This is a genomic window from Paenimyroides tangerinum (genome assembly GCF_003865405.1).
Lineage (GTDB): Bacteria > Bacteroidota > Bacteroidia > Flavobacteriales > Flavobacteriaceae > Flavobacterium > Flavobacterium tangerinum.
In genome coordinates, this window is the sequence record NZ_RQVQ01000004.1 from 1 (window position 1) to 115,343 (window position 115,343).

At 29.8% G+C, this 115,343-nt stretch carries 108 protein-coding genes and 2 tRNA genes (1 of these 110 running past the window's edge); 51 read left to right on the forward strand and 59 right to left on the reverse strand.

What is annotated here, in order from left to right:
• Nucleotides 1-711 precede the first annotated feature (711 nt).
• From EG240_RS02170 to clpB, 3 genes are all read right to left on the reverse strand, one after another.
• Complete coding sequence (locus EG240_RS02170) at nucleotides 712-1,206, reverse strand: hypothetical protein (RefSeq protein ID WP_125016958.1); 495 nt, start codon at nucleotides 1,204-1,206, stop codon at nucleotides 712-714.
• Nucleotides 1,207-1,360: 154 nt separating this feature from the next.
• Nucleotides 1,361-1,585, reverse strand: a complete 225-nt coding sequence (locus EG240_RS02175) for a putative signal transducing protein (RefSeq protein ID WP_125016959.1) — start codon at nucleotides 1,583-1,585, stop codon at nucleotides 1,361-1,363.
• Between the two features lie 111 nt (nucleotides 1,586-1,696).
• Entirely contained in the window at nucleotides 1,697-4,282 is a 2,586-nt protein-coding gene (gene clpB, locus EG240_RS02180) for an ATP-dependent chaperone ClpB (RefSeq protein ID WP_125016961.1), read from the reverse strand.
• A 215-nt stretch (nucleotides 4,283-4,497) separates the two neighbouring features.
• Between clpB and ytxJ the strand changes: the two genes are divergently transcribed.
• Entirely contained in the window at nucleotides 4,498-4,827 is a 330-nt protein-coding gene (gene ytxJ / locus EG240_RS02185) for a bacillithiol system redox-active protein YtxJ (RefSeq protein ID WP_125016963.1), read from the forward strand.
• Nucleotides 4,828-4,865: 38 nt separating this feature from the next.
• Here the strand turns inward: ytxJ and EG240_RS02190 are convergent, their stop codons facing one another.
• The 6 genes from EG240_RS02190 to EG240_RS02215 form a co-directional block, all read right to left on the reverse strand.
• Nucleotides 4,866-5,555, reverse strand: a complete 690-nt coding sequence (locus EG240_RS02190; protein WP_125016965.1) for a hypothetical protein — start codon at nucleotides 5,553-5,555, stop codon at nucleotides 4,866-4,868.
• An 83-nt stretch (nucleotides 5,556-5,638) separates the two neighbouring features.
• Nucleotides 5,639-6,715 (reverse strand): peptidylprolyl isomerase, encoded by a 1,077-nt coding sequence (locus EG240_RS02195; protein ID WP_125016967.1) that lies wholly within the window; start codon nucleotides 6,713-6,715, stop codon nucleotides 5,639-5,641.
• Between the two features lie 2 nt (nucleotides 6,716-6,717).
• The gene (locus EG240_RS02200) at nucleotides 6,718-7,785 is read right to left on the reverse strand and encodes a peptidylprolyl isomerase (protein ID WP_125016969.1); all 1,068 of its coding nucleotides are present in this window, start codon (nucleotides 7,783-7,785) and stop codon (nucleotides 6,718-6,720) included.
• 5 nt (nucleotides 7,786-7,790) lie between these two features.
• Nucleotides 7,791-8,339: a gliding motility-associated peptidyl-prolyl isomerase GldI gene (gldI, locus tag EG240_RS02205; protein WP_125016971.1), complete on the reverse strand. Its 549-nt coding sequence runs from the start codon at nucleotides 8,337-8,339 to the stop codon at nucleotides 7,791-7,793.
• 2 nt (nucleotides 8,340-8,341) lie between these two features.
• Complete coding sequence (locus EG240_RS02210; RefSeq protein ID WP_397337317.1) at nucleotides 8,342-9,355, reverse strand: bifunctional oligoribonuclease/PAP phosphatase NrnA; 1,014 nt, start codon at nucleotides 9,353-9,355, stop codon at nucleotides 8,342-8,344.
• 72 nt (nucleotides 9,356-9,427) lie between these two features.
• Nucleotides 9,428-10,117 carry a Crp/Fnr family transcriptional regulator gene (locus EG240_RS02215; protein ID WP_125016973.1) on the reverse strand — a complete coding sequence of 230 codons (690 nt, stop codon included), beginning with the start codon at nucleotides 10,115-10,117 and terminating at the stop codon, nucleotides 9,428-9,430.
• Nucleotides 10,118-10,230: 113 nt separating this feature from the next.
• Between EG240_RS02215 and EG240_RS02220 the strand changes: the two genes are divergently transcribed.
• The 10 genes from EG240_RS02220 (at nucleotide 10,231) to EG240_RS02265 (ending at nucleotide 20,589) form a co-directional block, all read left to right on the forward strand.
• Nucleotides 10,231-12,606, forward strand: coding sequence for a heavy metal translocating P-type ATPase (locus EG240_RS02220; protein ID WP_125016975.1), 2,376 nt, complete (start codon nucleotides 10,231-10,233; stop codon nucleotides 12,604-12,606).
• Between the two features lie 87 nt (nucleotides 12,607-12,693).
• Nucleotides 12,694-12,897, forward strand: a complete 204-nt coding sequence (gene ccoS, locus EG240_RS02225) for a cbb3-type cytochrome oxidase assembly protein CcoS (RefSeq protein ID WP_125016977.1) — start codon at nucleotides 12,694-12,696, stop codon at nucleotides 12,895-12,897.
• 6 nt (nucleotides 12,898-12,903) lie between these two features.
• Entirely contained in the window at nucleotides 12,904-15,084 is a 2,181-nt protein-coding gene (ccoN, locus tag EG240_RS02230; RefSeq protein ID WP_125016979.1) for a cytochrome-c oxidase, cbb3-type subunit I, read from the forward strand.
• Between the two features lie 8 nt (nucleotides 15,085-15,092).
• On the forward strand, nucleotides 15,093-15,284 hold the full coding sequence (locus EG240_RS02235; protein ID WP_125016981.1) for a CcoQ/FixQ family Cbb3-type cytochrome c oxidase assembly chaperone: 192 nt from the start codon (nucleotides 15,093-15,095) through the stop codon (nucleotides 15,282-15,284).
• Between the two features lie 2 nt (nucleotides 15,285-15,286).
• Entirely contained in the window at nucleotides 15,287-16,231 is a 945-nt protein-coding gene (locus EG240_RS02240; protein ID WP_125016983.1) for a cbb3-type cytochrome c oxidase N-terminal domain-containing protein, read from the forward strand.
• Nucleotides 16,232-16,348: 117 nt separating this feature from the next.
• The gene (gene ccoG / locus EG240_RS02245) at nucleotides 16,349-17,767 is read left to right on the forward strand and encodes a cytochrome c oxidase accessory protein CcoG (RefSeq protein WP_125016985.1); all 1,419 of its coding nucleotides are present in this window, start codon (nucleotides 16,349-16,351) and stop codon (nucleotides 17,765-17,767) included.
• A 12-nt stretch (nucleotides 17,768-17,779) separates the two neighbouring features.
• Nucleotides 17,780-18,229, forward strand: a complete 450-nt coding sequence (locus tag EG240_RS02250; RefSeq protein ID WP_125016987.1) for a FixH family protein — start codon at nucleotides 17,780-17,782, stop codon at nucleotides 18,227-18,229.
• Between the two features lie 4 nt (nucleotides 18,230-18,233).
• Nucleotides 18,234-18,932, forward strand: a complete 699-nt coding sequence (locus EG240_RS02255; protein ID WP_125016989.1) for a sulfite exporter TauE/SafE family protein — start codon at nucleotides 18,234-18,236, stop codon at nucleotides 18,930-18,932.
• A 242-nt stretch (nucleotides 18,933-19,174) separates the two neighbouring features.
• The gene (locus EG240_RS16780; RefSeq protein WP_317126996.1) at nucleotides 19,175-20,065 is read left to right on the forward strand and encodes an RHS repeat-associated core domain-containing protein; all 891 of its coding nucleotides are present in this window, start codon (nucleotides 19,175-19,177) and stop codon (nucleotides 20,063-20,065) included.
• Nucleotides 20,066-20,067: 2 nt separating this feature from the next.
• Nucleotides 20,068-20,589: a hypothetical protein gene (locus tag EG240_RS02265; protein ID WP_125016991.1), complete on the forward strand. Its 522-nt coding sequence runs from the start codon at nucleotides 20,068-20,070 to the stop codon at nucleotides 20,587-20,589.
• Nucleotides 20,590-20,826: 237 nt separating this feature from the next.
• Here EG240_RS02265 and EG240_RS02270 read toward each other — a convergent pair whose 3' ends face one another.
• A complete protein-coding gene (locus EG240_RS02270; RefSeq protein WP_125016993.1) occupies nucleotides 20,827-21,885 on the reverse strand; it encodes a hypothetical protein in 1,059 nt (352 codons plus the stop codon).
• Between the two features lie 9 nt (nucleotides 21,886-21,894).
• The gene (locus tag EG240_RS02275; RefSeq protein WP_125016995.1) at nucleotides 21,895-22,827 is read right to left on the reverse strand and encodes a hypothetical protein; all 933 of its coding nucleotides are present in this window, start codon (nucleotides 22,825-22,827) and stop codon (nucleotides 21,895-21,897) included.
• Between the two features lie 100 nt (nucleotides 22,828-22,927).
• Here EG240_RS02275 and EG240_RS02280 point away from each other — a divergent pair, with 100 nt between their 5' ends.
• The 3 genes from EG240_RS02280 to def (EG240_RS02290) are packed head-to-tail and all read left to right on the forward strand — an operon-like array spanning nucleotide 22,928 to nucleotide 25,764.
• Nucleotides 22,928-24,691 (forward strand): MFS transporter, encoded by a 1,764-nt coding sequence (locus EG240_RS02280; protein WP_125016997.1) that lies wholly within the window; start codon nucleotides 22,928-22,930, stop codon nucleotides 24,689-24,691.
• A gap of 3 nt (nucleotides 24,692-24,694) precedes the next feature.
• A complete protein-coding gene (locus tag EG240_RS02285; RefSeq protein ID WP_125016999.1) occupies nucleotides 24,695-25,168 on the forward strand; it encodes a glutathione peroxidase in 474 nt (157 codons plus the stop codon).
• Between the two features lie 2 nt (nucleotides 25,169-25,170).
• Entirely contained in the window at nucleotides 25,171-25,764 is a 594-nt protein-coding gene (def, locus tag EG240_RS02290; RefSeq protein WP_125017001.1) for a peptide deformylase, read from the forward strand.
• Here def (EG240_RS02290) and EG240_RS02295 read toward each other — a convergent pair whose 3' ends face one another.
• The gene (locus EG240_RS02295) at nucleotides 25,765-26,397 is read right to left on the reverse strand and encodes a SanA/YdcF family protein (protein WP_125017003.1); all 633 of its coding nucleotides are present in this window, start codon (nucleotides 26,395-26,397) and stop codon (nucleotides 25,765-25,767) included.
• Between the two features lie 91 nt (nucleotides 26,398-26,488).
• Between EG240_RS02295 and purB the strand changes: the two genes are divergently transcribed.
• On the forward strand, nucleotides 26,489-27,835 hold the full coding sequence (purB, locus tag EG240_RS02300) for an adenylosuccinate lyase (RefSeq protein WP_125017005.1): 1,347 nt from the start codon (nucleotides 26,489-26,491) through the stop codon (nucleotides 27,833-27,835).
• A gap of 46 nt (nucleotides 27,836-27,881) precedes the next feature.
• Here purB and EG240_RS02305 read toward each other — a convergent pair whose 3' ends face one another.
• The 7 genes from EG240_RS02305 to EG240_RS02335 form a co-directional block, all read right to left on the reverse strand.
• Nucleotides 27,882-28,727, reverse strand: coding sequence for a hypothetical protein (locus EG240_RS02305; protein ID WP_235830321.1), 846 nt, complete (start codon nucleotides 28,725-28,727; stop codon nucleotides 27,882-27,884).
• Nucleotides 28,728-28,781: 54 nt separating this feature from the next.
• Nucleotides 28,782-29,252 (reverse strand): hypothetical protein, encoded by a 471-nt coding sequence (locus tag EG240_RS02310; RefSeq protein ID WP_125017007.1) that lies wholly within the window; start codon nucleotides 29,250-29,252, stop codon nucleotides 28,782-28,784.
• A 378-nt stretch (nucleotides 29,253-29,630) separates the two neighbouring features.
• Entirely contained in the window at nucleotides 29,631-30,149 is a 519-nt protein-coding gene (locus tag EG240_RS02315; RefSeq protein WP_125017009.1) for a hypothetical protein, read from the reverse strand.
• A gap of 275 nt (nucleotides 30,150-30,424) precedes the next feature.
• Nucleotides 30,425-30,673: a hypothetical protein gene (locus tag EG240_RS02320; RefSeq protein ID WP_125017011.1), complete on the reverse strand. Its 249-nt coding sequence runs from the start codon at nucleotides 30,671-30,673 to the stop codon at nucleotides 30,425-30,427.
• An 86-nt stretch (nucleotides 30,674-30,759) separates the two neighbouring features.
• Nucleotides 30,760-31,545 (reverse strand): DUF2071 domain-containing protein, encoded by a 786-nt coding sequence (locus tag EG240_RS02325; RefSeq protein WP_125017012.1) that lies wholly within the window; start codon nucleotides 31,543-31,545, stop codon nucleotides 30,760-30,762.
• A 205-nt stretch (nucleotides 31,546-31,750) separates the two neighbouring features.
• Nucleotides 31,751-33,526: an AMP-dependent synthetase/ligase gene (locus tag EG240_RS02330; RefSeq protein ID WP_125017014.1), complete on the reverse strand. Its 1,776-nt coding sequence runs from the start codon at nucleotides 33,524-33,526 to the stop codon at nucleotides 31,751-31,753.
• Between the two features lie 131 nt (nucleotides 33,527-33,657).
• Complete coding sequence (locus tag EG240_RS02335) at nucleotides 33,658-34,938, reverse strand: DEAD/DEAH box helicase (RefSeq protein ID WP_125017016.1); 1,281 nt, start codon at nucleotides 34,936-34,938, stop codon at nucleotides 33,658-33,660.
• 114 nt (nucleotides 34,939-35,052) lie between these two features.
• Between EG240_RS02335 and EG240_RS02340 the strand changes: the two genes are divergently transcribed.
• Nucleotides 35,053-37,143: a M1 family metallopeptidase gene (locus EG240_RS02340; protein WP_125017018.1), complete on the forward strand. Its 2,091-nt coding sequence runs from the start codon at nucleotides 35,053-35,055 to the stop codon at nucleotides 37,141-37,143.
• Nucleotides 37,144-37,186: 43 nt separating this feature from the next.
• Here EG240_RS02340 and EG240_RS02345 read toward each other — a convergent pair whose 3' ends face one another.
• Together EG240_RS02345 and EG240_RS02350 are read right to left on the reverse strand one after the other, a co-directional pair.
• Nucleotides 37,187-37,384 carry a hypothetical protein gene (locus tag EG240_RS02345; RefSeq protein WP_125017020.1) on the reverse strand — a complete coding sequence of 66 codons (198 nt, stop codon included), beginning with the start codon at nucleotides 37,382-37,384 and terminating at the stop codon, nucleotides 37,187-37,189.
• A 48-nt stretch (nucleotides 37,385-37,432) separates the two neighbouring features.
• Nucleotides 37,433-37,963 carry a DUF7935 family protein gene (locus EG240_RS02350; RefSeq protein WP_125017022.1) on the reverse strand — a complete coding sequence of 177 codons (531 nt, stop codon included), beginning with the start codon at nucleotides 37,961-37,963 and terminating at the stop codon, nucleotides 37,433-37,435.
• A 119-nt stretch (nucleotides 37,964-38,082) separates the two neighbouring features.
• On the opposite strand from EG240_RS02350, the gene EG240_RS02355 reads away from it, so the two are divergent.
• A complete protein-coding gene (locus EG240_RS02355) occupies nucleotides 38,083-40,419 on the forward strand; it encodes an ATP-dependent helicase (RefSeq protein WP_125017024.1) in 2,337 nt (778 codons plus the stop codon).
• A 20-nt stretch (nucleotides 40,420-40,439) separates the two neighbouring features.
• Nucleotides 40,440-41,060 carry an L-threonylcarbamoyladenylate synthase gene (locus EG240_RS02360; protein ID WP_125017026.1) on the forward strand — a complete coding sequence of 207 codons (621 nt, stop codon included), beginning with the start codon at nucleotides 40,440-40,442 and terminating at the stop codon, nucleotides 41,058-41,060.
• Between the two features lie 28 nt (nucleotides 41,061-41,088).
• On the opposite strand, the gene EG240_RS02365 is transcribed toward EG240_RS02360, so the two are convergent.
• The 7 genes from EG240_RS02365 to EG240_RS02395 form a co-directional block, all read right to left on the reverse strand.
• Nucleotides 41,089-41,778 carry a hypothetical protein gene (locus EG240_RS02365; RefSeq protein ID WP_125017028.1) on the reverse strand — a complete coding sequence of 230 codons (690 nt, stop codon included), beginning with the start codon at nucleotides 41,776-41,778 and terminating at the stop codon, nucleotides 41,089-41,091.
• Between the two features lie 71 nt (nucleotides 41,779-41,849).
• Nucleotides 41,850-42,296, reverse strand: a complete 447-nt coding sequence (locus EG240_RS02370; protein WP_125017030.1) for a hypothetical protein — start codon at nucleotides 42,294-42,296, stop codon at nucleotides 41,850-41,852.
• A gap of 80 nt (nucleotides 42,297-42,376) precedes the next feature.
• Complete coding sequence (locus EG240_RS02375; RefSeq protein ID WP_125017032.1) at nucleotides 42,377-42,991, reverse strand: hypothetical protein; 615 nt, start codon at nucleotides 42,989-42,991, stop codon at nucleotides 42,377-42,379.
• A 97-nt stretch (nucleotides 42,992-43,088) separates the two neighbouring features.
• On the reverse strand, nucleotides 43,089-43,754 hold the full coding sequence (locus EG240_RS02380) for a DUF2490 domain-containing protein (RefSeq protein WP_125017034.1): 666 nt from the start codon (nucleotides 43,752-43,754) through the stop codon (nucleotides 43,089-43,091).
• Between the two features lie 2 nt (nucleotides 43,755-43,756).
• Nucleotides 43,757-44,785, reverse strand: coding sequence for a COX15/CtaA family protein (locus EG240_RS02385; RefSeq protein ID WP_125017036.1), 1,029 nt, complete (start codon nucleotides 44,783-44,785; stop codon nucleotides 43,757-43,759).
• 3 nt (nucleotides 44,786-44,788) lie between these two features.
• Nucleotides 44,789-46,228 (reverse strand): CCA tRNA nucleotidyltransferase, encoded by a 1,440-nt coding sequence (locus EG240_RS02390; RefSeq protein ID WP_125017038.1) that lies wholly within the window; start codon nucleotides 46,226-46,228, stop codon nucleotides 44,789-44,791.
• A gap of 20 nt (nucleotides 46,229-46,248) precedes the next feature.
• Entirely contained in the window at nucleotides 46,249-46,818 is a 570-nt protein-coding gene (locus tag EG240_RS02395) for an L-threonylcarbamoyladenylate synthase (protein ID WP_125017180.1), read from the reverse strand.
• Nucleotides 46,819-47,008: 190 nt separating this feature from the next.
• Between EG240_RS02395 and EG240_RS02400 the strand changes: the two genes are divergently transcribed.
• The 8 genes from EG240_RS02400 to EG240_RS02435 all read left to right on the forward strand — a co-directional run bounded on the left by EG240_RS02400 (nucleotide 47,009) and on the right by EG240_RS02435 (nucleotide 53,920).
• On the forward strand, nucleotides 47,009-47,437 hold the full coding sequence (locus EG240_RS02400; protein ID WP_125017040.1) for a PaaI family thioesterase: 429 nt from the start codon (nucleotides 47,009-47,011) through the stop codon (nucleotides 47,435-47,437).
• Nucleotides 47,438-48,502, forward strand: a complete 1,065-nt coding sequence (locus EG240_RS02405) for a chorismate-binding protein (RefSeq protein WP_125017042.1) — start codon at nucleotides 47,438-47,440, stop codon at nucleotides 48,500-48,502.
• Nucleotides 48,502-49,218: a bacillithiol biosynthesis deacetylase BshB1 gene (bshB1, locus tag EG240_RS02410; RefSeq protein ID WP_125017044.1), complete on the forward strand. Its 717-nt coding sequence runs from the start codon at nucleotides 48,502-48,504 to the stop codon at nucleotides 49,216-49,218. Before EG240_RS02405 ends, bshB1 begins: the two co-directional genes overlap by 1 nt.
• 65 nt (nucleotides 49,219-49,283) lie before the next feature.
• A tRNA-His gene (locus tag EG240_RS02415) sits at nucleotides 49,284-49,359 on the forward strand.
• 40 nt (nucleotides 49,360-49,399) lie between these two features.
• A tRNA-His gene (locus EG240_RS02420) sits at nucleotides 49,400-49,475 on the forward strand.
• 56 nt (nucleotides 49,476-49,531) lie between these two features.
• Nucleotides 49,532-49,951, forward strand: a complete 420-nt coding sequence (locus EG240_RS02425; RefSeq protein WP_235830322.1) for a hypothetical protein — start codon at nucleotides 49,532-49,534, stop codon at nucleotides 49,949-49,951.
• A 154-nt stretch (nucleotides 49,952-50,105) separates the two neighbouring features.
• Entirely contained in the window at nucleotides 50,106-52,682 is a 2,577-nt protein-coding gene (gene gyrA / locus EG240_RS02430; RefSeq protein ID WP_125017184.1) for a DNA gyrase subunit A, read from the forward strand.
• Complete coding sequence (locus tag EG240_RS02435; RefSeq protein WP_125017046.1) at nucleotides 52,682-53,920, forward strand: tetratricopeptide repeat protein; 1,239 nt, start codon at nucleotides 52,682-52,684, stop codon at nucleotides 53,918-53,920. Before gyrA ends, EG240_RS02435 begins: the two co-directional genes overlap by 1 nt.
• Nucleotides 53,921-54,155: 235 nt before the next feature.
• Here EG240_RS02435 and ccsA read toward each other — a convergent pair whose 3' ends face one another.
• A complete protein-coding gene (gene ccsA, locus EG240_RS02440; RefSeq protein ID WP_125017186.1) occupies nucleotides 54,156-57,338 on the reverse strand; it encodes a cytochrome c biogenesis protein CcsA in 3,183 nt (1,060 codons plus the stop codon).
• Between the two features lie 174 nt (nucleotides 57,339-57,512).
• Between ccsA and EG240_RS02445 the strand changes: the two genes are divergently transcribed.
• Nucleotides 57,513-58,706: a pyridoxal phosphate-dependent aminotransferase gene (locus tag EG240_RS02445; protein ID WP_125017048.1), complete on the forward strand. Its 1,194-nt coding sequence runs from the start codon at nucleotides 57,513-57,515 to the stop codon at nucleotides 58,704-58,706.
• A 93-nt stretch (nucleotides 58,707-58,799) separates the two neighbouring features.
• On the opposite strand, the gene EG240_RS02450 is transcribed toward EG240_RS02445, so the two are convergent.
• Both EG240_RS02450 and EG240_RS02455 read right to left on the reverse strand, forming a co-directional pair.
• Nucleotides 58,800-59,618: a hypothetical protein gene (locus EG240_RS02450; RefSeq protein ID WP_125017050.1), complete on the reverse strand. Its 819-nt coding sequence runs from the start codon at nucleotides 59,616-59,618 to the stop codon at nucleotides 58,800-58,802.
• A gap of 133 nt (nucleotides 59,619-59,751) precedes the next feature.
• Nucleotides 59,752-61,443 (reverse strand): acyl-CoA synthetase, encoded by a 1,692-nt coding sequence (locus EG240_RS02455; protein WP_125017052.1) that lies wholly within the window; start codon nucleotides 61,441-61,443, stop codon nucleotides 59,752-59,754.
• 179 nt (nucleotides 61,444-61,622) lie between these two features.
• Between EG240_RS02455 and EG240_RS02460 the strand changes: the two genes are divergently transcribed.
• On the forward strand, nucleotides 61,623-62,393 hold the full coding sequence (locus EG240_RS02460) for an META domain-containing protein (protein WP_125017054.1): 771 nt from the start codon (nucleotides 61,623-61,625) through the stop codon (nucleotides 62,391-62,393).
• 54 nt (nucleotides 62,394-62,447) lie between these two features.
• Here EG240_RS02460 and EG240_RS02465 read toward each other — a convergent pair whose 3' ends face one another.
• A complete protein-coding gene (locus tag EG240_RS02465; protein ID WP_125017056.1) occupies nucleotides 62,448-63,668 on the reverse strand; it encodes an MFS transporter in 1,221 nt (406 codons plus the stop codon).
• Nucleotides 63,669-63,779: 111 nt separating this feature from the next.
• Between EG240_RS02465 and meaB the strand changes: the two genes are divergently transcribed.
• From meaB to EG240_RS02490, 5 genes are all read left to right on the forward strand, one after another.
• On the forward strand, nucleotides 63,780-64,865 hold the full coding sequence (meaB, locus tag EG240_RS02470) for a methylmalonyl Co-A mutase-associated GTPase MeaB (protein ID WP_125017058.1): 1,086 nt from the start codon (nucleotides 63,780-63,782) through the stop codon (nucleotides 64,863-64,865).
• Nucleotides 64,866-65,074: 209 nt separating this feature from the next.
• Entirely contained in the window at nucleotides 65,075-65,767 is a 693-nt protein-coding gene (locus tag EG240_RS02475) for a DsbA family oxidoreductase (protein WP_125017060.1), read from the forward strand.
• 96 nt (nucleotides 65,768-65,863) lie between these two features.
• On the forward strand, nucleotides 65,864-66,883 hold the full coding sequence (locus EG240_RS02480; protein ID WP_125017062.1) for a quinone-dependent dihydroorotate dehydrogenase: 1,020 nt from the start codon (nucleotides 65,864-65,866) through the stop codon (nucleotides 66,881-66,883).
• 4 nt (nucleotides 66,884-66,887) lie between these two features.
• Nucleotides 66,888-67,505, forward strand: coding sequence for a LysE family translocator (locus EG240_RS02485; protein WP_125017064.1), 618 nt, complete (start codon nucleotides 66,888-66,890; stop codon nucleotides 67,503-67,505).
• A 65-nt stretch (nucleotides 67,506-67,570) separates the two neighbouring features.
• Nucleotides 67,571-68,434 (forward strand): hydroxymethylglutaryl-CoA lyase, encoded by an 864-nt coding sequence (locus tag EG240_RS02490; protein WP_125017066.1) that lies wholly within the window; start codon nucleotides 67,571-67,573, stop codon nucleotides 68,432-68,434.
• Between the two features lie 21 nt (nucleotides 68,435-68,455).
• Here the strand turns inward: EG240_RS02490 and EG240_RS02495 are convergent, their stop codons facing one another.
• Entirely contained in the window at nucleotides 68,456-70,207 is a 1,752-nt protein-coding gene (locus tag EG240_RS02495; RefSeq protein ID WP_125017068.1) for an ABC transporter ATP-binding protein, read from the reverse strand.
• Nucleotides 70,207-70,941 (reverse strand): tRNA pseudouridine(38-40) synthase TruA, encoded by a 735-nt coding sequence (truA, locus tag EG240_RS02500; RefSeq protein WP_125017070.1) that lies wholly within the window; start codon nucleotides 70,939-70,941, stop codon nucleotides 70,207-70,209. The genes EG240_RS02495 and truA overlap by 1 nt, the downstream gene beginning before the upstream one ends.
• Nucleotides 70,942-71,020: 79 nt before the next feature.
• On the opposite strand from truA, the gene EG240_RS02505 reads away from it, so the two are divergent.
• From EG240_RS02505 to EG240_RS02520, 4 genes are read left to right on the forward strand one after another with little or no spacing between them, the layout of a single operon-like run.
• Nucleotides 71,021-72,292, forward strand: a complete 1,272-nt coding sequence (locus tag EG240_RS02505; RefSeq protein ID WP_125017072.1) for a M64 family metallopeptidase — start codon at nucleotides 71,021-71,023, stop codon at nucleotides 72,290-72,292.
• The gene (locus EG240_RS02510; protein WP_125017074.1) at nucleotides 72,292-72,795 is read left to right on the forward strand and encodes a metallophosphoesterase family protein; all 504 of its coding nucleotides are present in this window, start codon (nucleotides 72,292-72,294) and stop codon (nucleotides 72,793-72,795) included. Before EG240_RS02505 ends, EG240_RS02510 begins: the two co-directional genes overlap by 1 nt.
• Before the next feature lie 3 nt (nucleotides 72,796-72,798).
• Nucleotides 72,799-73,692, forward strand: a complete 894-nt coding sequence (locus EG240_RS02515; RefSeq protein WP_125017076.1) for a bestrophin family protein — start codon at nucleotides 72,799-72,801, stop codon at nucleotides 73,690-73,692.
• A gap of 5 nt (nucleotides 73,693-73,697) precedes the next feature.
• On the forward strand, nucleotides 73,698-74,357 hold the full coding sequence (locus EG240_RS02520) for a DUF2461 domain-containing protein (protein WP_317126995.1): 660 nt from the start codon (nucleotides 73,698-73,700) through the stop codon (nucleotides 74,355-74,357).
• Between the two features lie 162 nt (nucleotides 74,358-74,519).
• Here EG240_RS02520 and EG240_RS02525 read toward each other — a convergent pair whose 3' ends face one another.
• The 3 genes from EG240_RS02525 to EG240_RS02535 all read right to left on the reverse strand — a co-directional run bounded on the left by EG240_RS02525 (nucleotide 74,520) and on the right by EG240_RS02535 (nucleotide 78,790).
• Nucleotides 74,520-75,209 carry a LytR/AlgR family response regulator transcription factor gene (locus EG240_RS02525; protein ID WP_125017081.1) on the reverse strand — a complete coding sequence of 230 codons (690 nt, stop codon included), beginning with the start codon at nucleotides 75,207-75,209 and terminating at the stop codon, nucleotides 74,520-74,522.
• On the reverse strand, nucleotides 75,206-76,249 hold the full coding sequence (locus EG240_RS02530) for a sensor histidine kinase (protein WP_125017083.1): 1,044 nt from the start codon (nucleotides 76,247-76,249) through the stop codon (nucleotides 75,206-75,208). The genes EG240_RS02525 and EG240_RS02530 overlap by 4 nt, the downstream gene beginning before the upstream one ends.
• 330 nt (nucleotides 76,250-76,579) lie before the next feature.
• A complete protein-coding gene (locus EG240_RS02535; protein WP_125017085.1) occupies nucleotides 76,580-78,790 on the reverse strand; it encodes an FUSC family membrane protein in 2,211 nt (736 codons plus the stop codon).
• A 163-nt stretch (nucleotides 78,791-78,953) separates the two neighbouring features.
• Here EG240_RS02535 and def (EG240_RS02540) point away from each other — a divergent pair, with 163 nt between their 5' ends.
• The 3 genes from def (EG240_RS02540) to mazG all read left to right on the forward strand — a co-directional run bounded on the left by def (EG240_RS02540) (nucleotide 78,954) and on the right by mazG (nucleotide 80,954).
• Nucleotides 78,954-79,541 (forward strand): peptide deformylase, encoded by a 588-nt coding sequence (def, locus tag EG240_RS02540; RefSeq protein ID WP_125017087.1) that lies wholly within the window; start codon nucleotides 78,954-78,956, stop codon nucleotides 79,539-79,541.
• Nucleotides 79,542-79,599: 58 nt separating this feature from the next.
• The gene (locus EG240_RS02545) at nucleotides 79,600-80,106 is read left to right on the forward strand and encodes a DUF5606 family protein (RefSeq protein WP_125017089.1); all 507 of its coding nucleotides are present in this window, start codon (nucleotides 79,600-79,602) and stop codon (nucleotides 80,104-80,106) included.
• A 74-nt stretch (nucleotides 80,107-80,180) separates the two neighbouring features.
• Nucleotides 80,181-80,954, forward strand: coding sequence for a nucleoside triphosphate pyrophosphohydrolase (gene mazG / locus EG240_RS02550; RefSeq protein ID WP_125017091.1), 774 nt, complete (start codon nucleotides 80,181-80,183; stop codon nucleotides 80,952-80,954).
• 188 nt (nucleotides 80,955-81,142) lie between these two features.
• Here the strand turns inward: mazG and hemN are convergent, their stop codons facing one another.
• The 3 genes from hemN to EG240_RS02565 form a co-directional block, all read right to left on the reverse strand.
• Entirely contained in the window at nucleotides 81,143-82,504 is a 1,362-nt protein-coding gene (gene hemN / locus EG240_RS02555; RefSeq protein WP_125017093.1) for an oxygen-independent coproporphyrinogen III oxidase, read from the reverse strand.
• A 326-nt stretch (nucleotides 82,505-82,830) separates the two neighbouring features.
• Nucleotides 82,831-83,463, reverse strand: coding sequence for a hypothetical protein (locus EG240_RS02560; protein WP_125017095.1), 633 nt, complete (start codon nucleotides 83,461-83,463; stop codon nucleotides 82,831-82,833).
• A gap of 50 nt (nucleotides 83,464-83,513) precedes the next feature.
• On the reverse strand, nucleotides 83,514-84,158 hold the full coding sequence (locus EG240_RS02565; RefSeq protein WP_125017097.1) for a hypothetical protein: 645 nt from the start codon (nucleotides 84,156-84,158) through the stop codon (nucleotides 83,514-83,516).
• 179 nt (nucleotides 84,159-84,337) lie between these two features.
• Here EG240_RS02565 and EG240_RS02570 point away from each other — a divergent pair, with 179 nt between their 5' ends.
• Together EG240_RS02570 and EG240_RS02575 are read left to right on the forward strand one after the other, a co-directional pair.
• Nucleotides 84,338-85,546, forward strand: coding sequence for a hypothetical protein (locus EG240_RS02570; RefSeq protein ID WP_125017099.1), 1,209 nt, complete (start codon nucleotides 84,338-84,340; stop codon nucleotides 85,544-85,546).
• A gap of 1 nt (nucleotide 85,547) precedes the next feature.
• A complete protein-coding gene (locus EG240_RS02575) occupies nucleotides 85,548-86,069 on the forward strand; it encodes a hypothetical protein (RefSeq protein ID WP_125017101.1) in 522 nt (173 codons plus the stop codon).
• A gap of 4 nt (nucleotides 86,070-86,073) precedes the next feature.
• Here the strand turns inward: EG240_RS02575 and EG240_RS02580 are convergent, their stop codons facing one another.
• The 3 genes from EG240_RS02580 to fahA all read right to left on the reverse strand — a co-directional run bounded on the left by EG240_RS02580 (nucleotide 86,074) and on the right by fahA (nucleotide 89,929).
• On the reverse strand, nucleotides 86,074-87,399 hold the full coding sequence (locus EG240_RS02580) for a hypothetical protein (RefSeq protein ID WP_125017103.1): 1,326 nt from the start codon (nucleotides 87,397-87,399) through the stop codon (nucleotides 86,074-86,076).
• Between the two features lie 455 nt (nucleotides 87,400-87,854).
• On the reverse strand, nucleotides 87,855-88,559 hold the full coding sequence (locus EG240_RS02585) for a hypothetical protein (protein ID WP_125017105.1): 705 nt from the start codon (nucleotides 88,557-88,559) through the stop codon (nucleotides 87,855-87,857).
• 80 nt (nucleotides 88,560-88,639) lie between these two features.
• Nucleotides 88,640-89,929, reverse strand: coding sequence for a fumarylacetoacetase (gene fahA / locus EG240_RS02590; RefSeq protein ID WP_125017106.1), 1,290 nt, complete (start codon nucleotides 89,927-89,929; stop codon nucleotides 88,640-88,642).
• Between the two features lie 112 nt (nucleotides 89,930-90,041).
• On the opposite strand from fahA, the gene glyA reads away from it, so the two are divergent.
• Nucleotides 90,042-91,316, forward strand: coding sequence for a serine hydroxymethyltransferase (glyA, locus tag EG240_RS02595; RefSeq protein WP_125017108.1), 1,275 nt, complete (start codon nucleotides 90,042-90,044; stop codon nucleotides 91,314-91,316).
• Between the two features lie 251 nt (nucleotides 91,317-91,567).
• On the opposite strand, the gene EG240_RS02600 is transcribed toward glyA, so the two are convergent.
• From EG240_RS02600 to EG240_RS02655, 12 genes are all read right to left on the reverse strand, one after another.
• Complete coding sequence (locus EG240_RS02600; protein WP_125017110.1) at nucleotides 91,568-94,714, reverse strand: S41 family peptidase; 3,147 nt, start codon at nucleotides 94,712-94,714, stop codon at nucleotides 91,568-91,570.
• Between the two features lie 92 nt (nucleotides 94,715-94,806).
• Nucleotides 94,807-95,418 (reverse strand): bifunctional phosphoribosyl-AMP cyclohydrolase/phosphoribosyl-ATP diphosphatase HisIE, encoded by a 612-nt coding sequence (gene hisIE / locus EG240_RS02605; RefSeq protein WP_125017112.1) that lies wholly within the window; start codon nucleotides 95,416-95,418, stop codon nucleotides 94,807-94,809.
• Nucleotides 95,409-96,167, reverse strand: a complete 759-nt coding sequence (hisF, locus tag EG240_RS02610) for an imidazole glycerol phosphate synthase subunit HisF (protein WP_125017114.1) — start codon at nucleotides 96,165-96,167, stop codon at nucleotides 95,409-95,411. Before hisF ends, hisIE begins: the two co-directional genes overlap by 10 nt.
• A gap of 1 nt (nucleotide 96,168) precedes the next feature.
• Nucleotides 96,169-96,882: a 1-(5-phosphoribosyl)-5-[(5-phosphoribosylamino)methylideneamino]imidazole-4-carboxamide isomerase gene (gene hisA, locus EG240_RS02615; RefSeq protein ID WP_125017116.1), complete on the reverse strand. Its 714-nt coding sequence runs from the start codon at nucleotides 96,880-96,882 to the stop codon at nucleotides 96,169-96,171.
• A gap of 79 nt (nucleotides 96,883-96,961) precedes the next feature.
• Nucleotides 96,962-97,546, reverse strand: coding sequence for an imidazole glycerol phosphate synthase subunit HisH (gene hisH, locus EG240_RS02620; RefSeq protein WP_125017118.1), 585 nt, complete (start codon nucleotides 97,544-97,546; stop codon nucleotides 96,962-96,964).
• 76 nt (nucleotides 97,547-97,622) lie between these two features.
• Nucleotides 97,623-98,756, reverse strand: coding sequence for a bifunctional histidinol-phosphatase/imidazoleglycerol-phosphate dehydratase HisB (gene hisB, locus EG240_RS02625; protein ID WP_125017121.1), 1,134 nt, complete (start codon nucleotides 98,754-98,756; stop codon nucleotides 97,623-97,625).
• 74 nt (nucleotides 98,757-98,830) lie between these two features.
• A complete protein-coding gene (locus EG240_RS02630; protein ID WP_125017123.1) occupies nucleotides 98,831-99,193 on the reverse strand; it encodes a four helix bundle protein in 363 nt (120 codons plus the stop codon).
• A gap of 88 nt (nucleotides 99,194-99,281) precedes the next feature.
• Nucleotides 99,282-100,334 carry a histidinol-phosphate transaminase gene (gene hisC / locus EG240_RS02635; protein ID WP_125017125.1) on the reverse strand — a complete coding sequence of 351 codons (1,053 nt, stop codon included), beginning with the start codon at nucleotides 100,332-100,334 and terminating at the stop codon, nucleotides 99,282-99,284.
• Nucleotides 100,335-100,395: 61 nt separating this feature from the next.
• Nucleotides 100,396-101,688 carry a histidinol dehydrogenase gene (gene hisD / locus EG240_RS02640; protein WP_125017127.1) on the reverse strand — a complete coding sequence of 431 codons (1,293 nt, stop codon included), beginning with the start codon at nucleotides 101,686-101,688 and terminating at the stop codon, nucleotides 100,396-100,398.
• 72 nt (nucleotides 101,689-101,760) lie between these two features.
• Nucleotides 101,761-102,618: an ATP phosphoribosyltransferase gene (hisG, locus tag EG240_RS02645; RefSeq protein WP_125017129.1), complete on the reverse strand. Its 858-nt coding sequence runs from the start codon at nucleotides 102,616-102,618 to the stop codon at nucleotides 101,761-101,763.
• 224 nt (nucleotides 102,619-102,842) lie between these two features.
• On the reverse strand, nucleotides 102,843-104,006 hold the full coding sequence (locus tag EG240_RS02650; protein WP_125017131.1) for a carboxypeptidase-like regulatory domain-containing protein: 1,164 nt from the start codon (nucleotides 104,004-104,006) through the stop codon (nucleotides 102,843-102,845).
• A gap of 2 nt (nucleotides 104,007-104,008) precedes the next feature.
• On the reverse strand, nucleotides 104,009-105,139 hold the full coding sequence (locus tag EG240_RS02655; protein ID WP_125017133.1) for a carboxypeptidase-like regulatory domain-containing protein: 1,131 nt from the start codon (nucleotides 105,137-105,139) through the stop codon (nucleotides 104,009-104,011).
• Between the two features lie 276 nt (nucleotides 105,140-105,415).
• On the opposite strand from EG240_RS02655, the gene EG240_RS02660 reads away from it, so the two are divergent.
• Nucleotides 105,416-105,778, forward strand: coding sequence for a CoA-binding protein (locus EG240_RS02660; protein ID WP_125017135.1), 363 nt, complete (start codon nucleotides 105,416-105,418; stop codon nucleotides 105,776-105,778).
• A gap of 15 nt (nucleotides 105,779-105,793) precedes the next feature.
• Here the strand turns inward: EG240_RS02660 and EG240_RS02665 are convergent, their stop codons facing one another.
• Nucleotides 105,794-107,305, reverse strand: coding sequence for a sodium:solute symporter (locus EG240_RS02665; protein WP_125017137.1), 1,512 nt, complete (start codon nucleotides 107,303-107,305; stop codon nucleotides 105,794-105,796).
• A gap of 93 nt (nucleotides 107,306-107,398) precedes the next feature.
• Here EG240_RS02665 and recR point away from each other — a divergent pair, with 93 nt between their 5' ends.
• Nucleotides 107,399-108,019, forward strand: a complete 621-nt coding sequence (gene recR, locus EG240_RS02670) for a recombination mediator RecR (protein ID WP_125017139.1) — start codon at nucleotides 107,399-107,401, stop codon at nucleotides 108,017-108,019.
• Here the strand turns inward: recR and EG240_RS02675 are convergent.
• Entirely contained in the window at nucleotides 108,014-108,634 is a 621-nt protein-coding gene (locus tag EG240_RS02675) for a hypothetical protein (protein ID WP_148096337.1), read from the reverse strand. The two genes, recR and EG240_RS02675, sit on opposite strands and share 6 nt — an antisense overlap.
• Nucleotides 108,635-108,690: 56 nt before the next feature.
• On the opposite strand from EG240_RS02675, the gene EG240_RS02680 reads away from it, so the two are divergent.
• The 3 genes from EG240_RS02680 to EG240_RS02690 all read left to right on the forward strand — a co-directional run bounded on the left by EG240_RS02680 (nucleotide 108,691) and on the right by EG240_RS02690 (nucleotide 111,168).
• On the forward strand, nucleotides 108,691-109,407 hold the full coding sequence (locus tag EG240_RS02680) for a hypothetical protein (protein ID WP_125017143.1): 717 nt from the start codon (nucleotides 108,691-108,693) through the stop codon (nucleotides 109,405-109,407).
• A gap of 85 nt (nucleotides 109,408-109,492) precedes the next feature.
• Entirely contained in the window at nucleotides 109,493-110,323 is an 831-nt protein-coding gene (locus EG240_RS02685; protein WP_125017144.1) for a DUF4349 domain-containing protein, read from the forward strand.
• A gap of 89 nt (nucleotides 110,324-110,412) precedes the next feature.
• Complete coding sequence (locus EG240_RS02690) at nucleotides 110,413-111,168, forward strand: hypothetical protein (protein ID WP_125017146.1); 756 nt, start codon at nucleotides 110,413-110,415, stop codon at nucleotides 111,166-111,168.
• A 58-nt stretch (nucleotides 111,169-111,226) separates the two neighbouring features.
• On the opposite strand, the gene EG240_RS02695 is transcribed toward EG240_RS02690, so the two are convergent.
• Both EG240_RS02695 and metK read right to left on the reverse strand, forming a co-directional pair.
• Nucleotides 111,227-111,985, reverse strand: coding sequence for a 5'-methylthioadenosine/adenosylhomocysteine nucleosidase (locus tag EG240_RS02695; RefSeq protein WP_125017148.1), 759 nt, complete (start codon nucleotides 111,983-111,985; stop codon nucleotides 111,227-111,229).
• A 48-nt stretch (nucleotides 111,986-112,033) separates the two neighbouring features.
• Nucleotides 112,034-113,320: a methionine adenosyltransferase gene (gene metK, locus EG240_RS02700; RefSeq protein WP_125017150.1), complete on the reverse strand. Its 1,287-nt coding sequence runs from the start codon at nucleotides 113,318-113,320 to the stop codon at nucleotides 112,034-112,036.
• A 275-nt stretch (nucleotides 113,321-113,595) separates the two neighbouring features.
• Between metK and EG240_RS02705 the strand changes: the two genes are divergently transcribed.
• From EG240_RS02705 to EG240_RS02715, 3 genes are all read left to right on the forward strand, one after another.
• Complete coding sequence (locus EG240_RS02705) at nucleotides 113,596-114,228, forward strand: carbonic anhydrase family protein (protein WP_125017152.1); 633 nt, start codon at nucleotides 113,596-113,598, stop codon at nucleotides 114,226-114,228.
• A 3-nt stretch (nucleotides 114,229-114,231) separates the two neighbouring features.
• Nucleotides 114,232-114,876, forward strand: coding sequence for a carbonate dehydratase (gene can / locus EG240_RS02710; RefSeq protein ID WP_125017154.1), 645 nt, complete (start codon nucleotides 114,232-114,234; stop codon nucleotides 114,874-114,876).
• Between the two features lie 81 nt (nucleotides 114,877-114,957).
• On the forward strand, nucleotides 114,958-115,343 hold the 5' portion of the coding sequence (locus tag EG240_RS02715) for a DUF4142 domain-containing protein (protein ID WP_125017156.1). It continues 178 nt past the right edge of the window; only the first 386 of its 564 coding nucleotides appear in the window; its start codon is at nucleotides 114,958-114,960; the stop codon falls past the right edge of the window.

The following is a 115,343-nucleotide window of genomic DNA, read 5'->3' on the forward strand; positions in this document are numbered from 1 at the left end:
AACTCAAGCTCAAAAGGCTTGAGTTTTTTTGTTATAGGAGCAGCGTGTCCCTTTGGTCGAACCGCTGCCTTTTTTTATTAACTCAAGCTCAAAAGGCTTGAGTTTTTTTGTTATAGGAGCAGCGTGTCCCTTTGGTCGAACCACTGCCTTTTTTTTATTAACTCAAGCTCAAAAGGCTTGAGTTTTTTTGTTTTATTATAATTGTGTAAACAAATAACAAAACGCACTACTTCTTGGTAGTGTGTTCTTGTTTCTATAAAACAAAGAGCTGACTTTACAGCCAGCTTTAATGTTTTTATTTAAAGCACGAATTTAATGTGTAAATCCGCGCTATCGTGTATCGGGGTTGAGTTTTTTTGTTTTATTATAATTATGTAAACAAAACCATTTTAGTTCAACAGCAGTAGTTTTTATAATAAAACAAGCCGACTTTTTACGGTTAGCTTACTTTGGTTAATTGGTTTTAAAGCACGGATTGCAAATCCGTGCTATCGGTGTTTATTTTAAAGTTTAAAAATCTTACTATTTAAGTATCCAACTAATTATTAATGAAATTCCAAGTATTAATAAGCCCTAAAAGATAAATAATATCTCATTGCTGCTGTATAGCCAAGTCCGTTTTGATATTTAGGAAATTTATTTTTTATTATTCCTACTAAACCAATTAAAAGTAATATTAAACCTATTATTAGATTAATCATAATATTGAAGTTATTTAATAAACGGAAATGAGGTATACTTATAACAATAATTTAGATTTGGATAATTTGCATAAAATTGTTCTCTCAAATTTTGTTTCAATAAACTAGTCAAAATTACTTGAGAACCATCCAATAATTGAATTTTAATATAGTAATAATTATCAAAAGTAGAAAATCTAATATTGTATTTTTCAAAATTATTTTTTAAACCGACGAAGCTTATAAAATCTATTTCTTCAATTGAAATAGTTTGATGATTTAAATTATTATAAGATATTTCAATTTTATCTTTATCTAATTGTAAAATTAAAGTTTGATTTTTTAGATAATAATTCCAAGTTAAAATTAATGTTGGTAGAATAGAGTAAAATGATAGAAACAAATATGTAATAATTAATATATAAGTATAATCTTTAAACATATAATTAAGTAAAATAATTCCAAAGAAATTTATAATAATCGTAGGAGCTATGTTTAGTATAATTTTTTGAAATGTAATTTTCATAATTTTATTTTTTAAATCTGAATTATATATACAAAAAAAGCTTCGCAATAGGGATGGAAGCTTTGTTTGAGCTCTTTTGCAAATTTTAAATTTGCGAAAAGCGAGTGCGGACAGCCCGACCTGTAATGAAATGGAAGGGATTGCTATAATTTAATTAATCGTTGTATAAATCGTTTTTAGCTAACAATTCTTTTGCTGCTTCTAAAACATCTTGCTCAACGAAAATATGTGTAGCTTTATCTGCCATTCCGAAACCTGCTGCGATTGCTGAATTAATGTCGTTTCTTTCAACAAATTCGATATTGTTTTGTTCTAAAATATTTTTTACCGCTAACGCTGTTGTAGGTGTTCCAACGAATAATTCTACGTGATTTTCCATATTGTTTATATTTTTTATAAAAGTACATATATTTTAAACTAAAAAAAAACGCCTAACTTAAAAAAATTAGGCGTTTTTCTACATTAAAAAAAAATAACTATGAAAATTCTCTTATTCTTGGTTTCTGAAAACCAATTTGCCGTCGAAACTATCAAGTAAAATGATACTGTCTGTTGCGATTTTTCCGGCTAATATTTGTTTTGAAAGTTCATTTAGAACTTCTCTTTGAATAACTCTTTTTACTGGACGTGCACCAAAATGTGGATCGTAACCTTTTTCTGCTAAGTAATTTATAGCTTCTGGTGTTGCATCCATTGTGATGTGTTGTTGTGCTAACATTTTAATCACGCTCTTTAATTGTATCGAAACAATTTGATTTATATTGCTCTGTGACAATGGCGTAAATAATACGATTTCGTCGATACGGTTGATAAACTCTGGTCGTACAGTTTGTTTCAATAAATTTAAAACTTCGTTTTTTGCATCTTCAACTCCTTCTTCTGTAGGATTATTTTCGAATTGTTCTTGAATAATCTGACTTCCCATGTTTGAAGTCATGATGATGATGGTGTTTTTGAAATCAGCCAAACGACCTTTGTTGTCTGTCAAACGACCTTCGTCCAAAACTTGTAACAAGATGTTAAACGTATCTGGATGAGCTTTTTCAATTTCATCCAAAAGAATAACCGAATATGGACGACGACGTACTGCTTCTGTTAATTGACCACCTTCATCGTAACCAACGTATCCTGGAGGCGCTCCAACTAAACGGCTTACACTATGTCGTTCTGAATATTCACTCATGTCGATACGTGTCATTGCATTTTCGTCATCGAATAAATAATCGGCCAATGCTTTTGCAAGTTCGGTTTTACCAACTCCGGTTGTTCCTAAGAATAAGAACGATCCGATTGGTTTTTTAGGATCTTGTAATCCGGCACGACTTCTGCGAACTGCATCTGAAATGGCAACGATTGCTTCTTCTTGTCCAACCACACGTTTGTGTAATTCTCCTTCCAAATTCAATAGTTTTTCTCTTTCAGATTGTAACATTTTAGTTACTGGAACTCCTGTCCATTTTGCTACAATTTCGGCAATATCATCGTAAGTAACTTCTTCTTTAATTAAAGAATTTCCTTTTTGATTTTCTGTTAATTCTTGTTGTAAATCAGCTAATCGTTGTTCTGCTTCTTGAATTTTTCCGTAACGAATTTCAGCTACTTTACCGTAATCACCGTTTCTTTCTGCACGTTCTGCTTCAAGTTTGAAATTTTCAATGTCTGTTTTTACATTCTGAATATTGTCAACAACATCTTTTTCTGATTTCCAACGGGTGTAAACATCGTTTCTTTCTTCTTTAAGATTTGCTAAATCAATACCTAAAATTTTTAATTTATTCTCATCGTTTTCACGTTTAATTGCTTCAATTTCAATTTCAAGCTGCATTATTTTACGGTCCAAAACATCCAATTCTTCTGGTTTAGAATTGATTTCCATACGTAATTTAGAAGCAGCTTCGTCCATTAAATCGATGGCTTTGTCTGGTAAAAAACGATTGGTAATATAACGTTGTGATAATTCAACCGCTCCGATAATTGCTTCGTCTTTAATACGAACTTTATGGTGCGTTTCGTATTTTTCTTTGATTCCACGTAAGATCGAAATAGCACTTTCTGTATCTGGTTCATCGACCAAAACTTTTTGGAAACGACGTTCTAACGCTTTATCTTTTTCGAAATATTTTTGATATTCATCTAAAGTTGTTGCTCCGATGGCTCTAAGTTCTCCACGCGCTAATGCTGGTTTTAAGATGTTTGCTGCATCCATAGCACCTTCGCCACCTCCGGCTCCAACTAACGTGTGAATTTCGTCAATGAAAAGAATGATGTTTCCTTCTGATGAAGTTACTTCTTTTACAACTGATTTTAAACGTTCTTCAAATTCTCCTTTATATTTCGCTCCAGCAATCAACGCTCCCATATCTAAAGAGAAAACCATTTTGTCTTTTAAGTTTTCTGGAACGTCGCCTTGAACAATTCTGTGTGCTAAACCTTCAGCGATTGCTGTTTTACCAACTCCAGGTTCACCAACCAACATTGGGTTGTTTTTTGAACGTCGAGATAAGATTTGTAACACACGACGAATTTCTTCATCACGACCAATAACTGGGTCTAATTTTCCGTCATTAGCCATTTGATTTAAATTCTTCGCGTATTTGTTCAACGAGTTATATGTTTCTTCTGCCGAAGCTGAAGTTACACGTTCGCCTTTTCTGATTTCTTTTATCGCAGCTTCTAAATCTTTTTCGGTTACACCTTGGTCTTTTAAGATTTGCGCAACTTTTGATTTTGATTTGAATATGGCTAAAATTAAATGTTCTACAGAAACGTATTCGTCGTTCATTTTTTGAGCGATTGCTTGAGCATCTGTTAATGCGTTTGATGCTTCTCTAGAAAGTGAAATTTGTCCGCCTGAAACTTTTGGATAATTCTCAATCGTTGCAGTTAGTAATTGTTTGAATAATTCAACATTTACGTTTACTTTCTTTAATATAAATGGAGTTACATTTTCATCAACTTCTAGAATTGCTTTAAAAATGTGTTCGTTTTCAATTTGTTGTTGACCATAACTTTGCACTAAAATCTGTGCTTGTTGAATAGCCTCTTGTGATTTAATTGTGAAATTATTAAAATTCATAGTCGTTATATATTTTTTAAATTAAATATCAATTTTATGCTTATCTAATTTACAAAATATATTCCATTTGATTGTATCGGAAAAAATGTCAGCTTTTTAACTTTTTAAAATAGTTCTCTGTGTCAATTTGACAGGTTACGTTGTGCGGTATTTGAATTTGTATGTTGTTTTGACAGTTGTTACTTTATAAGTATCTTTGAAGAAATATAAAAAAAATGAATTGGATAGCCTTAACAGATATAAATCAATTAGATTTAATTATTGAAGAATCAAATTCAAAACCTGTAGTTATTTTTAAACACAGCACACGTTGTATTATTAGCAAAATGGCTTTACGTGGATTTGAAAGTGATTATAATTTTGGAGATGATTTTCTATGTTATTATTTGGATTTAATTGCAAATAGAGATATTTCGAATGAAATTGCAAATCGTTTTGGAATTGAACACCAATCGCCTCAGATTTTAATTATCAAGAATGGAGTAGTGGTTTATAACGAATCGCACGAAGGAATCGATGCGAATGTTTTGAAATCTTATTTATAGAAACAAAGAATCCACTCGTAAAAGTGGATTTTTTTTGTTTAGTAATATATGTATTGCGCTTGGTCTTCCAAATCTGCAATACCAGGTGTCATTTGATATGAAATAGGATAACTGTTTTCGTTGTAAAAATATGTGAATGACAAGAAAATTTCAGAAGAGTTTCCACTAGTTAAAGTGTTGTTTTTATTGATTTGATTCATCCGAATATATGCTAATGGATATAAATCATAAAAAGGATTTTTATTATTATCATAAGTATAAATAATACCATTATCTTGTACTAAGTTTCCATTTGAATATGTTTGATTACCATAAGTTAAATATCCATCTGAATTGTAACTATAATTTGCTGTTCGAATAAGACTATTATTTTCATCGAAAGTTTTCTTTATTGAAATTAAATTTTCAGTATTGTATTCATAAATGTCGTTTTCATACAATGATTCTTCGTGAATTACTATTTGAATCCAACGTTCCGTTGAAACTAATTTGTTTTCAGAATTAAAATGAAACTTGGTTTGAATGTTTGTTGGCAACATTCCACCTCCAATTACTGAAATAGAATCTACAAAACCATTTTGATTATAATAATAAGTTTTATAATCCATACCTCGATATTCTTTTAGTTTCAAAATTTGATTATTATCAGATGGGTTTTGGCTATTGTCATCATTATTACAAGAAATTGCGATAATTGATAATATTGTAAGAAGTATAGCTTTTTTCATAATTAGATGATTTTTTATAAAAATAAAAAAAAATCACTAAATTAATTAGTGATTTTAATGAAATGTTGAATTATGTTACAATTTTATTTTGTAAGGTATAGTTCGAAAACTAAATCAGTGTTAGGTGGAATTGCACTTCCTGCACCAGCTTCTCCGTAACCTAAATGAGAAGGAATAAAAATTAAAGCTTTGTCACCGTAATTCATATTTTCAAAACCTTCGATAAATCCTGGGATTAAACCAACTTTATTACCGAATTGAAACGGAATAGGAGTATACTGATTTGCATCTTTTCTGCGTTGATCCAATTTATTGTATTTTGTTGCAATCTCTTCAATTCCAGTGTCAAATAAGATTCCGTTTTCAAAATAGCCAGCGTAATCAATTAAAATGTTATCTCCCATTTGAGGTTTTTCACCAGTTCCTTTTTCAAAAATATAAACGCTTAAGCCAGATTTTGTTTTAGTTGCTTTTGCTTTAGCATCTGCGAATCTAGTTGCGTTTTCTTGGATTATGCCTTCAATAGCTTTGTTTGCTTCAGCTTGTGCTTTTTGAGTATTTTCGATACCATCTTTAAATACTTTAGGTGCATCAAATTTCTTTGCATCTTCCCCTGAGCGAATGATTTTTACTTTTTTAATCACATCGTCTTGAGAAATTGTGTTCACGATTTCTAACCCTTTAATTACGTGTCCAAAAACCGTATGCATTCCATCTAAATGTGGTGTTTCATTATGTGTGATGAAGAACTGAGAACCGTTTGTTCCTGGTCCAGCATTTGCCATAGAAAGAATTCCAGCTTTGTCATGTTTTAAATCAGCAACAATTTCGTCTGGGAAATTATAACCTGGTCCTCCAGAACCATTTCCTAGTGGATCTCCTCCTTGTATCATAAAATTAGGAATCACACGATGAAATTTTAATCCATCATAAAAAGGTTTTCCTTTGTATTGTTCTTCAACAAAACCGTGGTTTCCTTCTGCTAATGCAACGAAGTTAGCAACAGTCATTGGTGTTTTCTGATATTCAAGTTCTAAAAGAATATTACCTTTTGAAGTTTCTATTTCGGCATACATTCCGTTTGGAAGTGAATCTTCTTGTTTTTTGTTACAAGATATTATACTAACTGTCGTTAATATTAATAAAAGAACTTTTTTCATTTTTATTTGTTTTTAATGTGCATTTCAAAAATTAAATCAGAATTTGGTGGAATTATATTTCCAGCTCCTCTTTCGCCATATCCTAAACTAGATGGAATAAAAACTAATGCTTTGTCACCGTAGTTTAAGTTTTCAATTCCTTCGATAAATCCAGGAATCATTCCTGTTTTATTTCCATACGTAAATGGGATAGGAGTATAAGCGTTTGCAGCTTTTCTTCTTGCATCGAATTTATTAAATTTAGTTGCGATTTCTTCAATTCCAGAATCAAACAAAGAACCATTTGGTAAGTAACCTGCATAGTCGATTAAAACTTCTTCACCTTCAACTGGTTTTCCTCCTTTTCCTTTTTCAAAAATATAAACGGCTAAACCACTTGGTAAAACGATTGCTTGTTCACGAGCTTTATTGATTCGGTCTAAGTTCTCTTTTGTAGCTTTTTCTACTGATTTGTTAGCTTCTAATTCTTTATTTTTTATGTCTTCTAAGCTTTTCTTGAAAACTTTATCAGCATCAAATTTTTTTGCTTCTTTTCCTTGACGGATGATTTTTACAGATTTAATATCATCGCCTTGTGCAATTGCATTTACGATATCTTGTCCTTCAACGACATGTCCAAAAACAGTGTGTTTTCCATCTAAATGTGGAGTTGGAACGTGCGTGATAAAAAATTGTGAACCATTTGTTCCAGCTCCTGCATTTGCCATTGATAAGATTCCTGGTTTATCGTGTTTTAAATCAGCTACGATTTCGTCCGGAAATTTATATCCTGGATTTCCAGAACCGTTACCGTTTGGGTCACCACCTTGAATCATAAAGTCAGCGATTACTCGATGAAATTTTAAACCATCATAAAATTTTTTTCCTGTAAATTTTTTGTCAACAGAAGTGCTTGTTCCTTCTGCTAAAGAAACAAAATTTGCAACAGTCATTGGTGTTTTTTGATATTCTAATTCTACAATAATGTTTCCTTTAGAAGTTTCAAAATTTGCATACATTCCGTCTTCCAACTTTTGTGCTTGTGTTGAAAGTGAAACTACGCAAAAAAGAGTTAATAGCAGTTTTTTCATAAATTTTAAGGATTAGTTTTAATATCTTTTAATGTAACTACACAAATTAAAGGTTCGTTTAAACCAATTTTTTCTTTATCTCCTAAATAGCCATATCCCATGTGTGAAGGGAAAATAAAAGAAATGGTTTCTCCTTTTCGCATCAATTTGATTCCATGACGTAAACCAACCATAATTTCTTGTTTATCTACTTGATAAAGGCTAGGAGTTGTTTCTTCTTTGTTATAAATAACGTTTCCGTCAATATCTTGAATTTCAAAAATCAAATCTACCATTTGTCCTGTTTTAGGTGTAATGGTATCGTGAACGTTTGCTTTTAAATATTTATACCAAAATCCATGTGAAGATTGATAATATTTATGAGTAGAATCATTCTTTATCACATTTTGAATTTGTTCTTCTTCCGAACCTACCAAAGCTTTGTTTCTTTGAACTGATTCTTTTAGAAATTCGCCACGTGAATTTGAAATTGGATATCTTGGACCTTCTTTTTCACAAGAAGTAAATTGGATTGCAACGATAAATAAACCGAAAAGTACGATTGATTTTTTCATAATTATTGTTTGTTTTCTTCAGCTAATATACTAACAAATTGATTAACAGTTTCAGATAACGAAACTAAAGATTTTCCTCCAGCTGCATTGATATGTCCTCCACCATTGAAGTGTTTTCTCGCGAATTCGTTTACATCAAAATTACCTTCAGAACGGAATGATATTTTGATTATTCCTTCATCTTTGTTTTCGATAAAAATAGCAGCAAAATCAATACCTTTAATTGATAAACCGTAATTTACGATTCCTTCTGAATCTCCTTTTTGGAAATTGAATTCGTAAAGTTCTTTTTGAGTAAGTGTTGTATAAGCTGTTTTATGTTCAGGTAAAACTTTTAAATTTTCAAGCGCTCGACCTAATAGTTGAAGACGACTATATGAATTTGTACTAAACAATTCTGCATGAACCATCGGGTTATCAACTCCAAGGTCAATTAAATCAGCAACAACACGATGTGTATTTCCTGTGGTTTTTTTGAATTTAAAAGACCCAGAATCGGTTACAATTCCCGTATAAATACAAGTTGCAGCATCTTTATTAATCAAATGATTTAACTCTAAATTGGATAAGAAATTGTACAACAATTCACATGTTGAACCGAAATTCACATCAGAAATAGTAACAAGTGCATAATCATCAGGCATTTGATGATGGTCAATCATGATAAATGGTGCCGAAAGTTTGCTAAGCGTTTCAGCCATTAAATCACCAGTTCTATGAAGTGCATTGAAATCAAGAGTGAAAATAAGTTCGCAAGATTCTAAAAACTGAGTAGTTTTTTCTTTGTTTTTTTCAAATATTTCAACGGTTTCAGAACCTGGTAGCCAAGCGATAAAATCTGGAAAATCATTTGGTGAAATTACCTTTACTTCGTGGTTAAGTTGTTTTAAAACATGATATAATCCTAAAGTTGACCCTAAAGCATCTCCATCAGGATTTCTGTGCGGAATAATCGCTATTTTTTTTGGAGTTGATAATAAGTTTTGTACCAACTCTTTCTCATTTGTTTGCATCATAATGCGAAAATAAACTATTTTTTAATTTTTTCAATATTTATAATTTATAATCTTGTGCATTTAATTCGGAAATTAATTTTCTGAATTACTAAGGCGTTGCAAACCTTTAATGTCTTTTAAAACGATTTTTTTTCCGACTAAATCTATTAAGTTAGATTTTTTTAAATCAGCCAATAAACGAATGCAGCTTTCTGTAGCAGTTCCTACCATTCCGGCAATTTCTTCTCTCGAAAGTTGAATACATAATTCGCCATTATTAGTAGTTCCTGCAATATCATTTAAATGAAGTAGGGCAGAAGCCAAGCGTTCTTTTACGTTTTTATTAGAATGATTTGAAGTCGCTTCATTTGCTTCTTTTAGTTCATGGCAAATTTCTTTGGTGATTTCCAATGAAAATTTATTATTATGGTTAAAGAATCCCATAATTTCAGTTTTAGGTATGAAACAAACTTCCATATCTTCAACTGCAATTGCGCTTAAACTTGATTTTTCTTCACTAATGACCGCATGTTGTCCTAGGATTTTTCCTTTATTTACAAGTTTTAAAACGCTATCTTTTCCGTTAGAACCTAGTTTAACAATTTTACATGTTCCTTGTTTAACGCAAAAAACACCATTTACAACATCTCCTTCGTTAAAAATGGCTTGTCCTTTTTTGATTGTGAATGCGGTTTTTGTTTCCGACATTTTGATTAGTTCTTCCTTATTAAGCGCTTTTACAGAGCTTAATTCTCTAACGATACATTGTTCACATTTACCCATGACGAAAAATTTTAAGCGACTATCAAATATACAATTTTTTTATGACAATTATCATTTTTTTTAATCTATGTATTAGAGAATTTTACAGAAAATATTAAAGAAAATTCTAAAATATGGCAAATTGTTTTCACTGCGGGAATGATATCGTTGAAACTGAACGAGTTTTGTTCGATAATAAAAAATTCTGTTGTAACGGTTGCAAAACAGTTTATGAGATTTTCTCTACCAATGGATTGGAATGTTACTACGATTTTGAAAAAATGCCTGGTACAACTCCAAGTAAGGTTTCTGACAAATATAATTTTTTAGATAATCAAGATATTGTAAACAAGCTTTTAGATTTTCAAGAAGATTCCATTCATATTGTTCGTTTGTATATTCCGCAAGTTCATTGTAGTTCGTGTATTTGGATTTTGGAAAACTTAAATAAATTAAACGAAGGAATCTCTACTTCACAAGTTAATTTTTCTCAGAAAAAAGTAACCGTAAATTTCAATCCTTTAAAAACGAATCTAAAAGAGATTGTTCTTCTACTTTCTAGCATTGGTTACGAACCTTATATCAGTTTAGAAAATTACGATGCAAAACCTAAACTGATTGACCGTAGTTTGATATTTAAAATCGGTGTTGCCTTTTTTGGTTTTGGAAATATAATGTTGCTTTCTTTTCCTGAATATTTCAATGTTGATGATTATTGGATGCAAGAATATAAAGATTTTTTTAGATATGTGATTCTTTTAATCGCACTTCCAGTTTTCTTATATTCTGCTACACCTTATTATAAATCGGCTTGGAATAGTATCAAACTAAAAACATTTAATATTGATATTCCTATGGCATTAGGAATTATTGTGATGTTTGTTCGAAGTGTGGTCGATATTTTCTTTCAAGATGGTCAAGGATTTTTAGATAGTATGTGTGGTTTGGTTTTTTTCATGCTTTCAGGGAAATTAATTCAACAAACAACATTTAACTTCCTTTCTTTTGAGCGCGATTATAAATCATACTTTCCGATTGCTGTTACCAAATTAGTAGATGAAAAAGAAGTTCCGATTCAGGTTTATGAAATCGAAAAACAAAATAAGCTTTTGATTAGAAATCAAGAATTAATACCTGTTGATTCAATTTTAATTTCGGAGCACGCTTATATCGATTATAGCTTTGTTTCAGGAGAAGCAATTCCTGTTGAAAAGAAATCTGGAGATAAAATTTTTGCAGGTGGAAAACAAATGGGAGAAGCCATTGTCATTGAATCTATCAATACCGTTTCTCAGAGTTATTTGACCCAATTGTGGAGTAACGATGTTTTCCAAAAGAAAAGCGAATTCAAGTTCCGTTCAATTACAGATAGAGCAAGTCAACTTTTTACTCCAGCATTGTTATTTATTGCTTTTGCAGGATTGATTTATTGGGGATTCATCAATTGGAATAGTGCGTTTAATGTTTTTACTGCCGTTTTGATTGTAGCTTGTCCGTGTGCATTGGCTTTAACTGCTCCTTATACTTGGGGAAATGTTATTCGTATTATGGGAAATAAGAAGTTTTATCTAAAAAACACCATTGTTATAGAACAATTGTCAAATGTTAATGCGATTGTTTTTGATAAAACAGGAACGATTACTTCAAATGATTCAAATAGTATAAAATATATAGGAAACGATTTATCTAAAGAAGAAATAATTGCTATTCGAAATATCGTCCGAGGTTCCAATCATCCATTGAGTAGAAGATTGTATAATTTTTTACCTGAAGGAAAAATAGATAAACCAACGATGTTTGAAGAAATTGCTGGGGCTGGAATAGTTGGTTTTATTAATGATAAAACATTTAAAATCGGTTCTACAAAATTAGTTGGTCTTACAGAAGAACAAATTTCTATTAAGGAAACTCGAGTTTATATTCAGATTAACGAAATGAATAAAGGCTATTTTGTTTTTGAAAATCAATATCGTGAAGGATTAGGTGATTTGTTTAAAAGTTTAATAGCAAATAAATATAAATTATTTGTGCTTTCTGGTGATAATGATGGCGAGCGAAAAAATCTAGAAAGAATGTTACCAGAAGGTGTTTCTTTAGTTTTTAATCAAAAACCCGAACAAAAATTAGAATTCATAAAAAATCTTCAGGACCAAGGTTTAAATGTAATGATGGTCGGCGATGGATTAAATGATGCTGGTGCTTTGGCTCAAAGTAATGTTGGAGTTTCAATCTCTGAAAATGTCAATGTTTTTACACCTGCAAGTGATGCGATTTTAGATGCTAGTAACTTCTCTAAAATTCTTTATTTTTTGAATTATGCAAAAAATGCAATGAAAACAATTAAGATGAGTTACGGTTTGGCTTTAACTTATAATGTTGTCGGAATTTCATTTGCTTTAACAAATAATTTATCTCCTTTGGTTGCGGCAATCATTATGCCTTTGAGTACTGCGACTATCATTGGTTTTGTTACTTTAATGACGCATTTTTATGCAAATAACAAAAGTTAAAAAAAACCTAAAAAAAAGAACACAACCTGATAATTATCAGGTTTTAAAATGGAATCAAGCGGTATTTTTGATACAAATAAATTAGTTATGGGAGTCATATATATTTTAATATGCATCAGCATATTTGTAGCCGCAGTTTTCCTCTTTTTGTTTATAAAATCAGTAAAAAGCGGTCAGTTCGATGACGATTATACTCCGTCTGTACGGATGCTTTTCGAAGACGAACTCAAATCAAAAACAGATTCAAAAATAATTTCAAATACAGATAAAAACAAGAACAACTCAAATTAATTAACTATGGAAATGCAACAGTTTTACTACGATAACAAAATTGTTAAGAAATTCCTATATGCATCTTTACTTTATGGAGTAATTGGTATGTTAGTAGGATTGGTTTTGGCATTGATGTTTATTATTCCTGGGCTAAATCAAGATATACCTTGGTTGAGTTTTGGTAGAATTAGACCTTTACATACAAACGCAGTAATTTTTGCCTTTGTTGGTAATGCCATTTTTGGAGGGATTTATTATTCACTTCAACGACTATTAAAAACAAGAATGTACAGCGATGTACTAAGTAATATAAATTTCTGGGGATGGCAGTTGATTATTCTGTCTGCAGTTGTTACCCTTCCGTTAGGAATCACATCTTCAAAAGAATACGCTGAATTAGAATGGCCAATAGATATTGCTATTGCTTTAGTTTGGGTAATTTTTGGTTTGAATATGATTATGACGATTTTAAGAAGAAGAGAACGTCATTTATATGTTGCAATTTGGTTCTATTTAGCAACTTTCGTTACTGTAGCTGTGTTGCACATTTTCAACAGTTTAGCTTTACCAGTTAGTTTCTTAAAATCTTATTCTGTTTATGCGGGTGTTCAAGATGCTTTAGTACAATGGTGGTACGGACATAATGCGGTTGCATTCTTCCTGACAACACCTTTCTTAGGATTGATGTACTATTTCTTACCTAAAATCGCAAACAGACCGATTTATTCATACAGATTATCAATCATTCACTTCTGGTCTTTAATTTTCTTATACATTTGGGCAGGACCTCACCATTTATTATATACTGCTTTACCAGAATGGGCTCAGAATTTAGGTGTTGTTTTCTCAGTAATGTTGATTGCTCCATCTTGGGGAGGTATGATTAATGGTTTATTAACTCTTAGAGGAGCTTGGGATAAAGTAAGAACAGAACCAGTTTTAAAATTCTTTGTTGTAGCGGTAACAGGTTATGGTATGGCAACGTTCGAAGGACCGATGTTATCTCTTAAAAACGTAAATGCTATTGCCCATTATACAGATTGGATTATTGCTCACGTTCACGTTGGTGCTTTAGCTTGGAATGGATTTATGGTATTTGCAATTGCTTATTGGTTATTACCAAGAATGGCTAAAACCGAATTATACTCTAAATCATTAGCAAATTTCCATTTCTGGATTGGTACTTTAGGTATTATTTTATATGCAATTCCAATGTATGTTGCAGGTTTTCAACAACATTTAATGTGGAAAGATTTTAATCCAGATGGAACTTTAAAATACGGAAATTTCCTTGAAACAGTTACTGCAATTATGCCGATGTATTATATGCGTGCAATTGGAGGTACATTATTTATCATCGGAATTTTAGTAATGGTTTATAATTTAATCCGTACTATGGCTCCTGTTCCAGCTATTCAAGATGAATTAGCAGAGGCTCCAGCTTTAGTTAAGATTTCTCCAAATCGTGTAAAAGGTGAAGCGTTCCACTCTTGGTTAGAGCGTAAACCAATTCAATTAACATTATTAGCAACGGTTGCTATTTTAATTGGTGGTATCATACAGATTGTTCCTACGATAGTTGTGGATTCAAATATCCAAACAATTGAAAGCGTTAAACCATATACTCCATTAGAGTTACAAGGACGTGATTTATATATTAGAGAAGGTTGTGTTGGATGTCACTCACAAATGATTCGTCCGTTCCGTTCTGAAGTTGAACGTTATGGAGAATATTCTAAATCAGGAGAATATGTTTATGATCATCCATTCTTATGGGGTTCTAAACGTACAGGTCCAGATTTACATAGATTAGGTGGTAAATATTCAGATAACTGGCATTTTAACCACATGTATGATCCAGAAAGTACTTCAGCAGGTTCAATTATGCCAGCATACAAATGGTTATTTGAAAATAAACCAATGGATCACACAGAAATCGAAACTAAAATGCGTGTGATGGCTAAGTTAGGTGTTCCTTATACTGAAGAAGATATTACGAATGCTAAGGCTAATTTAAAAGCTCAAGCAATGCAAATTGAACAAAACTTAATGAATGATCCTGATTTTGTTAAGTCTTATGAAGCAAGTAAAAAAGACGCAGCAGCTAATGGTAAAGAATTTACTCCAATGAGTGATAGAGAAATTACTGCAATGATTGCTTATTTACAACGTTTAGGTACAGATATTAAAGTAAAAAATAAATAGTTTGAATTATGTTAAAGTTCATAAAACATAATTTGGATCATATTTCTGGGATAGAAATTTATCCAATGATCGCTTTACTAATCTTTTTCTTCTTCTTTTTGGGATTATATATTTGGGTGTTTACCTACAAAAAAGAAAAAATTAATGAATTGAGTAATCTTCCTTTCGAGGAAGGTACTCAAAACTCTAAAAACGAATAGTTATGAAAAGATTTTTTCCAGTTTACGTAAGAGTACCGCTTCTTTTCGCAATATTTTTTGGATTTGTTGAATATTTTGTTGACTCTGGTGATAAGCCTGCTTTTATAGAATATCCTTCTGTTTTGTTGTTATTAGGTTTATTCTTGTTTGTGCAAATTGCAGTTGAAATTGTCTCTGCTTCTGTAAATAAAGTTGTTAAAGCTTTAATGACTCCAGAAGAACGAGCTGAAAAAGAGCGTTTAGATGATTTGCCATTGACTGAAACGCCTGGTTATAAAAAATTAATGAAGGCATTAACACGTTCAAAATCTGAAGAAGAAGAACCAAATCTTGTTTTAGATCATGAATATGATGGTATTAAAGAATTAGATAATGAATTACCACCTTGGTGGGTGTATTTATTCTATGCAACTATTATTTTTGGAGTAATTTATCTAGCAAAATATCAAATTTTTGGAGGTGATAATCAAGTTCAAGAATTTGATAAGCAAATGGCTGCTGCTAAAATACAAATTGAAGAATACAAGAAAACTGCTCCAGATTTATTAACTGCTGATCAAGTTACTTTACTTACTGATCCTGCTGATTTAGCTTCAGGTAAAAATATATATGATACAAAATGTGCAGTATGTCACAGAGCAGATGGAGGTGGAGGTATTGGTCCGAACTTAACAGATGAGCATTGGATTTTAGGAGGTGATATCAAAGATGTGTTTAATACCATTATGGAAGGTGGTAGAGATGGAAAAGGAATGGTGCCTTGGAAAGCAGAAATAAAACCTTCTGATATACAAAAAGTTGCGAGCTATGTTTTGTCATTACAAGGAACTAATCCACCAGAAGCTAAAGCGCCAGAAGGAGATTTGTTTACACCAACTCAAACAAACACTACCGAAGTTGCAACCGATACTTTACAAAGTCCAGCTGCCGAGGTAACCCAAAATTAAGGTTCGAAAAGAGCTATATTTAGTTTTATTTTTTTTATCGACCACAGCTATTTCTATGGTTGTGGTCGATTTTATTTATTTAAATCGCTAATCAAATTAACATAAATACGGTATATAATGTCAAAAGAAATAGATGATAGTTTTAGAGACAGTATCGGAACTATAAACGAAGATGGTAAGAGAAAATGGATTTATCCAAAAAAGCCATCTGGTAAGTTTTATAATAAACGAAAATACGTTAGTTATTTTCTGATACTTTTTTTACTGAGCGCCCCTTTCATTAAAATAAATGGAAATCAGTTTTTACTTTTTAATGTTTTTGATAGAAAGTTTAATATTTTTAGTGTTCAATTCTGGCCGCAAGATTTTTATTTGGTGGTAATTTCATTAATTATAGGAATAGTTTTTGTATCTTTATTTACAGTCGCTTTTGGAAGAATTTTCTGTGGATGGATTTGTCCGCAAACTATTTTTCTAGAAATGGTTTTCCGAAGAATCGAATATTGGATTGATGGAGATCGTGGAGCCCAAATTCGATTAGATAAACAAGAATGGAATTCAGAAAAAATAAGAAAACGAATCACGAAATGGTTTATCTTTTTCTTGATTTCTTTTGTTATTGCAAATGTATTTCTTTCATATTTATTAGGTAGTGATGAGGTTCTAAAAATGGTTCATGAAGGACCAGCTAATAATTTATCGACATTAATTGCACTATTGATTTTTACTGGAGTTTTCTACTTTATTTTTGTTTGGTTTAGAGAACAAGTTTGTATTATTGCTTGTCCGTACGGAAGATTACAAGGGGTACTTTTAGATGATAAATCAATTATTGTAGCTTATGATTATGTTCGTGGAGAAGGAGATAATGGAAGAGCAAAATTCAAGAAAAATGAAGATCGTAAGCTTACTGGATTCGGAGATTGTATCGATTGTAAACAATGTGTAAACGTTTGTCCAACTGGTATTGATATTCGTAACGGAACACAATTAGAATGTACCAATTGTACGGCTTGTATCGATGAATGTGATACAATGATGGAATCGGTAAATCTTCCAAAAGGTTTGATTCGTTATGCATCTGAATCAGAAATTTCTAAAAAAGAAAAGTTCAAATTCACACCAAGATTGAAAGGATATTCTGCTGTCTTGTTTATTTTAATCGGAGTTTTAACTGGAATGTTATTTTTAAGAAGTGATGTTGAAGCTCGAATTCTTAGACTTCCAGGTCAACTTTTTGAACATAAAGGAGATAATATAAGTAATGTTTATACTTTTAAAATTATTAATAAAACAGCTAAAGATTACGATAATGTCACAATAAAATTAGTTAAACCAGAAGGAAAAGTTATTTTAGTTTCGAAAGACAAGATCAAATTAGAAAAAGAAGGAATGGCTCAAGGTACATTTTTTATTGAAATTCCTTCATCTTCAATCGAAAGTGACAAAACAAAATTGGAAATTGATATTTTAAACGGAGAAGAAGTAATTGACAAAACAACAACTACTTTCTTAGGACCAAGAAGTTTTAATTAAAAAAAGACAACTATGAAATTTAATTGGGGAACTGGTATAACCATCGGAATCATATTATTTATGGCATTTATTTTACAATATGTCATTCGTGTTCAAGTTGATTCAAGTTATGATAATGAACTTGTAACTGAAGATTATTATCAAGCAGAATCTTTAATCGATTCAAAATATGAGAAAAAACAAAATGCTAATAATTTATCAGTAAAATTATTAATAAAAAATGTTGCGGATGGTGTGGTGATTGAATTTCCTTCAGATTTTGATTTTACAAAAATAACTGGAGAAATTTTTTTATATCGTCCGTCAAATGAAAAATTAGATCAAACATTACCACTTAAATTGACATCCAATTCCTTATTGATTCCCAAAGCTGAATTGGTAAACGGTCGATGGGATGTCTCTGTAGATTGGACTTATGATGGGATTTCATATTTAAGTAGCGAGTCGTTTAATTTAAATTAAATACATGATATCAGCTTTATTGTTTGGTTTGTTAAGTAGTTTGCATTGCGTGGGAATGTGCGGTCCAATTGCTTTAATGTTGCCCGTAAACCGATCTAATACAGCTTTAAGAATTATTCAAACATTATTGTATCATTTAGGAAGAATTTGTTCGTATGCTACATTAGGATTTGTTTTTGGAATTTTTGGAAAAGGTCTTTTTATTGCTGGATTACAACAACGTTTTTCGATTATTATTGGAGTTCTAATGATTGTTTATGTTGTATTACCTAAAAATGATTTAGAGAAAGTTCGATTTTTGAATCCGGCTTTTAAAATAATTTCAAAAATTAAAAGTAAGCTAGGTAAGTTGCTTTCTAATAAGTCAAAAGTAAGTTTCTTATTGATTGGAATTTTGAACGGTTTTTTGCCTTGCGCTATGATTTATGTTGCATTATTTGGAGCATTGGCAACGCAAGATCCAATTCAAGGAAGTTTTTATATGATGCTTTTTGGATTAGGAACTGTTCCTTTAATGAGTTTTGTGGTTTTGATTTCAAATAAAATAACAGTTGCAACACGAAATAAAATTTTGAAATTAGTTCCAGTATTGGTTGTTATTCTTGGGGTTTTATTTATTCTAAGAGGATTGGGATTAAGTATTCCGTTTGTTTCACCTGGTACATTGAATTTATTTGTAAGTTCAAATCCAGAATGTTTTTAAAAATAGATTTAGTTTTTATAAATAATAATAAATTAAACAGTAGTAGCTTCAATGTTACTGCTGTTTTTTTGTGTAAATGAAATACTCCAGAAACTCGAATTCTCTACAATGTATATTTCTAAAATCGAACTGACTCATTATGGTCAGCTTGTTTCATTATAAAAATGTTTCGCCTTTACAAAAAGGAAAAAGTTGTATATTTATAAACATGTTTTGGGTTAAAGCACAAAGGATATAACGATATTTCTAATAGTTGTAGAAATGAAGAAGCTGAAAAATATAAATACAACGGAAAAGAATTTCAAGATGAACTCGGTTTAGATTGGTACGATTATCACGCACGTAATTATGACCCCGCAATAGGTAGATTTATGAATGTGGATCCGCTGGCGGAGAATTCAAGAAGATGGACACCGTATAACTATGCATACAACAACCCTGTTTATTTTATAGATCCTGATGGGATGCAGGCTGTAGCAGGCTTAAAAACCGATGAGTTGGAGGATATAATAAATATTAATGTAGAAACAAAAGAAATTGAAGTAATTAAAGCAGAAGGTGATGATGTTGTTAATTTCATAGATGGTGAAGGAAAGCTTAAAGGTCAATATAAATATGGAGAAAATGGTAGTTTTAGAAAAGATTTTAGAACGAATAATGGCAATTTAAAAGCAAATAATGCTAAATATTCATCTTTGATTACAACAAACAATAAAAAAGCAGGAGAATTATTTGATTTTATTGCACAGCATTCTGAAGTAGAGTTTGAATATATGAGATTAAATTCTACAAACGCAGATAGAACTACTGATGTTTCTGTAATTGGAACTACTTTTGACGAATCTACTTCTAGTTATGGAAGTTCTATGTTGAAATATTTTGAAGGTGAAGGTCTTTTTTTAAAAAATCACAATCATAATCATCCAGGAGGTACTTCACGTCCCTCAGGATATAATAGAGATAATACCGTAAATTATAATCAAGATGGAGATGCAGCATTCGCTAGAAAAAGAATTGAACGATATAAAAAAGCTGGCTTAGAAGAACCTCGATTTTATATAACCCCGAGAGGAAAAAATACGACTACAGAATACAACGGAATAGACCCATATATAATTCATAATAGATTTTAAAAATGCGATATTTATTAATTTATATTTCAGCTTTATTTTTTGTAAACTGTATTAAACAAAATGATAAAAACTATAATCATACTTTAGAATCCATAATTGATATTTACAAGAACGATATAGGCTATAAAGATGAGGATCTATTTTATTTACAAATTGAAAAAATTGATCATAAAAAAATAACATTAAATCTGAAGAATATTAGTAAAAACAATAATATGTTGAATTACTTAGAGTCTTATTATGTAGCTAAATATAATGATATTTATATAGTTATTAATGATAATGATATTAAAAATATAGAAAAATCAATTCCTAATAAATTAGATTTTATTCATAAAGATAATAATAATTATAATCCAAAGTATGAAGGTTCAATCGTCGATTACAAAGAATTATTTTTCAATTATAATATTAAAAATAAAAAAATCGAAAATATTGAGTATGATGGATTAGATTTAAAAATAATTGACACAAAAGAATTTCCTTTTTTTAAAGTTGAAAAAAATATTGAATTCTATAATTAAAATGATAAAACATTAGTTTTATAATATAAGTAAAACAACTCAAGCTGACCGTAAAAAGTCGGCTTGTTTTAGTATAAAAACTACTGCTGTTGCACTAAAATGGTTTCGACTTTACAATGGACGCAGTAGTTTATTATGTTTTACAAAGGTAAAATACCTCAAAGCAACCCAAACAAATAACCGTTTAAAAATAAAAAATGGTCAAAATTTCTTCTGACCATTATCTAGCTAAATGCTTTATTCGTTACAATATTTTATCGTTCTAGAAACTTTGTAAGTTGGAACTTTATTAAAACTTACTTCTTTAGAAATCCAATTTCCTTTTTCATCAAAAGTGTAAACAAACGTCTTTGAAAAGTTTTCCTTGTTATTGAAATTATTCACAGTATAACTAACGATATTGTTTTTATCGTCATATTTATAGGTAGTGCTAATCAAAACAGTTCCATTTAATTTGGTTTCTGATTTTTCGATTTTGTTATTTTTGTTGTACACATTTTGTTCTTCGTAAGTTGAATTATCCGAGACTGTAAAACTGTATTTATACGTTAAATCGTTATTTTGGTTGTACTTAAATTCTTCAACAGCTTCTTCTTTTCCTGATGCACCTAAATAAACTACTGAAGCGATGTTTTTACCGTCATATGTAAAAAGTTGCGTAGAAGTTATTTGTTTATTGGCATTGTAATGTGTTTCTTTAATGATATCGTGTTTATCATAAACATAAACAATCGAATCTAATATTTTACGAGTTTGAGAAAGTATCACTTTACTTTTCATAACATCGCCATTTCTAACAATTTTAACTACTTTAGAAGGAGTTGCGCTTCCGCTTGTGTAATAATCTTCACGAACAATATAATCATCTGATAATGTGTTACGTTGTTCTTCAATAATTTGTTTATTCGGAGTTGATTTTTTAAAATGCGCAATGTTTTTTACCGAATCATAAAGTGTTTCGCTCAAAATAAAATTATCTGTCGAAATAAATAGCTTTTTAGTTAACGGAAATTTCAATTTTTCGAATGTATTTGTTTCAATCAAAACATTTTCATTGTTGTAAATCGAATCCGTTACTAAATATCCAAATGAATTAAATATATAAGTAGCATTTTGCTCTTCAATTGTAAAGTTAGATTTTTCCAAAATCGTAATTTTTTGATTTATTTCGCAAACGCGATCTTTTAAATCAAAAAAGGCATAATCGTTATCTTTTGCCAATTCTGGTAATTCAACTTTTTTCTTACATTGAATCAAGAAAAGAGAAATAGATGCTAATAATAGTATTTTTTTCATTTGTTGTTTTTATAAGTTAATATTATTAGTACATAAAATTTGATTTGTTATCTCAAAACTATCCGAGCCATTTGTAAAAGTAGCATTTTTTAGAACATAAGTTTGGGTATAACCTGAAATGGCTTCAGGATTTTCAACCGTAGAATTTGCAGTAGTTACAACTTCAATAGTTCCTTGTTTTGCAGTCCATTCTTCTGTAATTTTATTTTCTGGATCTGTGAAAATCATATCGCAATATTCATTAGCGTTAACTGATTGTTCTAAAAGATAAAACTTGATCTTTGTCGTTTCATTCAGATTTATCAATTGTGTACCTGTTTCTGGATTGAATTGAATATCAGAACCTAAAATCTTAAAAGCTTGAGTACTTTTATAAATTATAATATCTGAGTTTGGACAAATCGATAATGTTCCTAAACTAAAATCTATAATTGCATTTGAATTTGAAAATTCTCCAAAATTATAATTTTCATATTTTAATTCAGATTTACCATTAGATAAAATCATATTTTGAAGATTAAACGAAATTACATAATTAATCGTTACTCTTGGATCATCTACTTTTTGTTCGATTTTTCGAATACGTTGATAAGTTATTTTTCCACCTGTATTTCCAAATTCATCAACTACTTGTGGATAAGCAGGAGCAATTAAACTACAGATTGAACCTGCAATTGCTTTATCGCTATATTGACGGTAAAGAATCATGTTTTGAGAGGCTTCAGTTTCATATTCCTGATTTAATATCAAAGTATTCGGATCATCAAATTTACCAGTCATGTTTAGTACTAGCATTTCATTACCGTTTAATTTATAAAAGATATTTTTTTCGGTACATTTTTGAACGTCTTGATTAAAATTCAATTCATCAAAAACCAAATCTCCATCATTACAACTTGCGAAAATTCCACCGATAAACAATAGTAAAGCTAACTTTTTCATGTCAATTATTTTCAACAAAAATAACTTATTTCTATAAACTTTAGCAAACTTATTTAAACATTCATTCGATTTCTTATATTTGAACATAAATAAAAATAGAATGACAAATAACGTTCAAAAAACTAATTATCCTGCGCTTTATACGCTTATTGTAGTTTTCTTCTTTTGGGGATTCATCGCTGCTGGGAACAATATATTTATTCCTTTTTGCAAAGAATATTTTCACCTTGACCAATTTCAATCGCAATTGATTGACTTTTCGTTTTATACCGCTTATTATCTTGGCGGACTTTTACTTTTTACATTCGGAATGCTTCGTGGTAAAGATTTGGTAACTTTTTGGGGTTATCGCAAAAGTATTATTTTCGGATTGTTGTTTTCTGCGTTAGGAGCCGGAGCAATGATTTTAGCCGTTGAAGCAAATGTTTACATCGGAATGTTATGCGGATTGTTCATCATGGCGCTTGGTTTTTCATTACAACAAACAGCTGCAAATCCGTTTGCAATTTTATTGGGCGATCCAAAAACAGGTGCAAGTCGTGTAAATCTTGGAGGAGGAATTAATTCGTTAGGAACTACAATTGGTCCGTTAATTGTTGCTTTTGCTTTGTTTGGAACAACCGCTGCTGTTAACGACGAACAAATAAAAACCTTGAGTTTGGATAAAGTGGTTTTGCTTTATTCTTGTGTTGGGTTTCTATTTATTGCTGCGGCTTGTTTATTTTATTTTTCTAAGAAATTACCAGACGGAAAATCTACAGAACCAATTGAAAAATCTACAAAAGCATTAACAACATTAATCATAATGACCGTTTTGCTATTTTTGAGTTTGGTTCCAGTTTTTCAAACCTATAAAAGTGTTGAAAATGACAAAGTGATTCAAATTGAAAAACAAATCAATTCAAAAAATGAAGAAGTTAAATCATTATCTTATGTAGATAGTATTAAATTAGAAAATTTACAATCTGAAATAGCAACTTTAAAAACGGATTTACAAACCATCAAAGTTCCGTTAGAAAACAAACGAATGATGTGGTTGGCAATCGCTTTATTTGTTGTTTTAGGAAGTTTAGCAAGTGCCTATTTCCGTTCAAGAAATAAAACAGAAGGTTGGGGAGCAATGCAATATCCACAACTTTTATTGGGAATGATTGCTTTGTTTATGTATGTTGGAGTAGAAGTTGCCATTGGAAGTAATCTTGGAGAACTTCTTAAAACACCTGATTTTGGAAGTTTACAAGCTTCAGAAATTACACCCTATGTTTCGATGTATTGGGGAAGTATGATGATTGGACGTTGGGCTGGAGCTATTAGTGCTTTTCAGTTTTCAGCAAACAAAAAACGTTTATTAACCATTTTAATGCCGTTTATCGCATTTTCGGTAATCATTGCTGCAAACACTTTGGCAAATTACGATATGTCGCAATTGTATTTTTATGTGATTTGCGTTGTAATACAAATTGTTGCATTTTTTGTAAGTAAAGATAAGCCCGTTCGTACATTGGTTGTTTTTAGTGCTTTTGGAATTTTAGCGTTATTAGTTGGATTAAACACAACTGGAACTGTTGCCATTTATGCTTTCCTTTCTGGTGGATTGGCTTGTAGTATTATGTGGCCATCGATTTTTAATTTAGCGTTGATGGGATTAGGAAAATATACAGCTCAAGGTTCTGCTTTCTTGGTAATGATGATTTTGGGTGGTGGAATTATTCCTCCAATTCAAGGGAAATTAGCCGATATGATTGGAATTCATTGGTCGTATTTAATTTCTTTAGTTTGTTTTATTTATATTTTATTTTACGCAATTATCGTTAAGAAAGTTTTGCAAAAGCAAGGAATTTCTGTTGAAGAATCTAATAACTAATTTATGTCTGAATTTTATAATCTAAAAGCAGAAACCTTACAAGGAAAAGATTTTCCGTTTGAAACCTTAAAAGGAAAAACAGTTATCATTGTAAATACAGCAAGTAAATGTGGATTTACGCCGCAATATGATGGTTTAGAAAAATTATACGAAAAGTATAAAAATCTAGGCTTAGTCATTTTGGGATTTCCTTGTAATCAATTTTTAAAACAAGAACCAGGTGATTCAAAATCGATTGATGGATGTTTGATGAATTATGGTGTTTCTTTTCAGATGTTTGATAAAATTGATGTAAATGGTTCAAATGCACATCCTGTATTTAAATATTTGAAGAAAAAACTTCCTGGAATTTTTGGTAATTTTATCAAATGGAATTTTACTAAATTCGTAATAGATAAAAATGGAAAACCTTTAAAACGTTTTGCTCCAATCACAAAACCTGAAGAAATGGAATCTTTTATTAAATCGATTTTATAAGTATGATTAAAGACGATAACCAATTTACAACGGAAGAATTGGAATTAATCAATGCATTTGATGCTGATGTTCCTTTTCGAGTTTTACAAACCACTAATTCAGAAGATTTAAAAATATTAAAAACGCAATCAACAGAAATAAATTCTATAAATCTCGATTTGGCTCACTTGATTCAGCGAATGCACGAAACGGTTACTAATGAAAATTCAAAAGGAGTTGGAATTGCGGCTCCTCAAGTTGGAATAAATCGTCAAGTAATTTTGGTTCAACGTGTAGATAAAGAAGACAGACCTTTTGAATTTTATATCAATCCAAAAATCATTTGGCAATCTGAAATTTTACGAGAAGGTGACGAAGGTTGTTTATCAATTCCTGATGTTTACAAATCCGTAAAACGAAGTTTGGTTATTACGATTGAGTTTCAAAATTTAGAAAATGAAATCTTTTCAGAAACACTTGAAGGATTCGTTGCTGTAATTTTTCAACATGAAATTGACCATTTAAACGGAATTTTATTTACTGACCTAATTGAATCTCAATTCCAATCCCAATTTATAGAAGCTTCAACGAAGGTGAATTTATATTATGAAAATTGATTAATCAATAATTATTTTATCACCTAAAAATTTCGGTTCTGTTCGTCTTAGAATATCTAAAAAAACTTTTAAACGAGCAAAATATTCTCGTATTTGAGTTTTAGAAATATTATTGGAATTAACATCTTTTGCATTATAACCAAATGCTTCAATTCCATATTTTTCTGCAATATAAATTGCACGCTGATTATGAAATTTCTGCGAAATGATAATAATATCATCTTGGTTAAAAATTTCATTTGAACGGACAACCGAATCTAAAGTTCTAAAACCAGCAAAATCTAAAAAAATATTTTCTTCAGGAATTCCTTTTGCAATCAATTCCTCTTTAATTTGTTCAGGTTCGTTATAACCTGGTAAACTATTATCACCTGAAGCAATGATATACTTAATTTTTCCTGCATTGTAAAGTTCTACTGCAGCATCAATTCTATTGTAAAAATATTTATTAGGATTACCGTTTGAATAATTTTTATTGGTTCCTAAAAGTAAACCTACTTTTTTATTCGGTACATTTTCGATTTTATCAGAATGTTTATCATTCGTACAGTTAATAATACTTCTATTAGCTAAGAAAATTGTGATGAACATCACAATTAAAAATATACCAATAACTTTTATGAATCTTTTCATTTTATCTAAATTTTCAAAATTCAATATACGTATTATTTTTAAACTATTAAAAAGCTAACTATATTTGCATCTTAACAACACAATTGAAATTATGCTTACAGAATTAAATGCTATTTCACCAATCGATGGTCGTTATAGAAGTAAAACACAAGCTTTAGCACCTTATTTTTCTGAGGAAGCTTTAATTAAATATCGCGTTTTAGTAGAGGTTGAATATTTTATTGCACTTTGCGAATTACCTTTACCTCAATTACAAAATGTTGATAAAGCTATTTATCCATCTTTACGAAATATCTATGAAAATTTTTCTACAGAAGATGCTTTATGGATTAAAGAAACAGAGAAAACTACAAATCATGATGTAAAAGCAGTTGAATATTTCATTAAGCAAGCTTTTGATAAATTAGGATTAGAAGAACATAAAGAGTTTATCCATTTCGGATTAACGTCTCAAGATATAAATAATACGGCGATTCCATTATCTACTAAAGATGCGTTTTCGAGTGTTTATATGCCAACTTTAATTAACGTAATCAATAAATTAAAAGAGTTGAGTATCGAATGGAAAGACGTGCCAATGTTAGCAAGAACACACGGACAACCAGCTTCGCCAACACGTTTAGGAAAAGAAATTCATGTTTTTGTAGTTCGTTTAGAAGAGCAATTACGTTTGTTAAATAACATTCCGTTTGCTGCAAAATTTGGTGGAGCAACTGGAAACTTTAATGCGCACTTTGTTGCTTATCCAAAAAACGATTGGAGACAATTTGGAGAGGATTTTGTTGAAGGAATTTTAGGTTTAAAGCATTCTTTTCCAACAACTCAGATTGAGCATTATGATCATTTTGCTGCTTTCTTTGACTCATTAAAACGTATTAATACCATTTTGATTGATTTAGATCGTGACATTTGGACCTATGTTTCAATGGAATATTTCAAACAAAAAATCAAAGCAGGAGAGATTGGTTCATCTGCAATGCCACATAAAGTGAATCCAATTGATTTTGAAAATTCTGAAGGTAATTTAGGAATTGCAAATGCTATTTTCGAACACTTATCTGCAAAACTTCCAATTTCTCGTCAACAAAGAGATTTAACGGATAGCACAGTTTTAAGAAATATTGGTGTTCCAATTGGACATACAATTATAGCATTTGAAGCTACATTAAAAGGATTGAATAAATTGTTGTTAAACGAATCTAAATTTGCTCAAGATTTAGAAAATAATTGGGCGGTTGTTGCAGAAGCAATTCAAACGATTTTGAGAAGAGAAGCTTATCCAAATCCGTATGAGGCTTTAAAAGATTTAACTCGTACAAATGCTGCAATTACTAGAGAATCAATTCAAGAATTTATTTCTAATTTGAATGTTTCTGGTGAAATCAAAGCTGAATTGAGACAAATCACTCCAAGTACATATTTAGGAATACAATTCTAAAAATAGATATATAAAAACGAGAACCCGAAAGTTCTCGTTTTTTAATTTACCAGTCAGTAACTAATAGATTTCTAGCTGCTTTTAAACTACATTTTTGATATTTTGAATAGGCTTGGGCTGCTCGATTTCGTATTTCTTCGTTTGTTTCATTATTGAGATAACCAGTAATAGCATCATGAATAATATATGCTTCAGGAGCCATTAAATTACTAGTCCACACAATTGGGTTTACATTGTTTTCTTGCATTAACGGACCAAAAAAACGTTTGCTAAAACATGCTAAAATAATGACATCGCGTTGTTTTTTATCTTTATTTCTAAAATTACTTTCAATTTCAAAATCCATCAATCCATCATGTCCGATGTAAGCAATTAATTCGGAATTTCCATTGATACCAATTATTTTGTTATCGATATGTAATGTGTCTTTAAATTGACCAGAACTACTTTTTAAAAATTCAATAGTTGTTTGTTTTATTTCTTTACCGTCATATGCATCAGCAATCAAATAAACATTTTTCGTTTTGTGTTTGTAAACCACACGTTCTAAGATTACATCGTTTTGTTTTTTCTGCCGTATGAGTTTCCAATCTTTACTATTTTTAAAATGATTTCGAACACCGTACATCGCACCCCAATAAAGATTTTGATTTGGGTCTTGTCCATTTCCAATTTTGGTTGGAACAGGTACAATTCCTTGATATTTATTATCACAAAGAGCTACTAAAATGTGAATTGTTTTTACAGAATCATCAAAAAGTAATGAATCTTGTTTTATATTTTTTTCATTATTATTATCTTTAGTTTCGCTTAATATTGTCGTGTTTTCAACTTTAGATTGACAATTAAAGATAAAAAACAAAATAGGAAAGAAGTAAGTCATTTTTTTCATTTGTGAATTTTAATTAAAGAAATAATGAAATTTTATAAAATAACTTTTATTGTTTTATAGCGTTATGTATTTTTCCGCAATTAAGTAAAATTTAATGTTTTTTGGAGAACTAATAATTCCTTCAAATAGTTCAATTTTAATAGAAATTATATTTTTAGGTAGTTTAATTTTTTCTTCTTTTGAATAATTATAATAGCAAATATTATCGTATTCTTTTCTGTTAATTTCCTTTATTTCAACGAAGTGTTTGATGTATAAAATTTCTTTTGAAATCTCTTTTTTTGTTTTTACTTGTTTTATTGATTTTTGAAAAGTTTTATCAGATTCTATTATCCCTTTTAAAATGTAATTGATTCGTTCTTCATTTAATGAAATGATATCTATTTTACAATTTTCTTTTTCTTGATGAGGTATAAATTCGTTTTCATCTGTCATTAGATCATTTTTAATAAAATCATTTATTAAAATCGTAGATATTTTAATCTGTTTATCAGAATTAAATAATGAAAAAATCCCTTGTAACATCTTTGTTGGTTTTAACAGTTGATTTATTTACTTCAAAAAGTTAATTTCGTAGGTAATTTTTCTAAATTGAACCTATAAAAACAATAATTCTTAAAAATAAACAATTGTTCTTGTTTAAAATATCCCTGATTTCATTGATTTTTAGAATGAAATATTTTTTAACAGAATTTAATTTTTATTAAGAAAAATACTAAAAAAACAATTATTAATTATGATTAATGAAATTAATATTGATGTATTTATTATATTTTTTTATAAGCTTTTCTTGAATTTAAGGATTCTTTTTTTAACTCTCAAAAATTGATTCTCATCATTGCTGTATGGTTATCAAACAACTAATTAGAATTCATTTTTTCTACTATTTCAATAGCTTCTTCTTTAGTTTGCGGTTTCTGTATTATTTGTGTTAATTAATTCTAATCCAATAAGCTTCCAATATTTTTCAGGAAAAAGAACTTTGTTTTGTTTTACATCAACATGAAAAGAAAAATTTAATTTTTTAGAGTTGTTATTTTTTGTAAAGCTATTTATTATATTTTGTTTGCGATCGATTTCTATTAGTTTGTTATTTTGCTTTTTAATTTTAAAGAGTGGTTTGTATTCATTTTCTGAATAATAAAAACAGAAAACTAAATATTCATTTTGATTACTTTCCTTTTTAATATCGATATATGGATAATCAAAATCAGGTTCAAAATCTCCACCTACTTTATTGGCTTGATTTTGAATTTTTAAATTCATGTTTTCAAGTAAAAAATCAGCTACTTCAAGATGACTGTTTATTTTTTTTGGCGCAGTAGTAATAATATTAATATTTTCATCGAAAAATAAAGTAGAATCTTTTTTTTCTAGTGCATAAATTAAATTTTTTGTTTCTTCATTTATATAAAAATTCAAATCAACAATTTTCTGATTTGACAGTTTGATTTCATATTCTTTCAAGTCAATAATATCAACAGATTCTTCAATTTCAGCCTTATTATGCCAATCAACTCTATCCTCATAATAACCAATTAGATATAATCCTATTTGCTCTACGCTTTTATATTTTTTTGAAAGAGATTTACGTAATTCGGGTTGCTCAATATTTAATAAAAAAATGTCGTTCCCTTTATAACCATAATAATAACTATTGTCGTTAATAAATATACGCCTTTCATAAAATAAAAAATCTAATTTTTCAAATTCACCAGTTTTATTATCAAATAGTAAAAACTTATTTTTCTTACTCCTAAAATAATTTGAGATGATTTTATATTTGGATAGTTTATTTTAGTTTCATAAGATGGTGCAATTATTTCATGTAAGTCATATTTTACAATTCCATAAGAATTATTCCAAAAAAATGCATAGTAATTTTGATTTTGTGCATAGACAGTTAAGCTTATGACTAAAAAAAGTATTGATAGTTTTATTTTCATAAATATTTATTTAAAGGGTTGGATACATTTTATACAATTAAACTAACTTGATTAACTCTCGAAAAAATTTAGATTTTTTTTTAATATCAATCAGAAATACTTTTGGGTGGTAAATCGATAATAAATTCAATTTTTTCTGTTATTAAAATTGAATACGGATTCATCATTTCTTCAGAATTTAACAAACCAAGTTTTTCAAATTTCTCAAAATAAACGTGATTGCTTTTTGCTGTTTTAATTTTCATTTTAGGATGCCAGATTTTATATCGACCAATTTTTTTATCACTACGAAAAAAATATCCTGTTATTGGATGAGTTAAAATAAGTTCAGCTTCATTTATATCTTTAAAATCTTGATAATTAAATTTTGGAATTGATTCTTCCGTAATATCAATAAAAGCATTAGAATTTTTTGCTTCTATTTTTATTTTATAAACATCATATTTATTAACGAAGTTAAATTCTGTCTGATATTTTGAATAAAACCAAGGCATTTTCCATAAGTATCTTGGAATATTAACCAATTTAGAACCAATTCCTGTTCCAAAAAACCAAGCGCAATTTTCACCTGTTTGTTTATCAATAATATAAGCTCGATAATTAGTTTGTGGAAAACTTACTTTTAGAAATGGAAATAGATTCATAAAATGAAAATCCTTATCAATAAATGTTACAGCACTAACGAGACCGATTTTTTTAGAATTTTTTGTAATTGTAAAAATTTCAAACTTATCAGGAATATGAATTCTAAGTTTTTCTATTTCTACTAAATATGTGATTATTGAAAAATGCTCTAAAAATGTTGATACATTAAGTATTTTATTTTTAGGTTTATTTTCTATGCGGTAATCGATTTCTTTAAAAACTTCCATTTTTTAAAATAACGAATTAGCGATTTGTGATTTTGTTTTATTGAAATTTGTCATAAAATAACTCTTTAATTTAAGTACAAATTCATTTAATCTGTTCTTAAAAAGCTGTTTTACAATACTAAAGATAATGTTTTTTTAACAAAAAAATACCTTCAAAAAATAATTATTTTTTGAAGGTATTTATCATTTATTTGAAAGAGATTAATTAATGTTGATACATTTTATTGTATTCATTAATGTACTTTTCTTTAATATGTTTACGTTTAAATTTCATTGTTGGGGTTAAATGTCCAGCTTCTGTACTCCAAATTTCTGGTGTCAAATGAAATACTTTTATCTGTTCCCAATTTCCGAAACCTTTATTGATTTCATTAATTACAGCTTGAATTCTAGAAATTACTTCTTTGTTCTCTACTAAATCTTTGTTTGTAGTTCCAATATTAAGTTTTTTACGTTTTGCCCATTCTCGAACAAAATTGAAATCGGGCTGAATCAAAGCTCCTGGCATTTTTTCACCATCACCTACCACCATAATTTGTTCAATAAAACGTGACGCTTTCATAGCATTTTCTAAAGCTTGAGGTGCAATGTATTTACCTCCTGACGTTTTAAACATTTCTTTTTTACGGTCTGTAATTTTCAAAAAGCCTTCAGTATCAATTTCTCCAATATCTTCAGTATGAAAATATCCATTTTTGATTACTTCAGCTGTTTTTTCAGGGTCTTTATAATAACCAAGCATTACAGAATCGCTTTTTGTAAGTATTTCACCGTCTTCAGCAATTTTGACTTGAACATCATCAATTGGTTTTCCAACGGTTCCGTATTTTAAATTGCCATTACGTAAGTCATTAACAGCAATAACTGGGGAAGTTTCTGTTAGACCATAACCTTCCATACAAACCATTTCTGCAGCCGTAAAAGCTCTGCCTAAACGCGGTTGCAAAGCTGCACTTCCACACACAACTGTATTTAAATTACCGCCTAAAGCTTGTTTCCATTTAGAAAGAACTAATTTTCGGGCAATTTTTAATTTGAACTCATACCAAAAACCATTTTTTCCATAAGCTTCAAATTCTTCAGCTAACTCAACAGACCAAAAGAAAATATTTCTTTTAAAACCTGTTAATGCCGCCCCTTTTTCAATAATTTTATCGTATACTTTTTCAAGTAAACGTGGAACAACGCACATTACATGAGGTTTAACTTCAACAATGTTTTCACCAATTTTTTCAATTGATTCAGCAAAATAAATTGATAATCCACCATATTGATATAAATATAAAAGCATTCTTTCATAAACATGGCAACATGGTAAAAAACTCAAAGCGGTATCTTTGCCATAAATAAAAGGAACCCGATTTTGGCAAGCCATAAAATTTGAAATGATATTTTTATGTGATAACATAACACCTTTTGGTTTTCCGGTTGTTCCTGAAGTGTAAATTATTGTTGCTAAATCATCTGTTTTTACATTGTTTTTTCTATCTTCAACTTCTGCTTCATTATTTAATGAATTTCCTAAATCAATTAAATCTTGTAAGTTTTTACAATTTTCAAGCTTATCAAATGAATATAAATCTTTTACTAAAGGAATTTTTTCTTCAATTGCTTTGATTTTATTATATAAAACTTCATCAGAAACAAAACATAAATTTACTTCGGAATGATTAAAAATATATTCAAATTCTTCAGCTGAAACTGTCGGATAAATTGGTACATTCTGTGCTCCAACTTGTAGAATAGCAATGTCTAAAATATTCCATTCTGTACGATTTGCAGTTGTAATTACAGCAATTTTATCATTGGGCTGAACTCCTAAATGAATCAAAGCTTTAGAAATTGCATTTGCTTTATCTAAATATTCTTGATTAGATGTTTTTACCCATTTCCCGTTATATTTTGTTGCAAAAATTACAGGTAAATTATATTTTTGATGGGCGTAATACGCTACATCAAATAGTCTTTCTACTTTAATCATCTTAACTTTTTCTCTATTAACAAATATCTAAAAAAAACAATATAAAATACACAAAATATTTTTATTGCAAATAATTATATTAAAACGATAATTTTGTAATAAAAGAAAAAAGAATCCTAATGAAAGGATTCTTAATACCATCTTTTTTTGTTTTTCTTAGAAGAATCTGATTTTCTTGAATTCGAGTTGTTGTTAGAATTTGATTTTCCTTGGCTCGAGTTTGTATTTGTTTTCTTTTTATTACGGAAATCAGGTTTTGCATTCGGATTTTTTTCTTTCCAAGGATAGGGATGGTCTTGAATTTCTTTAGCTACAATTCGAGTTAATTTCTTAATTGCATCCCAATATACTTTTTCATCTTTTCCACAAAACGCAATCGAAGTTCCTTCCATTCCAGCTCTTCCAGTTCTTCCAATTCTGTGGACATACGTTTCTGGAACATTTGGTAAATCGTAATTGATAACGTAAGGTAACGCATCAATATCAATTCCGCGTGAAGCAACATCTGTAGCAACTAAAATATCTAATTCTTTATCCTTAAAACTTTTTAAAATTTCTTCTCGTTTATTTTGTGATTTATCACCGTGAATTCCATCTGCATTTAAACCATTTTTTTGAAGATATTCTACAACCGAATCAACACCTTGTTTGGTTCTTACAAAAAGTAAAATATTTTTTAATTGTTGTGTAGAAATGATATGAAACAATAATTTCTTTTTATCTTCTTTCTCTACAAAATAAATGCGTTGCTTTATTTGAATAGATGCACTAGAAATCGGGTCAACTGAAACAAAAGCTGCATTAGTTAAAAAATCATCTGCTAACTCACGAACGGCCATTGGCATAGTTGCAGAAAACAACAATGTTTGACGATTATCTGGAGTTAATTTAATTACTTTTCGAACATCGGCAATGAAACCCATATCTAACATCAAATCCGCTTCATCAATAACCAATTGATGTACATGGTCAACATTGATATGTTGTTGTTTATACAAATCTAAAAAACGACCTGGTGTGGTAACCAAAACATCAACACCTTGTTTTAAAGCATCAACCTGTGGAACTTGGTTTACACCCCCATAAAGAACTAACGTTTTAATGCTCGTAAACTGTGAATATTTTGCGAAATTTTCTTCAATTTGAATTGCTAATTCGCGTGTTGGAGTTAAGACAACTGTTCGAATTAGCTTTCTTTTTTTTGCAGAACCAACAATTTTATGAATATCATTAATGATTGGAATGGCAAATGCTGCCGTTTTCCCAGTTCCAGTTTGAGCGCATCCAACCAAGTCTCTTCCTTCTAAAATTAAAGGAATTGCCTTTTCTTGAATTGGAGTAGGAGCTTCATAACCAACATCTTTAATTGCTTCTAAAACGTTATTGTTTAATTTAAAATCTGTAAACTGCATAAATTTGTATTTGTTGCAAAATTACGTTTTTTTAACCGAAGCTTTTAATTTGATGGAAATAAATAATCATATTCTAAAAGTTTTACTATTTTTATGATTCTCTAAAGTTCATTTATGAAAAAAATATTACTTCCTGTATTCTTTATTATAACTCAAATAGCTGTTGCTCAAAAACAAAATCAAGTTGATTTTATAAAAGCTAATGCATCTATAGATTTCGATATTTCTCAACGAAAAATATTAGGAAATGTTTCTTATAATTTTGATGTAAAATCTGAAATAGATACCATTAGAATTGATGCTAAAAATATGCAAATTCAATCGGTTTTAATTGATGGTAAACCTGCTGGATTCAAATACGATAACAAGCAAATAAAGCTTTATTCGGGGTATAAAATCGGTGATAATAATTTATCGATTAAATACAATACCATTCCTAAACAGACTGTCTATTTCATTGGAACAGGAAATCAAATGCAAATTTGGACGCAAGGTCAAGGAAAATATACTTCTCATTGGTTGCCAAGTTTTGATGATTACAATGAGAAAGTAATTTATAATATGTCGATTACGTTTGATAAAAATTATCAAGTTGTTTCAAACGGAGTTTTAGCAAATAAAAAAGTAAACGGAAATAATATCACTTGGAATTATCAAATGGAACAACCGATGTCTTCTTATTTGTTGATGTTTGCTATCGGTAAATATGATGTAACTATCCATAAAAGTGCTTCAGGAATTCCAATTGAATCGTATTTAAAACCTTCAGACAAAGCGAAAAACGAAACTACATATCAACATACGAAACAAATGTTTGATTTTTTGGAAAAAGAAATCGGTTACAATTATCCTTGGAAAATTTATAGAAACATTCCTGTTGAAGATTTTTTATATTCGGGAATGGAAAATACAACATCAACAATTTTTAATCAAGATTTTGTAGTTGATAAAATAGGTGCGGTTGACAGAAGTTATGTAAACGTAAATGCACACGAATTGGCGCATCAATGGTTTGGTGATTTGATAACTGCGAAAACACCAAAAGACCATTGGCTACAAGAAGGTTTTGCAACTTTTTATGCTTTGCTTGCAGAACGAGATATTTATGGTGACGATTATTTTTATTGGGAACTTTACGAAATGGCTGAGAAAATCCAGAAAGAAAGTAAAACTGCTAAAAATACGGTTGTTTATAGTGAAGGTGCTACGTCTTTGACATATTATGAAAAAGGAGCTTGGGCCTTATTTGTTTTACGAAATCAGATTGGAGATGCCAATTTTCAGACTGCTGTAAAAAATTATTTAGATAAATATGGTTTTAAAAACGTTTCTACAGATGAGTTTCTGAAGGAAGTTGAAAGTGTTTATTCGTTTAATTCTGATAAGTTCAAAAAGGAATGGCTAACAAATCAATCTTTTGATATAAAACAAGCTGTTTTTCTGTTGAAAAACAATCCGATGATTCAACAATATTTAGAATTGGTTGATAAGCAAGCATTGCCATTTTCTACGAAAAAAGAATATTTATTTAATGTATTAACTACAAGTCCTTACGAAAAAGTAAAACAAGAAGTCATTTATCAAATTCATAATGTTCCGTATGAAGAAGCAAAAGAATTTTATGATTATGTTGCAAATTCGGATAACGTAAAGGTACGTCAAGCAATGGTTCAAGTGCTAAAGGAAATCCCGAATGAATATGTAGAAACGTATAAAACGTTCTTGGATGACGGTTCGTATTTGACACAAGAAATGGCTTTGAAAAACATTTGGTATCAACGTCCAGATTTGAAACATCAGGTTTTAGATAAATCAAAAAACTGGGAAGGTTTTAACGATAAAAATTTACGAATCACTTGGTTAATGTTAGCTTTAGCTACGGATAATTATTATCCTGAAAAAAAGGCAAATTGGTATAAAGAATTGGAAGGTTATGCGTATTCTAAATACAATAGTAATGTTCGAATGAATGCGATTTCAGCAATGTGGTTTTTAAATCAATACGATAGTAATACACTGCCACATCTTGTAAATGCATTGGTCAGTCACAAACCGCAGTTTAGAAAATTTGGTCGTGATGCAATTATCGAATTGTGTACAAAGAAAGAATTCAAAAAGCATTTCAATGATTTAATTCCTTACTTACCAGAAGATGAACATATAGCTTTGAAAAAATTAATGGATGAAATTAGTAATCCGGAATAAAAAATAAACCCATTAGAATTTAACTAATGGGTTTATTTTTTATCTAATCACAATTCACGTCAACAAAATAATAACCTTCTAAATCGTATTGAGAGCAATATCCTTCTCGAGTTCCAATCAATTCGTAAGTTATAATTCCTTCATCATCGGTTAAAATGTTATAAACTTCACAACCACAATCACCTTTGGTATCACAAGCGAAAAATAGGAGTGGACTTAATAGTATAAATATCTTTTTCATAATCTTAACATTTAATTTTTCTTTAAGATACAAATATCATTCCTAAAATTACATCATTTCAGTTACTTCTTTTCTCAGACGTGTTTTTGCTAAATCAACAACATTATTATTATCAGATTTGGTTAAAAGTTTCATTCTTAGGTCATCAGCGTTAATTACTTTTTCATCTAAAGACGTTTTTAATACATCTTGAATAACTGTATTTTTAGCAGTTAAAACTAATGCCCAACTTTCTTCTGAAACATATAATTGTTGCGATAAATTAAAATCAAATTCTTGTTCAATATTTTGTATTAAGTAATTTGCATAATCTTGTTTTAAGCTTGAAATAGGCTGTACACGAGATAATAATTTAGGTAAATCGATACGTTCCATTAAAATAGTTAAACGTTCATAAGCTTGTAAAACTTGTGGTGTAGCTTGACGTTTTGGTTTGCTTTCTTCCTGATAAAAAACAGGAGGTTGAGCATATTTAGGTTTTCTATTTTTATTGATAGCTTTATCTAAGAAATAATAAATCACTACAATTAAAACAAGTCCGAAAAAAAGTAATGCCAATTCTTTAATATCTAGTTCCATTTATTTTTTTTTCGAAATTAGTAAATCTGAAAGACTAAACAAATATTAATTTACGATTATTAAAAAACTTGTAATAACCATTATGTAGTAGTAAATTTGAGCTTTTGAAATTAGAAACTATGGAAGCATTAATAAATCAATTAAATGAAGCTCAACGAGCACCTGTTTTACAGAAAGATGGCGCAATGATTGTAATCGCTGGAGCTGGTTCTGGGAAAACCCGTGTTCTAACACTTCGAATTGCTTATTTGATGCATCAAGGAGTTGATGCGTTTAACATTTTATCGTTGACTTTTACTAACAAGGCAGCACGTGAAATGAAAGAACGTATTTCTAAAATCGTTGGTCATACCGAAGCTAAAAATCTTTGGATGGGAACGTTTCACTCGGTTTTTGCTAAAATACTACGTTCAGAAGCTGATAAATTAGGCTATCCATCTAATTTCACGATTTATGATTCTCAAGATAGTCAACGATTAATCGGACAGATTATCAAAGAAATGCAACTTGACCGTGATATTTATAAACCGAATCAGGTTTTAAGTAGAATTTCATCTTATAAAAATAGTTTAATTACTGTAAAAGCGTATTTCAATAATCCAGAATTAATGGAAGCTGATGCGATGGCTAAAAAACCTCGTATTGGTGATATTTACCAACATTATGTTGAGCGTTGTTTTAAATCTGGAGCTATGGATTTCGACGATTTATTATTGAAAACGAATGAACTTTTAACGCTTCATCCTGACGTTTTATTAAAATATCAAAACCGTTTTAGATATATTTTGGTTGATGAGTACCAAGATACCAACCATTCACAATATTTAATTGTTAAGGCGCTTTCAGACCGTTTTCAGAATATTTGTGTTGTAGGTGATGATGCACAGTCTATTTACGCGTTTCGTGGTGCAAACATCAATAATATTCTAAATTTTCAAAAAGATTATAAAGGAGTTCAAACCTATCGTTTGGAACAAAATTATCGTTCTTCTAGAAATATTGTTGAAGCCGCAAATACAATTATCGACCACAACAAAACAAAATTAGATAAAGTGGTTTGGACAGCTAATCCGGATGGACCAAAAATAAAAGTTCATCGTTCGATTACAGATGCAGAAGAAGGACGTTTCGTCGCAAGTACCATTTTCGAACAAAAAATGTTGCATCAGAAAATGAATGGCGAATTTGCAATTCTATATCGTACCAATGCGCAATCTCGTGCCATGGAAGATGCCTTGCGTAAACGCGATATTCCGTATCGAATTTATGGTGGATTATCGTTTTATCAACGTAAAGAAATCAAAGATGTTTTGGGATATTTACGAATGGTAATCAATCCAAAAGATGAAGAAGCATTGGTTCGAATTATAAATTTCCCAACTCGTGGAATTGGAAATACAACCGTTGAAAAATTAAATATTGCAGCAAATCATTACAAACGAAGTATTTTCGAAGTAATGGAACATATCGATAAAATCGATTTGAAATTAACGGCTGGAACTAAAAATAAAATCAATGATTTTGTAACTATGATTAAAAATTTTCAGGTTATAAATGAAACTCAAGATGCTTATTATTTAGCCGATTATGTGGTTAAAAAAACAGGATTGGTTCAAGAATTAAAAAAAGATGGAACTCCAGAAGGAATTGCAAAATTAGAGAATATTGAAGAATTATTAAACGGTATTAAAGATTTTACAGAAGGTCAAAAAGAAGTTGATGGCGCTCGTGGTGCATTGGCTGAATTTATGGAAGATGTCGCTTTAGCAACCGATTTAGATAATGATAAAGGTGACGATGACCGTGTCGCTTTAATGACCATTCATTTGGCAAAAGGACTGGAATTCCCGACGGTTTTCTGTGTTGGAATGGAAGAAGATTTGTTTCCAAGTGCAATGAGTATGAGTACAAGAAGTGAGTTAGAGGAGGAGCGAAGATTGTTTTACGTTGCGTTGACGCGTGCAGAGCATCAAGCGTATTTAACTTATGCGCAATCGCGTTATCGTTGGGGAAAACTTACAGATTGTGACCCATCTCGTTTTATAGAAGAAATTGCCCCACAATATTTAGAATTTCTGACTCCGCCAGAAACGAATTATCGTTATAAATCAGGAATCAATTCTGATATTTTTGGTGATGTTGATAAATCAAAATTTAGACAAACAAAACCTGTTTCAGGAACGCCTCCAAAGACACTTTCTGAAATCAATAATAAAGAAGAAGGTCCGCAAATTCGTAAGTTGAAAGAACTTTCAAAAGCGATTTCATCTACTAAAGGTCAAGCTGATACTTCTGGTTTAGAACAAGGTCAAGTGGTGATGCATGAACGTTTTGGTAAAGGAAAAATATTGAATTTAGAAGGAGTGGGAGCTGATAGAAAAGCTGAAATTCACTTTGAAGTTGGCGGAATTAAAAAATTATTACTTCGATTTGCGAAGTTGAATGTAATTTCGTAATTTTTAATAAAAAAAGTGCTATGAGTCAATTTATTAAAATTTATCCAGAAAATCCAAATCAAAAAGAAATTGATAAGGTGGTCAAAGTCTTAAAAGACGGCGGTTTAATTATATATCCGACCGATACTGTTTATGGTTTAGGTTGCGATATTACGAATACAAAAGCGTTAGAAAAAATTGCTAAAATAAAAGGAATCAAACTAGAAAAAGCTAATTTCTCTTTTGTTTGTAGTGATTTAAGTAACATTTCTGATTATATCAAGCAGATTGACACAAGTACGTTTAAGATTTTAAAACGTGCTTTGCCAGGACCATATACTTTTATTTTACCAGGAAATAACAATCTTCCGAAGGAATTTAAAAAGAAAACTACCGTTGGTATTCGTGTTCCGGATAACAATATTGTAATTGATATTGTGAAAAAACTTGGAAACCCAATTGTTTCGACTTCGATTTATGACGAAGATGAATTATTAGAATACACAACTGACCCAGAATTGATTTTTGAGAAATGGCAAAATATTGTTGATTTGGTAATCGATGGTGGTTATGGCGATAATTTTGCTTCAACGGTTATTGATTTATCAGGTCACGAACCCGTTGTTATCCGTGAAGGAAAAGGTAGTTTAGATGTTTTATAAAATTTAGCTTCTATTTTAGAAGCTTTTTTTATTTCATCCAATTAGAAATCAATTCGTTATTTTCAGAAAGATTTCCAATCATAAAAGATTTACTACTTCTCAATGCTTTTGAATAATCAATTTCTTCTTTAATTACACCTTCGTTATCAATGTAATTTGAATGTAAAAAATAGATTTTTTCATTAGCTTTTAGAACATAACCTGTATGAAAATCTAAACCAATTATAAAAACACTATGATTTGGTTGTTTTTCGATATATTCTTTTAATTTATTAAAATCTCCAAAACGTTTTACATTCACACAAAGTTCATTTATCATTTTTGAAGAAACATCTTGAGCCAATTTTACCCGTTGGATTTTAAATCCTAAATCTGCTAAAACATTGGTTACAAAATAACCACAAGCAATGGTTCCCTCGTTTGGATTTCTTGTTGTTCCATTAAAATCCCATTTTGTTCCTATCCAATATTTAGAAATTTTTTCGTTATAAATATCAAATAAATATTTTTTAGCATCATCACTTTTTAAAAATTCCGTTTTTTTATTTTTAACATCAATCAAAAAATTAGTATAAGAAATTGAATCTTCAACTACGTCAGAAGATAACAATGTTTTACCAACATCTAAATTTAATTCGGTTTTTGTTTTTTTGATTATGAAAATAGAACCAATTCCAATAAAGAGAATTGAGAAAATAAATAAGGTTTTGTTTTTCATAGAAAGTTGGAAAAAAAAATATTATTATGAAGTTAAGAAATACATCAAAGTAACTAATGCAATCACAACAATTAAGATGATAACAAGCTTTCCAGTATTATCATTTTAACAGTTATAGGATTTACATTCTGATTCGTTATCGAATTTTCTTTATAATATGCATCTTCATATTCTTTGATTTTCAAACTATCATGCATAATTCTTTTTACGTTTTTCCATAATATATGGTCTGGATTTACGAGTGTTTCGATTCCTTGGTCGTCACAATATCGAACTTCGATCGTATTTTTCAGTGTTTTAATTTGTACACCTTCTTTCTTAGGGAAATTCAAATTTGAGTCTTGCTCAATATTTTCAGGGTCGTAATTATCAACAAAATTTTTAGCATCTCTTAGACCTACATTACAGTGATCAACAATGTATTTAATTGCCTCTATTTTTTGATTCTTGTTCAGAAAATTATCTAATATTACTAAATCAACAGGAACATTGTTTATAGTTATTGCTTTTTGATACATATCTAAAAGTTTGATATTATGTTAAATACAGTGAGATTTAATGAAAGAAAAAGATGAATTATAAATTCACCTTTAAAATTTTATGATTCAATTTGTAATGAAATCGTAATTTGACCTTCTTTGTTCTGGTAAAGTTCAATTCCACTTAATCCTAAATCAGACAAATCGTGTCCCCAAATTCCATATTTCCCATCTGTTTGATTTCTATTGATTAAACCAGTTCGTTGTTGTAATGGAATGGTTTTAGTTTTAGCGGATGCTTCTTCTTCTTTATATATGTCTTTATATTTTTCACTTATTAATAATATCAAATCCTTTCTTGAAAACCCATTTGGATTATTAATTTCAATAATAGCTGGGTTATTTAGAGGATAATCAATAATTAATTTTGCTGAGGTTTGTTCAATCAGAATTTCATTCGGATTGATTAGTTGGTTTATTTGAGATTTTGCGTTTTCTATGTTAATCCACGGTATCAATTCATTGCCAAAATTTTTTGCTTGTTCCTGATTTGGTTTTAATTCAATGGAATAATCAGCGATAATTTCGCCTGCATTAGCATACGTTTTGTCGTAGTTTTCAATTTCTCTTTTTTGAATTGATTCAATTGTATCTATTTCATTTTCAGCAGCCTTTTTATTGCAACTGATTAAGAAAAAAATAAATAGTAAACCAAAGGATATCGTAGTTTTCATAATTCATTCTATTTTGTTTTTCAAATGTATATTTTTTTTACGATTAAAATCTACTTTTAAAAAAAAACTCGCATTTACAAAATACGAGTTTTTAATTTTATTTCCATTTCAATTGATGATGTAACGAAATCATAAATTGCTGATTCGAAGAATTTTCTAACATTTGATTCATCCATCCAGCCTGAAAAGCTAATTTTTTATTCAGTTTAACTCCAGCTCCAATAAACAATCGATTTCTATCGAATAGTCCAGATGTTTCTGTTTTTTCACCGTTTATAAAAATTTCGTTATAAGCTGTTGCATAAAAATTCTTTCCACAATCTGTATTATAAACAGGAATATCTAATCCCAACTGATAACGAAAACGTGTTTTAAAATCGGTGTTTTCAATAAATCGTTGTTCATATCGAAAACGATGTTTGAAGTTTAATTTAGAAACGTTTTGTTGCATTAAAGCTTCTTGATAAATTCTATTTTCACGAACTGGTAAATCAGGTGTAAATTCTTTTTCTGTTTGAATGAATCCGTATCCAGCTCCAAATGTAATTTCATTTTTAAAATTGTATTGAAGTGCGCCACGAACTAATATTTGGTTTAAATCTGTACCTATATTATGATTTCTATCTTGTATTTCGTAATGAACTTTGAGTGGAGTTTCTTTTACAGAAACATTTCCAAAATACATTAACCATAAGCCATTTCCATTTGATGCAAAACTTGAAGCTTGATAAAGTAAAGTAATTGCAACTAAAATCTTTTTCATAATTATTCTAAAATACTATGTTTTTTACTACTATCTAAAATTAATGAGAATTGAATTCCGTATAAAATAGCTGCTAAAACCAAGTGTGCAGCTTGAGAACCAAACGGAAATCCGAAATAATTCATAGCAATTCCTGTTCCGATTTCTAATAATAATAAAAGCATTACCCAATTTAAATTCGTAAATCCAAGATTTAATCTTTTGTTTCTTAAATATAAATATAAATTGACTAGTAAAACAATGATTGAAAAGGTTCTATGAACGTAAAATGTTACATCTGGATTCTGTAACCATAAAAATTCATTACCAATTCCAGCTTTTACTTGATGGTCAACAAATTCACGAACTTGAGTTCCGATTCCAACTTGAATCAAAGTTAAAATCATAGAAATCCATAAAAAGAATTTAAATGTAGGATTGTATTTTTTGTAATTATGATTTTCTTTAGCTAAATGAATTACATAAATCAATGCCGCAACATTTAATAAAGCAGCAATCATATGAGTTGTGATTTTAACCGGACTTAAAACTGAATACACAACTGTTGCGCCAAGCCAAGCATTAAAGCCAAGTAAGAAAACAACAATCCAAGACCAAGCAACTACAGATTTTTTAGTTTTCCAAAAACGGAAAGACATAATTCCTAAAATAAAACAAGCAACTCCTGCTAATGCTCCGAATAAACGATTGATATATTCCACCCAAGTATGCATTGGATTAAACTCAGCATAATCGTGTTTGGTATATTCCTTCCAATATTCTGGATGGTACATCTCATCAGAAGTAAAAGTTTCTTTCGCTACAAATAATTTTTCATCTTTCATAATTACTTGACCTTTTTCATATTCGTGATAAGCTTCCCAAGTTAATTCTTGAACGTCGGTTGGTGGAATGTAATAACCAAAACATTTTGGCCAATCTGGACAACCCATTCCAGAACCTGTCATTCTAACTGTTGCTCCAGCAATAATTACTAAATAAACTAAAACCAATGAAGTTTTAGCCATCTTAAGAAATGCAGTGTTTTTCATATTTTACATTTTCGGATTCACAACTTGTAATCCCATTATTGTAGCTTTTTTCATCATAAAATCGTAAGCAGCTTCATATTCATTCGGAATCTCTCCTTCAAGAATAGCTTCTTTAATCGATTCTTTTAATTGGCCAATTTCACGTGAAGGCGGAAGATTGAAAATTTCCATAATCTCTTCTCCAGTAATTGGTGGTTGAAAATTTCGAACGTGGTCGCGTTCTTCAACTTCAACTATTTTTTTTCTAACAATCGTAAAATTGTTATGGTATTTTTTAAATTTCTTTGGATTTTTTGTAGTGATATCAGCTTCACATAAAGTCATTAAATTTTCTACATCTTCACCTGCATCAAAAACTAATCTACGAACTGCCGAATCGGTAACCGCTTCTTCTGATAAAACAATCGGTCTTGAACTCATAATAACCATTTTTTGAACAAAACGCATTTTATGGTTTAATGGCATATGTAATCTTTGGAAGATTTTCTTTACCATTTTCCCACCTAAAAATTCGTGTCCGTGAAACGTCCATCCTTGTTTTTTGTTATATCTTTTGGTTGGAGCTTTTCCAATATCGTGTAATAATGCCGACCATCGCAACCAAACATCATCTGTGTTTTTACAGATGTTATCTACAACTTCTAACGTATGATAAAAGTTATTTTTATGAGTTTGTCCTTCAATTTCTTCGACGCTATTTAGAGCCGTTAATTCAGGTAAAATACGTTCTAAAAGATTGGTTTTATATAAAAGTAAAAAACCTTTTGAAGGTGTATCACACATCAAAATCTTATTCAATTCTTCAACGATTCGTTCGCCAGAAATGATATCAATTCTTTCTGAATTTTCAGTGATAGATTTTAATGAAGTTTCGTCAATTGTAAAATTCAATTGATTTGCAAAACGAATGGCACGCATCATTCGCAACGGGTCGTCAGAATACGTAATATTTGGTTCTAGTGGAGTTACAATACGTTTGTCTTTTAAATCTTGAATTCCGTTAAATGGGTCAACTAAATCTCCATAAGTTTCTTTGTTTAAAGAAAAAGCTAATGCATTTATTGTAAAATCTCTTCGGTTTTGGTCGTCCTCTAAAGTTCCATCTTCCACCATTGGATTTCTGCTATCTGCTTGATACGATTCTTTTCTTGCGCCAACAAATTCAATATCAATATCTTCAAAACGTAACATTGCCGTTCCATAATTCTTGAAAACTTGAACTTTTGGTTTGTTTGGTAATAATTCTGAAACCTGTAAAGCCAATTCAATTCCGCTTCCAACAGCAACAATATCAATGTCTTTTTTCGAGTTTCGTTCTAATATATAATCTCTTACAAAACCTCCAATCACATAACTTTGAACGTTTAATTGTTCGGCAGCTTTTGAAATGATTTCAAAAATAGGATTTTGAAGAGCTTCTTTATAATTATTTGATTCAATCATTTATTATTTCTTTTCGGAAATTATTTTCTTAAAATAGTAACTTTACTATCGCTTGTTAATTTAATTACAGTTGATGATTTAGAACGTTTTACATCTTTATCTAATCCAACAATATAATCAACTCCATTTTTAATTTCATCGCTAATTTCTGCAAAAGAAGTTGGAGTAGGAGCGCCGCTGATATTTGCAGAAGTCGAAACTAAAGGTTTTTTCATTCGTTCAATTAATCGGAAACAAAAAGGCGTTTCAACAATTCTTATTCCTAACGAATTGTCAGGTGCAATTATGTTTTTAGCAACATTTCTCGGATTGTCTAAAACCAAAGTAGTTGGCTTTTCTGAACAATCTAAAATATCAAAAGCAACTTCAGGAATCTGACTAAATACATTGTAAAGTAAACGGTCGCCGTTAACCAAAACAATCATACTTTTAGATTCGGTACGTTTTTTTAAATCGTATATTTTTTTTACAGCTTCTTCATTTGTTGCGTCACAACCAATTCCCCAAACGGTATCCGTTGGATATAAGATAATACCGCCGTTTTTGATAACTTCAAAAGCTTCAAAAACTTCTTTATTTAAATCTTCCATTATAGAAATATTCACTTTTTTATTAATCAACAAAAATACTACTTTTTAATCAAACAGAAATGCTTTTGCATAACGAATGCCTATACTTTAGTAGATTTAATTTATTGACATAGATTAAGTATTATCCATAATATTTTTAGTAATTTTATTTTCTATTCTGATAAAAATTAGATTTTTATAACTATTTGAAATGGATGATATTACAAAAAATAAAATTTTAGAAAGTTGCGCTAAATATTCTAAAAACACATTGATGGAAACACTTTCTATTGAATATATTGATGTTGGTGATGGTTTTTTAAAGGCGAAAATGCCTGTGAATTCTAAAGTACATCAACCAATGGGATTGCTTCATGGTGGAGCGAGTGTTGCTTTGGCTGAAAGTGTCGGAAGTGCAGCTTCAATGTTATTTTCAAATCCAGAAACGGATGAAATTCGTGGTATAGAAATTTCTGCAAATCATTTAAAAAGTAAACGTGAAGGTGAAGTTTTTGCAACTGCGAAAATTATTCATAAAGGTAAAACTTTGCATTTATGGGAAATCAAAATAGAAGATGAAGAAGGTAATTTGATTTCACTTTGTAAATTGACGAATATTGTAATGCCAAAACAAAAATAAATGGATGTTTTTTTTGAAAGTATTCAACAGCAATTTGATAAAAATTTTCCTTTTGTAATATATAATAAACCCAACTCCGATAAAATAATTGCTTTTTTATCTCTTGACGATTCGTTAAGTTTCAATGAAAAATTAGATAAAAAAGGATTTGTTTTTGCTCCGTTTGATGGTGATGATTTTATTTTTTTTGATGAACAAAATTCTGAAATAATAAAAAAAGCAAGTTTTAATTTTGATGAAAGCTTAACTGAATTTATAGATATTTTACCTTCGAATAATGTAAAAACGTTTCATATTAATTTAGTTGAAAAAGGAGTAGAAGCAATTAAACTAAATCAATTTTCAAAAGTTGTACTTTCTCGTAAAGAATCAGTTCCTGCAAATCAATCCGATTTTATTTCTTATTTTAAGAAGTTGATACAAACTTACAAATCTGCTTTTTGTTATTGTTTTTATCATCCAAAAGTAGGAATGTGGTTAGGTGCAACTCCAGAACAGTTGGTTAAAATTAACGAAAATATTATTTCAACAGTCGCTTTAGCTGGAACTCAGCTTTTTATTGAAAATCAAAAAGTTACTTGGGGTGATAAAGAAAAAGAAGAGCAATTGTTTGTTACTCAGTTTATTGAAGAGAGCTTAAAACCTTTTGTGAAAAATATTACAAAAACGAAACCTTTTACAGCGCAAGCTGGAAATTTATTACATATAAAAACTGATGTTTCTGCCGAAATAAAATCTGAAGTTATGCTATCGGATATTGTTTTAGCTTTGCATCCAACTCCAGCTTTATGCGGTTTGCCAAAGAAGGAAGCCAAGGAATTTATAATAAAAAACGAAGGTTATAATCGTAAATTTTATTCAGGTTTTTTAGGTGAAATAAATAAAGATTTTGAAAATAATGAAGATAATAAATCCGATATATTTGTAAATCTTCGTTGTATGGAATTAGAAAAAGAAATTGCAAACTTATTTATTGGAGGCGGAATTACAAAAGATAGTGTTCCAGAAAATGAATTTATTGAAACGATAAATAAATCAAAAACAATAAAAAAAATATTAGGATAATGAAATTAGATATATTGGCTTTTGGTGCGCATCCAGATGATGTTGAATTAGGTTGCGGTGCAACTGTTGCAAAAGAAATTAGTTTAGGTAAAAAAGTTGGAATAGTTGATTTAACACGTGGTGAATTAGGAACTCGTGGTTCCGCAGAAATTCGTGATAAAGAAGCTGCCGAAGCTGCACAAATATTAGGAGTTTCTGTTCGTGAAAATTTACGTTTCAGAGATGGTTTCTTTGTAAATGATGAAAAGCATCAATTTGAAATTATCAAAATGATTCGTAAATACAAACCTGAAATTGTTTTATGTAATGCGATTGATGACCGTCATATTGACCACGGAAAGGGAAGTAAATTGGTTTCTGATGCTTGTTTTCTTTCAGGATTGAGAAGAATTGAGACGGTATTAGATGGTGAGCGTCAAGAAGCTTGGCGTCCAAAAATTGTTTACCATTACATTCAGTGGAAAAACATTGAACCAGATTTTGTTGTTGATGTATCTGGTTTTATGGAAATCAAAGAAAAAGCTGTTATGGCTTACAGTTCGCAATTTTATGACCCAAATTCAAAAGAACCTGTATCGCCGATTGCAACAAAAAACTTCACAGATAGCATAAATTATCGTGCTCGTGACCTTGGAAGACTAGTTTTTGTTGATTATGCTGAAGGATTCACAACAGAAAGATATTTGGCAGTCAATAGCTTAGATAATTTACTGTAAAATTCAATAAAAAAACTTTGTGAGGTATTGATTTCTTGCTATATTTGCACTCGTTAAACAAACACGGTGATTGTAGCTCAGTTGGTTAGAGCGTCGGATTGTGGTTCCGAAGGTCGCGGGTTCGAGACCCGTCTTTCACCCAAAAAGTTCAGAGTTGACTTTTCAAATAAAACTCCCAAACGGTGATTGTAGCTCAGTTGGTTAGAGCGTCGGATTGTGGTTCCGAAGGTCGCGGGTTCGAGACCCGTCTTTCACCCTAAAAAGCGGTTCCTGCGAACCGCTTTTTTTTGCTTGTATTTTAAGTGTTTTGATTATGAAAGTGAAAAATGGAAATCGTGTAATTGAAAAAGAAGAAGTAAATTACGACTTTGATATTTGTGAGGAATTACAATTTGAGCTTTTTGAATTGACTCAAGAGGAAAGTCAAGTTATTGTGCATTTTAAAATTCATTCCTCAGAAGAAGAGGATGCTGCGCGAATTTGGAAGACAACTTTTTTAATTGATGCTAGTACTGGAGTTAGGTATCCAATGGTGCATTCAGAAGGGATTTCAATTGCTCCAGATTGGACAAGAATACCTGCGAATAAACCATTGAATTTTACGTTGTTTTTTAAAGGATTGCCAAAAAAATGTACTGTTTTTCATTTGGTTGAAATGATTCCGGAGCCCGGAGGTTTTGAGTTTACAAATATAAAACGTAATTCATCTGATATTTATTTAGTTGAAATGTAATAGAAAAGAGAATCTTAATTTATTTTAAGGTTCTTTTTTTGTGTTTTTTAAACATTTTGATGTTAATAAGAATTCAAAATCAGGTTGCTAATAAGCTTAAAATTGCGTATATTAGCCGTTAATTATTGATAAAAATAAACTTATATAAATTATGATGTCTGAAGGAGAAAAGTTAATTCCTATTAACATCGAAGACGAAATGAAATCTTCATACATAGATTATTCTATGTCGGTTATTGTTTCTAGAGCGCTTCCAGATGTTAGAGATGGTTTAAAACCTGTTCACCGAAGAGTTTTATTCGGAATGCATGAACTAGGAGTAACTGCAACTAAACCATATAAAAAGTCTGCTAGAATTGTTGGAGAAGTATTAGGTAAGTTTCACCCACATGGGGATTCTTCTGTTTACGACGCAATGGTTCGTATGGCTCAAGATTGGAGTTTAAGATATCTTTTAGTTGATGGACAAGGTAACTTTGGTTCTGTTGATGGTGATAGCCCCGCAGCAATGCGTTATACTGAGGCTAGAATGAAGAAAATAGCTGAAGAAATTATCGCAGATTTAGAAAAAGAAACTGTTGATTTTCAGCCAAATTTTGATGATACTTTAGAAGAACCAAAAGTTATGCCTACAAAAGTTCCTGTTTTATTAATAAATGGAGCTTCTGGAATTGCAGTTGGTATGGCTACAAATATGGCACCTCATAACTTAAATGAAGTTATTGATGGAACTTTAGCTTATATTGATAATAATGATATTGAGATTGATGAGTTAATGCAACACATCAAAGCTCCAGATTTCCCTACTGGTGGAGTTATTTACGGATATGAAGGTGTTCGCGAAGCTTTTAAAACTGGTCGTGGACGTATTGTAATGCGTGCTAAGGCTGCTTTTGAAACGGTAGATGGAAGAGATTGTATTATCGTAACAGAAATTCCTTACCAAGTTAATAAGGCAGATATGATTAAAAAAACTGCTGAATTAGTTAATGACCATAAAATTGAAGGGATTTCTAATATTCGTGATGAATCGGATAGAAAAGGTATGCGTATCGTTTATATTTTAAAGCGTGATGCAATTCCAAATATTGTTTTAAACACACTTTATAAATATACACAGTTACAATCTTCTTTCAGTGTAAATAATATTGCATTGGTTAACGGACGTCCTGAGATGTTGAATCTAAAAGATTTGATTCTTCATTTTGTTAACCACCGTTTTGAAGTTGTAACTAGAAGAACACAATACGAATTAAGAAAAGCTCAAGAAAGAGCTCATATTCTTGAAGGTTTAATCATTGCTTCTGATAATATTGATGAAGTTATTGCAATCATTCGTGGTTCTAAAAACGCAGATGAAGCTCGTGAACGTTTAATTGAACGTTTTTCGTTATCTGAAATTCAAGCTCGTGCTATTGTTGAAATGCGTTTACGTCAATTAACTGGACTAGAGCAAGATAAACTACGTGCTGAATACGATGATATTATGAAATTAATCGAATATTTAGAATCGTTATTAGCAAGTAAAGAATTACTTATGGGAGTGATTAAGGATGAGCTTGCTGAAATCCGTGATAAATATGGTGATGCTCGTCGTTCTCAAATTGAGTATGCTGGTGGAGAAATGAATATCGAAGATTTAATTCCAGATGAGCAAGTTGTAATCACAATTTCTCACGCAGGTTATATCAAACGTACACCACTTTCTGAATACAAAACACAGAATAGAGGTGGAGTTGGACAAAAATCTGCTGGGACAAGAGACCAAGATTTCTTAGAACATATGTATGTGGCAACAAATCACCAATACATGTTGTTCTTTACACAAAAAGGAAAATGTTTCTGGATGCGTGTTTACGAAATTCCAGAAGGAAGTAAACAAGCAAAAGGTCGTGCAATTCAAAATATCATCAACATTGAAAATGATGATAAAGTAAAAGCATTCATTTGTACACAAGATTTAAAAGACGAAGAATACATCAATAATCATTATGTGATAATGGTTACAAAACAAGGTCAGGTTAAGAAAACGCCTCTTGAACAATATTCTCGTCCACGTTTAAATGGTATTAATGCGATTACAATTAAAGAAGATGACGAATTATTCGAAGCTAAATTAACTGACGGAAATTCTAAAGTTTTAGTTGCTGCTCGTTCAGGAAAATTAGTTCGTTTTGATGAAGCTAAAACACGTCCGATGGGAAGAACAGCTTCTGGAGTTCGTGGAATTACTTTAGCTCACGATAAAGATGAAGTTATTGGAATGGTTGCTGTTAGCGATATGAATAGCGAAATTTTAGTTGTTTCTGAAAATGGTTATGGTAAACGTTCTTCTTTAGATGAATATCGTGAAACAAATCGTGGAGGAAAAGGTGTTAAAACAATGAATATCACTGAGAAAACAGGTTTATTAGTTTCGTTAAATTCAGTTACAGATAATGATGATTTAATGATTATTAACAAATCAGGTTTAACGATTCGTATTCGTGTTTCTGATTTACGTGTGATGGGACGTGCAACTCAAGGTGTTCGTTTGATTAATATCAAAGGAAACGATTCGATTGCTGCTGTTGCTAAAGTAATGAAAGATGAAGAAGAAGAGGTTGATACTACTAATTTAGTAGCTCCTGAAGATGCTGAAATTTTACCTCCAGTTGAAGACGAAATCGAAGAGGATGAAATCATCGAAGAAGATGATACAGATGTAGAACAAGAAAATTCTGAAGAATAATGAAAAATAAATTTTTTGCAATTTCTATTGCTTTAGTTTCTTTATCAGCAACAGCTCAAAAAGCAGAGTTAAAAGAAGCTTCAAAATTAGTGGATAAAAAAAACTTCTCTGAGGCTCGTGTAGCTTTGGAGAAAGTTGAACCTTTATTAGGTTCTGCAAATGATGAGCAAAAAGCAGAATATTATTTTTTAATTGGTCAAACAGCATTGAATTTAGCTGCAACTCAAGACCAAGAAAAAAATGTAGTTAAAGCTGTTGAAGCATTTAAAAAAGTAACTGAAATTGAAAAAGCTTCTAAGAATAATAAATATTCAGCTAAAGCAGAGCCAATAACGACATTGCTTTTAGCTCAAATTGTAAATGAAGCCGTTGCAGATAATACAAAAGGTAAATTTAAAGATGCATCTCGTAAATTTGATTTAGGATATCAATTAAGTCCAAAAGATACGGTTTATCTTTATTATGCAGCCTCAACAGCAATTAGTGCTAATGATTACGATTTTGCTGAGAGTAAATACAAAGAGTTAGTAAATCTGAATTATGATGGAAAAACTGTTTATTACACTGCAGTAGAAAAAGCAAATGGAGCAGTTCAATCGTTTGGAAATGATAAAAAAATGCGTGATTTATTAGTTCGTCAAGGAACTCACGTTCAGCCAAAAACGGTTACAGAGCCAAGTCAACGTGGTGAAATCCTGAAAAACCTTTCTTTAATTTTAATGAATAAAGAAAATTATTCTGAAGCTGAACAATATATTACAAAAGCATATCAAAACAATCCGGATGATAATGACGTTTTAATGAGTTTGTTGAATTTATATAGCCAAACGAATAGAAATGATAAATTTGTAGAAATTGCAAATGCAGCTTTAGCTAAAAATCCAATTAACGCATTGTTGAATTATAACTTGGGGATTATTGCATCAAATGAAAACAAAGATGATGTAGCTAAAAATTATTTTCAAAAAGCTATTCAAATTGATCCAAAACTCGAAAATGCTTATTTAGGTTTAGCGAATTTAACTTTGAAAAAAGACACTGAGATTACCAATGAAATGAATAATACAGGTACTTCTAATGCAGGTCAACAAAAATTCAAAGCATTGAAACAACAAAAAATTGGGATTTATAAAGAAGCTTTAGAATTTTTAAAGCAAGCTAAAAGTATAAATAGTCAGAATGAATCAATTAATAGTTTAATGGACGAAATTCAGCTTTATTTAGATTCAGAAAAATAGATTTTTTAAAGAATTTCAATCATAAAAAAAACGTATATAACATTCAAGTTATATACGTTTTTTTTGTTTTGAGGTTATAAGCGAATCCAATTTTCCTAATTATATTGAGGGATTTTTGAATATGAATATTCTATTAAAAAAATGTAATTGCTATAAATATACTTCTTTCAAACAATAAAAAAACGGAGTAGAAAATATATTCTACTCCGTTTTTTTAATGTTTGATGAATTCAATTTATTTCTTGTAATGAATTCTGTATTTATAATAAGCAAGTGCGCCTAAAGTAGAAACAAAAGCAACTGACCACCAAATAAATGTTGGAGTTACAACTTGATCTCCTTTTGCGTATGAATGTAATCCAGATAAGTAGAAGTTTACACCGAAATAAGTCATTGTAATTGCATAGAACGCAATTACTGACATAAAGTTATAAATCCATGTTCCACGTAAAGAAGGAACAAAACGCATGTGAATTACAAAAGCATAAACCATAATACTGACTAATGCCCAAGTTTCTTTTGGATCCCATCCCCAATAGCGTCCCCAACTTTCGTTAGCCCATTGACCACCTAAGAAGTTTCCGATCGTTAACATAACCAAACCACAAGTTAAAGCCATTTCGTTGATGTAAGTAATCTCTTTTATGTTTAAATCCATCTTAGCTTTGTTTTTCTTAGTAGTAAATACCATTAAAAATAAAGCTACAATTCCTAGAATCATTCCTAAAGCAAGTGGTCCATAACTACCTACAATTATAGAAACGTGAATCATTAACCAATATGAATTTAGTACAGGTTGTAAGTTTGCAATTGCTGGATCCATCCAACTCCAATGTGCAATCATTAAAATCATACCAACAACAAAAGCTGTAGAAGCAATTGTAAGTTCGGATTTTCTTCCGAATATTAATCCAAATAACATGGTTGCCCAACCAACGTAAATCATCGATTCATAAGCGTCAGACCATGGTGCGTGACCAGAAATGTACCAACGTGCTGCTAAGCCCGCAGTATGTAATAAAAACATTGTAATAATTAAACCAATAAAGATATTTGTAATTAATTTTAATACCTTATTATCTTTAAAAATACGAATGATTACTACTGTGAATAATAGCACAAAAGCATAGATATACCATGAATATAATCTCTTGAAGATATCATATTTGTTGTATAAAATTTCAGCTTCAACATGTTGATCAGATGGAATTACTTCAGCACCAAATTTGTGTTGGTATTGACTAATATTTTCTAAGAACTCATCTGCTTTTGTATAATCTTTTGTTTCTAATCCTTTTAATAAAGAATTTAAATAAGCAGGTAAAATAATTTTTGTAAACTGTAAATCTTCTCCTTTAATTTCAGATTCGTTTAATTCTAAGTAGTTTACCCATTTATTTCCTTTATCATACGGAACAGGAAAAATAGTTAAAATTTGACCAGTAATTGCTGAATATAATAAGTTTACTCTTTTATCAGCTTCAATAAAATCTGTTTGAAATGCATTTTTTACAGAAGCATGATTTGCATCTTCTAATTGTTCAACTAATTTATAGTTTCCTTGTTCATCGAAGAAATTAATTAAGGCTGCAAATTTTTGATCTGCTGGAATTCCAATTACTTTACGAATACTATCGTTTTCTTTTTTAAGATTAATAATCGGAACAGTGTACCATAATTGTGGAAATTGCGTTATTGAGAGTAAAACCTGATCAGAATCCATACCTTTATATGTGTCAGATTTACTTACTTTTCTTAATAATTCAGATGAGAAAGTGTTGATTGGTTTCATACGACCACCAGCATCCTGAATGATTAATTTTCCGAATTTATCCGCATGTTCTAATGGAACCTTAGATACTTCTAAAAGCGAATCAATTTGTTGTGGTGTTGGCATTTTGTGTCCGTGTTGTGCAAATGCACCTAACGAAATGAATAATAATAATGCCGTAATTAAATTCTTTTTCTTAGCACGTACTTTGTTTAACTTATTTCTTAAATCATCAAAACGTGTGTTTTTTGTTACTAAAAGTAAAATCATACTAATATATAATAATGTATATCCAATATATGTAATCCAAGTTCCGTAAAAATCGTGACTTACAGATAAGATAGTTCCTTTTTCATCTTCATCGAATTGTGCTTGAAAGAAACGATATCCTTTATAATCCAATACATTATTCATATAAATATGCGCATCAAAATTTTTAGCGCTAGGATCAATAATAGTTACTTTACTTTCAAAAGAAGAATAGCTATTTTGTGTTCCAGGATATTTATTTGCTATGAAATCGTTTAACTGAACTTCAAATGGAGTTGTGTAAATTTTTGATCCAAACATTAAAGTAAACTCAAGTTCACCTAATTTAAAAGATTGTGGAATTCCCATCATTCCTTTAGAACCAAGTAAAGTTACATCTTCAGAAACTTCTTTACCGTCTTTGTCTTCTGTTGTAACAGTTAACATTAATGCATCGTTTGTTTTTGAATTTTTGAAATTATTATCAGAAACAAAACCAATTTTACCTTTGATTGGTAATTCTGGGAAAACAAATTGAGAGCCACCAATATTATATAATGAGCGGAACATTAATTCTTGAGTTTGATCTTTTTCAACAGAACCTTTAAATTGATCTGCCATTCTCATAAAATTACCTTCAAATGGTGTTTCTATTGTATAATTGTCACCATCTTTTGTAATGTTAATTGCTCCAGGAGTTGGTTTATTAAAGGCATATAAAACATTATGAAAGTTTTGAACTTCGCCTTCTTTTAAGAAATGTTCATGACGAGATCCATCACCAGATTCTACCATTTTAAGGAAATAAACTCCATTTTCATCTGGTTGAATTTGTTCTGTTGCACCCATAATGAAATCTTTAAATTCTACTTTAAAAGGAATTCCATTAAAATCTTTTTTCATAGAAAAATGATTCGAAGCAAAGTTACTGATGAAATTATCTTTATCTAAAGCTCCAGAAAAAAGATGTTGATTTTCAAAAGTTCTACGTTTCATTTCTCCATCGACCATTCCGTCTGTCATAATCGTTAAGAACGTGCGGTCAGAGAAAATTTGGTTTGATTTGGCTTGTTCTCTAATTGGCATCATTCCTTCATAACTGATATAACGAGTTACGAAAGCACCAACTAAGATAAAAATGAAAGAAAGATGTAAAACCAATGTTACCCATTTTTCTTTTTTATATAATTGATAACGTTTGATGTTTCCAATAAAATTGACAACGAACAGAAACATAATAAGTTCGAACCATTTGGCGTTGTAAATAAGAATTCGAGCTGTATCGGTGTTGTACTCATTTTCGATAAAAGTACCCAAACCTAATGCAATCGGGAAAATAATGAACAAAACTGCCATTAATCGCGTCGAGGATAAGAAAGTAAATAACTTCTTCATAATTATATATATGTAGTCTATAATAAAATTCCACAAAAATACCTTTTTTAGACTGTATTACTTTATTTTTAACGAATAATTAATGATTGAAAATAAATTATAAGGTTATAAATATTGTTTTAAATTTGCGAAAGAAAATTACTACTAAATTTAAACTAAACTTACAACAAATAAATTATGCCTAAGATTTCAAATAAAGGGCAGCAGATGCCAGAATCTCCAATTCGTAAATTGGTTCCATTTGCAGAAACTGCTAAGAAAAAAGGAAATAAAGTTTACCATTTAAACATTGGTCAGCCAGATATTAAAACTCCAGAAGTTGCTTTAAACGCAGTGAAAAATGCAAATATTGAAGTTCTTGAATACAGTCATTCTGCTGGTTTTGAATCATACAGAAATAAATTAGCAGCTTATTATCAAAAGCAAGGTTTACCTATAAATACAGAAGATATTATCATCACAACTGGTGGTTCTGAAGCTTTAATGTTTGCAATGGGAAGCACGATGGATCAAGGTGATGAAATCATTATTCCTGAACCTTTTTATGCAAATTACAATGGTTTTTCAACAGCTTCTGGTGTAAAAGTAGTTCCAGTAATTTCAGGAATCGAAACGGGATTTGCCTTACCTCCAATTGCTGATTTTGAGAAATTAATCACACCAAAAACAAAAGCAATTTTAATTTGTAATCCAGGAAATCCTACAGGTTATTTATATTCAAAAGAAGAAATTGAGCAATTAGCTGCGTTGGTTAAAAAACACGATTTATTCTTGATTGCTGACGAAGTTTACAGAGAGTTTGCTTATGATGGTTTCAAACATTTTTCTGTAATGAATGAAGAAAGTATTGCTGAAAATGCAATTATGATTGATTCTGTCTCTAAACGTTTCAGTATGTGTGGTGCTCGAATTGGATGTGTAGTTTCTAAAAATAAAGAATTTATGAGTGCTGCAATGAAGTTTGCTCAAGCTCGTTTATCTCCGCCAACGTATGCACAAATTGCTTCTGAAGCTGCTTTAGATACACCTCAATCTTATTTTGATGATGTAATTACCGAATATAAAGATCGTCGTGATACTTTAGTAAATGCGTTGAATGCGATCGATGGAGTAGAAGTAGCTAACCCAAAAGGAGCTTTTTATTGTATTGCAAAATTACCTGTTGAAAATGCAGAAGATTTTGCAAAATGGATTTTAGAAGATTTCGATTTAAACGGTGAAACGGTTATGGTTGCTCCAGCTGCGGGATTTTATTCAACTCCAGGTGTTGGTTTAAACGAAGTTCGTTTGGCTTATGTTTTAAAGAAAGAAGATTTAATCAAATCTGCGGAAATTTTAAAAGCTGCATTAGTAGCTTATAAAGCTAGATAATTATTTTCAAAAGATTTATATAAAAAAAGAGTGAGTTCAATAAACTTTGAACTCACTCTTTTTTTGTGTGATAAGACCGATTTAAAAATCGATCTATTGTCTTTTTATGATAAGTGAAGAGTTGAAATTTAAGTTATTATCTTTAATGATAACTGCACCTTTCGAATCATATTTTTCAAAATTATAATCTCTCATTTCCTCGTAAGCAGTTAAACGATCGATGTAAATTTTACCATTTCTATCTTGTTTAAATTTGATACGAACAACTTCAGCATTCAAAATCCAGTTTTTTACAAACAGCTGTTTTCCATTATTTACCTGTGAGTGATCAATCGGATAAGGTTTTGTAAGATAAAATTCAATTTCGACTAAATTATATTTTTGATCGTACTTAAAAAAACCTTCGTAATAATCTTCTGTAAAAAAAGTTATGGTTGTGATTCCTTTTTCTGTAGTTCGAATGTATTGATAATCGTTTATATTATTCAAAAAATCTAATTCGGGGATATTTATGTTTTTTCGTAAAATTACTTCTGTTAGCCAATAAAGTGGAGAATCGTTATTTGAATATCTAGAAAAAAACGATTCTTTCTGATATTCTTTATTTTTTGGATTTGAAGTTTTTACTTTGTTTATTTTTTTACTTTTTAAATCCATTGAAATATCATAAAAAGAATTGATGTGAATCAACGTATCCGTTTTGCCAAGATAAGCTTCCTGTGTGATGGTGTATTTGGCATTATCTCCAGAGTAATTTTTATAAGTTTGTTTTTTAATATCTTCAATAATTTCAACTATATTTTTTTTAGAAATACGTTCAATAACCATTTCTTCCATATCTGTATCTTCTATTTGGGCATAAGAATTTAGACCTAAAAAGAAGACTGCAATAAGTAAAATATATTTTTTCATTTTTTGTTGATAGATTAACGATGCTAATATACCGAGATATTTATTAATTGTTATTAAATTATTTCATAAAAATTACGAATAGAACTTAATTTATAGAAAAAAAGAAGTAACAAAGGTTACTTCTTTAATAAAACTATTTTACATAGAAAAATTCATTGTCAGATTTGATTTTTTTAGCTTTATTTTCAGCTTCTTTAGCTCTAATTTCAACTCTTCGAATCTTTCCGCTAATTGTCTTTGGAAGTTCTGTTACGAATTCTAAAATTCTTGGAATTTTGTACGGTGCTAGATGTATTCTTGAATAATCAAATAATTCTTTAGCTAAAGCTTCTGAAGGAACTTGATTTTCTCCTAAAATAATAAAGGCTTTAACTTCATATCCTTTAATCGGATGTGGTGAACCAACAACCGCAGATTCTAACACAGCTTCATGTTCTAGCAAAACGCTTTCCACTTCAAATGGACCAATTCTATAATCAGAAGCTTTGATAACATCATCATCACGTCCAATAAACCAAATATAACCATCTGCATCTCTGTAAGCTTTATCTCCAGTATAATATAATCCGTTTTTAAATACTTCTGCTTGTTTTACTTTATCGAATAAATAACCTTTAAAAATTCCATTTACTGTGTTTTCATCCATACGAATGCAAATATTTCCTTCTTCGTCATCGGCTAAAATATTACCATCTTCATCAGCAATAACAACATCATACATAAACATTGGTTTTCCCATTGAACCAAATTTCACATTTTCATTTGGTAAATTTCCAACCAAACACGTACTTTCAGTTTGTCCAAATCCATCACGAATCAAAATTCCTGTTCCTGATTTCCATTCTTCAATAATTTCTGGATTTAATGGTTCACCAGCAGCTACACATTGTCTTAAACTAAAGTCAAATGATTTTAAATCTTCTTGGATAAATAAACGTAAAACAGTTGGAGGCGCACATAAAGTAGTGATTTTATGTTTCTCTATTAATGACAAAGTTCGATTTGCACTGAAACGTTCGTATGTATGATGCGTAAAAATGGTTGCACCAACATTCCAAGGTGCAAAGAAACTACTCCAAGCAAATTTTCCCCAACCTGGTTGAGAAATATTATAATGAATATCATTTTCAGTAACACCAATCCAAGAAGAAGTTGTTAAATGTCCAACTGGATGTGTGAATTGTGTATGACAAACGATTTTTGGCATTCCGGTTGTTCCAGAAGTGAAAAACATAAACAAGGTATCATCTGATTTTGTTTTAGCTGCTGAAGCAATTGTACTTTCTTTTTCAATATCTTCCAAAGAATACCATCCATTTCGCTTTCCGTCACAGATAATTTTAATATCAATATTTTTTCCAGAAACCTTTTCTGCTTCGTCAGTTTTTGCAGCATTTTCGACATCTGCAATAACAACTTTAGGCAAGGTTTTTTCAAAACGAAAAGCTAAATCTCCAGAACCCATAATGGTTGCTGTAGGTATCAATTCAAATCCTCCTTTTATTGTTGTTAAGATAGTATGCCAACTCGAAGGTTGTAACATCATTTGAGCTAAAACGATATCATGTTGTTTAACTCCTTTGTTTCTTAAAAAGTTTAAAAGCTGATTCGCTTTTTCAGACATAGTTTTGAAAGAATACGCAATGGTTTCTTCTCCATTTGTCCAAAGTAAAGCCGTTTTGTTTGGTCTTTCGGCTACATGAATTCCTTCAAAAATCTCTTCTACCCAGTTGAAATACTCTGGTTTTTCTAATTTAATTGTTTTTAATTCGTCATAAGTGTTTTCAGAAATGATTTGACTCACTTTCTTAAAAATTTCCTTCATAATTAATAATGGTTTGTTATTATGTTTTAATCGTTTTTTGTGTTTTTATAAAATTAGAAGAAAAAAACAAATATGAATTATTTTTGTACTTTTTTTAATTGATTATTTTTAATATTTAAGAAAATCATCGATTTCATTGCGATTTATTTTATTAAATTTGCCTAAATTAAAATATTATTATGAAAAAGCTATTCTCTTTTGCGACTTTTCTATTTATTAGCATCTTTTTAAATGGTTGTAGTTCTACACAAAAGCAAGAAGTTAAAAAAGATAAAATTGAAAAAGTTACCAAAGATTTAGATCCGAAAACTTATTTTAAGATTATAGGAACTGAACCTTTTTGGCATATAGACATTTCTGAGGATAAAATTTCTTATACTCAAGTTGATGGTCCAAAAATTGAATTTCCTTATATTAATCCTATTAAAGATAAGTTTTCTGAAACTAGAATTTATAAAACAGTGAATGGAAATGGTTCAATCTCGATTAAATTAACTAAAGATTTTTGCACTGACGGAATGTCTGATCGTGATTATAATTACAAAGCTGAAGTAGAAATTGTTCAATTTAAAAAAACGACAAAACTTAAAGGTTGTGGTTATTTTGTTGCAGATGACGTTTTTTCTGGAAAATGGTTTTTGAAGCAAATTAAAACTAAAAAACTTGAAGCAAATCAAAATTTGATTATTCCATTTATTGAATTTGATATCGAAAATAAACGTGCTTCTGGAAATGCTGGTTGTAATGGGTTTAGTAGTTCATTTGATTTAAATAATGATAAGATTTTATATAAAGAAATTCTCTTAACTCGAATGTTTTGTGAAGATTTATCTTTAGAACAAAATTTTGTAAAATCTTTAAATGAAGTAAATACTTTTAAAGCTGAAGGAAATGAGTTGAAGTTTTACAAAGACGGAATTTTAGAATTGATTTTTGAAAAGAAAATATAAAGAATTTAAAAAAATTAATTGAAAACGGAATTATAAAACAATTCCGTTTTCAATTTATGCTCTTTTAGTCCCCACTTTCTTCATATTTGGAAGAAAAGCAGCAATGATTCCTATTAAAGGTAAAAAAGAACAAATATCATAAATGTAATTGATTGAAGTTTCGTCGGCAAGCCAACCAAGTACAGCAGAACCTAATCCGCCCATTCCGAAAGCAAATCCGTAAAACAAACCGCTTACCATTCCGATTTTCTTAGGTAGTAATTCCTGAGCGTAAACCAAAATTGCAGGAAATGCAGAAGAAATAATCAATCCGATGATTACTACTAAAATGGCTGTAAAAGTCAAATCAGCATAAGGTAATAATAAAGTAAATGGTGCGGCTCCTAAAACCGAAAACCAAATGACATATTTACGTCCAAAACGATCTCCGAATATTCCACCTAATAAAGTTCCGATTGCAACAGCTAATAAGAAATAAAACAAATATACTTGTGCTTGCACTTCAGTTAAAGCAAATTTGTCAATGATATAAAATTGGAAATAACTGGTAATACTTGCTACATAAAAATATTTTGAAAACAAGATAACCAATAAAATAATCACTGAAAATGTGATTCTTGATTGAGATAAATTAGGTAAAAGAATTTCTTTTTTGACTTTTCCTGCAATCGATTTTAAATGATTCGCATACCATCTCCCAATAAAAAATAAAATGAATTGAGCTAAAACCGCAAACAAAGCAAAGTAAGCGATATAAACTTGAGCATTCGGCAAAACAATCCAAGCTACTAATAACGGAGCCAAAGCCGTTCCCATATTTCCACCAATTTGGAAAACCGATTGTGCAAAACTTCTTTTTCCGCCTGAAGCCATAAATGCCACACGTGAAGATTCGGGATGAAAAACAGATGAACCAATTCCAACCAAAACAACCGAAATTAGAATCCATTCGTAACTAGCGGCATTTGCTAAACTCAATATTCCAATTAATGTAAAAGCCATTCCGAATATTTGTGAATACGGTTTTGGATATTTGTCTGTATAAGCACCTACTACAGGCTGTAACAATGATGCAGCCAATTGATAACATAAAGTAATCATTCCAATTTGTCCTAAACTCAATCCGAATTCGGTTTCTAATCGTGGATAAATAGAAGGAATAACTCCTTGCAACATATCGTTTAAGAAATGTGCAAAACTAATTGCAACTAAAATACTGTAAGCTGTTTTACTTTGATTATTTTCGGGCGATTGGGTATCGTTTTGAATTTGCATTACAAAATTTGTTTGATTACAAAAGTATTAATTTGACATACAACAAAGTACGTTTTTAGGTTTTCTTTTACGTAATATATTCGTTATTTTTGTAGAAAAGCAATAGTAATTATGGATTCGAATGTAAATAAAAAATCAGCATTAACAGAAAACGATGGCATTGAACAACCACAATCAGTTAGCGATGTTGCTGCTGAACGAATTCGTAATTTACGTAAAAAGAAGATTAATTCTCAAGAAATTTACTCAGGTATTTTAAATCACGATAAGGTTGCTTTAAGCAAAGGAATAACTTTAGTAGAAAGTACGAATCCAAATCATAAAAATTTAGCAAACGAAGTAATTGATGCTTGTTTACCATACGCAAATAAATCGGTTCGTATCGGAATTACAGGAGTTCCAGGTGTTGGAAAAAGTACGTTTATCGAAGCTTTTGGAATGTATTTAACCTCTATCGGAAAAAAAGTTGCAGTTTTAGCGATTGATCCGAGTAGTTCGATTTCGCACGGAAGTATTTTAGGCGATAAAACCCGAATGGAAGATTTGGTAAGAAACGTAAATGCATTTATTCGTCCGTCTGCATCTGGAGATAGTTTGGGCGGTGTTGCTCGTAAAACGCGTGAAAGTATTATTTTGTGCGAAGCTTGTGGTTTTGATGTTATTTTGATTGAAACCGTTGGAGTTGGACAAAGTGAAACTGCTGTTCACAGTATGGTTGATTTCTTTTTACTTTTGAATTTAGCCGGAGCTGGTGATGAATTACAAGGAATTAAGCGCGGAATTATGGAAATGGCCGATGCTATTGTGATTAACAAAGCTGATGGCGATAATTTAAATAAAGCTAGAAATGCAAAATTAGATGTTAACAGAGCGTTGCATTTATTTCCACCAAAAGCATCGAAATGGCAACCCAAAGTAAAATTAGCAAGTGCATATTACAATGAAGGAATTGCTGAAATTTGGGAAATGCTTTCAGAATATTTTACTTTAACTAAAGAAAATAATTATTTCGATAATCACAGAAAAGAACAAAATAAATATTGGATGATGGAAACTATTCAAGAGCAAATTTTGAATCGTTTTTATCAAACTAAAGGAATTGAAACATTGATTGAATCTAATAAAACAGCCGTTCAAGAAAATGAAAAGTCGCCATTTAGTGCTGCTTCTGAAATTTTAGATTATTATTTTAGGTAAAAAGAAGTTGTAAAATTAAAAGCACTTTGTTAGTAACAATGTGTAAAAAGAATTATTTTACCTTTATTATTAATTTTGAAAAGTAATAATAAGCTTCTTACTTTACATGTAAATTATTCTTCGATAATCAAAGTAATAAATAAGTTTCCAACAATTAGAAATAAAATATTTAAAAATTAGTTAGTTTATATTTGATAAAAATTAAAAATATGAAAGTTCAAATTTGGTCGGATATTATGTGTCCCTTTTGTTATATCGGTAAAAAGAATTTTGAAAAAGCTTTAGATAATTTACCATTCAAAGATAAAATAGAAATTGAATGGAAGAGTTTTCAATTGGACCCTACTTTATCTGAAACTTCTGGAGAATTCACTACAAAGCAATATTTGATGGAGAAGAAAGGATTTTCTGAAGTTCAATACAACCAAATGCAAGAAAGATTAAATGCAATGGGTAAAGCAGTCGGAATTGATTTTTCGCAAACAAGTCCAATTGCTGCAAATACGTTAAAAGCGCATAAATTACTACATTTAGCAAAGCAATTTGGGAAACAAGATGAGTTGAAAGAGTTGTTATTAAAAGCTCATTTTGAAAAAGGTTTAAATGTGGCAGATTCAAATGTTTTGATTGATTTAGGAAACGCAATCGGAATTGATTCGGAAGTTATTTCAAAAGCTTTAAATGATGATGCTATTGCTTATGAAGTACAACAAGATATTTTAGAAGCTCAAAATATTGGAGTAACTGGTGTTCCCTTTTTTGTGTTAAACAATAAATATGCGGTTTCTGGTGCTCAACCTCAAGAAGTTTTTATCGATGCGATGAAACAAGCTTATAACGAAATTGAGGTTTTGAATCAAAATAATGACGCTAATTCTTGTTCAATTGACGGTTGCGAATAACAAATTTAAATGTGTTTAAAAGCACATTTTTTTTGTTTTTAAATTGACTGAAGAAATACTACTTTTGTAAAAAATATCAACAACACATCTCAAACTATGTATAAATCTTTACTTCGTCCTATTTTTTTTAAATTCGACCCTGAAGAAGTGCATCATTTCACTTTTTCATTAATCAAAACAACTCAGAAAATTCCTGGAGTTCGTTCTATAATAAAATCGATTTATCAAGTAAATGATAAAAGATTAGAACGTGAAGTTTTTGGTTTGAAATTTAAGAATCCAGTTGGACTTGCTGCAGGTTTAGATAAAGATGCAAAGATTTATAACGAGTTAGATGCTTTTGGATTTGGTTTTATTGAAATCGGAACGATTACTCCGAAACCTCAAGAAGGAAATCCTAAAAAGCGTTTGTTTCGCTTAAAAGAAGATTCGGGAATTATTAACCGAATGGGTTTTAATAATGGTGGAATTGCATTAGCTGTTCAGCGTTTAAAACAAAATAAAGGTGTTCTAATTGGTGGAAATATCGGTAAAAATAAAGTAACTCCAAACGAAAATGCTGTTGATGATTATGCGATTTGTTTTGATGCTTTATACGATTATGTCGATTATTTTGTAGTAAATGTAAGTTCGCCAAATACGCCAAATTTACGTGCGTTACAAGACAAAGAACCGTTGATGGAATTGTTAGGAACGCTTCAGACAATGAATTTAAAAAAGCCAAAAGCAAAACCAATTTTATTAAAAATAGCTCCTGATTTAACTGATGAGCAATTGTTAGATATTATTGATATCATCAACGAAACTAAAATCGCAGGTGTAATTGCTACCAATACAACGATTTCTCGTGAAGGATTAAAATCTGAAAATAAAGTTGAGGTTGGTGGACTTTCAGGGAAACCATTGCGTCAACGTTCAACAGAAGTGATTCGTTTCTTATCTGAAAAAAGTAATAAATCATTTCCTATTATTGGAGTAGGAGGGATTCATTCTGCAGCGGATGCGTTAGAAAAATTAGATGCAGGAGCTGCTTTAGTTCAGATTTATACCGGATTTATTTATGAAGGTCCAGGTTTAATCAAAGAAATCAATCAAGCGATTTTAAACAGAAAATAATATAATGACATTAGATACCATTCTTTCTTTTTTCTTAACCAGTTTGGTATTAACCATTGCACCGGGACCGGATGTAATGTACGTTTTGTCACAAAGTATTTCCAAAGGCCGTAATTATGGAATTGCGGCTGCTTTGGGATTATCTTCCGGATTACTTTTTCACACGACTTTGTTGGCTTTTGGAATTTCGACTATGATTACGGCAATTCCTTGGTTGTTTCAAGCGATTAAGATTTTTGGAGCTTTGTATCTTTTATGGATTGCGTATAACGTTTTTAAATCGCCAGCAAGTTTCCATTTAAAAGAATCTACATCACAAGTTGATAAACCTATAAAAAATGTAACTCAAGGTTTGATTATGAATATTTCAAATCCAAAAGTTATGCTTTTTTTCTTAGCTTTATTTCCTACATTTTTAAATCCTAGTTTAGGAAATGTAAAACTTCAAGTTTATACATTAGGAAGTATTTTTATGATTCAAGCATTAATCGTGTTTGTTTTATATGCGATTATTGCTTCTTCATTGACTCTTGTTTTAAGAGAAAGTAAAGCTTTTAATCTAATTCTGAAATGGTTGCAAATAGTCGTTTTTGTGACTTTAGCATTTTTTATGTTTTTTTAATTTTAGATTAATATTTAAACCTCTTTTTTTTGCATCTTATTCAGAAACTATTATCTTTGGTGACTATGAAACCAGTTAAGATTATAGAATGTCCGCGTGATGCAATGCAAGGCATCAAAGATTTTATTCCTACAGAAAAAAAAGTACAATATATCCAATCGTTATTGCGCGTTGGATTTGATACGATTGATTTTGGAAGTTTTGTTTCTCCCAAAGCGATACCGCAAATGCAAGATACGGTTGAGGTTTTAGCTCAACTTGATTTATCGCAGACTAAATCGAAATTATTAGCAATTATCGCTAATACCAAAGGTGCTGAAATGGCATCGGTTCATAAAGAAATTCAATATTTAGGATTTCCATTTTCGATTTCTGAAAACTTTCAGATGCGAAATACACATAAAACGATTGCAGAATCATTAATTACATTAAATGAAATTCTGGAAATTGCAAACAAAACCAATAAGGAAGTAGTTGCATATCTTTCTATGGGATTCGGAAATCCGTATGGTGACCCGTGGAATGTTGATATCGTTGGAGAATGGACAGAAAAGTTAGCCAATATGGGTGTGACTATTCTTTCTTTATCTGATACTGTTGGAAGTTCAACACCTGAAGATATTGATTATTTGTTTTCGAATTTAATACCTAAATATCCAAATGTTGAATTTGGTGCGCATTTACATTCAACTCCAACAGCTTGGTTTGAAAAGGTAGATGCAGCATACAAAGCAGGATGCTTGCGTTTTGATGGAGCAATAAAAGGTTTTGGTGGTTGTCCAATGGCAAAAGATGATTTAACAGGAAATATGCCAACTGAAAAAATGTTGTCTTACTTTACTGCAAATAAGGTAGAAACAAATATTCAGGCTATGTCTTTCGAAGCGTCTTATAACGAAGCTTTAAAAATATTCAATTTTTATCATTAAAATACTTCAGTAAATATGCCGTTAATTAGAAATAACGGCATATTGTGATTCATATAAACCTTTATAATATCCATTTTCAAATTCGACTAATTCAGAATGCGTACCTTGTTCGACAATTTCGCCTTGGTCCATTACAATAATGTGGTCTGCGTTTACAATAGTTGCTAAACGATGTGCGATCACAATAGATGTTCTTCCTTTAGTTAATGTACCAATTGCTGACTGAATCAATTCTTCTGAATGTGTGTCGATTGAAGATGTTGCTTCGTCCAAAATCAAAATACTTGGATTACTTACATAAGCTCTTAAAAATGCTATTAGTTGGCGCTGTCCTGATGACAACATCGCACCGCGTTCTTTTACATTATATTGATAACCTTCAGGAAGTGTTTGAATGAAATCATGAACGCCAATTTTCTTTGCAGCTTCGTAAACTTCTTCTTCAGAAATATTCGGATTGTTTAAAGTAATGTTATTGTAAATCGTATCACTAAATAAGAAAACATCTTGTAAAACAACTGCAATCTGTGAACGTAAACTATCTAATGTAAAATCATTAATATTATGTTTATCGATGGTGATTTTCCCTTTATCAATTTCGTAAAAACGACTTAATAAATTAATAATAGTTGATTTTCCTGCTCCTGAACCACCTACAATTGCAATAGTTTTTCCAGCTTCGACCGAAAGGTTGATTCCTTTTAAAACTTCAGTTCCTTTGATGTAACTAAAGTGAATGCCTTTCATTTCGATTTCACCTTTAAACGTTGGAGCAATTTGTGTTCCTTCTTTTTGTATCAATTCATTTTGATTCATAATCTCAAAAACGCGGTCAGCCGCAATAATTCCCATTTGCATTACATTAAATTTATCTGCAATTTGACGTAATGGATTAAATAATAAAGGAATCATTGAAATATATCCAAACATAGCACCAACTGTAGTGAAATTATCTCCGCCAATCATTCTAAAACCACCGTACATAATCACAAATCCTAAAGTTAATTGTGAGATTATATCTGCAATAGGGAAGAAGATGGAGTTGTATAAAATGTTTTTTTGCCAAGCATCGTTATGTTTTTGGTTGATTGCTTCAAATTTTTTGTACTCGATTTCTTCTCGATTAAAAAGCTGAACGATTTTCATTCCAGTAACTCGTTCTTGAACAAAAGTATTTAGATTGGCAATCTGTGCACGAACTTCTTCAAATGCAGTTTTCATGTGTTTTTGAAATATTCTTGTAGCGAAAACCAAGATTGGCATTGCAAGAATAACAATGATACTCATTTGCCAATTCATATAAATCATAATGATTAAAACAACTAACATTTTTAAAACATCTCCAACAATCATAAACAAACCTTGGCTAAAAATGCTTGCGATGGATTCTATGTCTGAAACGTTTCTTGTTACTAATTTCCCTACAGGTTCGTTATCGAAATATTTCAAACGAAAACGCAACATTTTATGAAATAATTCTTGACGAATATCTTTAATAATATTTTGACCTAACCAACTTGAAATGAAGGTAAATGCGTACTGAGCAACAATTTCTAATAATAAAACAATTCCCATTAAAGAAACAAAAAAGACAAGACCATCTGCATCTTTTTTGGAAATATATTTATCCACGACAACCTCAATCATATATGGACGAATAGCTGCAAAGATTGATAAAGTAACCAAACTGATAATCACCCAATACAATTTTGATTGATAGGGTTTTGCATATTGTAATACTTTTTTTAATGTTTCGCTTTTAAATTTTGCCATTATATATAAGGATAGGAAACTTTTGTTAAATATAAACCATGTGCTGGAACTGAAAATCCTGCTTTTCCACGATTTTTACTTTCGATAATTGTTCGCATTTCTTGAACTTCGATTTTTTCTAAACCAATATTAATTAAAGTACCTACAATTGCACGAACCATATTTCTCAGAAAACGATTTGCCGAAATAGTAAATACCAAATTATCATTGTTTAACTGCCAATGCGCTTCAGTTATTGTGCAATTGAACGTAAAAACATCGGTATGCGTTTTAGAAAAACATTCAAAATCTTCATATTCTAAAAGAATTTTAGCCGCTTCGTTCATTTTATCAATGTTCAACTTTCTGAAATGGTACCAACTTAAATCTTTTGAAAAAACATTCTTTTTTAAATGAATGTGATATTCATAAGTTCTGGCTGTTGCATCAAATCGTGTATGTGCATCAGCAGAAACAGGAAAAATTCGAAAAACAGCAATATCTTCTGGTAAATATGAATTGACTTTTCGAACAGCATCTTCAAAATTAAAATCAACTTCTGTATCAAAATGGGCATACATTTGTGAAGCATGAACACCAGCATCTGTTCGTCCTGCACCAACTAATTCAAACGTGTCTTTAAGAATTAAGTTTGTAGCTTTTGTTAAAACTTCTTGTACTGAAATGGCTTCTGGTTGTATTTGCCAGCCGTGATAATTTGTACCTTTGTATGCGAATTCTATAAAATATCTCAATTTTCGTAATCTTATTTTTCAATTGACAAATATAGTTTAATTTAGCGTGATACTTTATACTACTTCAGAGCAAATTAACATGAAAAGATTCGTTTTACTTACTTTATTACTATTTGTGAATTTTTTAAATGCTCAGAATTTTAATGAATTTTTCGAAGATAAAACCTTACGTTTAGATTATATTTTTGCAGGTAATTCTGAAAAACAACATGCTTTTTTAGATGAAATAATCCAATATGAAAATTGGTACGGAAGAAAAGTGAATTTGAATAAAGTTCTTTTAGAAGGAAATGGGCAAATTCGAGTTAAAGACGCTAAATCAAAACAGATTATTTATAAGCAAAGTTTCAGTACCTTATTTCATGAATGGTTAACTTTAGATGTAGCTAAAAATGAAAACAAAAGTTTTGAAAATACTTTTTTAGTACCATTTCCTAAAAATGAAGTTTTTGTAGAAGTAGTTACTTTTGATAAAAATAGAAAAGAAGTTATTTTGTTGAATCACAAAGTAAATCCTAAAGATATTTTAATTAAGAAGTTGCCAAAATCATCTAACGAAAAGGTTAAAGTAATTCAAAAAGCCAAAACAGAAAATCCAATTTACGTTGCAATTGTTGCAGAAGGTTTTACGAAAGAAGAAATGCCTTTATTTATTTCTAAAGCAAAAGATGTAGCAGAAGAATTATTTAAGCACAAAGCTTTTGCAAATCATGAAGAAGTGTTTACAATTGTTGCTATTGAAACTGTTTCTCAAGAAAGTGGGGTTAGTAATCCGCATACCAATCATTGGAAAAATTCGGTCTTGAAATCAAACTTCGGAACATTTTATTCCGAACGATATTTAACTACTTCACGAATTAAAAATTTACATAATCAGTTAGCTGGAACACCTTATGATCATATTATTATTTTAGCAAATACCGATATTTATGGAGGTGGAGGAATTTTTAATGCTTATACTTTAACAACATCAAATCATAAAAAATTTGCTCCAGTTGTGGTTCACGAATTCGGACATAGTTTTGCTGGTTTAGCTGATGAATATTTTTATGCGGTTGATGTTTTCGAAAATACTGAAACCAATCAAATTGAACCTTGGGAGCAAAACATAACTTCATTGGCAAATTTTGATTTGAAATGGAAAAATATGCTTCAAAAAGAAACACCTATTCCAACGGAAATAAAAGATTTGGACAAATACCGAATTGGTGTTTACGAAGGTTTAGAAGGTACTGGTTTATATATTCCATCTCATGATTGCAGAATGAAAACAAATGAGGCAACAGATTTTTGTCCAGTTTGTCAACGTGCAATCGAACAATTAATTGAATTTTATACGAAACAACAATAATGAAAATTTTATTACTTTCCGATACACATAGTTATATCGATGACCGAATAATTAATTACGCACAACAAGCTGATGAAATTTGGCACGCAGGTGATATTGGAGATTTGAAAGTGACCGATGCTTTAAAAAAAATAAAACCTTTAAGAGCTGTTTACGGAAACATTGATGATAAAGAAGCTCGTTTAGAATTTCCTTTAAACAACAGGTTTATGTGTGAAGGAATGGATGTTTGGATTACGCATATTGGTGGTTATCCTGACAAATATAACATTGAAATTCGCGACGAAATTAAACGAAATCCTCCTCAAATTTTTATTTGTGGACATTCGCATATATTAAAAGTTCAATTTGATAAAAAATTAAATTGTTTGCATTTAAATCCGGGAGCTTGTGGAACGCATGGTTTTCATCAAATTCGAACGATGTTACGTTTTGAAATTAATGAAGGGAAAATATCAAATTTAGAAGTTATAGAATTAGGTTTAAGAGCAGCAAATAGATAATTTATGAAAGTTTATAACACAAAAGATTGGTTAAATATGGTTTTTCGTATCCATAAATCAGATACGATTCAAAAACTTTGGCCAACCGTTTTATTAATGGGATTTTTCTCTTGGGTAGTTGCTTATGTAGAAATTGATTATCTAGAATTAACTCAAAATTCGGCGTTAAAAAACATGTCGGTTTTACATGGTGTTATTGGATTTGTTTTGTCTTTATTATTAGTTTTTAGGACAAATACAGCTTATGACCGTTGGTGGGAAGGACGAAAATCTTGGGGGAAATTAGTCAATGATTCTCGAAATTTTTTAACAAAATTAGATGCATTGCTACCAGAAGATGATAAAAAAAACCGTTCTTTTTTTGCAAATAAAGTCAAGATGTTTGCAAAAGTTCTTCATACACATTTAACCAATGAATCGACTAAATATATGCTTGATGAAGTTGATCATCCAGAATATGATGAATATTTAAAAACACATCATCCACCCGTTTTTATTGTTGGTAAAATCAGAAAACGCATTCAAGAATTATCTATCGAAGGAATTATTAAACCCGAAGATAAATTGATTTTAGAGAATTCATTAGAAGGATTTATTGATGTTACTGGAAGTTGCGAACGAATTAAAAATACACCAATTCCATTTGCTTACGCCTTATTTTTAAAGAAATTTATTTTTGTTTATGTAATTACTCTGCCAATGGGCTATGTGTTTACAACAGGTTATTATATCGTGCCTTTGGTAATGGTGATTTTTTATGTTTTACTTTCTTTAGAATTAATTGCGGAAGAAATTGAAGATCCGTTCAATGGTGGTTCTGATGATATTCCAACAGAGAAAATGGCGTTTAATATTGGAAAAAACGCATATAATATTTTAATGTCAAATTTTAAATAAAAGCTATGAAACAAGAAATATTTGATTTTTTAAGTGACATCGAAAAAAACAACAATCGCGTTTGGTTTGCCGAAAACAAACAACGTTACGAAAATTGTAAAGAAAATATGTTGATTGATTTTAAAGAAATTTATAATCAATTAGCAGAATCGGATGCTTTAGAACCGATGAAAGCTTATCGAATTTATCGTGATGTTAGATTCTCTAAAGATAAACTTCCGTACAAAACCAATTTTTCAATGTATGTTGGAAGGCTACAACCACAGAATAGAGGCGGTTATTATTTACAAATTGAACCAGGTAAATCTTTTGTTGGTGGCGGATTTTGGGGACCAAATGCTGAAGATTTATTACGCATTCGTGAAGAAATTGCATTAGATAATGAATTGGTTCAAATTTTAAACGAACCCACTTTCAAATCTTTTTATGGAGAAATACAAGGCGAAAGTTTGAAAACTGCCCCAAAAGGTTTTGATAAAAATCACGACCGAATCGAATTACTGCGTTTGAAACAATTTTTATTCACAAAATCTTTCTCAGATGAAGAAGTTTTAGCTTCAGATTTTAATAGAAAAGTAGTGGAAGCTTTTGATAAATTACGTCCATTTTTCGAGTATATGTCCGATGTACTTACTACCAATTCCAATGGCGAGCGCAGGTTTTAAAAAGAAAAAGCGGTATCATGAAAATGATACCGCTTTTATAACCAAAAAAAACACTTATGAAAAACTCAAAAATAATTTTATTTCCTTTTGAGCTTTACAAATATAGCAATAATTAATCGTAACTTCCAAACTTATTCAAAAGAAACTCGTAATAAATTATTGTTAAATTTTTTTTAGCGCTTCTAATGTTTCAGATTTGTATGTTTCTCCGATCGGAATTAAAATGCTATCTATTTCAATTTGTTTGTTTTGTATGTTTTTAATTCGCTTAATCGGAATTATAAACGATCGATGAATTCTTATAAAATCTTTTGCAGGTAAGGTTTCTAATATTGCTTTCATTGACATTCGAGCCACAATTTTAGGTTGATTATCGATATAAATCTGAATATAGTCATCTAAACCTTCGATGTATTGAATGTCTTTTAAATAGATTTTATTCAATTTATAATCTGCTCGTATCATAATAAAGGAATCTTCATTTTTATTTGATATGAGTTTCTTTACTTTAATCACTTTTTCAACAGCTTCTTTAAAGCGGTCAAAACTTATCGGTTTCATTATATAATCAATCGCACTTACATTAAAACCTTCAAGCGCATATTGATCATAGGCAGTAGTGAAAATAACCATTACCTTTTTATTTAAAGATTTATAGAAATCAATTCCGTTTTGTTGAGGCATTTCGATATCCAAAAAGATCAAATCAATTTCGTTATCATTTATATATGTTTTAGCTTCTGAAAGATTAGTAAATGTTTTTTCAAGATTGATTTCTTCAATTTTATCACAATGATGCGCTAAAATTTTCAGAGCTAAAGGTTCATCATCAATTGCAATTGCTTTTATCATTGTAAATTTAATTTTAATTCAAGATTATATATTTCTTCAGTTTCGTTAATTGTTAATTGATGCTTATCTGGATATAAATAATTTAAACGTAACATCGTATTTTCTAAACCAGTTTCTGTTTTTTGTTTCTCATGAACATTTTTGACAGTTTTAGAATTGGAAACATTCAATAATAAAAAGCCATCATTTATATTAATATTGATTGTAATAAACGATTTCTTTTCAGGATTTAAACCGTATTTAAAGGCATTTTCTATGAACGGAATCAATAGTAAAGGAGCAATTTTATTTTGATTAAAATCACCTTCTTTATTAAGATTAAAATTTGTAGAATCAACCATTCGTAGTTTTTGTAAATCGATATAATCTTCAATGTATTTCATTTCTTTATTTAAAGTAACAAAATCGTTAGAACTTTCAGTGACTACATAACGCATAATACTTGATAATTTCAAGATTGCATCTGGCGCTTCGTCCGATTTTTCTAAAGACAACGCATACAAACTATTTAATGTGTTAAATAAAAAATGTGGATTGATTTGTGCTTTTAAATAAGAAACTTCTGATTTTAATTTTTCGTCATTAATCGCAGACATTTGTATATTTAATCTTAATAGAATCGAAATACAAAACGAAATAATGAATTGATAGGCATTTCTATCCATCAGAATTCGCATGAATTGAAAATCGTTATTTCTGCCGCCTTTATGACCTTTTTTTCTTAGAGGAAAATTTTCTGGGCGAATGCCATTGTCCTGAATTAAAATTTCGGGTACTTTAATTACGACAATAAAAAATAAGATTACAATGGAATAATAAATGAAATATCTTTTTGTAAAATAGAATTTTGGAATTAAATAAAAATAATTCAAATAGAAAAAAATAACTACGAGTATCGTTGCAGTAAATCTTCTTTGGAAGAAAACGGAATTCATCATTGATTCACCCGTTTTAAAATCATGTGAACCAATAATAGGAATACAAATTAAAACTATAGAAACAAAAATTATTAGTGCTAATTGCCTCGGTTTATATGTCATTTTTGTTGTAAAATTACTAAATAGTTTTCAATAATATAATCTGTGAAAAATATTACTTCGTTGATTATGAATTATTTTAATCTAATTTCTTTTTTATTTTAAAATATAAAATTGTATATTCGCAAACGAAGTTTAGAAAATCACTTATTTAGTATATTAAGTAATTGATTTCAATATGATTATATCTTTAAAAACTGAGAAATTGGTTTGAAAGTCAAAATATTTTTAAAATAATCGCTAAATAGATTATTAATTCTGAACAATTTAATGAAAATAATTTCATGTAATTGTTATCTCAAAAAAGGTCACTCATATAATGAGCGACCTTTTTTAGTTTTTAAACTTTTTTGATGTGTTTACAATTTGTTCGGAAATGTTTATCATCCAAATCAATTGGTCAATAATTAACTGCGATTCTTCCAATCTACGAATGCGTTCTTCTGGAGTTAAATCACTATTTTCGATTTCTTCTCGACGTAATTTCTTAATCTGCAAAAAGCTTCCTTCAAATTTCTTTAAATCATTTTCTGAAATCAAATCATAATGTGCATTTCGATGAATGAATTTATCGGCTAAATCTAAATTATATAAAACTTTATCCATAACAATTCCAAAAGCTTGTGAAGCTTCTGTAGTTTGATGCGATTGAATATATATTCCAACAGAAGCGGCAGCAGAAATCAGAGTTTGATTTAAAACCGTAAGTTCATAAATTTCGGCTTTGTTTTTTTGTCTTGATTTTGGTTCTTGACTCATTCTTTGAAATGAAGCCATCAGATTACCAACTTCAATAAACGCATTTTTTCTTGCCAATTTATATTCTAAAGGTGGTTCTCCTTTTTGAATGTAGTATTTCTTGATTTCTTCAACATATTTCCTATTTGCTAAAATACATTTAGACATAAATTTTTTTACGTGTAAATGTTCCCAAGACGGCCAAATCAAATGAGTTGCAAGTAAAGCTAAACCAGCTGCCAATGCCGTATCAATAATTCGGAACAACAACATGCTATTGTAATTTGGAGTTAAAATTCCGTACATGAAAATCACGTAAGTTGTCAGAAAAATCACACCAATTTTATAATCAGAATGGGTTAGCCAGTTTCCAATAATCATGGTAATAAAGGTCAATATTAAAAGTACAGTTACATTATCTACAAAATATAATGTTGTAAATGCAATTATACCACCAATTATGGTTCCGTAAACACGACTAAATGAACGACTTTTTGTTAAGCCATAATCTGGTTTCATGATTACAACTAAAGTCATCAAAATCCAATATTCGTTTTGTAAGGGTAAAATTTGACCTAAAATATAACCAATTAATAAGGTTAAAGTTAATCTAGTTGCATGTCGAAAAATGGAAGACGAGAAATTTAAATTCTCCGTTAATGTTGAAAAGCGATAATGTTGCGGAGTTAAAAATTTTTCCAAATCTTTGTATTTCCCACGTAATTCATCCGTGTTTACACGTCCTTTAATTACACGTTCAAGACCTTTAATTTTTTCAACTTGTCGTTCTGCATAATGTAAAACGTTATTGAAAGTTACAATTTCTTCTTTATCATCAGACCAATTTTGTTTTTTCTGAAATTCATCTAAATGCAATTTGATTGCCTTAATTTGATTTCCTAACGAAACTGGTGAATGATAATCTTTATTCAATTTTATGCAATATGAAAGTTCATGTAAACTCAAAGCAAAATTTTCTGCAAGTTTTTGATATTCATTAATAAGACTTGGATCGTTTTTAAAAAGCTCATGAATTCTTTTATGATCAAATGAATTAGAAGTTGCGATTTCAAGAATTTCTATTAATGAAGTCAAAGAAATCAGTAACTTTCTATTGTTTGAAGAGTTGCTGCTATTTGCATTATTTCGAATTAAAAATTCGCGAATACTTTCATGATATTCGTTTAATTTAATTTGAATTTCAAGTTGTTTTTTAATGGTTTTATTTTTGTTTGTATTTTCATTCCAAAGCGAAGCTCGTAAATCCAAATATTCAGCTGTTTGTTCGATGCAATTTGCAATTTCTAGATAGATGTATCTTTTTGGTTTAAAGACATAGAAAATTAAAGAAACAATTAAATAAATCATTCCTCCAGCCAATAAAAGCAAACTGTTTTTGATTAAATCCCAACCTTGATAATCTCTGATGAACGCTAAACTTACGGTTAATAAACAAACAAAAGATATAAGGTTTGCTCGATGGCCATAAATAGAAATCATCGTAGAAAAAAATATGATGAAAATAAAAACGGGATAAAATAGAATTGGATAAGGTTTTGTAAATCCTAATAAAAAAGTGATTAAAGCAACACAAATACTTCCAAGTATTAATCCGTTTATTTTATGTTTTAAATTACTTTGAATATCTGTTGGAGCGTTTAAAATTGCACCAATTGAAAGAGCAAATGCAATATAGAAATTATCTGTTTCGTGAAAAAAGAGAAAAGGTAAACTACCTGCAACTGCAACTTTTATAGCATCATACAAATGATTGTCGCTGATTTTTTTTACAATTTTTTGGTACATATTTAATTAAAAAGTGGAATTTGCGTTTTATATATTTTTCTTTTTGAAATATATAACAATATATTTTTATAAACTATATGTAGATTCAAATAACAATACAATAAAAAATGTTTAATTTTGCACGGTCTAAAAATTTAGATGATTAAATTTAAACTAAATCGAAATGATATTACCTATAGTTGGATATGGTGATCCCGTATTACGTAAAGAAGGAATTGAAATCGCTAAAGATTATCCAAATTTACAAGAACTTATTGAAAATATGTTCCAAACCATGGAAAATGCTTCAGGAGTTGGTTTAGCGGCACCTCAAATTGGTTTAGCAATCCGTTTGTTTGTTATTGATTGTAGTCCGTTTGGAGAAGATGAAGATTTATCTGAAGAAGAAAGGAATTTATTAAAAACATTTAGAAAAACGTTTATAAATGCTAAAATCACTAAAGAAGAAGGTGAAGAATGGGCTTTTAATGAAGGTTGTTTAAGTATTCCGAATGTAAGAGAAGATGTAATGCGTAAACCAATCATTACAATTGAATATTTCAATGAAAATTTTGAAAAATTTACTGAAGTTTATGATGGTTTTGCAGCTCGAGTTATTCAACATGAATACGATCACATTCAAGGAATTTTGTTTACTGATAAAATTTCTACTCTAAAAAAGAAATTAAACGCGAAAAGATTACAAAACATCATGGATGGGAAAGTTCATCCTGATTATAAAATGAAATTCATAAACAAAAAAGGTCGATAATATTTGGTTTTTAATTTCAAATTAAGATATTTGTGACCGTATTAATAAAAGAAGAAAAATGAGCGTAGAAAAAGTATTAGCTATTTCTGGGAAACCAGGTTTATACGAATTAAAAATTCAAACTAGATCAGGATTTATTGCTGAATCTTTAGTTGATGGAAAAAAATTAACAGTTGGTTTAAGAAGTAACGTAAGTTTATTATCTGAAATCTCAATATATACTCAAACTGGAGAAATTAAATTATTCGAAATCTTCGGAAGAATTGCGAATAAAGAATCTAATGGTCCTGCAATTTCTCACAAAGCATCAGATGCAGAATTAGTAGCTTATTTTGCTGGAATCGTTCCTGATTACGATGCTGATAGAGTTTATGTTTCAGATATTAAAAAAGTTTTCAGCTGGTATAACATGATGCAAAAAGCTAACATGGTTGCTGTATTTAATGGTCCAGTTCAAACAAGTACTGTTTTTGACGAAGCTGAAGTTATTGAAGAGGTTGCTACTGAAGAAAAACCTAAAGCTAAAAAAGCAACTAAGCCAAAAGCTAAAAAAGAAGAAGAATAAATTTCGATTCGAAATATTTTAAGAAATCCTGCCAATTGTGCAGGATTTCTTATTTTTACAAATAAAATAGAACTATGAATTCAAGAGAACAACAATTATCGGCTTTTAATCGATTGTTAGATATTATGGATGAACTTCGTGAAAAATGTCCTTGGGATAAAAAACAAACTTTAGAATCCCTACGAAATCTTACGATCGAAGAAGTTTATGAACTTGGCGACGCAATCATTGAAAACGATTTAGACGAAGTTAAAAAAGAACTTGGTGATGTTTTGTTACATATTGTTTTTTATGCGAAAATTGGTAGCGAAAAAAAGGCTTTTGATATTGCTGATGTTGCAAATGCGATTTCTGATAAATTGATTTCTCGTCATCCACATATTTACGGAGATGAAGTTGTAGAAACCGAAGAACAAGTTTTACAGAATTGGGAAAAACTGAAATTAAAAGAAGGTAATAAATCTGTTTTAGGCGGTGTTCCGAAAAGTTTGCCAGCTATGGTAAAAGCAAATCGAATTCAGGAAAAGGCGAGAGGCGTTGGTTTTGATTGGGATAATGCTTCGCAAGTTTGGGAAAAAGTTCAAGAAGAGTTAGTTGAATTTCAAGATGAAGTTACGGCTAATAATCAAGAAAAAATGGAAGATGAATTTGGAGATGTTTTATTTTCATTGATCAATTACGCTCGATTCGTAAATATAAATCCAGAAAATGCTCTTGAAAAAACCAATGTAAAGTTTATCAAACGTTTTCAATATTTAGAAGAAAAAGCAAAACTAGATGGTAAATCTCTTGAAAATATGACATTAGAAGAAATGGATGTTTATTGGAATGAAGCCAAAAAAATATAAATAAGAAATCCTTCGTTATTGAAGGATTTCTCTTTTTACTGACATTTTTAAGGAAATATAAAAACAAATGTCAAATTGGTAAGTAAATTTCAGAACGAATATTTACTTCGATTTGTTCTGTACAATAATTACAACAAACAATATTTGAACAAATCGTAACTTACTTATAAGTGTTTTCGTTTTTTTAATTAAATGGTCATTGAAAATAACTGCATATTTGGTTTGTTTCGTTTAAGTTTAAAATCAAACAACATACAAATATTTCTAACGAACGGTTTTCCTGCTTCTAAAATAACTAATTGTGTATCTTTAATTTCAATCAATCCATCTAAAATAAATTCTTCAAGACATTCTACGATTTTGAATTCTTCAAAGTAACGATGCGGAATGAAATTTAAATTTGTTTTAAATTGACACATCAATTCTAAAATCACTTTTCTGATTATTAAATCTTCATCATTCAAAATATGACCTTTAATTACTGGTATTTCACCTTGATTAATTAAGTCTTCATATTCTTTAAAACTTTTTGAATTTTGTGCGAAAGAATTCCACGAATCGCTAATTGATGAAACTCCCAATCCAACTAAAACATCTGTTTTTGAAGATGTATAGCCCATGAAGTTTCTATTTAAATCATTTTTTATATAAGATTGATACAGAGAATCTTCTGATGTAGAAAAATGATCCATTCCAATTTCAATAAAATCATTTTCAAGTAATAATTTTTTACCTAATTCATAAAGTTCTCTTTTAAAATCATCTTTTGGAACATCTTCATCATTAAAACCACGTTGACCATTTCCTTTAATCCAAGGCACATGAGCATAACTATAGAATGCCAATCGATCTGGATTTAAAGATTTTGTTTTTTCAACCGTATCTTTAATTGATTCTAAAGTTTGAAAAGGTAATCCGTAAATTATATCGTGAGAAATCGATGTATAGCCAATTTCTTTTGCCCAAATGGTAACTTTAGCAACCGAATGAAAAGTTTGATTTCTGTTGATTACTTTCTGAACTTTTGGGTCATAATCCTGAACTCCTAAACTCAATCTTCTGAAACCTAAATTAAATAAGGTTTGTAAATGATTTTTTGTTGTGTTATTCGGATGCGCTTCAAAACTCATTTCGCAATCTTTGTGAATAATTGATTTATCAAAAATTCCCGTAATTAATTGATGTAAATTCTCAGGTGAGAAGAAAGTTGGAGTTCCTCCACCTAGATGAATTTCTTTTATAATTGGTTTTTGTTCGAATAAATCTAAATATAATTGCCATTCTTTTAACAATAATTCAATGTATGGCAATTCAACCTCGTGACGTTTTGTAATACGTTTATGACAACCACAAAATGTGCATAAACTTTCGCAAAAAGGCAAATGTATATAAACCGAAATTCCTTCTTTAGAGTTAGTTAAATCAAAACCTTGTTTACAATTTTTTTTCCATAATTCACGCGTAAAAAATTCCGATTCCCAATAAGGAACAGTTGGATAACTTGTATATCTCGGGCCAGGAACATTGTATTTTTGAATTAAACTTGACATTGAATTTATTATTTTATTCAAAAGTATTTAAACCAATTTTTATAATTTATGATAATTGTCATAACTGTTTAGTTTTTTTTCAAGAGATTCTATTCTTACAATAATAATCGTTTTGAACTAAGCCTTGACTTATTGAATAGAACTTTTTTTTAAGACTAATTTTCATTTTGTTTACCAGTTTTACTTCAGTTAGACTGGAAATTTGGTGATTTATAAAATTCTATTTAGTTAATTTAGAATATGACACAGTCCATACTTTTCTCGATAATGAAAAACTTAAAGTATTGAAAAAGCTTCCAAATTCTGGAAGCTTTTTTATAAATTCTCTATCTATTTTTAAAACAATTTTCAAAAGCTAATGCACCATTATTTACACTTTTTTCAAATTTTTTAGCAGCTAATTCAGTATTGTGATTTTTATCAATTTGAGAAACTTCACTTCTATAATCAGCATAACTATTAAACTCATAAAAAGCTAATTTTTGTTCACAATTAAAGTTTAACTCTGAAAATTTAGCTTCATTTAATTTATTAAGTTCTTTATTATAATAATTCATAAACTCATCAAATCCATATTTTTCTATCAATAAATTAGAATTACTGTTTATTTTTTGTCTTGATAATTCGTTCGAGTCAACTGTTTTATTTAATTTGTCGTATAATATAACACCTTCATTTACAGATTTAAACGTTGTATCACTTAGGTTATTTTTCAGCCAGTTTTCAAAATTATAATCAAATTCATCGGCATTTTTTATTTTAACTGAATTTAATTTTTTGGTGAATTCGTTTGTGATTTTAAATTCATCAATATTTTCTTCAGAAAAATAAAAGTTTTTTGATTGCTCAATTAATTCGATAAACTTAACGTCATTAGTAATTTGTTCCTTGGTTTTCTGTGCATTAACAGTTGTGCTAAAAAAGAAAATGACGGTTAAAGCAATAATGGTATTTTTCATATTTATTGGTTTTATAATTAAATAACGTCAACATTATTAAAATATTACATTTATTCAAATAATTCAGATTCTTTATTGAAAATGTAAATTTTAGATTCTTTATTAAGATATTTTGAATATTCATTGTATAAATCACTTTCGGTAAATGAAACATTTATATTTTTTCCTTCTTTTGGTAAATCTATTGTAAAACCAATATATTTTAAATCCTCTTTAATCGTTTGATTAACGTTAACTTTTGTGAATTCAGAAACTAATCTGTTTATAAAATCTTCAAAATTGTTAGAATAGTTTTTTAAATATCCAGTTTTAACCAAGCTTAAAATCCCATTTTTATATTCAAAAAATTTAAAATCATTTTGATGAAAACCGCCATTACTTCCAAAAACACTTGAAACAGCAATCAGTTTTTTATTTTTAAGATTCCAAAAAGTGATTTCAAAAATTGCATATCCAGATTGACCTTCCATGTAATTTTGTTCAAATCTTAAATAACCATTTTGTTTATCAAAATTTATGTAATAAATCATATCATCTTTTATGATAGATTCATTCTTAAGAAGTTCTTTTCGTTCAATCACAGTTAAGTCATCAACAAATTTATCAGGAATGACATAGAACAAATCAATGATGTTTTGAGATTTCATATCCTGAAGCGGAAAGAATATTAAGGTAACAAAAATTACAAATTTCATGAAATTGAGTTTTTTAAATTAGGAAAGTAAAAATAATTGAGTTGTTAATTATTTGTATTTATAAGTTATGTAAGATTTTAGTTTTGTTTAATGTTTTGTTTGTTTGTTAAAATGATTTTATATCTATTTATAAATTTATAAAATTTTGATTATCTTTAATTTAAAATTAGTTAATCTAAATGAAAAAACAACTATTCAATTTTATCTTGGTATTTACAATCGGAATTTTTCTTATTTCTTCATGCAAGGACAAAGTTTCTGATAACTTTGATATCGAACAAGGTTCCATTTCTGCTACAGAAATAGACTCAATCAAAAATGCTGAATTGAGTTTTAAGCCTATTTTAAAAACAGAAATTATCAAACTGGATTCACTAACTTCTTTAGAAGTTTCTTTGCCAACCAACTTATATTTTGATGATGATTCATCAAGTAATTTTAAAGCTTTTCTTGAAGAATATAATTCTGAAGTTTCTGAATCAGATGAACAGGCTATACAAACTAAATACATTTTTGATTTAAAAAGTAATGTTCTTCAAGGACAAACTTTAGGTCAACTTTTAATTGAAAATTCTCCAAATGCATCCCTTTATCAGATTGATGATATTATAAAATTTAATGAAATTACGGATATAATTCAACGAGATAAAAATTTTATTATTTACAAAGAATTTGGTAAATATTATGTTTATGTAAGAAATTATAATGCAATTGAAAGTAGATATTATTTATCAATTTTCGAAATTGATGATGTTGAATCTGAAAAAGAACTTTACAATACTATTTTTAAAAATTTAAATATCGCAAATCGTTTATTTGATGCAGAAACTTTATATGACCAACAAATTAGCTGGCTTGATTTGAAACCAAGTTTGAGTTTGGCAGAACTGAATTCACTTGATAAAAACTATAAATCTTTTACTAAAGAAATAAAATTATTTCTAAAGAATGATGGTGATTTTGTTGAATTGGAAACCATAAATACTTTTTTATTTAAAGATTCTAATCCAAATCTAATTCAAGAAATTGAGAATTTAAATGAACCAATTAATCTTGATAATTTCGCTGGCTTATTTGAAGTTAAAGAAGAAAATCAAAGTATGTACAATCATGCTTCTAAATCACAAAAATTCCTTGAATATTTATTTCAAAAAAATGGAGGTTCGAGCATAATTTCATTTAAAAAGCGAATTTCGTCGAATTCAATTATTTTTCAAATTGAAAGAGAAAGTGATTATTATGACAAAGAAAATACGTTTGAATATTTTGCACTTTGTTCCGCTAAAACACAATGGGGGCAGTTTTATTTGCTTTCTGATTCTAACGCTGAAGGAACTGATTTAAATACGATTATGAACGATTATTTTGTTAAATATTTAAAATTATAATATGAAAATACAATATATTTTAGGAACCATAATTTTAGCATTTCTGATTATATCTTGTGATCCTGTCGGAAATTCAATTGCTAGTCAAGAAGAATCAGCTCAAGAAACAAATTTAGTGCAAACCTTTGAAAATCTCAACCTAAAAAAAGGAGATAAAATAGTTATTTGGGGTGTTTTTTCTGCCATTTTTTATAAAAATGATAAACCGCCTATTTATAGTTTAGATTATAATTTGAGTCTTGATGACGAATCTGTTTCGTATAATTCTCTCATTATGTTTAAAAAAGAAAATCATATTATAAATTCTTCATCTAAAGTAGATTATCGTGATAAAATTGTAATTGATAGTCATTCAACCACCACTGAGGAAGAAGAATTTAAAGATTGGACTTTTGAACAAGAAATAATTACAATCGAAATTCCGAAAGATGGAAATTATATATTTGATTACAAAATTTTAATGGAATCTAATCCTTCTAAATTGAGTTTTCCAAAAGTTGGTCTTATAATTCGTAAACTTTAATTTGCTATTTCTCAACACACATACTTTTTTGAAGTATAAAGTAAATCCCGTAAATAATAATTGATAAAAATATACTAATCGAAAGAAACATTTCAATTTTTTCGAAACCTTCATAATATCCAATGCTGTTGTACTTTAGAATCAAACACAAAATAATTCCAAATAAACAAGAAGTAATCCAATGATAACTTTTATTGAAATTGGCAACAAGTAAAATTGTGATATAAAAAAGAACTAAAATTAATGTTACCGTTTCCATATCTATTATTCCTTTTCTAAAAAAGAATAAAATCAAAAATACTCCAATTGCGATATGAATTATTTGCGCTTTTGTGGTATTTTTTGGTTTAAAAAACTTCAATTTATCCTCAAACATGATTAATCCTAAAGAAATAATATTTAATAGTGGTATCCAAGATGTTCCTGAAGTTATTCCGTAGTAATGATTCTTATCTTCTGCTCTTACGTAAAATAATAAACCTATAAATCTAGAAACTAGAATATATAAAGTTGCAAATATGATAATACTCAGAATTCCAATTAAATTATAGCTTTCAAAAATTGATTTAATTTGAATAGAAATAAAATATTTAATTAAATTAAAAAAGGAGAAAATAAAAATACTAATTCCAAAAAACAAAGCAGTTTTAAAATATTGATTTGTAAATCTGATGGCATCAAACGTTAATTTATAAATATGTTGTTTTTGAAAAATAATACCAATTAAAAAATAGAAAGCAGCTAAAAAGGAAATGGATTGGATGGATTTTATAAAATAATAAATAAAATCAAATATAAACTCACTACTTTCTGAATTAAAAGTTACTGTTCTTATAATATCTTCAAAAAAAGATTGACTTTTATTAAATATTAAAAGAAGACAAAAATTTAATATACTCAAATGAAGCCAAGATTTTTTATCTAATTCTTTGTTTTCTTTATTGTAAAGAAATCCAAGTCCAACGGATGTAAAAATTATTATTATAAAAAAGATTATTCGTTTTAAAGTGTCTGAATTTATAAAATTTTCAACTGGTAAATAATAGTCAAATATATTCTGAATATTATTACTGAATATAAAAAATACAATCAAAAATATTATGGCAATTAGCGCAGATTTAAATCGTTTGTTTACAATAAAGTACCATGAAAAAAAGATAATATAAATCAATTTTTCTGTGTACAATAGAATTTTAGCTAAAGTAGAAGCTCCATCTTCAGGATAAAAATAATTTGTAATAAATTCTTCAATGAAAAATATGACAAATAAAAAAGGGATGTATTTTATTGCTTTTAAAATATTTTCTGATAAATAACTATTTCTTTCCATAATATTATTTAGTGTTAAATAATTAATAAATATAATTATTTTTTTGTTAAATAATATTTTTTATTTTCTAATTATGGGATTTTAATAAATATTAATAAGTTAAAGAATACCTTTGTTTAAAACTAACTTTTAAACAAAGGTTTGAATTTTAATAACTGTAAAAATCTGCAGAAATTCCAACCATTCCATTAGAAATCTCTTCGTTTACAGAATAGGTTAAAAAATGATTTGTATTGTATTTTAAAATATATTTACTACTTTGATTGTGATTTGGAGATGTATAAGTAATTAGAATCGTAGTTATTACTTTCTGTTTTTAATTTCATTACAGTTTCTGGAACTTCTGGAAAATCAGGTTCTTTTTCTGTATAATTATCATCATTTCCATAAGAAATTGCGATAAGTGATATGATTGTAAGTAGTATAACTTTTTTTATAATTTTTCTGATTAGTTATTAATAATAAATATATTCTGCGTAATCTATATCGTCTTGAATAACAGGACTTTTTTGAAACGAAACAGGATATCCATTCTGATTATACGACCAATTAATCACTTCTAATGTTTCTGTTGTATTAGTTGTTGATGTTTGATTGTTTTTATTGATTTGATTCATTCGAACATAGGCTGTTGGATACATTTCATAAAACGGATTTTTTTTATTATCATAACTGTATGTAATACTTCCGTTTTGTACCAAATTTCCTTCCGAATATATAGAACCTACATTATTTAAATATCCTTCAATATTATAAGTATAATTAATTGTTCGTTTTAAGTTTTGGTTTTCGTCGTAAACTCTTTTTATATTAATTAAATTTTCCGAATTGTATTCAAAGACAACTTTTTCATAGATTTTTTCTCCTGAATTTACAAGATGTATCCATTGTTCCATTGAAGATAATGTGTTTTCTAAACTGTAATGTAATTTAGTTTGGATTTCAGTTCGTATCAAACCAACGTTAAGTACAGAAGTAGAATCTACAAATCCATTTTCATGATAAAAATATTTTGAAGTAGCTAAAGCTCTAAATTCTTTCAACTTCATAGTTGTTTCATTTTCAATTGGATTCTGCGGGTCATTATTGTCAGAACTATCATCATTATTGCAAGAAATTGCGATAATTGATAAGATTGTAAGTAGTATAACTTTTTTCATAATTAATCTATTTTTATAAATATATAAAAAAAAAACGCTTACATAAATAGTAAGCGTTTTAAAAAAATATTTCAAAAAGATTATTTTTCAAAAGGGATCGCAGGTAAAAGTTTACTAGAAACTTCACCAAATCCAATACGAACATTCTCGTTCTGGCAATATCCTCTCATAATTACGGTATCGTTATCATTGATAAATGTACGTTTTGAACCGTCATTCATTTCAATCGGATTTTGTCCAGCCCAAGTTAATTCTAACATTGAACCAAAACTATCTTTTGTTGGACCTGAAATTGTTCCTGAACCTAACAAATCTCCAGCATTGATTTGACAACCATTAACAGCATGATGTGCTAATTGTTGGCTCATTGTCCAATACATATATTTTAAGTTTGAATTCGAAACCACGTTTTCTGTTCCATTTTCTGGTGTGATTGAAACTTGTAAATTGATGTCGAATGCATGATTTCCTTCTTGTTGTAAATAAGGAAACGGTTTTGGATTGTCTTGTTTTGGACTTTCGCAACGGAATGGCTCTAAAGCGTCCATTGTTACAACCCAACAAGAAATAGACGAAGCAAAGTTCTTAGCTAAGAATGGTCCAAGTGGAACATATTCCCAAGTTTGAATATCTCTTGCGCTCCAATCGTTTAATAAAACCATTCCAAAAATATGATCTTCCGCATTTTCAATTGCAATGCGTTCTCCCATACGGTTTGCATCTGTTGTAATAAAAGCAGTTTCTAATTCAAAATCAACTCGTTTAGATTCTCCAAAAACGGGTTGTGTTTCACCTTTAGGTAATGTTTGTCCAAAAGGACGTTTAACAGCAATTCCAGAAGGTACAATTGTTGAACTTCTTCCGTGATAACCAACCGGAATATGTAACCAGTTTGGTAATAAAGCATTTGCTGGATCTCGGAACATCATTCCAACATTTGTTGCGTGCTCTCTACTAGAATAGAAATCTGTGTAATCACCTATAAATACAGGTAATTGCATTTCTACTTCATCAATATGGAAAAGAACTATTTTACGTTGCTCTTCGTTGTCTTTTAATGTTGTATTATTTTCGTCAAAAATTTCAGCGATTCTGTTTCTAACAACTCTCCACATTCCTTTTCCTAAAGAAATAAATTCGTTTAAAGTATCTTGTAAGAAAATTTCTTCGTGTAAATCAATTCCGTTAAAGTATCCTAATTGTTGTAATGCGCTTAAGTCAATCGCATAGTCACCAATTCGTGTACCAATAGTAACAATATCTTCGTTAGTTAAGAAAACACCAAATGGAATATTTTGTATAGGGAAATCGCTGTCTTTAGATACTTCAATCCAAGACTTTAGCGCTGGATCATTTGCAGTAATAGGCATAATTTGTTTGTTTTGTTTGTTATAGAATAAATTTTAATCAAATATATAATTAACTGTCAATTTAACAAACGAATTTTGTAAATTTGAATTCATTTTAACGAAATATTAAAAAATGCAACGCGACGAACAAATTTTTGAATTGATTTTAGATGAACAAGATAGACAAATTCATGGTCTTGAATTAATTGCATCTGAAAATTTTGTAAGCGACCAAGTTATGGAAGCTGCAGGATCAGTATTAACAAACAAATACGCAGAAGGTTATCCAAACAAAAGATACTACGGTGGATGTGAAGTAGTTGATATTGTTGAACAAATTGCAATTGATCGTGCAAAAGCACTTTTCGGAGCTGAATATGTAAACGTACAACCACACTCTGGTTCACAAGCGAATACGGCTGTTTTTGCAGCTGTTTTAAAACCAGGTGATAAAATTTTAGGGTTCGATTTATCTCACGGAGGACATTTAACTCACGGTTCACCTGTTAACTTTTCAGGTAAATTATATTCACCAGTTTTCTACGGTGTTGATCAAGAAACTGGAGTTTTAAACTACGATAAAATTCAAGAAATTGCTACCAAAGAGCAACCAAAATTAATCATCGCTGGTGCATCTGCATATTCACGTGATATGGATTTTGCTCGTTTCCGTGAAATCGCTGATAGCGTTGGAGCAATTTTAATGGCTGATATTTCTCATCCAGCAGGTTTAATTGCAAAAGGTTTATTAAACGATCCAGTTCCACATTGTCATATTATTACAACAACTACGCACAAAACATTACGTGGACCTCGTGGTGGAATGATTATGATGGGTAAAGATTTCGAAAACCCATTCGGATTAAAAACACCAAAAGGAGAAACTCGTATGATGTCTGCATTATTAGATTCTGGAGTTTTCCCAGGAAATCAAGGTGGACCTTTAATGCACATCATCGCTGCAAAGGCTGTTGCTTTCGGTGAAGCTTTAACAGATGAATTCTTCCGTTATTCTTTACAAGTTCAGAAAAACGCTGCTGCAATGGCTGAAGCTTTTGTAAAACGTGGGTACAATATCATTTCTGGCGGAACAGATAATCACATGATGTTGATTGATTTACGTAACAAAAACATTTCAGGTAAAGATGCAGAAAAAGCGTTAGTTGCTGCTGAAATCACAGTTAACAAAAACATGGTTCCTTTTGATGACAAATCACCATTTGTAACTTCAGGTATTCGTGTTGGAACTCCTGCAATCACAACTCGTGGTTTGGTTGAGTCAGATATGGAAACGATTGTTGAATTAATCGACAGAGTTTTAATGAATCATACAAACGAAGATATTATCGAACAAGTTGCTGAAGAAGTAAACGAATTAATGGGCGAGCGAGCAATGTTTGTTTTCTAAGACATAACTTTAAATTGATAATTTTTAATTAGAAATATAAAAAACGCATATAAAGAAAATTTATATGCGTTTTTTTATTTCTGAACATCAATAGGAGAGGAGCAAACAAATTTCTCTTTAGTTATCTTTTTTACTTGAGCGTTCCCTTCGGTCGGGCTTTCCGTTTCAATCTTTTTTGTTAGCACAAAAAAGGATTTCCACTGCAATCCCTAACGCAAATTCAAGTAATATAACATTCAGATTTTTTAAAATTATTTCAAATCTTTCAAAATCTCATTCACTGCACGTTCTAACTGAGGATCTTTATTTTCTTGTCGATCCAAAAATGTATTCTTAATATAAATATCTGGAGCAACTCCTGTTTTTTCAAGATTTTTACCATCTAATGTATATGTTCCCCAAGCCGGAACACGATAAAACGAATCATCAACCAAACTTTTTCCAGACGTAAAAATAATCCAACGATAGGTTTCTTGTCCAATAACTTTTCCAAGTTTCAATTGCTTAAATCCAGCAGCGGTCATTTCTGCATCACTTAACGAATATTCGTTAATCAACAAAACAATCGGTTTGCCAGAAGGCGCAAAATTCGGTTGAACCGTAAATTGTCCTTCACGATATTTCCATTGTAAATACGGACGTTGAGCCAAGAAATTTAAAACTTTATCGTGAACATTTCCTCCGGTATTAAAACGCAAATCTAAAATCAAACCTTCTTTATGATTTTCTTGTTCAACCATATCCAACAAAAATGATTCTAATTCAGATGAACCCATATTTTTCATATATGAATATGCAATACGATTTTTACTTAAATCATTAACTCGATTTTTGTTTTCTAAAATCCATTCATCATAAAGTAAACTTTTTAATTGAACGTTTGAAATTGGATGAATCTTTGTTGTTATTGTATTTCCTTTTCTATCAAATTCCAAAACCAATTCATCTGCTTTGGTTGGTGTTGTAAAATACATTTCACGATTTTTAGAAGCATCGATTTTTACTCCATTTACAGATTTTAAAATATCTCCTGATTGTACATCAACCGTTTTTATAAAAGCAGGTGATTTACGAACAATTCGTTCCACTTCAAAAGGATTATTTTTCTTGAAAATGATTCCCGTTTCATTGGTAAAATAACTCAACTTTTTGGTTTCTTCATCTCCAGAAGAAGAAAATCCTAAATGAGAAGCATTTAATTCACCCAACAAATCATTTAAAAGAATTCGTAAATCATTGCGATTATTTACATAAGGTAGATATTTTGCGTATTGTTTCTTTTTGGCTTTCCAATTTAAACCGTGAAAATTATCGTCGTAAAAATTCTCTTCAACTCCAGCCCAAGCTTCGTCATACATTTGAGTGAATTCATCACTTAGATTTTTGGTAAACGTATATTTGATTTTTATCTGGTCTGGACTTGTACCAGATAAACTGGTTTTGTAAATATTGCCGTTACTCAAAAAATAAACCGATTTATCTTTATACATAATTTGACTTGCAGATCTTCCAAAAACTTTATCTGTTTTTGATTCATCGAAATCTACATACGTTTTGCGAAACAGTTGATAACGTCCATTTTCTTGATTTGAATTATAAAATACATATTCTTTTTTACCATCTTCAAAAACGTGTGGAAACTGCTGATTTCCAAAGCGTCCAGAAACCAATTCAACACGCTCTAAAATACCGTCAGTATTTACAACAAGCGTTTTTACTTCTGGCTTATCATCCTTTTTGTCTTCTTTATCTTTCTTTCCCTTATTTTCCTTTTTATCCTCTTTTTTACCGTCTGCAAACAATTTATCGAATTCGTCAGATTTATAAGGTTCATCAAACCAATCTAATGCAAATCGATAAACACTCGGATTTTGTAATCCCAACGGATACGATGGATTGGTTCGGTCACTTGTGAAATAGATATATTTTCCGTTTGGCGACCAAAACGGGTCTTGCTCAGTAACACTTGTTTTGGTTAAATTGATTACTTCATTCTTTTTAATGTTGTAAATGAAAATATCTAATTCAAAATTGCGTTTTGCACTAAACATAACATATTCACCATTTGGAGAAAATGACGGTGCTGAATTCTGAAAAGCCCAAATTTCATCTTTTACAATTGTTTTTGATTTAAGTGTTTCTAAATTCAATAATCGAACTTCGTCTCGACCACTTAAATAAACAGCTTCTGTCAAATCATTATTAAAAGTAATATCTCTATTATTTCGTAAATCAGTAGTTAATTGTTCTGCTTTTCCTTTTCCATCGGCAACAATTTTAAACCAATTTTGATAACCTTCAACTGTTTGATTAAAAATCAAATTTTTATTATCTTTTAACCATTTTACTTCTAAAGCACGTTCTTTTCCGTTTGTAATCTGATTAACAAATTTTCCTTCTATATCAGAAACGAAAACAATTCCACGACTTATAAAAGCTAACTTTTTTCCATCTGGAGAAACATCAAAATTTGTGATTTCATCTTCTACCTGAAAACTTTGTTCTTTCTTTAAAAAATCATTAGAATTTACATTCACAGAAATCGGGTTGGTACTTTTTGAAGCTACATCGTAAACAAACAATTGATAATCTTTTTCGAAAATTACTTTAGAACCATTCGCAGCAACAAACGGTTTCTTAATTGACGAATCAAACTTTGTTAAAGCCGTTTTTTTATCGTTTTCAATTTTATATAAATTGTATTCACCATTGTTTTCATCAGAAATAAAATAGATGATACCGTTATTATCAACCGTTGCATTAAAATCTTTTCCGTTGTAATCTGTGTATTGTTTAAACGTTTTTGACTTTGGATTATAAGCTAATAAATCAGGATTATTTTCGCCTTTATAACGTTTTCTCGTAACCTGATTCGCGCTTTCTGACGAATTCGTGAAAATTAATTCGCCTTTTGGAGTTTCAACCAAACCGTTAGTTGTATTGAAATAATGATTGAAAAGTGGTTGTGGTGTTTCTCCTTTTAAAGTCGTTTTGAAACTACCGAAATTATTATTCTGAGTCGATGTATAATAAATTGTTTCGCTATCCCAACTCCAACTTTCCATTTCGTCTTTTCCTTGATGAAACGTTAATTGTTTGATTGTTCCGCCATCAATTGGCATTACAAAAACATCGTAATTTCCGTATTGATTTGAACTAAATGCCAACCATTTTCCGTCTGGAGAAACTCGTGGATTAATTGCTTCACCTTCCAAAGCTGTGATTCTAGAAGCATTTCCTCCATTTGCATCAACTTTCCAAATATCGCCTTCAAAACTAAAATAAGCCGTTTTTGCATCTGGACTTAAAGATGGATTTGATAAAAAATAAGCTTTTTCTTGAGCCGATAAAAAGGAAATAGAAAAAAGGCTTAATAATGTAAATATTCTTTTATTCATTAGAATGTAATTGATAATTTGTTCTTTTTATAGAAATTTCTAAATATAATGATTTATAATTTGATACTAAAATAGACTTAGACGTAAATTTTTTAGAATTCTCTTCTTGGTCCGTTTTCTCTCGATTTTAAAACGTTTTCTACATTTTCTAATTTAAAACCTTTCGCTTTTAAAAGAATTAAATAATGATACAACAAATCAGCAGCTTCACCTAAGAATAAATCGTCATTATTATCTTTTGCTTCAATCACAATTTCTACGGCTTCTTCACCCACTTTTTGAGCAATTTTATTAATACCTTTATTGTATAGTTTATACGTGTACGAATCTTTATCTTCTGCTAAGTCAATTCTGTCATTTATCGTTTGCTCTAATTCATAAACAAATCCTCGATTCGATACTTCTTGAAAACACGTTGTAGAACCTGTATGACACGTTGGTCCAAAAGGTTTGACTTTGATTAAAATCGTATCGTTATCACAATCAATCGCGATGGATTTAACTTCTAGAAAGTTTCCAGATTCTTCACCTTTGGTCCATAATCTGTTTTTTGAACGTGAAAAAAATGTTACTTTTCCTAATTTTTTAGTTTTAGCAAACGCTTCTTCGTCCATATATCCTAACATCAAAACCTGATTGTTTAGGTAATTCTGAATAATAACCGGAACTAATCCGTCATTACTTTTACTAAAATTTATTTCCATCGTATCGGAATGTTTTGTTCTTTTAAATAATTTTTAAGTGTCGGAATCGGAATTTCGCCAAAGTGAAAAATACTTGCCGCTAAGCCACCACTTGCTTTTGTTTGGGTAAACACTTCTGCAAAATGTTCCATTGTTCCAGCTCCTCCAGAAGCAATTATCGGAAGATTTACCGCATCAGCTACCGCTTTTGTAATATCAATTTTGAAACCAGCTTTTGTTCCATCACCATCCATCGATGTTAATAAAATCTCGCCAGCTCCTAATTCTTCTACTTTCTTTACCCAATCTAAGGTTTCCCATTCGGTTTCGATTTTCCCACCGCTTACAAAAACTTTTTCCGTTCCGTTCACATTGCGTGTATCGACAGCAACAACCACACATTGAGATCCAAAGCGAGCTGCTAAGTCAGCCACTAATTGGGGATTTTTCACTGCAGAAGAATTCACAGAAACTTTATCTGCACCCGCTTTGATTACAGCCGAAGCATCTTCTACCGAATTGATTCCGCCACCAACTGTAAATGGAATATTGATTGCTGCTGCAATTTTTTCTACCATTTCGGCTAATGTTTTACGTTTTTCAAGCGTTGCTGTAATATCCAAAAATACCAATTCATCGGCACCTTCAACTACATATTTCTTCGCCAATTCCACCGGATCTCCCGCATCGCGTAATCCAATAAAGTTAACTCCTTTTACTGTTCTTCCATCTTTGATGTCTAAACACGGAATGATTCTTTTCTTCAACATATTAGTACAATTGCTTTAAGTCTTTCAACTGAATTCTTCCTTCGTAAATCGCTTTTCCTAAAATAGCTCCTTCGCAACCTAATTCTTTCACCTTGATTAAATCGTCGATAGATGAAATGCCACCAGAGGCAATTAATTTTACGTCTGCAGCTGCTAAAATTTCAGCATACAATTCGTTCGAAGTCCCTTGTAGCATACCGTCTTTGGCGATGTCTGTACAAATTACATAATCAATACCTTTGGCTTTGTATTCTTGGATAAAATCAATAACATCTAATTCAGAAGTTTGTAACCAACCATGTGTCGCAATTTTACGATCTTTTGCATCTGCTCCTAAAATGATTTTTTCGCTTCCGTATTGCGCAATCCATTCCTGAAATAGCATTGGATTTTGAACTGCAATACTTCCGCCTGTAATTTGGTTTGCACCACATTCAAAAGCAATTCTAATATCATCATCTGCTTTAATTCCACCACCAAAATCGACTTTTAAATTGGTTTTAGAAGCAATTAATTCTAAAGTTTTATAGTTAATGATCTGCTTTGATTTTGCACCATCTAAATCCACTAAGTGTAAATATTCGATTCCGTAATCCTCGAATTCTTTCGCTACTTCTAATGGATTTTCGTTGTATATTTTTTTTGTATCGTAATCTCCTTGTGATAATCGAACGCATTTTCCGTCGATGATATCTATAGCTGGGATGATTCTCATTTCTTTAGATTTTAAGTTGTAAGACTTAATACTTAAGGTTTTATTTAATTGAAGGATAATAATCCTTACGTCTTATACCTTATGTCTTAAGACTCAAAAAGTTTTTCAATATTTGCTCTCCAATTCCTGCTGATTTCTCTGGGTGAAATTGAGTTGCGTAAAAATTATCTTTATTTAAAGCTGCTGAATATTCTAAAATATAGTTGGTTGAGGCAATTGTATATTCCGAATTTTCGCAATAAAAACTGTGGACGTAATAAATGTCCGAGTTTTCTTCGATTCCGTTAAATAAAGGCGTTTTTAAATCGTAAATAGTATTCCAACCCATATGTGGAACAATTTCCGTTGAAGGAAATAACTTTACTTGAATGGGGAAAATTCCTAAACAATCCGTGTTTCCCTCTTCAGAAAATGCGCACATTAATTGCTGACCTAAACAAATTCCTAACGTTGGTTGTTTTAAGTTTTTGATGACTTCGTCTAATCCTTTTTCTTTTAAATAAGTCATTGCCGAACTCGCTTCTCCCACACCTGGAAAAATTACTTTGTCGGCATTTTGCAAGGTTTCAAAATCGTCTGTAATTACCGCTTCGTAACCCAAACGAGTTACCGCATTGTAAACCGATTTTACATTACCTGCATTATATTTAATTATTGCTATCATTTTTTTAGTTTTAAGACTTAAGACTTAAGATATAAGGTCGATTTTATTCTTAATTCTTACAACTTAGGTCATACGTCTATAAAAGTCCTTTTGTTGATGGTAAAATCATTTTGTCGGGATCACGTTTTACAGCTACTTTAATCGCTTTAGCAAACGCTTTAAAAATTGCTTCGATTTTGTGGTGTTCGTTTGTGCCCTCGGCTTTGATATTTAAGTTCGCTTTTGCTCCGTCTGTAAACGACTTAAAAAAGTGATAAAACATTTCGGTTGGCATTTGACCTATCATTTCGCGCTTAAAATCAGCTTCCCAAACCAACCAGTTTCTTCCTCCAAAATCAATGGCAACTTGCGCTAAACAATCGTCCATTGGTAACGTAAAACCGTAACGTTCGATTCCTAATTTATTTCCTAAAGCTTGAGCGAAAACTTCACCTAAAGCAATAGCTGTATCTTCAATCGTGTGGTGTTCGTCTACTTCTAAATCTCCGTTTACTTTTATAATTAAATCCATTTGACCGTGACGCGCGATTTGATCTAACATATGATCGAAAAAATGGATTCCTGTTGAAATATCAGATTTTCCTGTTCCGTCTAAATTTAAATCGATTTTAATCTTCGTTTCGTTGGTATTACGAACGATTGAAGCCGTACGATTTTGCAATTTCAAGAACTCATATATTTCTTTCCAAGAAGTTGTTTTTAATGCAATCGTATCATTTAAACCTTGGTTATCTTTAATCTCTTCTGCTCCTAAAGCTTCGTCATTGGCTATGAAAATTCCTTTTCCGCCTAAATTCTGTGCTAATTTCACATCCGTAATACGATCACCAATTACAAACGAATTAACTAAATCATATTGAGGATTGTTGATGTATTTTGTTAACATCGCCGTTCCAGGTTTACGCGTTGGAGCATTTTCGTGCGCAAACGTTTTGTCGATGAAAATATCTTCAAATTTTACACCTTCGTTTTCGAAGGCTTTCACCACAAAATTTTGAATCTGCCAGAATAGGTCTTCTGGATTGGCAGGCGTTCCCAAACCATCTTGGTTGGTTACCATCGCTAATTCGTAATCTAATTCTTTAGCAATTTTACCTAAATAAGTAAATGCTTCTGGATAGAATTCTAACTTCGCAAAGCTGTCCACTTGGTAGTCGGCAGGCTCTAAAATCAGCGTTCCGTCTCTATCTATAAAAAGTATTTTTTTCATTTTATATGTTTGTAAGTTATAAGACGTAAGTTTTAAGACGTAAGATTTAAGACGTAAGATTTAAGACGTAAGATTTAAGAATTTGAATTCTTAATGAATCTCTCGTATCCATTTAATAATTTCCCTATTTCTTCAGCGTCTTTTAATAATTCATTATATCTATCTTCTTCAATATATTTTAAGTCTTTACTTAGAATCAAAAAGTATTTGACTTCTTCTAAAGAACCTTCTGCAATATTTATAAAACTTAATTGATGAGGAATTGTTTTCTTTTTCTTTCCTTCAACGATATTTGCTGGGACAGAATAAGCGGCTCTCCTAATCTGATTTGTTAATCCATAAATTTCTTCACGAGGAAATTGTTTTGTTATTTCATAAATTTTCAAAACTAATAAGTGTGATTTTTGCCAAACGATTAAGTCTTTAAATGTTGCCATAATGCTTAGTTTTAAGGTTAGAATTTTATCTATATTAAATTACAAAATTCTTATGCAACATCAAACCTTACATCTTAAGTCATTTATCTTAAGCCTCAAGCTTCTTCATCATTTCAATCAACTTTCCATTTTCCTCTTCCGTTCCAACCGTTATTCGCAAGCAATTTTTGCATAGATTGTCGTTGTTACGGTTACGGATTACAATTCCTTTTTCAACTAATTGGTCGTAACGCTCGTTTGCATTATCAACTTTAATTAAAATAAAATTCGCATCACTTGGATAGATTTTTTCGACAAAAGAAACTTCAGTTAAGGCATTTTCTAAAACTTTTTTTTGTTGAATAATCGTATTTGTCGCAGTTACTACTTTATCATAATCGCTTAAAATTTCAATCGCTTTTAATTGCGTTAATTGATTTATGTTATAAGGCGGTTTAATTTTATTTAAAACAGCTACAATTTCTTGGGATGCATATAAAATACCTAAACGAATTCCGGCTAAACCAACAGCTTTTGATAACGTTTGGGTAACAATTACGTTTGGATAATTTTTGATTTCTTGGATCCAAGAAGGTTCAGTCGCAAAATCAATATAAGCTTCATCGATAATAACTAATCCATTAAAACGATTTACAATTTCTAAAATCGAATCTCTTTTGATGATTTCTCCCGTTGGATTGTTAGGCGAACACAAGAAAATCATTTTTGTATTTTCATCCACTTTCGAGAAGATATCTTCGATGTTGGGTTGAAAATCGTCTTCGTTTAATAACGATTTACGATATTCAACAGCGTTTAAATTAGACAAAACACTGTACATTCCGTAAGATGGAGAAATAGCGATTACATTATCTTGATTCGGTTCACAAAAGGCACGAAAAATTAAATCCAATACTTCATCACTTCCGTTTCCTAATAAAATCTGATTGGCAGGAAAGTTTTTATTTTCCCTCAAAATCGATTTTACATTGCGTTGTAAAGGATCCGGATAACGATTTAATCCGTTGTTAAAAGGATTTTCGTTCGCATCTAAGAAAACGAAACCGTCATTTATATCTTTAAATTCGTCACGCGCAGAAGAATAAGCCTTCATAGCTTTTACGTTGGGACGAATGATGTTGTTTATGTTGAATGTTGCCATTTTATTATTTTTAGTTGTAAGACTTAAGATTATAAGATGTATGGATAAATTCCCTTAAGTCTTATGCCTTAGAACTTAAGTCTTGTAATCGTAAAGTAACTGCATTTTTGTGTGCAAATAATTCTTCGGCTTCAGCCATCAATTCGATAGCAGGACCGATATTTTGAATTCCTTCTGACGATAATTTTTGGAATGTAATTTTCTTGATAAAACTATCTAAAGAAACACCCGAATAATTCTTCGCATATCCATTTGTTGGTAATGTATGATTGGTTCCTGAAGCATAATCTCCAGCAGATTCACACGAATAATTACCTAAGAAAACAGAGCCTGCATTAATGATTTTAGGAATATATTCTTCGGCAGTTTCACAAGCTAAAATCAAGTGTTCTGGTGCATAAATATTAGAAAAAGCAACACATTCTTCAATAGAGTTTAATACGATTCCTCTTGAATTTTCTAAAGCTTTAGCTGCTAATTCTTTTCTTGGAAGAACTTCTAATTGTGTATTAATTTCAACAATTATTTCGTTTAAAGTTTGTTCGTTCGTTGTCAATAAAATCACTTGCGAATCGATTCCGTGTTCGGCTTGTGACAATAAATCGGCAGCAACATATTTCGGAACCGAAGTTTCATCTGCAATCACTAAAACTTCACTCGGACCTGCTGGCATATCAATCGCTACTCCAAAATTTTGAGCCACTTGTTTTGCAGCCGTTACATATTGGTTTCCTGGACCAAAAATTTTATCTACTTTTTGGATGGTTTCTGTTCCAAAAGTTAAAGCTCCAATGGCTTGAATTCCTCCAACTTTGTATATTTTTTCGATTCCGATTAAATTTGCTGTATATAAAATTGCAGGGTGAATCTTTCCTGCTGCATTTGGAGGTGTACATAAAATAATGTTTTCGCATCCGGCTAATTTTGCAGGTATTCCCAACATTAATGTTGTCGAGAATAAAGGCGCTGTTCCACCTGGAATGTAAATCCCGACATTTTCAATCCCACGCGATTCTCTCCAACAATTTACGCCCTTCGTAGTTTCAATCACTTTAATTTCTTCGCGTTGAGCGCTGTGAAATCGTTCGATGTTTGAAGCTGCTAATTTAATCGCTTGTTTTAAATCTTCAGAAATCAACAGTTTTGCTTCTTCAATTTCTTCAAGAGAAACCTTTAAAGAAGTTAAACGAACTTGATCGAATTGCTCGGTAAAATTAAATAACGCTTGATCTTTTTCTGTTTGGATTTTTCCAAAAACGTCAAAAACAATTTTTTGTAAATCTTGCACTTCTTTGGTTGGACGAGAAGTTAATGTTGACCAATCGGAAAGTTTTGGGTTTATATAAGTTTGCATTCTTTTTTAGTTTTAAGTTCTTAGACTTAAGTTCAAAGGTTTCTATCATACTTATGACTTACACCTTAAGACTTATAAAATCATTTTTTCTATTGGTACTACCAAAATTCCTTCGGCGCCAGCTTGTTTGAGTTCGTCAATAATATCCCAAAATTTATCTTCATTAATTACAGAATGAACGCTACTCCAGCCTTTTTCAGCTAAAGGCATCACCGTTGGAGATTTTAGAACAGGAAGAATAGTACTGATTAAATCGATTTTATCGTTTGGAACATTCATCAAAATATATTTTGAGTTCCTTGCTTTTAAAACAGATTCTATTCTAAACTGAAGTTTTTTTAATATAGTAGATTTTTCGCTATCTAAATTTGGAGTTGAAACTAAAATTGCTGCACTTTTAAGAATGGTTTGAAACTCCTTTAAATTATTTTTAAATAAGGTATTTCCGGAAGAAACAATATCAACAATAGCATCAGACAAACCAATACTTGGAGCAATTTCTACAGAACCAGAAATTTCGTGAATTTCTATATTGATATTTTTTGATTTGAAAAAATTAAGCACTGTATTGGGATAAGAAGTAGCTATTTTTTTATTCTGAAAATCTTGAATTGAATTAATTTCAGAAGATTTAGAAACTGCAACAGATAAACGACATTTTGAAAAACCAAGTTTTTGTACAATTGGCAACGTCATTTCATTCTCTATAAGTAAATTCTCACCAATGATGGCACAATCTACAACTCCATCTTTTACATATTGTGGAATATCTGAGTTGCGCAGAAAGAAAATCTCTATTGGAAAATTACGTGCTTGAACACGAAGTTGATCGATTCCGTTGTCAATAGAAATCCCACAATCTTTAAGTAATTTAAGGCTATCTTCGTTTAATCGACCTGATTTTTGAATGGCTATTTTTAATGTATTCATTTTAATTTTTAAAAATATGAGTACATCAAAAAAGCCTAAAAAAAAGAAAACCCATTTGATGTACTCAAACGGGTTTAATAAAATTTATATGGTTCACTTACATATACAACATTATCTTCTCGCTCGAGCGTGAATATGATAATGATGTAACTGATTTAAAAACATTTTCTGATTTTTTGTTGATTCAAAATTAGTTCATTTTTTGTTACGTAAATCTTAAAAAACTAATTATTTATTTTTTTTAACATTTCTTCTTCCTTCTGATTTAGTAGAATTACGTTCTGATTTTCCCAAAAGCGATTTTTATAATTTTTACCTAAAACATCTAAAGTTTTTTCGAAATAAACTTTTTTAGGTTCTGGTTTTTCGTTTGTGATTGTTGAGTTAACGGTAATCAATTCGTGAATTCCACCAACTGAAAAACGATGGTTTGAAATTTTTACATCGCCACGAATTCTTCGACTATCATAAGCTAAAAAATAGCGATTGTCTGTATCGTTAAAAATTTGTTTGAATTTGATATCTGTAAAATGAACTTTATATATTAATCGACCTTCTTCTTTCAAATTTTTTATATGATTTGGAGAAAGTTCAATATTTATTTCAAGAACCAACTTCTTTTCTTCGTCAAAAATCATCGTTCCTTTATAATAATCTTCAAGATTACCATCTGAAGGTTCAAAATACATAATTTTCAATTCTCTTCCATCGGATGCTTTTTTACCAGTAATATATAAATCATAATTTTTATTTTTTACAATTTTCCAAATACGATCGAATTTAAAAGCCGAAGTAATTATGGTTTGTAAATCAAGAAGATAAAATTTGATTGGTGCGTCTTCATAATTTTTAAAATCATCATTAAAAACCAATGCACGACTTTGGTCAACTACAACTTCACTTGCAGATTTATTTTTGAAATAATAATTCAGCATTCCATCGGCATACGAATATACTTTATCATCAACATTCATCATTTCTCGATAATAGGTATTCAATTTTACATCTTTAGAGAACTTTGCTTTAGAATTATCAATCACTTCTTTTATAATATCTTTAATCGGTCGATTGTACATAATCATTTCTTCTAAATCAAAAGAAGAATCGACTAAATAAATAGTAATATCTTCTGTTTGATTAGTAAAAACATAATCTAATCTGTCAAAACTTAGATGATTGAAATTAATTTTCTTTGCTGAAGCCGGAACAGTGATTCGAAAACGACCTTCAGAATTTGTTAAAGTCGCAATATTTGAATCATAAACAGAAATACTTACGTGTTCGATTGGTTTTCCAGATGATTTATCTCGAACAATTCCAGAATAGGTAATGTTTTGAGCAAACATTAATACAGGAAAAAGTAAAAATAAATAAGTGATTAGTTTCATTTTTATTTGATATAGTTTTTAATTAAATCATCATTCCAAAATTCATAACTGAATTTGTTTCCGTTTTCGTATAATTTTTTCTTTTTGAAAATAGAATCTTTGTTTGGGAAAGTTGAAGTATTTTCGATTCCAAGTGCAATTAGTTCGGTCTTTCCAATAACTTTTTCTGTGTTTTTGCCTTTTTTAGTGATGACATCGCAATCAAAATATTGATTCAGATAAGTCAAATAATATTTATTGTTGTTGTAATTAAATTTTACTTTATAGTTTATGTCATTCATTTTAATCTTTAATATCAAGATATTAATCTCTTTATTAAATTGTTTAAAATTATCATCAAACTGAACATCCATTTCATAAATTAGCTTCGCTGAATCGTCAAAAACAACTTTACCTTTAAACAAAAATCGTTCTGTAGAAGTTGGTATTGGTTCAAAATACAAAGTATGAAGCTCATTGTCTCCAGATTTTTTTGAAGTTACATGAAAATCATAATTTTTGTCTTTAATAATTTTCTTAATGAAATTAAACTTCATCCCCATTTCAATCATTTCATCAGGAGAAAGTCCAGCAATATATTCCAAATCTATTTCGTTTAATTGTTGATCCGAGTTAGAATCAATAACTCTACTTTGAAGAATAACAGCATCAATTTTACTTGTTTTATTCTTAATATAAAAATCGATAATTCCATCTGAGAAGAAATATTTTTTACCATTTTTAAAATAATCTTCACGGTAAAAAGCATTGATTTTTACATTGGTTTTTAAGGTTTTTTCTGAATTAGAAATAATATCTTCGAAAACTTTTTTAATAGGTTGATTGTAAAGAACCATTTCTTCTAAAGTATAACTAAGTTCAGTTAATTCAATATTTATGTAATTTCCATCATTAATTTTCATTGAAAAAGGTTCAAAATAAATATTATCAATAATGATATTTTTTTCATTGATATCAGAAAGATTAAATTGAAATTCACCATTTTCATTGGTTAATGCATAAACATCTGAATTTTCAATCGCAACAGTTAAAAATGAAATTCCTTCTTTTGAATTTTTGTCTTTTACAATACCATTCACGATTTGAGCTTGAGAAATAAAAGGAATAAGTAAGAATAATAGTAAATTTTTCATGCGCTGTTTTGTTAGAGTTTTAATTATTAGTGCAATAAAAAGGATTTTTGTTACAATTAATAAAAACTATGATGTTGAAATAAATGTGATTATTTAAATAAGAATTCTAAATTATTAATAGAATGACTTCATTTACGCAAAAGGGATGGAAGTATTGTTTGAGCTCTTTTGCAAATTAAAATTTGCAAAAAGCGAGTACTTACAGCCCGGCCTGAAACGGAGTGGAAGGTTTGCCCAAATCGTTTTTATTTGTATCTTTATGTAAAACGAAACAATATGAGTAAAGAAACTTTGGTAATGGGTGCGAGTGAAAATGTTCAACGGTACTCAAATATGGCTATACGTAAGCTGAAACAATTTGGGCACGATGTTAAGGCCTATGGTTTACGAAAAGGAGAAGTTGATGGTGTTGAAATAGTAACCAACTTGTTACCTTATGAAAAGCTTGATACAGTTACTTTGTATTTGAATCCGACAAATCAACAACCTTATTATGATTATATTTTAGGTTTGAAACCCAAACGTGTGATTTTTAATCCCGGAACCGAGAATCCAGATTTTTATGAAAAGTTAACCGAAAACGGTATTGGTTTTGAAGAAGCTTGTACCTTGGTTTTGCTAAATACAAAACAATATTAAAGCAAACGAGCGAGATTAAATATCGCTCGTTTTATTTTTTTCTTTAAAACTGATTGCTAATAAAAGTAGGAAAGTTATCAATCCATTTACGATGATTAATTCGTTATCGAAAACATAATTACCGAAGAATAAATGCGAATTCATACTGATAAATAAAGTGATGAATGGTGCAGCAATACAAATTATCGGAACCAGTTTGTCTTTTACTTTTCTTGATTTCATAAACATTCCGAACGAAAATAATCCCAAAAGTGGGCCGTAAGTGTACGATGCAATTTTGAAAATCATACTCACAACTGAAGCGTCATTTATGATGTTGAAAATCACAATCACAATAAACATCAAGAAGCAAAATCCTAAATGAATTAATTTTCGATTACGTACATTGTTTGGCTTATTGATATTTTCAGGTTTGTCCATTCCTAAGAAATCGATACAAAATGAAGTGGTTAATGCCGTCAGAGCAGAATCGGTTGTAGCAAATGTTGCGGCGATTAATCCTAATAAAAATACGATTGCAGGAATTAAAGCCAAATGATTAAAAGCAATTTCAGGGAACAATAAATCAGTTCTTGGTTTACCTGTTAACGGATCAACTGGAACAGAAATTCCTTTAGATTCTGCATAAATATAAAGTAAAGCTCCAACTCCTAAAAAGAAGATGTTTATTAAAACAAATATTCCTGTAAACGTGAACATATTCTTTTGAGCTTCTTTGATGTTTTTACAACTCAAATTTTTCTGCATCAAATCTTGGTCTAAGCCAGTCATTGCTATGGTTACGAACATTCCACCTAAAATTTGTTTTACAAAGTGATATTTACTTGTTACAAAATCATCCCAAAAGAAAATTTTTGAATAATTACTTTCTTTAATCGTTTCAAAAGCTTCAATTGCCGAATAATCCATTGCCATGCAAATGAAAATTATCGTTAAGATTACCGATGAAATCAAAAAGAAAGTTTGTAACGTATCGGTTATAATAATGGTTTTTAAGCCTGATTTATAGGTGTATGCAAAGATTAATCCCAATGAAATTAAAACGGTTGCAGCAAACGGTATATTCAAATGATCAAACACAAAATATTGAAAGACAATCACTACCAAATACAAACGAAAAGCCGAACCGATAGTTCTACTGATTAGGAAAATTGAAGCTGCGGATTTATAACTATAAAAACCCAAACGTTTTTCGAAATATTCATAAATCGAAACCAAGTTTAAACGATAATATAACGGAAGTAAAACGGTTGCCGTTACAATAAAACCTAAAGCATTTCCGAGTACAAACTGAAAATATTTGAATTGTTCGCCACCAGAAGCACCAACTTCCCCCGGAACTGAAATGAATGTCACACCAGAAAGTGCGGTTCCAATCATTCCAAAGGCAACCAAATACCATTTTGAATTTTTATTGGCTTGAAAAAAAGCATTATTACTGCTGTCTTTTTTTCCGATAACATTTGAAATAAGGATCAATGTTCCGAAATAAATAACAAGAATTGTTATAATTATAGTTGGCGTCATGTTTTGAAATTATTTGTTCAAAAATAACTATTTTGAATTGTTTATCTATAAATTCTGTATTTTTTTAAATGTTGTATTTTGTATCTTTGTCGAATGAATTTTCCATCTAAACTTTTAGAGAACGCGGTTAACGAAGTTTCGCAATTACCAGGAATCGGTAAACGAACTGCTTTGCGTTTGGTTTTACATCTTTTGCGTCAACCTGCAGACCAAACTGCTGGATTGACTACAGCGCTTTTGGGTTTGCGAAACGATATTAAATATTGTAAAAATTGCCATACCATTTCAGATAGAGAATTATGTGAAATTTGTGAAAATCCATCAAGAGATAATTCAATAATTTGCGTAGTTGAAGACATCAGGGATGTGATGGCTTTGGAAAACACGCAACTTTTTAAAGGACATTATCACGTTTTAGGCGGGAAAATTTCTCCAATCGACGGCGTTGCTCCAAGTCAGCTTAATATTGTTACTTTAATTAATAAAGTAAAAGAAGGAAAAGTTAAAGAAATTATTTTCGCTTTGAGTTCAACAATGGAAGGTGATACGACCAATTTCTATATTTACAAACAAATTAAAGATTTCGATATTATAACTTCTACCATTGCTCGTGGAATTGCAATCGGTGATGAATTGGAATATGCAGATGAAATTACTTTAGGACGCAGTTTGATTCATCGTGTGCCGTTTGAGAATAGTTTGAAAATGTTATAATTTTCTTGAGTTATATTCAGCCAAAATTTCAAAAATCTCTGATTGTGGGATTTCTCTTTGATTCAATTTTGCTGCTAAATCGGGTTCGTCGCTAATCAGGTTTTGAATTTTTTCAAATAGCGATCTGTTAATCCATTTTTTGTGTTTTGTCCATTTGCCATCTTTTTCGATGTAAGCATAACCGTGACTTTCTGCTATTATATTTTTGTCTGAATACGAAATGTAGTAATTGATTTTTCCTTGACTTTTAACCTCTACAATATTTTTTTTGATGATTTGTGGTATAATGGTAAAAATATTCTTTTTGTTATTCTCATCAACAAATTCTAAATATTTAATTTTATCTAGTTTGTAATTATGTTTTCTTTTATTCGTAATTAAATGTACTTTTTCATCTATAAACGTATCTATATAAACAAACCTAGATAAATTATTCACATCATATTGTAAAATAATAGTAGAAGTTATGGTATCGGTTACATTTTCTTTTAAAACTATTTTTACTGGAAGTTCTTTTGTGATTGACGAATATATAAGTATTATTTTGTTCTTTTGTGCATTGCACATTGTTGAAAAAAGAAAAATAAATATTATTGATTTAAAATAATTTCTCATTTTTTTTAGTTTAATATATATAAATTTATATAATTAATCTTTTAAATCAAAAAAATATGAAACAGTTTTTTATGTTATTAGTATTTGCTAGTTCTAGTTTTTTTAATCTAAATGCAAGAACAAATTCTAATTTGAATGAAGTTAATTCTTCGATTCGTTTTCTTGATGATAAAATTGTACTTTATTACAAAGATTTTGATGTGTATTTGGATTCTTTTGAATTCAATAATTCGACTTTTAATTATGTTGTTGACGGAAACAGAAATGTTTTATTTTTTGATGAAGATGGAAAACAAACCACTTTAGATTTACAGAATTTTGTTTTAAAAAATTATAGTGAAAAATTTTCAAGTTTAGGTATGAAATCATCTTCTCACGCTTTGGTTTATTCAAAAGTTTTAGATGCAGAAAAATACGATGCTATACCTGAACCTTTGTTATTTGATAAGCAGGAACTATTTTCAAAAATAACTTCAGCCATTTCTTCAAATTCAAATTTCAATGAAATGCCTGAAAATACAAAAGGAGTTACAAAATTTCAATTTGATATTGATGAGAATGGTATGATCGTAAATGCGAAATATTTTTCTGAAGTGAATATTGATGGACTTGATTATGTAGTTAAATTTTTATACGGTTTAGATAAATGGAAACCAGCACAAATAGATGGAAAACCTGTAAAAAGTTCGTATGAAGTTAAATTATTTTCTAGATATAATTCAGACATTATTCCAGCTGATGAAATGAGTAAAATCATTAAAAGTTTACAATAACATAATAGGTTCCTTTTACTGAGGAACTTTTTTATTGATTTTAGAAAAAAGTTTTTATTTCTTATATTCGTTAAAAATCACACTTATGAAACGTATTTTATATTTTTTAAGTTTCGCTTTAATTCTTATTTCTTGTAAGAAAGCAGCCGATGAAACTTCGTCCAAAACAGATAAATCTGCAGTTACCGAAGAAGCTTTTGTACCAGCGCAACCAGTTGAAGCTGCAGCAGAAGTATCGAATGTTTCTAATAACGATGTTTCCTTGATTGACCAGAAAATTATAAAAAATGGAACTTTACGTTTTGAAACTGCTGATATGAACAAAACTGCTGCAAAAATTTATGCAGCTTTAAAAGGTTCAAATGGTTATATTCAGTTAGATAATGAAACAAAAGGATATAATGAAATTACGCGAAATATTGTAATTCGAGTTCCAAATCAAAACTTTGAAAAATTAATAAATGAAGTTACTCATGGTGTTTCTTATTTTGATGAAAAGCAAATCACTTCAGAAGATGTTACCGAACAATTTATTGATTTAGAAGCAAGATTAAAATCTAAAAAAGAGTTAGAAGCTCGTTATATCGATTTGTTAAGAAAAGCAACAAAAGTTTCTGATATAATAGAAATTGAACAACAAATCAATGTCATTCGTGAAGAAATTGAATCCAAAGAAGGACAACTTAATTATATGAAAAGTCGTGTTTCGATGAGTACTTTGAATATTAATTTCTATAAACCAACTTCAGAATCTGGCGTAACCGTTTCTTATGGAGATAAAATCGTAAATGCTTTGAAAGGAAGTATTAGCTGGATTCCTGGATTTTTTATTGGATTGATTTACATTTGGCCATTGTTTTTCATTGCAGTTATTGGATATTTTATTTTTAAAAGAAAACGTAAAAAACAAGAATAGTTTTAACTAGATATATTATTTTGTGATTTAAGGTTGAATAATGTTAATTTTTTATTATTTTTATATATTATTAAAACCAACCAAACATCATGAAAAATAAAATATTCAAATCATTTTTTTTAAATAAGTATTTTTTATTTCTATTATTAGGAATAACTCCTGTTTTTTCGAGTTATGCAAATTTAAATTCAGATTGTGATTTTACTTTTGAAAATCAGCAATTATCAAAAACTAAAATTATCATCTATTATGTAGAAGGTGCTACATATAAATCAACTTTTAAATATAATGATGAAACGTATAGTTATTTAATTGATTCAAATAAAAAAGTACTTTTTTTAAACGCGCAAGGAGAACAAGTTAATTTGAATCTAAAACTATTTAATTTTGTGAATATCAAAGATAGAGGTTTTGATGTTGATGTCGAAAGCGAGGAAGTTTATGATGATAAGCCTGTTTTTTTTCAACGAATTGTAAGTTCTGAGAATTTTACAAATTTTGCAAAACCAATAACTATCAGTTATGATGACCTTAAAAGTGATTTGAATGAAATTATCAATAGAGGTAATGGTGTAAATAGTAAAGAAACTCAATATTTGATTTTTAGATTCGATATCAATCAATATGGTCTAATTGATAATGTCAGAAATGAAACAAGTGATGATTCAAGAATGCATCAATCAATCATAAATTATTTAAACAATCTCGATGATTGGCAGCCAAGTGATATTTCTGGTGAGTTAACAACTTCTACATTCGAAATAAAAATAATCGTTCCTTATATTTACAAAGAAACTCGTGAAATTATTAACGAACATAAACAAGTTACACCAAAGGAACAGTAAAAGAAAAACTCAATTGAATTCAGTATCAGAAGATAAAGTTTCAATTGAGTTTTTTGTTTTAATTTTGGATGTTTTGTAAAATATGTTTCACAATCCACAATCCATATCTATTAGAAATTTGTTCAATAAATTTATTAAAATCTAAAGTCGCACTTTCGTTTGCATTATCTGAAATCGTCCGAATAACTGTAAATGGAATGTGATATTCATGACAAACTTGTGCAACTGCAGCGCCTTCCATTTCTGCGCATAAAGCTTCTGGAAAATCGGTTAAGATTTTTGAAACTTGTTCTGGTTGATAAATAAATTGGTCACCACTTACAATCAAACCTTGATGTAAAACAGGAGTTTGAATACCAAATTCATTTAAATCATTTTCAGAAATATATGAATGAATGGTTTTGTTTTCTAGAAATGAAGTTATTTCAGTCGAAGTAATTTGGTTTAAACCTGAATCTGTTTTGAAATATTTCTTATTAATTAAAGGAATTTCATTTTTAGGATATAAAGGAAAAGCATCAAAATCATGTTGTGAAAGTGATGTAGCCAAAACAATATCTCCAACTTTTACATTTGGATTAATTCCTCCAGCAACTCCAGTAAATATAAGTTTAGCTATTTTAAATTCTTGGATTAAAGTTGTTGTTGTAATCGTTGCTGCAACTTTACCAATTCGTGAAAATACAACAACGCAATCTTTGTTTTCTAATTTACCGATATAATATTTTCTTTTTCCGATGATTCGAGTTTCAGAAATTTGCATTTCTTCTATAATCGCATTGATTTCTTCGGGAATGGCTCCGATAATTCCAATCATAATATAAAATTGAATTTAAAAAAGCTGCCTAAAAAGACAGCTTTAATTTTATAGTGAAAATAAAGATTTAACTTCATTTATTTTGTCTAATTTTTCCCAAGTGAAAAGTTCAACTTCCATAACTTTTTCTTCTCCGTTTGGAGTTGTGAATGTTTTAGAAACGATTTCGTTTTTACGTCCCATGTGTCCGTAAGCAGCAGTTTCGCTATAAATTGGTTGACGTAATTTTAAAGATTGTTCAATAAAATAAGGTCTTAAATCAAATAATTCCTGAATCTTAACTGCAATTTCTGAGTCCGAAATGTTCACTTTTGAAGTTCCGTAAGTATTTACAAAAACACCCATAGGTTCAGCAATACCAATTGCATAAGAAACTTGAACTAAGATTTCGTCAGCAACTCCAGCAGCTACTAAGTTTTTCGCAATATAACGCGCAGCATAAGCAGCAGAACGGTCAACTTTACTCGGGTCTTTACCTGAAAATGCACCACCACCGTGAGCACCTTTTCCACCATAAGTATCAACTATAATTTTACGACCAGTTAAACCTGTATCTCCATGTGGACCTCCAATAATGAAAACTCCAGTTGGGTTGATGTGGTAGATAATTTCATCGTTGAAATACGCTTCGTATTGAGGATATTTTTTTAATAAACGAGGAATTAAAATGTTTACAATATCAGATTTGATTTTGTCTTGCATTTCTTTCTCAGCTTTTATTTTCGCTTCAAGAGTGTTGTTTTCTGGTTTAACAAAATCGTCATGTTGAGTAGATAAAACAATAGTAACTACCTTTTTAGGTTTGTTGTCATCGCCATATTCTAATGTTACCTGAGATTTTGCATCTGGTCTTAAATAAGTGATTTCGTTGTTTTCTCTTCTTAATTCAGCTAATTCTTGTAACAATTTATGAGATAAATCTAAAGCTAATGGCATGAAATCTTCTGTTTCATTGGTTGCATAACCAAACATAATTCCTTGATCACCAGCACCTTGTTCTTCTTTATTCGTTTTGTCAACACCTTGATTGATATCAGCAGATTGTTCGTGAATAGCAGATAGAATTCCACAAGAATTCGCATCAAACATATATTCGCTTTTTGTATAACCAATTTTTTTAATGGTATCACGAGCGATTTTTTGAACGTCTAAATAGGTGTTTGATTTAACTTCTCCTGCTAAAATAACCTGGCCAGTTGTAACCAAAGTTTCACAAGCAACTTTAGATTCTGGATCAAAAGCTAAAAAGTTATCAATTAATGCGTCTGAAATTTGATCAGCAATTTTATCTGGATGTCCCTCACTAACAGATTCTGAGGTGAAAAAATAAGCCATATTTTTGTTATATTTTTTTAAGATTTACATTGGAGGTAAATTTAAGAAGGCAACAAAATCAAGCTAAAGGAAAGTGTTTTCTGCTTTAGCATTTTTTTTACGAGGTTGCAATCAGTCAAATTTTTCCTCTTTGAATTTGAATTACAAAAATAGGAGATAATATTCTTAAATGAAAGTTAAATTTAAAATTGTTTTTTTTTGTAAAAAAAGTGTTTTGTTTTAACTCTGAGCATAAGATTTAATTATAACTTTGAATCGTAACTAAATATTTGAAGATGAAATTTCATACAGCAGAAGATCAATCTACAGTGACTCCAACTAAAGCTTTAGAGTTTTTAAAAGAAGGGAATCAACGTTTTGTAGAAAACTTAAAGACCAATCACGATCTTTTAGAACAAGTTAATAAATCAAGAGAAAGTCAGTTTCCTTTTGCAATAATATTGAGTTGTATAGATAGTAGAACTTCAGCAGAATTGATATTTGATCAAGGTTTAGGAGATGTTTTTAGTACTCGTGTTGCCGGAAATATCATTAATGATGATGTAATTGGATCTATGGAATTTGCATGTAAATTGGCAGGTTCAAAATTGATTGTGGTTTTAGGTCATTCAAATTGTGGTGCAATTAAAGGAGCTTGTCACGATGTGAAATTAGGTCATTTAACCAGTTTATTAAATAAAGTACAACCTTCTATAAATGAGATAAAAAAACTTTATCCGACCTTAGATATAAAATCTCAAGAAGGAATTGATAAAGTTGCTTTTAATAACGTTCATATTATGAAACAAGAAATTATCAATCGAAGTGTGGTTCTTAATGAGATGTTGAAAAATAATGAAATTGGGGTTGTTAGCGCATATTATAAAGTTGAAACAGGAGAAGTAATTTTTATTGATACAGAAATCTAAAATATGAAAACAAAATTTTATGAACAACTACTTGTAAATAATCATAAATGGGTTGAATCTCAATTGAAATTAGATCCGGATTATTTCAAACATTTATCGATTAAACAAACTCCACCGGTACTTTGGATTGGATGTTCCGATAGCCGTGTTCCAGCAAATGAAATTATCGGAGCAAAACCAGGAGATGTTTTTGTGCACAGAAATATTGCAAATATGGTTGTTCATACCGATATGAATATGTTATCTGTTTTGGATTATGCGGTTAACGTTTTAAAAATTAAGCATGTAATCGTTTGCGGGCATTATGGATGTGGTGGCGTAAAGGCAGCAATGGGTAATAATTCGGTTGGAATTATTGACAACTGGATTCGTCATATCAAGAATGTTTATCGTTTACATGCTAATGAATTAGATGAAATTGAAAATGAAGATATTCGATTCAATCGATTTGTAGAATTAAATGTAGAAGAACAAGTTTATGATTTAGCAAAGACTTCAATTGTACAAAGAGCTTGGGAAGGCGGGCAGGAGTTGAGTTTGCATGGTTGGGTTTACGGTTTAAATTCGGGATATGTAACCGATTTGGAAGTAAATATTACATCGAATGACGAACTTGATGATGTTTATCAATTAAAATTTAAAAAATAATTACAATTATTTTATACTTATCGTGTTTTTGTTATTAATAATTTATTATATTTATGATTGAATTAATAAAAAAACAAAACTATGATTAAATATAATTTAAAATTGATTGGTGGTTCAATGTTTTTACTTGCATCATTATTTTTTGTTTCTTGTCAAAAAGACAATAATTCTAATAAAAACACAACAGTAGATCAAAGTAAACTTTCAGAAGCTGATAAACAAAGTATTGTGGTTATTCAGAATCTTTTGGATAACGAACATTTCTTTACACAAGCTACCGCTATAGGAATGGAACGTGCTACTAAACCTGAATTAAAAGATTTTTCAACAAAAGCGAATGAAGGTCATTCCAAAAGTTTAGAAAAAATTAAAGCAGTTTGTGTTGATAAAGGAATAGAAATTCCTGAAAAGCTATCTAAAAATTTGAATGATAAACTCTACAAATTGACAGTTTCTAACAATGCCGA

Coding starts and splice junctions, on each gene's coding strand:
- EG240_RS02170 (WP_125016958.1), bottom strand. CDS start 1,206: ATGAAAATTACATTTCAAAAAATTATACTAAACATAGCTCCTACGATT.
- EG240_RS02175 (WP_125016959.1), bottom strand. CDS start 1,585: ATGGAAAATCACGTAGAATTATTCGTTGGAACACCTACAACAGCGTTA.
- clpB (WP_125016961.1), bottom strand. CDS start 4,282: ATGAATTTTAATAATTTCACAATTAAATCACAAGAGGCTATTCAACAA.
- ytxJ (WP_125016963.1), top strand. CDS start 4,498: ATGAATTGGATAGCCTTAACAGATATAAATCAATTAGATTTAATTATT.
- EG240_RS02190 (WP_125016965.1), bottom strand. CDS start 5,555: ATGAAAAAAGCTATACTTCTTACAATATTATCAATTATCGCAATTTCT.
- EG240_RS02195 (WP_125016967.1), bottom strand. CDS start 6,715: ATGAAAAAAGTTCTTTTATTAATATTAACGACAGTTAGTATAATATCT.
- EG240_RS02200 (WP_125016969.1), bottom strand. CDS start 7,785: ATGAAAAAACTGCTATTAACTCTTTTTTGCGTAGTTTCACTTTCAACA.
- gldI (WP_125016971.1), bottom strand. CDS start 8,339: ATGAAAAAATCAATCGTACTTTTCGGTTTATTTATCGTTGCAATCCAA.
- EG240_RS02210 (WP_397337317.1), bottom strand. CDS start 9,355: ATGATGCAAACAAATGAGAAAGAGTTGGTACAAAACTTATTATCAACT.
- EG240_RS02215 (WP_125016973.1), bottom strand. CDS start 10,117: ATGGGTAAATGTGAACAATGTATCGTTAGAGAATTAAGCTCTGTAAAA.
- EG240_RS02220 (WP_125016975.1), top strand. CDS start 10,231: ATGGCAAATTGTTTTCACTGCGGGAATGATATCGTTGAAACTGAACGA.
- ccoS (WP_125016977.1), top strand. CDS start 12,694: ATGGGAGTCATATATATTTTAATATGCATCAGCATATTTGTAGCCGCA.
- ccoN (WP_125016979.1), top strand. CDS start 12,904: ATGGAAATGCAACAGTTTTACTACGATAACAAAATTGTTAAGAAATTC.
- EG240_RS02235 (WP_125016981.1), top strand. CDS start 15,093: ATGTTAAAGTTCATAAAACATAATTTGGATCATATTTCTGGGATAGAA.
- EG240_RS02240 (WP_125016983.1), top strand. CDS start 15,287: ATGAAAAGATTTTTTCCAGTTTACGTAAGAGTACCGCTTCTTTTCGCA.
- ccoG (WP_125016985.1), top strand. CDS start 16,349: ATGTCAAAAGAAATAGATGATAGTTTTAGAGACAGTATCGGAACTATA.
- EG240_RS02250 (WP_125016987.1), top strand. CDS start 17,780: ATGAAATTTAATTGGGGAACTGGTATAACCATCGGAATCATATTATTT.
- EG240_RS02255 (WP_125016989.1), top strand. CDS start 18,234: ATGATATCAGCTTTATTGTTTGGTTTGTTAAGTAGTTTGCATTGCGTG.
- EG240_RS02265 (WP_125016991.1), top strand. CDS start 20,068: ATGCGATATTTATTAATTTATATTTCAGCTTTATTTTTTGTAAACTGT.
- EG240_RS02270 (WP_125016993.1), bottom strand. CDS start 21,885: ATGAAAAAAATACTATTATTAGCATCTATTTCTCTTTTCTTGATTCAA.
- EG240_RS02275 (WP_125016995.1), bottom strand. CDS start 22,827: ATGAAAAAGTTAGCTTTACTATTGTTTATCGGTGGAATTTTCGCAAGT.
- EG240_RS02280 (WP_125016997.1), top strand. CDS start 22,928: ATGACAAATAACGTTCAAAAAACTAATTATCCTGCGCTTTATACGCTT.
- EG240_RS02285 (WP_125016999.1), top strand. CDS start 24,695: ATGTCTGAATTTTATAATCTAAAAGCAGAAACCTTACAAGGAAAAGAT.
- def (WP_125017001.1), top strand. CDS start 25,171: ATGATTAAAGACGATAACCAATTTACAACGGAAGAATTGGAATTAATC.
- EG240_RS02295 (WP_125017003.1), bottom strand. CDS start 26,397: ATGAAAAGATTCATAAAAGTTATTGGTATATTTTTAATTGTGATGTTC.
- purB (WP_125017005.1), top strand. CDS start 26,489: ATGCTTACAGAATTAAATGCTATTTCACCAATCGATGGTCGTTATAGA.
- EG240_RS02305 (WP_235830321.1), bottom strand. CDS start 28,727: ATGAAAAAAATGACTTACTTCTTTCCTATTTTGTTTTTTATCTTTAAT.
- EG240_RS02310 (WP_125017007.1), bottom strand. CDS start 29,252: ATGTTACAAGGGATTTTTTCATTATTTAATTCTGATAAACAGATTAAA.
- EG240_RS02320 (WP_125017011.1), bottom strand. CDS start 30,673: ATGAAAATAAAACTATCAATACTTTTTTTAGTCATAAGCTTAACTGTC.
- EG240_RS02325 (WP_125017012.1), bottom strand. CDS start 31,545: ATGGAAGTTTTTAAAGAAATCGATTACCGCATAGAAAATAAACCTAAA.
- EG240_RS02330 (WP_125017014.1), bottom strand. CDS start 33,526: ATGATTAAAGTAGAAAGACTATTTGATGTAGCGTATTACGCCCATCAA.
- EG240_RS02335 (WP_125017016.1), bottom strand. CDS start 34,938: ATGCAGTTTACAGATTTTAAATTAAACAATAACGTTTTAGAAGCAATT.
- EG240_RS02340 (WP_125017018.1), top strand. CDS start 35,053: ATGAAAAAAATATTACTTCCTGTATTCTTTATTATAACTCAAATAGCT.
- EG240_RS02345 (WP_125017020.1), bottom strand. CDS start 37,384: ATGAAAAAGATATTTATACTATTAAGTCCACTCCTATTTTTCGCTTGT.
- EG240_RS02350 (WP_125017022.1), bottom strand. CDS start 37,963: ATGGAACTAGATATTAAAGAATTGGCATTACTTTTTTTCGGACTTGTT.
- EG240_RS02355 (WP_125017024.1), top strand. CDS start 38,083: ATGGAAGCATTAATAAATCAATTAAATGAAGCTCAACGAGCACCTGTT.
- EG240_RS02360 (WP_125017026.1), top strand. CDS start 40,440: ATGAGTCAATTTATTAAAATTTATCCAGAAAATCCAAATCAAAAAGAA.
- EG240_RS02365 (WP_125017028.1), bottom strand. CDS start 41,778: ATGAAAAACAAAACCTTATTTATTTTCTCAATTCTCTTTATTGGAATT.
- EG240_RS02370 (WP_125017030.1), bottom strand. CDS start 42,296: ATGTATCAAAAAGCAATAACTATAAACAATGTTCCTGTTGATTTAGTA.
- EG240_RS02375 (WP_125017032.1), bottom strand. CDS start 42,991: ATGAAAACTACGATATCCTTTGGTTTACTATTTATTTTTTTCTTAATC.
- EG240_RS02380 (WP_125017034.1), bottom strand. CDS start 43,754: ATGAAAAAGATTTTAGTTGCAATTACTTTACTTTATCAAGCTTCAAGT.
- EG240_RS02385 (WP_125017036.1), bottom strand. CDS start 44,785: ATGAAAAACACTGCATTTCTTAAGATGGCTAAAACTTCATTGGTTTTA.
- EG240_RS02390 (WP_125017038.1), bottom strand. CDS start 46,228: ATGATTGAATCAAATAATTATAAAGAAGCTCTTCAAAATCCTATTTTT.
- EG240_RS02395 (WP_125017180.1), bottom strand. CDS start 46,818: ATGGAAGATTTAAATAAAGAAGTTTTTGAAGCTTTTGAAGTTATCAAA.
- EG240_RS02400 (WP_125017040.1), top strand. CDS start 47,009: ATGGATGATATTACAAAAAATAAAATTTTAGAAAGTTGCGCTAAATAT.
- EG240_RS02405 (WP_125017042.1), top strand. CDS start 47,438: ATGGATGTTTTTTTTGAAAGTATTCAACAGCAATTTGATAAAAATTTT.
- bshB1 (WP_125017044.1), top strand. CDS start 48,502: ATGAAATTAGATATATTGGCTTTTGGTGCGCATCCAGATGATGTTGAA.
- EG240_RS02425 (WP_235830322.1), top strand. CDS start 49,532: ATGAAAGTGAAAAATGGAAATCGTGTAATTGAAAAAGAAGAAGTAAAT.
- gyrA (WP_125017184.1), top strand. CDS start 50,106: ATGTCTGAAGGAGAAAAGTTAATTCCTATTAACATCGAAGACGAAATG.
- EG240_RS02435 (WP_125017046.1), top strand. CDS start 52,682: ATGAAAAATAAATTTTTTGCAATTTCTATTGCTTTAGTTTCTTTATCA.
- EG240_RS02445 (WP_125017048.1), top strand. CDS start 57,513: ATGCCTAAGATTTCAAATAAAGGGCAGCAGATGCCAGAATCTCCAATT.
- EG240_RS02450 (WP_125017050.1), bottom strand. CDS start 59,618: ATGAAAAAATATATTTTACTTATTGCAGTCTTCTTTTTAGGTCTAAAT.
- EG240_RS02455 (WP_125017052.1), bottom strand. CDS start 61,443: ATGAAGGAAATTTTTAAGAAAGTGAGTCAAATCATTTCTGAAAACACT.
- EG240_RS02460 (WP_125017054.1), top strand. CDS start 61,623: ATGAAAAAGCTATTCTCTTTTGCGACTTTTCTATTTATTAGCATCTTT.
- EG240_RS02465 (WP_125017056.1), bottom strand. CDS start 63,668: ATGCAAATTCAAAACGATACCCAATCGCCCGAAAATAATCAAAGTAAA.
- meaB (WP_125017058.1), top strand. CDS start 63,780: ATGGATTCGAATGTAAATAAAAAATCAGCATTAACAGAAAACGATGGC.
- EG240_RS02475 (WP_125017060.1), top strand. CDS start 65,075: ATGAAAGTTCAAATTTGGTCGGATATTATGTGTCCCTTTTGTTATATC.
- EG240_RS02480 (WP_125017062.1), top strand. CDS start 65,864: ATGTATAAATCTTTACTTCGTCCTATTTTTTTTAAATTCGACCCTGAA.
- EG240_RS02485 (WP_125017064.1), top strand. CDS start 66,888: ATGACATTAGATACCATTCTTTCTTTTTTCTTAACCAGTTTGGTATTA.
- EG240_RS02490 (WP_125017066.1), top strand. CDS start 67,571: ATGAAACCAGTTAAGATTATAGAATGTCCGCGTGATGCAATGCAAGGC.
- EG240_RS02495 (WP_125017068.1), bottom strand. CDS start 70,207: ATGGCAAAATTTAAAAGCGAAACATTAAAAAAAGTATTACAATATGCA.
- EG240_RS02505 (WP_125017072.1), top strand. CDS start 71,021: ATGAAAAGATTCGTTTTACTTACTTTATTACTATTTGTGAATTTTTTA.
- EG240_RS02510 (WP_125017074.1), top strand. CDS start 72,292: ATGAAAATTTTATTACTTTCCGATACACATAGTTATATCGATGACCGA.
- EG240_RS02515 (WP_125017076.1), top strand. CDS start 72,799: ATGAAAGTTTATAACACAAAAGATTGGTTAAATATGGTTTTTCGTATC.
- EG240_RS02520 (WP_317126995.1), top strand. CDS start 73,698: ATGAAACAAGAAATATTTGATTTTTTAAGTGACATCGAAAAAAACAAC.
- EG240_RS02525 (WP_125017081.1), bottom strand. CDS start 75,209: ATGATAAAAGCAATTGCAATTGATGATGAACCTTTAGCTCTGAAAATT.
- EG240_RS02530 (WP_125017083.1), bottom strand. CDS start 76,249: ATGACATATAAACCGAGGCAATTAGCACTAATAATTTTTGTTTCTATA.
- EG240_RS02535 (WP_125017085.1), bottom strand. CDS start 78,790: ATGTACCAAAAAATTGTAAAAAAAATCAGCGACAATCATTTGTATGAT.
- def (WP_125017087.1), top strand. CDS start 78,954: ATGATATTACCTATAGTTGGATATGGTGATCCCGTATTACGTAAAGAA.
- EG240_RS02545 (WP_125017089.1), top strand. CDS start 79,600: ATGAGCGTAGAAAAAGTATTAGCTATTTCTGGGAAACCAGGTTTATAC.
- mazG (WP_125017091.1), top strand. CDS start 80,181: ATGAATTCAAGAGAACAACAATTATCGGCTTTTAATCGATTGTTAGAT.
- hemN (WP_125017093.1), bottom strand. CDS start 82,504: ATGTCAAGTTTAATTCAAAAATACAATGTTCCTGGCCCGAGATATACA.
- EG240_RS02560 (WP_125017095.1), bottom strand. CDS start 83,463: ATGAAAAATACCATTATTGCTTTAACCGTCATTTTCTTTTTTAGCACA.
- EG240_RS02565 (WP_125017097.1), bottom strand. CDS start 84,158: ATGAAATTTGTAATTTTTGTTACCTTAATATTCTTTCCGCTTCAGGAT.
- EG240_RS02570 (WP_125017099.1), top strand. CDS start 84,338: ATGAAAAAACAACTATTCAATTTTATCTTGGTATTTACAATCGGAATT.
- EG240_RS02575 (WP_125017101.1), top strand. CDS start 85,548: ATGAAAATACAATATATTTTAGGAACCATAATTTTAGCATTTCTGATT.
- EG240_RS02580 (WP_125017103.1), bottom strand. CDS start 87,399: ATGGAAAGAAATAGTTATTTATCAGAAAATATTTTAAAAGCAATAAAA.
- EG240_RS02585 (WP_125017105.1), bottom strand. CDS start 88,559: ATGAAAAAAGTTATACTACTTACAATCTTATCAATTATCGCAATTTCT.
- fahA (WP_125017106.1), bottom strand. CDS start 89,929: ATGCCTATTACTGCAAATGATCCAGCGCTAAAGTCTTGGATTGAAGTA.
- glyA (WP_125017108.1), top strand. CDS start 90,042: ATGCAACGCGACGAACAAATTTTTGAATTGATTTTAGATGAACAAGAT.
- EG240_RS02600 (WP_125017110.1), bottom strand. CDS start 94,714: ATGAATAAAAGAATATTTACATTATTAAGCCTTTTTTCTATTTCCTTT.
- hisIE (WP_125017112.1), bottom strand. CDS start 95,418: ATGGAAATAAATTTTAGTAAAAGTAATGACGGATTAGTTCCGGTTATT.
- hisF (WP_125017114.1), bottom strand. CDS start 96,167: ATGTTGAAGAAAAGAATCATTCCGTGTTTAGACATCAAAGATGGAAGA.
- hisA (WP_125017116.1), bottom strand. CDS start 96,882: ATGAGAATCATCCCAGCTATAGATATCATCGACGGAAAATGCGTTCGA.
- hisH (WP_125017118.1), bottom strand. CDS start 97,546: ATGATAGCAATAATTAAATATAATGCAGGTAATGTAAAATCGGTTTAC.
- hisB (WP_125017121.1), bottom strand. CDS start 98,756: ATGAAAAAAATACTTTTTATAGATAGAGACGGAACGCTGATTTTAGAG.
- EG240_RS02630 (WP_125017123.1), bottom strand. CDS start 99,193: ATGGCAACATTTAAAGACTTAATCGTTTGGCAAAAATCACACTTATTA.
- hisC (WP_125017125.1), bottom strand. CDS start 100,334: ATGGCAACATTCAACATAAACAACATCATTCGTCCCAACGTAAAAGCT.
- hisD (WP_125017127.1), bottom strand. CDS start 101,688: ATGCAAACTTATATAAACCCAAAACTTTCCGATTGGTCAACATTAACT.
- hisG (WP_125017129.1), bottom strand. CDS start 102,618: ATGAATACATTAAAAATAGCCATTCAAAAATCAGGTCGATTAAACGAA.
- EG240_RS02650 (WP_125017131.1), bottom strand. CDS start 104,006: ATGAAACTAATCACTTATTTATTTTTACTTTTTCCTGTATTAATGTTT.
- EG240_RS02655 (WP_125017133.1), bottom strand. CDS start 105,139: ATGAAAAATTTACTATTATTCTTACTTATTCCTTTTATTTCTCAAGCT.
- EG240_RS02660 (WP_125017135.1), top strand. CDS start 105,416: ATGAGTAAAGAAACTTTGGTAATGGGTGCGAGTGAAAATGTTCAACGG.
- EG240_RS02665 (WP_125017137.1), bottom strand. CDS start 107,305: ATGACGCCAACTATAATTATAACAATTCTTGTTATTTATTTCGGAACA.
- recR (WP_125017139.1), top strand. CDS start 107,399: ATGAATTTTCCATCTAAACTTTTAGAGAACGCGGTTAACGAAGTTTCG.
- EG240_RS02675 (WP_148096337.1), bottom strand. CDS start 108,634: ATGAGAAATTATTTTAAATCAATAATATTTATTTTTCTTTTTTCAACA.
- EG240_RS02680 (WP_125017143.1), top strand. CDS start 108,691: ATGAAACAGTTTTTTATGTTATTAGTATTTGCTAGTTCTAGTTTTTTT.
- EG240_RS02685 (WP_125017144.1), top strand. CDS start 109,493: ATGAAACGTATTTTATATTTTTTAAGTTTCGCTTTAATTCTTATTTCT.
- EG240_RS02690 (WP_125017146.1), top strand. CDS start 110,413: ATGAAAAATAAAATATTCAAATCATTTTTTTTAAATAAGTATTTTTTA.
- EG240_RS02695 (WP_125017148.1), bottom strand. CDS start 111,985: ATGATTGGAATTATCGGAGCCATTCCCGAAGAAATCAATGCGATTATA.
- metK (WP_125017150.1), bottom strand. CDS start 113,320: ATGGCTTATTTTTTCACCTCAGAATCTGTTAGTGAGGGACATCCAGAT.
- EG240_RS02705 (WP_125017152.1), top strand. CDS start 113,596: ATGAAATTTCATACAGCAGAAGATCAATCTACAGTGACTCCAACTAAA.
- can (WP_125017154.1), top strand. CDS start 114,232: ATGAAAACAAAATTTTATGAACAACTACTTGTAAATAATCATAAATGG.